Origin of the sequence: Marivirga tractuosa (assembly GCF_042140215.1) — a bacterium.
In the GTDB taxonomy this organism is placed as follows: Bacteria; Bacteroidota; Bacteroidia; order Cytophagales; family Cyclobacteriaceae; genus Marivirga; species Marivirga tractuosa_A.
In genome coordinates, this window is sequence record NZ_CP159478.1 from 1,745,344 (window position 1) to 1,860,686 (window position 115,343).

Here is a 115,343-nt window from a genome sequence, read left to right on the forward strand (position 1 = left end):
TAAGTACCACCATCCCAAGCGAGAAACACTCTTTCGGATTGAAAACTTCGAGAGGCGGCCCAATAATGAAAGGAGTCTGAAGTCCATATTAAACTACCAAAAGTACTGAAAATATGAATACCTAATGCGAGCAATAGAAGTCCGCCAAATAGTAGCCATTCGTATCTTTCAATTATACTTTTTACCTCTATTTTGTCTTTCATTTTCTTAATTAGCTTATTCCTTGTAATTTTAGGCTTTTTACAATCAACTACAAACCCATTATGACAAAACTATTAGAAGGAAAAACCGCACTTATCACGGGTGCTTCAAAAGGAATAGGTAAAGCCATTGCTCAAAAATATGCTGAACAAGGTGCTAATGTAGCTTTTACTTTTTTATCAAGTGTGGAAAAAGGTCAGGCTTTGGAAAAAGAATTAGCTGATGCTTATGGTGTGAAAGTGAAAGGCTATCGCTCTGATGCTTCTGATTTTAAAGCTGCTGAAGAATTAATTGCTGGAGTAGTTTCAGATTTTGGAAGCTTAGATGTTTTGGTGAACAATGCCGGAATTACTAAAGATAATTTATTGATGCGTATGACAGAAGAAATGTGGGATGATGTGATCAATATCAATTTGAAATCTTGCTTCAATACCGTGAAAGCTGCAAATCGTACTTTTATGAAGCAAAAAAGTGGTTCTATTATTAATATGACCTCTGTTGTAGGAATAAAAGGAAACCCAGGTCAGGCTAATTATTCTGCTTCGAAAGCTGGTATTATCGGATTTACTAAATCGGTGGCTTTAGAGTTAGGCTCCAGAAATATTCGTTCCAATGCAATCGCTCCTGGTTTTATCGAAACTGAAATGACCGATGCCTTGGATGAAAAAACAGTTCAAGGTTGGAGAGATGCTATTCCATTGAAAAGAGGTGGAAGTCCTGATGATGTAGCAGATTTATGCGTATTTTTAGGTTCTGATATGTCTTCTTATATAACTGGACAAGTGATTCAAGTAGATGGAGGAATGTTGACCTAAAAGGGAATTTGTTCTAAAAATTGATTTTTTAAATCCGAAGTATTTTATAATCAAAGAATGCCTTCGGATTTTTTATTTATTCTATTTGTCATTTCAACTATATTATCTTGCGAACTTATTAACTTTAGCTTCCGTTTAGCTTGAAAATATTATTATTTAAAGTGATTTCCAATACGGACATTCACTTCATTTTTAAATAGCAATTATGTACACTAATTTTAATGATTTAGATAAAAACTCAAGGCTTTGGGTTTACCAATCTGACAGAGCTTTTAATAATGATGAGAAGCAATTTATTTTACAAAATGGGAAGGCTTTTGTGGAATCTTGGACAGCTCATAATAAAGCCCTGAACGCATCTATTGAAATAAAATACGATCAATTTATAGTTTTGGCAGTGGATGAAACAAAAGCCTCTGCAACAGGATGTTCTATTGATAAATCTGTTCATTTTATTAAAGCATTAGAAAATGAACTAAAAATTAACTTACTTGATAAAAGTAAAATTGCTTTTTTAAAAAATGATGAAGTAATCCTTGAAAGTCTTTCAACTATTAAATCAAAAGTGGAGTCAGAAGATATTTTGCCTGAACTATTGACTTTTAATAATATGGTGTCCAATAAGAGTGATTTTGATTCTAACTGGTTAATACCAGCTTCTGAGAGTTGGATGGGAAGATTTTTCAAGGCAAAAGTATGATTTTATTTATTTTATCGTTTTAATTGCTAGATTTTAAATCTGAACCATTGAAAAATTCATTTTATATATCAATTGTTATTCTGTTCTTACTCAACGCATGCTCTGTTTATAAAAAAGCAGAAAAGAAATTTGATAAAGGAGAGTTTAACTCTGCAATTAATCTTTACAAACAGGCGGTTAAAAAAAATGATAATGCAGCACAAGCATTATTCTATACTGCGGAATCTTATCGGCTTTCTAACAGATTGGAAATTGCAGCACCATTTTATGAAGCTGCAATTGATTCAGGATATAGAGAAGATGAGGTTTTCTATAATTATGCTCTGGCATTAAAATCTAATTCTGATTATAAAGGAGCTAGAGAAGTACTTGAAGATTATTTGCCAGATGCTAATAATCCTGAGATTAAAAAGTTAGCTGAATTTCAGTTAAAAAATCTATATAATATTGATGAGATACTCGAAGACCAGACTTTTTATACGGTAAAGAATCTGGATGAAATCAATACTCCCGCTGCCGAATATGCTCCTTTTTTTCATGATGACGAGCTATACTTTACTTCTACCCGTGATGACGATGGAAGAATTTATAAAGCCACTGGTGATAATTTTTCAGACATTTACAAAGTAAAATCTAAGGGAGCTAACGTGGATACTACTACAATCGAGAAATTACCTCCAAATATAAATTGGGCTGATGCTAATGAGGGTTCTGTGGCTATAGATTCACGTGGAAGAACGATGATTTTTGCGAGAGGTAACACAGGAAAAAGGAAGGGCTTAAACGATGTAAACTTATATATTACACGCTACAGAAATGGTCAATGGTCTGAACCTGAGTTAATGCGGATTAATGACCCTGATGCATGGAATTCCACTCCCGCTTTTAGTGAAGATGGGCGTACCTTATACTTTTCATCAACTAGAGAAGGAGGTTTTGGTGGAGTAGATCTTTATTCTGCTACAGTTAATAGTCGTGGTCAATGGGGGAATGTTCGAAATTTGGGAGATAAAATCAATACACCTGAGGACGAGATGTTTCCTTCTACTTCTCAAGATGGAAAATTGTATTTTTCTTCCAATGGCCACCCTGGCTTAGGAAAGCTCGATATATTTGTAGCGGAAAGAAAAGGCGGGCAAATCACAATTTCACATTTAGGCAAACCTATGAATTCCAATAAGGATGATTTTGCTGTTTTTATGTATTCTCCTGATAGAGGATTCTTTTCAAGTGATAGACCAGGAGGTGAGGGAAGAGATGATATCTATACCTTTAAAAATGAGGATCCCGATCTTAAAATCGTAAATTATTTCTTGGAAGGAGTAACCACAACTCACAATTCTAATGATGCAGAGGTAATTTTACCAGGTGCAAATGTTAGAATATTTTCTCAAGATAGCGTTTTGTTAGGAGAGATATTGACAGGGCAGGATGGTAAATTTAATTTCCGTGTTTCTGAAGAGGAAGAGTATTTTATCATTGCAGAGAAAGATAATTATTTTACAACGCGAAAGACATTTTCTACAGTAGGGAAGACACTTGATAAAAGTCAGTTGAATTCCTTAATAACAAATAAAGTATTTGAGACGGAAATATTATTAGAAGAAATCATTCTGGATAAAGCTTTTGAACTTGAGAACATTTATTATGATTTCGATTCGGCTAATATTAGAGCAGATGCAGCAATCGAATTGGACAAATTAGTAACTATTCTTAAAGATAACCCACCCATCAAAATAGAATTAAGCTCACATACTGATTCAAGAGGGGAAGCAGCATACAATCAAGATCTTTCAAGAAGAAGAGCAGAATCAGCTGTGGCTTATATTATTTCTCAAGGGATTGATCCTTCGCGTATAAAAGCCAGAGGATATGGCGAAAGCCAGCTAATTATTGAAGATGCTGAAACTGAAGAAGAGCATGAAACTAATCGTAGAACGGAATTTAAAGTAACAGAATACGATAAAGAAGTTGCTAGGAGAATAAGAGAACAAGAAGAAGCTCAATTCAAAAAAGGTACTGTAGAAGTTGAAATTAAAGAAGAAAAAGAAGTGCCTGAAGCTTCAACTGATGAGTTTGATTTTAATTAAAGCCCCCTAGCCCGCTTGCTAGCGGGGAACACGCATGGATTTCGCGGAGCAGTTAAATAAGACAGCATCTTTACTTTGAAATCAAAAGAGCAAAATAATAACTCGGAAATATTCTGTCTCATATTAAAATATATAAGTATCATCTGTGAGAAAAATTCCCCCTTTGGGGCTTAGGGAGCTAAAAAAAGCCCCACATTACTGCGAGGCTAACCCTATTGTTGTATGATGATGAATTTTATTTATCTATTTTAAAATACTTTAATTTCAAATTAAAATACAAATTCAATCTGTGAGGCTGTTCCCCCTATGCACTGGTTCAAGCGTCTCGCTTGGACTACTTATCAAAATATTGCTATGATTATTTTATTGAACAATCACCCTAATATTTTCTTGCAATCCGTTATGGTTTACTTTTAAGATGTACATACCAGACTTCAGTTTTTGGTTGATTTGTAATGTACCATCCGTTTTGAAATTTCTAAACTCTTGTACTCTTACCCCTGATAAGTCAAAAAGACCAACATAAGCCAAATCTTCTCTAAACTCACTAGGTACTTGTATTTTTAAGTTTGAAGCATCTTTCACAGGGTTTGGAGAAACGGCTAATTTACCTTCAAAGCCAACTTCAATTTTCACTACAGAGGAATATTCAAAAGTAGCATCAATATCCACTGCTTTTAATCTGTAGTAAATTACTCCAAATGGAGCTCCTCTGTCAGTAAAGTCATACTTAACATCTGAATTACTTTCTCCTAAGCCTTGAACCATACCAATTTGCTCCCAATTGTTTTGATCAATTGAACGCTCAATTTCAAAGTGAGAAAAGTTTTCTTCTTTAGCCGTTACCCAATCTAATGAGATGTTTTTAGCTGATTTTGAGGCAGTGAATGATTTTAATTTGATTGGGAGTGGTCCCGCTGAATCAGCCCCTCCAGCATCAATAATCTCATTAAAATCATTGCCTTTGTATGTTGTTCCTCCAATGTTAACTCTGGTTTGACCTCCATTAGCGGTATTTAATATTGAATTACGGTTACTTTTATCATCGATTAAAAGGAGTGACTGATCAGTTAAAATTAATTCATCGTTATTTCCATTTCCACTGAAAATAAGGCTTCCTGAGCCAACTATTCGAACTATTATGTCACCGGCTGAGGTTAAATCCCAAGAACCATTCATATCAACATCAGCCCCATCAGCAATATGCACTTCAGTACAGCCACAAGAACCTAAACCTGATAATATTTGAGCTTGTGTGTAGCTACCAGAATTTAAAACAAATTGAGAGTAACTAACTAAGGGAAACATTAATACTATTAATAGAGTACTTATCTTTTTCATAATCATAAAATTATATATGCAAATATACGGGATTCACCTATAAGTATATGAAAATCAATTAGGGAAAAGCGTATTTTTCTTACATGATACACCTAATTTACGACCACTTCATAGTTTTTGGATGTTAAGCAATTAGGTTTTCCGTTGAACCCTCAATTTTAGTCGATTAAGCCTTTCAAAATCAAATTCTTCCAAACTTCAAGTTATCATTAAAACAATTTGCCCTTTGTGGTTGGGTCTGCATGCGCTATATTTGCAAACTAATAAAACTATAATTCATTTATGGCTGATTTTGAAAACCTACAACTGGCTAATGATAAGGGTGTACTAACCATAACCATCAACAGAGCCGAAAAACTAAATGCCTTAAACATCGCCACTATAGAAGAATTGCGTGAAGCTTTTCAGGATATTTATGATAATAACGAAGTAAAATCTGTCATTTTAACTGGAGCCGGAGAAAAAGCTTTTGTAGCGGGTGCTGATATTTCTGAGATTTCAGAATTGAATGAAATGAATGGAAGAAAGTTTTCTGAAAATGGTCAGGAAGTTTTTGAAATGATAGAGAAATGCCATAAACCTGTCTTGGCAGCCGTAAATGGCTTTGCTTTGGGTGGTGGTTGTGAACTGGCAATGGCTTGCCATATGCGAATTGCTACCCCTAACGCAAAATTTGGTCAACCGGAAGTTAACCTAGGTATCATCCCAGGTTATGGTGGCACACAAAGATTGACCCAATTAATTGGAAAAGGAAAAGCATTAGAGCTAATGATGACGGCTGATTTCATAGGTGCTGAAGAAGCAAAAAGCCTTGGTTTAGTTAACCATATTGCCGAAAGTCATGAAGAATTAATGACTTTAGCCAATTCTATCCTTAGTAAAATTAATAGCAAAGCACCTCTAGCCATTGGAATGGTGATAGATAGTGTGAATGGTTACTATACTGGAGAAGAAAATGGTTACCAAACAGAAGCCAACAGTTTTGCAGCCTGTTGTAAGTCCGAAGATTTCAAAGAAGGAACAAAAGCCTTTTTAGAAAAAAGAGCAGCCGAGTTTAAAGGAGAGTGATTTTAATTAATAATTAGTAATTTTTTAATTAATAATTATAGAGACATGGTAAATAGGAAGATGAATTATCCTTTTGGTAGTCCTCTTTCTATTTTCAAATTCAGACGCCCAACTCTCTACTTCCATCTTCCAACCTCTAACTCCTTATGAACCCTCTAAAAAAATTAGCATCAGAAGCCGGTTTGTATGGATTGCCCAGCATAATGGGTAGGTTGCTGAATTATTTATTGGTTCCGATTCATACGGGAGTTTTCATGCGAGAACAATTTGGAAGTATCGGAGAATTATATGCTTATGCGGCTTTTCTTAATATCCTTTATACTTATGGTATGGAAACGGCATATTTCCGTTTTACCACCAAAGAAAAATCAGAAAGTTATTATTCCAACGCATTTACAGCTGTTCTTTTAACTTCCGTTCTATTTAGTGGGAGCATTTTTATATTCGCTACTCAAATAATTCAATTTCTTGAATTAGATGTTCAAACTTACATTGTTAGATATTTAGCGGTCATCTTTTTCATCGATGCCATAGTAGCAATTCCGCTAGCGAAACTAAGATTAGCCCATAAGGCAAGGAAATTTGCTTTTGCCAGAATCAGTAGTATAGCGCTCAATATACTTTTCAACCTTAGTTTTTTAATGCTTTTTCCTTTTCTAGCGAAAGAAGGTTGGATGAATTGGGACACACAAGAACCATTTGATATTGGGTATGTGTTTTTAGCCAATCTCTTAGCCAATTTATCAATGGTAATCATATTGTATAAAGAAATTTTCAAGCAAAAACTCCAATTCCATTGCCCTAAAGTAAAAAAAATGTTGGTCTATGCTTTACCCATTTTGGTAATGGGATTGGCGGGCATATCGGTTGAGCAATTAGACAAAATCCTTTTTACTCATATTTTACCTGAAAATTTTTATGACGACAAAACTGCTAAAGCGGCTTTAGGCGTCTATATGGCCTCCTTCAAATTAAGTATTTTTATGGCTTTGGCAATTCAGGCATTTCGCTATGCAGGGGAGCCCTTCTTTTTCAGTCAAGCTGAAGATAAAGAAGCACCAGAGCTTTTTGCTAAAGTGCTCTATTATTTTGTTTCACTATCTCTTGTGATTTGGGTAGGGGTAAGTTTAAATGCTGATTTAATAGGTAGAATATTCTTGAGTGGAGAAGAATACAGAGAGGCACTTTTCTTAGTTCCTATATTGCTCTTTGGTAAACTGTTTTTTGGGATATATATAAACCTCAGCATTTGGTTTAAGTTGACCGACAAAACATATTATGGTGTATATATAAGTATAGTAGGTGGACTTATAGCATTAATAGGGAATATCGTTTTGATTCCAATCTTAGGATACACAGGTGCTGCCTTAACATCTGTTTTGGCATATTTTAGTATGATGATCTATTGTTATATTACTGGTCAGAAGCATTTTAAAATACCTTATCCAATTGGTAAAATAGCATTGAACATCATCATTGCTGGAATAGTAATAATTACTTTTTTCTATTTCAAGCCAAGTTCTATTTGGCTTAATTATGGGTTAGGAATTCTGATTACCTTAATATATGTAGGGGTGATGTTTTTATATGAGCGCAAAAGGATTTTTTCCAAAAGATTAAAATGATACTTTTGATTTTGAAAAATAAATTATGCAAGTAAAAGTTATAAATAAGTCAAATAATGAATTACCAGCTTATCAAACAAAGAGTGCAGCTGGTTTAGATTTAAGAGCAAATTTGGATGGACCAATTAATTTAAAGCCAATGCAAAGGGTTTTGGTTCCAACGGGTTTGTTTATGGAATTGCCTGATGGCTATGAAGCGCAAATCCGCCCAAGAAGTGGATTGGCCTATAAACATGGAATATCTGTTTTGAATAGTCCTGGCACAATTGATGCAGATTATAGAGGGGAAATTAAGATTTTATTGGTTAACTTATCAGATGAAGCTTTTTAATTGAATCTGGCGAAAGAGTTGCCCAGATGGTGATTTCTAAACACGAGCAAGTAGATTGGGACTTAGTAGAGAGTTTAGAAGATTCTGAGAGGAGTGCTGGTGGTTTTGGGAGTACGGGGAAATAGTCAAACACCTTAACTTACCAATGCTATCAAAGTAAATAAACTTCCTTAGATAGTTTTCGCTAAAGCGAAAAACCTTTTGTCTTCTTTTGTTCCTTTTATGGTTAAATAAGAATGTTTGTTAGTATGAATTGACGTTAGCAAATTTTCACCACAAAGTGACAATAGAACACAAAGAAAAATAACTAAAGTTATTTTTAGGATTATTGCGAACTATTTAGCTTCAAAGTTTAAAGTGTATTTGCATTGCTTTTGGGGTTAGGGGGCTTTAAGATGGCAAAAAGAGCAGAACGATGTTTTTGAGATAATAATTAGCCAAAACAATAATTTTACTAATTTTAGAAATAAGATAATTAGCCCTAAGGCATTTAAAATATATAAATTATGAACATTATCATTCCAATGGCGGGCATGGGAAAACGCATGCGCCCACATACATTAACAGTTCCAAAGCCTTTAGTACCTATTGCTGGAAAACCAATCGTACAGCGCTTGGTGGAAGACATTGCCAAAGTTTGCGGGAGCGGAGTTAATAAAATTGGATTTATTATTAAATCTTCTTTTGGAAAAGAAATAGAACAAAGCTTGCTAAAAATAGCTGAATCTGTTGGAGCTAAAGGTTCTATTCACTATCAGGAAGAAGCTTTAGGAACTGCACATGCTATCATGTGCGCCAAAGATTTATTGGATGGCAATACAGTTGTAGCTTTTGCAGATACGCTTTTCAAAGCTGATTTTAAATTGAATACTTCTGAGGAAGGCATTATTTGGACGCAAAAAGTAGATGATCCTTCTGCTTTTGGTGTGGTGAAAGTGAATGAAGATAATGTCATCACCGATTTCATCGAGAAACCTCAAACTCCGGTTTCTAATCTGGCAATAATTGGGATTTATTATTTCCAGAAAGGGGAAGATTTAAGAAAAGAGCTACAATATCTTTTAGATAATGACATTAAAGATGCTGGCGGTGAATTCCAAATCACGGTTGCACTCGAAAATATGAAAGGTAAAGGCGTAAAGTTACGACCCGAAACAGTAACTGAATGGTTGGATTGTGGAAATAAAGATGCTACAGTTTACACCAATCAACGCTATTTGGAATTTATTAAAGGTGAAGAATTAATTAGTAAAACTGCAAAAATCGAAAATTCTGTAATTATTCCTCCAGTATATTTGGGAGAGAAAGTATTTATTAAAAACTCTATAATAGGTCCTCACGTTTCCATCGGAGACGATACTGAGGTTCAGGAAAGCAGAATAAGTAACAGCATTATTCAAACAAATACTATCATATCTGAAGCACAAATTAAAAACAGTATGTTAGGCAACTTTGTATTATATGAAGGAGCTGCTAAGGATCTGAGTATTGGTGATTATAATAAGGTGATAGAATAACAATTGTGAATTTAATATTTCAATATATTTTAAAGGGAGCTTTCTTGTCCTGTTTCTTTTTAGGACAGGGTTTGATACTTTATGCACAAACTCCAGAAACTCCTCAACAAGAAGAAGATATATTACCTGATGCGGATCCTTTAAAAGTAGATCGCTTTAATGTTGAGTTCCTGATAGTAGAGGGAATGCATTATCTAGCTATTGATAATGAATCAAAAGCTTTGGACAGCTTTATGAAGGCTCATGAAATTATGCCTGATAATGCTGCTTTGAATTATAAAATCGCTAAAATCTTAAAAGATGGAGAGGATACTGATCAAGCCTTGTTTTATATCACTAAGGCAACAGATGAAGAGGAAAGTAATTACTATTATTTAGCACTAAAAGCAGAAATATTAACAGACAAGGGAGATCTTACCAATGCAATTTCCACTTATGAAGATCTTTATGAATTATCTGACAATGCTCCAGATGATTACCTATTAGAATTGGCTGCGTTATATCTTTACAATGAAAATCCTGATATGGCTTTAAATACTTACGACAGGATTGAACAAAGGTTAGGGGTGTTAGAAGAAGTTAGTACTCAAAAACAAAAGATTTACTTAAAACAAAATAAGCTAAAAGAAGCAATAGTTGAGGGTAAAAGATTGGTTGAAGCCTATCCTAAAATTGGTGAATATGCCGTTTCAGTTTCCCAGGTAATGGTTTCTAATGATAAGAAAGAAGATGCCATCGATTATTTAAAGGAGTATTTAGATGAACATCCTAATCAAGCTTTGGTAGAGATGGAATTGGCTAAGTTGTATAGACAAACCAATGAATTAGATCTTGCATTAAAGTATTTTGAGATAGCGTTTCAATCAGAAGAGATACCACTGGAAGATAAATTAAACAATTTTGTAGCCTTGATTAAAAAGCTTTCGAAAGGTACTCAAGTTTCAAAATTAAAATCATTAGGCAGAAGTATTATAGGAATTCATGCAACTGATGCAAATGCATTTGCAGCAAATGGTGATTTATATTTTGCTATAGATGAAAAAGATAGTGCTAAATATTTTTATGAAAAAGCAGTAGGCTTAAATGGCGATAACCTCCAATTATGGCAAAATTTACTGTCATTAGAGATGGAAAATAAGAATTATGAAAATGTTGTTGATTATGCTAACGAGGCAATTTCCTATTTTCCTAATCAACCTGTACTTTATTTATATGGAGGTTCAGCTCATTTTTCTTTAAAGAATTTTAAAAGTGCCATTATGCTATGGGAGCAAGGTAAATCAATTGTTTATGGAAATGATAGAATGAAAAGTAGCTTTGCTGCTCAATTAGCAGATGCTTATCATGCCGATAAACAATATGAAAAAGCTTTTCAAACATATGAAGAGGCAATAAAAGCTAATCCTTCAAATTATTTTGCCATTAATAATTATGCTTATTATTTATCTCTAAAAAAGAGAAATTTAGACCGTGCGAAAGAATTATCTGCTAAGATGGTAAAAGCTAATCCAGATAATGCTACCTTTTTGGATACTTACGGATGGGTACTGTTTCAGCGAGAAGAATATGAGGAAGCTTTAAAATATTTAGAAAAGGCGGTTAAAAACCAATCTTCTGCTACTATTATTGAGCATTATGCCGATGCACTTTATAAAACAGGACAAAAAGAAAAAGCATTGGAACAATGGAAGAAGGCCAAATCTTTAGGTGGAGCCTCTGAATTAATTGATAAAAAAATATCTGAAAAAAAATATTATGATGCGACTATTTAGTGTGTTGATTTGTAGTGCTGTTTTAATTTTCTCTTCTTGTAGTAAAAAATTATTACCTACTTCAACTATAGAAGAGGAGTATGCTCTGGAAAAGTTTGATTTCGAATATTTACAAGCCAAATCAAAAATTCGTTTTAGCTCACCTGATCGAAATCTTAGTTCAAGCGCTAGTATTCGCATGAAAAAAGATAGTGTTATTTGGGTTTCTGTTTCTCCTGTATTTGGAATCGAGGCTGCTAGAGGCTTTATTAGCCAAGACACTATTGTTTTTATGGATAGAGTAAATAAAGATGTTTACCGGTATAGTTATGAAAGCTTAAGCAATGCACTTAATTTTGAAGTAGATTTTGAGATGGTGCAATCTATTATTCTAGGAAATCAGGTTTTTGATTTTCAACAAGACGATAATTTTTCAAAGAGAGCTGGAGAACTTAAAATTGGTCAAAAAAGAGGCAGATTTGAATTGGAAACTCAGGCATCATCTAAAAACAGAAAGGTGGAGAATATTAGAGTTAAGGAAATTCCAGATGGAAGTAAAATGGAAATAATTTTTTCTGAATTTAATATCGTTGATGATCAAGCATTTCCCTTTAATACAATGGTTGAAATTTTATCAAAAGGAACTAAAGGAGACGAATCTACTCAAGTAGAAATTAATCATTCGAAAGTGGAAGTAGGAGATACTCCAATTTCATTTCCTTTTAGCGTACCTGGTAAATATGAGAATTAATTTTTTCCATATTGGCGTATTCATTTTCCTATTTACTTTTGGATATACAGCTAATGCTCAAAAGTCAAGGGAAGAACTCGAGAAAGAGAAAAAAGAAAATCTCGAGAAGATCAGCCAGGCTGAAAAAATATTAAATCAAACCACATCCAAAAAGAGAGCTACGATTGGCCAATTAAATGCATTAAATTATAAAATCGAGGCTCAACAATCTCTAACGAACTCTATTTCCAATGAACTTAATTTATTAAATGAAAAGCTGAATGAAATTGGCAGTATCATTAACTCTATGGAAAGTGACTTAGAGAAAATGAAAACTGAATATGCTAGCATGCTTTACGCCACTCAAAAAAGTAATCAATCTTTAAGTAAGTTAGCCTATATTTTTGCGTCCTCTTCGTTTTATGAAATGTTTATGCGCCTCAAATACATGGAATATTATGGGAAAATGCGTAGACAACAAGCTGCTCAAATTGAAATGATTAAAGATTTATTAATTGGTCAAAAAGAAAGTGTGGAGGAGGTAAGATTGGAGAAAAGTACTTTGTTACAAGAGCAAATATTTAGAAATAGGGAGTTGAATAAATTGAAGAAACAACAGAGTAGTTTAGTAGCAGAGTTGAATAAAAGAGAGAAGCAAGTTAAAGAAGAGATTGATGATAGGAAAAAGTCAGTGAAAAACCTTGAAAAGATAATAGCAGATCTCATAAAGAAAGAAATTGAGAAAAGTTCAAAGGGAGCTTCTTCCACTAAATTTGCTTTAACTCCAGAGGCAAAAGAGTTGTCCGATTCTTTTGCAGGCAATAGAAATAAATTGTTCTGGCCAGTGAATTCAGGTTTCATCTCTCAAAAGTTTGGAACCCATCCACACCCTGTCTATAAAAATATACAAATCAATAATGACGGAATAGATATACAAACCAATGAAAATGAGGAAATAAGAGCTGTTTTTGATGGAGAGGTAAAAAATGTAGCATTTATTCCAGGTATGAATAATGTGGTAATGGTACAGCATGGAGAGTATTTCACGGTCTATGCTAGACTCAAAGATGTAAAAGTGACGAAAGGAGATCAAATAACTGCTAAGCAAGCACTGGGTACCGTTTATACTGATAGTGATGGCACCTCAGAAATACAATTCCAAGTCTGGAAAAACAATAAGAAATTAAACCCTGAGCAATGGTTGTTTAAGAAGTGATGGTATATTATTTGTTTTTAGTTAAATTTAGATATGGATAAGTTGTCTGAAGTCTTAAATAAGATCAAATCTGAAGTCAGTAAATTAGATAATACTGCAGAAATAATTCATTTTGGTTCAACTGCAAGAGGTGATTTTAATCGTGAATCTGATATAGATATAATTATATTGGTTGATAAAAAGCCTGCTGATTTTCAAGAGGAGATTAATTTGAAATATCCTCTTTACGAAATAGAAATAGAATCTGGCATAATTATAAGTCCTATTATTATGACAAAATCCGAATGGAATACAAATAAGAATAAATCTATTTTTCTTGAAAATGTATTGGAAGAAGGTAGGAAGTTATGAAATGAACATAAATTTTAGAATCCTCAATATACTAATTAGGATGGATAAAATTTATTGAATTCCATCCTGATATATACGGGACAAGTTGTGAACGTTGATAATAAACTTATACACATGAATAAGGAGGATAGAATTTCTTTAATTAAATATCGGATAGTTAAGGCAGAAGAAACGCTAAAAGAAGTTAATATCCTAATCAAAAATGAATTATGGAATACTGCCGTTAATAGGATTTATTAAGCAAATTATTATGCTGTAACAGCTTTATTGATTTCTCAAAATATAAGAGCAGTTACTCATGCTGGTGTCAGACAAATGTTAAGTCTGCATTTTGTCAAAATAAATATTATTGATCGTGATCTTGGGAAGTTTTATTCTTATATTTTTGACATGAGGCATACTGCTGATTATAGTGATTATATCGATTACGATCAGAACCAAGTGATGCCATTAATAGAGCCAAGTAAAAAGCTAATCAATAAGATTTCGGAAATTTTAACTCAAAACCAATCTAATCCCTGAACTATTCTCTCATTCTTAACCTTTCTCATTAATAAGCTGTCAATTTTTTGATAAGTGATTGCTTAGGCAGTCAAATATTAATTAACTTTACATTCACATTTATAATAATTAAGCAATGAACACAGTATTTGCATTTTTAGGAGGATTAGGAGGATGGGAAATTCTTCTGATCATGTTAGTGATTTTAATATTTTTTGGTGCTAAAAGAATTCCAGATCTTGCTAGAGGTTTAGGAAAAGGTATCAGGGAGTTTAAAGATGCTACCACAGAAATTAAAGACAATATAGAAGACGGAGGTACTAAAAACACTACCTCTAAAACGGATAGCACTGAAAGTAGCAATACTAAAGACCAATAAAATTGGAAACCTATCACAGTCTAAAACTACTTCAGCAGGAGCTGAAGCAAGAAAAGTATTCCCTAAAATCAGTTGTTGAACATTATTTAAAGCAAATTGAGGAGCAAAAGCACCTCAATGTGTTTTTAAATGTGTATGAAACTGAAGCTTTGGCTAAAGCAGATGAACTTCAAAAAAAGTTAGATTCAGGAAAGCCATTAGGGAAACTATTCGGATTAGTGATAGGTATCAAAGATGTATTGGTTCACAAAGATCATGAAGTCCGATCTGCATCCAAAATTTTAGAGGGCTTCGAATCTCAATTTACAGGAACTGCAGTTCAGCGATTACTTCAGGAAGATGCCATTATCATTGGAGTCCAAAATTGCGATGAATTTGCTATGGGCTCTTCTACTGAAAACTCTGCTTTTGGTCACTACTTTAAATGCGGCTGACAATTCCAGAGTACCGGGTGGTTCTTCAGGAGCTTCAGCTGTAGCAGTTCAAGCTGAACTTTGTATGGCTTCTCTAGGTACTGATACGGGTGGCTCCGTAAGACAACCAGCAGCATTTTGTGGTGTAGTGGGAATTAAACCCACTTATTCCAGGGTTTCTCGCTATGGTCTAATCGCTTTTGCCTCTTCTTTTGATTGCATTGGTGTTTTTTCAAATAATATTGAAGATAATGCAAAAATATTGGAAGTAATTGCTGGTCATGATGAATATGATAGTACTGTTTCTAGAGAAAAAGTACCTGCTTATGCAGAAAATTTACAGCTTAATAAAAAACTAAAGATTGCTTACGTAAAGGAAACTTTAGAAAACGAAGCCTTACAAGCTGAAATAAAAGAAGCTACTCTTTCCAAATTAGACTGGTTGAAAAGTGAAGGACATCAAGTGGAGGAAGTCACTTTCCCTCATTTAGATTATGTTTTACCAACCTATTATATCTTAACCACCGCAGAAGCAAGTACTAATTTATCCCGTTTTGATGGCGTACGTTATGGATATAGAGCTCCAGAAGCGCATAATATGGAAAGCATGTATAAGCTTTCTCGTTCACATGGATTTGGTGAGGAAGTAAAACGAAGGATCATGCTTGGAACGTTCGTACTTTCCGCTAGTTATTATGATGCTTATTATACAAAGGCTCAGAAAGTAAGAAGGATCATTCGAGATGAAACTCGAGAAATGCTATCTGATTATGATTTTATTATAATGCCTACAACCCCAACTACTGCATTTCCTTTAGGAGCTAACAGAGATAATCCAGCTGAGATGTACTTGGAGGATATTTTTACCGTTCAAGCTAATGTGAGTGGTATTCCGGCTATTTCAATTCCGAATGGTGTGGATGCTCAAAATTTACCAATTGGTTTACAAATTATGGCTGATGTATTCAAAGAAAGCGAATTATATGCATTTGCTGATTATTTGATGCAATCATAATCTTAATATTATGGGGGAGATAGTAAAAAAAATATTGCTTTTTGGTTTTTGCTTGCTTTTTGCAATTTCTTCCAATTTTGCTCAGCAAATTAATTATTTGTCTGTATCACTAACGCTTGATTCCCTATCCTTAAGTACTTCAAAAAACATTTCAATTACTAAGGATACAATAAATGAGAAATTGATTCAGTTTTCGCATCAATATGAGTATGTTCCAGAATTTGAGGAGGAAGTAATTAAGGAAAGATTAACTCAAATTGAGAATGAGATACCTTTGACTTATAACCCTATAGTCAATTCATTTATAAGTTATTTTACCGTAACAGATCGTGAGTACACCAAGAAGGTAGCCAAACTACAGACTAAGTATTTCCCGATGATAGAGCGCTATTTAGAAAAATACAATTTACCGGATGAGTTGAAATATTTAGCTATAGTTGAATCAGGTTTAAATCCAAAAGCTAAATCCCCAGCTGGGGCAGTTGGTTTATGGCAATTTATGCCATTAACAGGCAGATTAGATTATGGGCTTACTGAAAACTGGTATTTGGATGAAAAAATGGATATGGAAAAGTCTACTGATGCTGCTTGCCGATATTTGTCTTTTCTATATAAGTATTTCTATAATGATTGGCCTTTAGCTCTAGCGGCTTATAATACTGGCCCTGGTAACGTGCGTAAAGCAATTAGGCGAAGCGGTTATAAAAAGAATTTTTGGGAAATTTATCCTTATCTCTACCGTGAAACCAGATCATATGTTCCTCAATTTATTGCAATCATGTACAGTATGAATTACTTGGAAGAGCATAATTTCTTTATTGAGGAATATGAATATATGCCTGATTATGAAACAATTTCAATTAATGGTTTCATCAGTTTACCCTTATTTGCGGAACATTCAGGTATCTGCATAGAAACTTTAAATGATCTTAACCCTGAACTTAAACATGGAGCTATTTCTGATAAGCATCCAATGTATGAATTAAGAATCCCCTCAAATCAAAAAGACTTTGTGGTTGAAAATTTAGATGAGATTATGCGATTTGCAGGTCAGGGTAAAGAACATTTTGAGAGATTGGCCAGAAATGAGGTAGGGAGTACCTACGGAAGGCAAAAATTAACTTATAGAGTGAAATCAGGTGATGTTTTGGGTAAGATTGCTAGTAATTATAATGTAAGAATATCAGACTTGCAGCAATGGAATAATTTGAGAGGTACACTTATAAGAGTTGGGCAGCCTTTAAATATCTGGATAGCGGATGATTTTTATGATAATGTGAATAAAAAATTAAATACTATTAGTCAAAAAGGCATTGCTAATCAGAATAAAGCCCTACAATCAGGTGAGTACAGGGTTCAGAATGGAGATACTTTATGGGATATTTCTAGAAAATTTGATGGACTTACAGTAGAGAAGTTAAAAAAAATAAATAATTTGGAGGGAAATGGGATAAAACCTGGTCAAGTTTTAAAAATTAAAGAAAATTCATAAAAACTAGCATTATGTTTGAATTCAATAAATATTATTTCCTTATCATATTTTTATTTACTTCATTGTTTATGGTTTCCTGTGATGATGAAGGCAAAGGTGGACAGCAGAATAAAGATTCTAATTCTACTATGCAAAAAGCTAGAGGAGAATCAGGTGAAGTGATTTTAGTAATTCCACCTTCTTTGTGGGAAAGCGAATTAGGAGATTTATTAAGAGAGGTTTTTACTTCCAATGTTAAAGTTCTTCCACAGGATGAAAGATTATATGATATAAAACCGGTTGATCCTAGTAAATTTAATAGTGTATTTAAAGCCTCACAAAACTTGATGTTTGTAGCCACTTTAGATAATCAAAACCCAGAAGGTAAATACATGAAAAGGTATTTTACTGAAAATTCATTGAATCAAATAGAGAAAAATCCTGATTTATTCTCATTTGAGCAGGAAGATGTATATGCCCGCGGTCAGGATGTCCTTTACTTATTTGGTAGAAATGAAAAAGAACTAATCAAGAATATAAATGAAAATAAAGCTGGTTTAAAGGAATTTTTCAATGAAAAAGAAACTGAAAGATTAGTTTCGTCTTTCAAGAAAACTGCGGAAAAAGGGATTATGAATTACATTGAAGATTCATTAAATCTCGAACTTATTATTCCCATAGGATTTGATATTGCGAAAAAAAGTGATGATTTCATTTGGCTAAGAGAATTAGATAGTAAGGAAGAATTTAACATTTGGGTAGTTAAAATGCCTTATAACGATGAATCAGTTTTTGATCCGAAAAATATTAAGTCATTCAGAAATTCATTAGGGAAAAAATATATCACAGACAAAGATATACCTGACCTGCATTTAACCAGTCAAGATGAATTGGATTTCGTAATTGATACCGTAAATCTGAATAATCAATATGCACTACGAATTAAAGGACTATGGAAGTATTCAGATAGCTCAAGAGGCGGTGCATTTGTTAGTTACTTATTTGCGAATGAGGATTCTGGTGAATTATATTATCTTGAAGGGTATTTGGATGCACCAGGAGAATCAAAGCGTGAACCTATGCGCAGATTGAAAGCAATTTTGGGTACAGCAAAGCTTCCGCAAAGTATTAAAGACTAAGGCTTAAAAAATTAGCTTTTAGCTGTTCTTTACTATAGTCTTTTTTAAATTTACCTTAATATTAATTTTTTTCAATTGAGAGATAAGTAATTATTCTCCAATTGATTCTATTCATTAATTTTTACAGAATTATTATGCCAAAAAAAGTTCGCAGACAAGATGCATTAAATTATCATATGCAAGGCTCTCCAGGGAAAATTGAAGTAGTGCCTACAAAAATGTTAAGCTCTCAATCTGATTTGGCATTAGCCTATTCACCTGGCGTTGCAGAACCCTGCAAAGAGATTGAAAAAGATAAAGAAAATGCCTATAAATATACAGCCAAAGGAAATTTAGTAGGTGTCATTTCAAATGGAACAGCTGTTTTAGGTTTGGGAGATATTGGGCCTGATGCATCCAAACCAGTAATGGAAGGGAAAGGAGTTTTATTTAAGAAATTTGCCGGTATTGATGTTTTCGATATTGAAATTCAGGAAAAAGACCCTAAAAAGCTTATCCAAATAATTAAATCCTTAGAGCCAACTTTTGGAGGGATTAACTTAGAAGATATCAAAGCACCTGAGTGTTTCGAGGTGGAGACTGCACTAAAGGAACAAATGAATATTCCAGTCATGCATGATGATCAGCATGGCACTGCTATTATTTCAAGTGCAGCCTTGATAAATGCCCTTGAACTAGTCGATAAAAAGATTGAAGATATTAAAATTGTAGTACTAGGAGCTGGAGCTGCAGCTATTTCATGTACAAAGCTTTATCATTCGTTAGGAGCAAAACTTGAAAACATATACATGTTTGATCGAAAAGGCTTACTAACGAAAGATAGAGATGATTTAAGTGAATTTGGAAAAATATTCGCTTCAGATAGTACTGAATTCACAGACATAATGGATGCTATGAAAGGAGCTGATGTCTTCTTAGGCTTATCTGCTGGAAATGTGATCAATAAAAAGCATATTAAGGCAATGGCTGACAATCCTATTGTTTTTGCTTTAGCAAATCCTGATCCTGAGATTCCTTATGCTGATGCTATGGCAGCACGTAAAGATATCATTATGGCCACAGGAAGATCTGATCATCCTAATCAGGTGAATAATGTAATAGGTTTTCCGTACATTTTTAGAGGAGCATTAGACGTGAGAGCTACTGCAATAAATGAAGAAATGAAATTGGCAGCTGCCTATGCAATAGCAGAGTTAGCCAAACAGCCTGTACCTGAATTAATCAATAAGGCTTATGACGATCAAAAGATAGTTTTTGGAAGAGAATATTTGATTCCTAAACCACTTGATCCTCGCTTAATAACGACTATTTCACCAGCTGTTGCAAATGCCGCAATGAAATCAGGCGTAGCAAAAACTAATATTAGAGACTGGGCTCAATATGATGTGGATCTCCAAAAGAGAATTGGGGTTGATCAGAAGTTGATGAACAGAATTTTGACTAAAGCCAAGAAAGATCCTAAAAGAGTGGTTTTCTCTGAAGCAGACAATGCCAATATTCTGAAAGCTGTCCAAATGGTGATTGATGAAGGGATAGCAATACCTATTTTGTTAGGTAATCGAGAAAAAATTGAAGCCCTTATTGAAACCCACCAATTAGATTTAGGCGGAGTTACCATTATTGACAATTTCTTGGACGATGAAAAACGCCAAGAGTACGGTAAAGTCCTTTATGACAAAAGAAAGCGTAAGGGTGTTACCCAATATGAAGCAGTAAAATTAATGCGCGACCGAAATTATTTTGGGAGTATGATGGTAGAATTAGGAGAAGCGGATGCCATGATTTCTGGTCTTACCAAGGATTATCCTAAAACTATTCGTCCTGCATTGGAAATCATTGGAGCTGAAGAAGGAAAAAGAGTTGCTGGAATGTATATTTTATTGACTAAAAAAGGCACCTTCTTTTTCTCAGATACTACTGTAAATACAAATCCTACTGTAGATGAGTTAGTGGAAATAATTGGTTTAACAGCAAGAGGAGCTAAAGTCTTTGGCTTTGAACCTCGAATGGCAGTGCTTTCTTATTCAAATTTTGGTAGTAGTAAAGGAGACATTCCGGAGAAAACAGCTAAAGCAAGAGAGATCGCTAAAAAGAGATGGCCTGATTTAATTATAGATGGTGATATTCAAGCTAACATTGCTGTAAATGAGGAATTATTGAAAGAAACATATCCATTTAGTGAATTAGCGGAGAAAGGAGCCAATACTTTTATTTTCCCGAGCCTTGCCTCTGGAAATATTGCTTATAAATTATTAATGGAATTGGGAAATGCCGAAGCAATAGGGCCAATTTTATTGGGTATGAACAAACCAGTTCACATATTGCAATTAGGTAGCTCAATTAGAGAAATAGTAAATATGGTAGCTATCTCAGTTGTGGATTCACAAGACCATCAGAACCGATCTAATTTATGATTTCATATTTAAAAGGACTTTTGATTGAATTAGAGCCTACTCACTTAACCATTGAGGTTGGGGGAGTAGGTTATCATGTAAATATACCTTTGTCAACTTATGATGCTTTCAAAAATCAGAAAGAAGCTAAAGTTTTAACGCATTTTCATGTAAAAGAAGATGCTCAAACTTTATACGGCTTTTATCTGCCTGAAGAGAGAAAAGTATTTTTAGATTTAATTGGGATTTCAGGAATTGGGCCTTCTACTGCAATTGGAATGTTGTCTGCAATGAATCCAAATGAAATTAAATCTGCAATAGTGGCTGAAAATGTAAAGCAAATTCAATCTATTAAAGGAATAGGAGGAAAAACGGCACAGCGAGTAATCTTAGAACTTAAAGATAAATATAAGAAAGAAGGTTTAATTTCAGAATCTAGCCAATCTTCTGGAGTTTCAAACAATAGCCTAAGGAATGAAGCGTTATCTGCTTTGATAAATTTAGGGTTTGCGAAAAATTCTGCTGAAAAGGTTATTGATAAGATATTGCAAGCTAATCAGGAAAATATTACTTTAGAGCAATTAATCAAGCAAGCCTTAAAATCAGCCTAAATTAAATTGTATTTTGCAAAGTAGAAGCTTTCATCTTCTTTTGTGGGTAATTTTTATTTTTTCCCTAATTATTGGGGGACAAAATCAACTATTCTCAAAAAATAACGGGATAGCTTTTGAAATGTTTCAAGAAGTCCAGCAAGATCAGGACACCCTTAAAACTAAAACAGATAGTACTAAAACTGATAGTTTAAAAAATTATCAACCAAGTAGAAGACCTACCTACCAAGCGCAAGACCGATATGGTGATCCATTTTCAAATGATTTAGGGAACAGTCCCTTATTGTTGGAAGATCCTGCAGCCTTAAATCTCGATGTAGAAATTGATACTGGTTTTAATTATTCCATTTACGAAACCATTGGAGATATAGATTTTAGACCAACATCATCTATGTCTTATGAAGAATTTTCAAATTATCAGAATGATAGAATCTTAAAAGAATATTGGAGGGAGCGGTCTTTAGGATTGGATGGGGAAAGCGCAGTTAGTGGGCGTTCTTTAATTCCGCCACTTTATGTAAGTCCTGTATTTGATCGACTTTTTGGAGGGAGTTTTGTAGAATTAATTCCTAATGGATTTATCACCTTAGATTTTGGTGGGCGGTTTACTAAAAATGAAAATCCTAATTTGCCAGCTCAGCAGCAACGTTACTCCAGCTTTGAATTTGATCAGCAAATCAATATGAATGCTGTAGGTAAAGTGGGCGAGAAATTAGCGGTGACAGCTAATTTTGCTAATAATAATTCATTCGATTTTCAAAATGATTTAAAAGTTGAATACACAGGCTATGAAGAGGAGATCTTAAAAAAGATTGAAATTGGAAATGTGAGTATGCCTGTTAATAATTCATTGATGTCTGGTGCACAAAACCTTTTTGGGGTAAAGACTCAGATGCAATTTGGTCATTTATTTGTTACAAGTGTTGCCTCAACTCAAAGAGGAAAAGCAGAAAGTGTGAAAGTGGAGGGAGGATCCCAAAGGCAAGAATTTCAAGTAAGGTCTTCCGATTATGATGAAAATAGACACTTCTTTTTAGGTCATTTCTTTAGGAACAATTATGAGAGGTGGCTAAGTGGGCTCCCCAGGGTTAATTCTAGTTTGGATATAAGAAGAGTGGAGGTATATATTCTAAATAGAACTCAAAACACGCAAAATTTAAGATCAATCGCTGCTTTTATGGATTTAGGTGAAGCTAATCCAAATAATATCAACCAAAGTCAATTTTTGCAATCAAGCACATCAGCTAATAGCCCTACGGATAATGATGCCAATAGTCTATGGGGCGAAATCAATAATTACAATAAGGATTACGATAATTTTCTTAGTTCCCTTGAATCTTCAAGCCCTTCTTTATCCAGAACTGTTGATTATGAAGTCATTAATGTAGCTAGGAAATTGGATGCTACTGAATATAATTTCAACAAGGAGTTGGGCTATATTTCCTTAAGAAGGCAATTGCAAAATGATGAAATGTTAGCAGTGGCCTATGAGTATACTTATAATGGTCAGCGATTTCAAGTTGGGGAGATGGCTGAAAATTATGGGAGTAGATCCGATGATGAGGTCGTCTTGTTAAAGCTGTTAAGACCTTCCAAAATTAATGTGGATGTTCCTTCCTGGGATTTGATGATGAAAAACATATATAATCTTCAAGGAAATCAAATTAGCCAAGAGGGATTTCAATTAAGGGTTATTTATAGAGATGATAGAACAGGTCAGGACAACCCTAGTTTGCATGAAAGTTCATTGCGTGATATCCCATTGTTAAGAATTTTTAATCTGGATAGTTTAAATCAAAATAACGATCCACAACCTGACGGGAATTTTGATTATATAAATGGTTTGACAATCAACCAACAAGAGGGTAAGATTATTTTTCCAGTTTTAGAGCCATTTGGAAGTAGTTTAGACCAACAATTTAGGGCTGATGAACAAACTTTTAAAAGTAAATATGTTTTCAATACACTTTATGAGTCAACCAAAAACGATGCACAACAACTTACCTCAAAGGATAAATTCTTTATTAAAGGGCAATATGAAAGTGGTTCATCCACAGAAATTGCACTGCCTGGCCTGAATATAGCAGAAAATTCAGTTCGAGTTAGTGCTGGAGGTACACCCCTTCAAGAGGGAATTGATTACCGAGTTGATTATAATTTGGGAAGAGTGATCATTCTCAATGAGGGAATTTTGAGCTCTGGTAGAGATTTAGATATTGATTTTGAAACGGAGGATATGTTCAATTTTCAATCAAAAACATTGGTTGGGACTAGATTTGATTATGTGGTGAGTGATAAAATCAATGTTGGGGCTACTGTGCTTCGGCATACTCAACGTCCTTTGGGAGTTTCTCGATACACAATTGGTTCTGAACCCTCAAGCAATACCAAATGGGGTTTAGATCTAAATTATAGTGATGAAGTTCCATTCTTAACCAAAATGGTGGATTTTCTTCCATTTATTGATACCAAAGCTCCTTCTACGCTAACTTTTAGAGGTGAATTTGCACAGCTGATACCAGGTACAAGTAGTCAAGTGGATGGGGAAGGTACTGCCTATTTGGATGATTTTGAACAATCCGTAACGGTCAATAATTTGGGTAGTGATTATGTGAGTTGGAATATGGCAGCAACACCTGAAACAGAAGATAACCGGTTTATGGGGCAGGGTAAATACGGTGAAAATAAAAAACGAGCTAAGTTAGCATGGTATAATATTGACAATATAATTTATAATACAACTGGTCAGGATCTTCCTGAAATTTCGGAATCAGCAAAAGAAAATCACTATGCCAGAAGTATTGCAATTCAAGAAATTTATAAAAATCGAGATAGAAATATCGGCATCAATCTTCAACAAACTTTTGATATGGCTTATTTCCCTGAAGAAAGAGGGATGTACAATTTCAACAGCGATCTAACAACAGATGGCCTTTTGAAAAACCCAAAACAAAACTGGGCTGGGGTAACCAGAGCTATAACTTCTGAAGTCGATTTTGATAAAAATAATATTGAATATATAGAATTTTGGTTGTTAGATCCTTTTATAGAAACCGAAAGGGGAATAGTAGATGATGGTTCTGAAGATGCTACTAATAATACCACCGGAGGAAAGCTTTTTTTTAATTTGGGTAGTGTTTCTGAGGATGTTTTACCAGACAATAAATTAGCTTATGAGAACGGCCTTCCTGCTAATTATGATAATTTATCAGAAGTTGATATTACAGATCAAGGTAGGGTGCCTTCTAATTCACCGATCACTGATGTATTTTCTACCGACCCTGAAGCTAGGGCAAATCAAGATGTTGGACTGGATGGTGTCCGAAATGATTTGGAAGGCGAGTTTTACAGCGATTTTGTTAATGAGATTAATTCAAATGCGAATATTTCTCAAGAGGCAAAAGACAGAATTCTGAATGATGTAGCGGCAGATAATTTCAGATATTTTATGGGTGATGAATTTGATGAACGAGAAGCTCCTATTGTAGAGCGCTATAAAAACTTCAGCAATATGGAGGGTAATACACCAGCAGGGAATGGTGGGGAAAGATTTAATCCATCTGGTAGTAGATATCCTGATTCTGAAGATTTAAATAATGATAAAACAGTATCTACTTTAGAAGAGTATTATGAATATGAAGTGCCATTAACGAAAAGTGATTTGAATGTAGCCAACAACCCCTATATAGTGGATGAAGTGACTGCTTCAAGTGATGATGAAAATGTAAAATGGTATTTATTTAGAATCCCAGTAAGAAATCCTACTAGAACTCAGGGTGAGGTTCAAGGCTTTAAAACCATCCGTTATGTAAGGACTATACTTACAGATTTTGAACAACCTGTGGTATTGAGAATGGCGGATTTCCGTCTGGTAGGTTCACAATGGCGTAAATACAATGGCTCATTAGCAAGAACGGGTATAATTGAAACACCAGAGCAGAAACCTTCAAATTTGGTGATTTCAGCCGTTAGCATTGAAGCGAACTCAGAAAGTGGCCGGGGAAAGTTCCTTATGTTTTACCGCCAGGAATTACTCGAGATCAGGATATTGCTTCGGTAGCAAACCCGGTAAGACAAAATGAAAAATCTATTCAATTGTGTGTTGATGATTTGGAAGAAGGTAAAGCTGTTGCCGCTTTTAAAAATGTGAATTTTGACCTAGTAAATTATAACACATTAAAAATGTTTTTACATGCGCAGGGAGCAAATGTTGAAGATGATGATGTTACGGCTTTCGTAAGAATAGGTACTGATTTTGATGATAATTACTACGAAATTGAAATCCCTTTAAAAATCACCCCATATCAAACCACAACAGCAAGAGATATTTGGCCATTAGAAAACGAAATTGATTTAGATATTAATAAACTTTACGAGTTAAAAGCAAAAAGAAATCGAGAATTAGGGAATCAAAATATTTTATTGCCATATTCTGATCAATTTGGAAAATATACTCTTACAGTTAGAGGTAGGCCTGATATGAGTTCAGCTCAGACTATGATGATTGGTATTCGAAATCCTGATGGTGGAAGTACTCTGCCTAAAGATGTCTGCATTTGGGCCAACGAAATGAGGGTTACAGATTTTGACCAAACAAAAGGTTGGGCTGCAAATGCTACTTTAAATGCCAAGTTAGCTGATTTTGCCAATGTTACCGTGGGTACAAACTATTCAACTGTGGGCTTTGGGGGTATTGAACAAAATATTGCTCAAAGAACAAGAGAGACTACCGAAGCTTATGATGTTTCTGCAAATATTAGTTTAGGTAAATTTTTTGGTGATGAATCTGGGGTGAAAATTCCAATGTATTTAGGATATCAAACTTTTACAGCCACACCTTTTTTCGATCCCAGAGACCCAGATATTCCATTGACAGCTGCTCTTGAAAGCTTTGAAACAGCAGAGGAAGCTGAAGCTTATAGAGATTTGGTTATTGATCAGGAAGTAAGGAGAAGTATAAATTTCACAAACGTTAGAAAAGAACGGAAAGAGACGGATAAACTTGTTTTACCTTTTGCTATTTCAAATTTTGACTTCACATATGCCTATAGCGATATCAATCGAAGTAATTTACAAACAGCCGTATTTGAAACTCGCAATTATAAGGGGGCAATTGGTTATAACTATGGTTTTCCAAATGCAAGTATAGCCCCACTTAAAGAAGCAGATTTCTTAAATTCTCCTTATTTTAAATTAATACAAGACATTAATATCAATCCATTACCCTCAACTTTTGGTGTTCGTGCAGATTTGGACAGAAGTTATGTAAAAACTCAACTGAGAAATGACCAATTGGGTATAGAAGGAATAGAACCACAATTTCAAAAGGCTTTTACGTTAAATAGAAGTTATAATTTAGATTGGAATCTAACAGAAAATATTAATGTAAATTATACAGCCAGAGCATTTTCTATTATTGATGAAGAAGCTGGAGAAATAAATACAGAGGCTAAAAGAGATAGTATACTGACCAATCTTCAAAATCTAGGTAGGATGAAGAATTTTGATCAAAGTGTAGTGACAGGATATCAAATCCCTTTAGGAAAGATACCTTTTACTGATTGGATTTCAGCTGAAGCTCGATATAAGGTTGATTTCAATTGGACATCAGGTTCTTTAAATCAGATCGATACTTTAGGTCATTTAATTCAGAATAGTAGTGAGTGGGGATTAAATTCTCGCCTGGATATGAACAAACTTTACAATAAACTCAAAATATTGAATAGTATTAATAATCCTCCAAGGTTAAGAGCAAATGAACAAGATACCACATGGACCCAACCCGGAGCACCGATAGTAAAGGGATTACTTAAATTGCTAATGTCAGTAAAGAATGTAACGGGAAGTTATTCAGAAAGAGGAGGGACTCTCTTGCCTGGATTTAGAAACAGAGCTTATCTTTTTGGTTTAGACTCTTCTTTAACGGCTCCAGGCCTTCCTTTCATTTTTGGAAGTCAGGATCCTAACATTCGCTACAGAGCAGCGGAAAATGATTGGCTCGCAAAATCAACTTCTCAATCAAATTTTTATACGCAGTCAATAGTTAAAACATTGGATTTGAAAGCAACCCTTGAGCCTGCAAAAGATTTAAGTATCCAATTAGATGTTAATAGGACTATAAATGAAAATTATAGTGAATTATTCAGGTTTAGTGATCAAGAGGATGCCTTTGTAAACCTAACCCCAACCCGAAGTGGGAATTATATCATGAGTTATAATATGATTAATACTGCTTTTGTACCTACTGATGAGAATAATTCTCCCTTATTTGAAGAAGTAAGGCAAAACAGGGAAGTGCTTAGGCAAAGGATTACAGATTTGAATCCAAATGGAGGTGAATATCAATTGAATCATCAAGATATTTTGATCCCTTCCTTTTTAGCAGCTTATAGCGGAACTTCTCCTAATGAAATAAACACCAACCCTTTTCCAAAGTTGCCACTCCCTAATTGGAGAGTTGATTATAAAGGATTGTCTAATATTAAAGCTGTAAAAGAGGTGTTTCCAAGTGTAAGCTTAAGCCATGCTTATGTTTCTACATTAACTATCAATAACTATATAAATAATGCTTTCTATGGTGCTGAGAGTGAACTTAACTTAAGCAATAATATTGAAAATTATCCGCTGCCAACGGCTGTGTCTGATAGTGGCTTTTATTTGCCAGTATATACAATAGGTCAAGTTTTAATTTCTGAACGTTTTTCACCATTAATAGGGGTTAGTTTGAGAAGTTCGGGCAGATTAACCGCTAAATTTGAATATAAGAAAGAAAGAAATGTGGCATTAAGTACTGAAACATCTCAAATAACGGATCAAAAAAGCAATGATTTAGTGATTGATATAGGTTTTACAGATCCGAATTTCACGCTTCCGTTCAAAGTCAAGGGAAGGACAATCTCCTTGGATAATGATTTAACGATGCAGTTGAGCGTAACGGTAAGAGATACTGAGGTAGTCCAAAGAACCCTAGATGACGGAAGAAATGTGTTAGTAGATGGAACCATTAATTTTCAGCTTAGGCCAACAGTTAACTACACTGTGAATGAAAGACTGAACCTTAATTTTTATTTTCAAAGAAATTTTAATGAACCAAGGGTTCAAAACTCATTTCCAACCACAAATACCTCCTTTGGTGTACAAGTTCGCTTCGGATTGCAATAATTGTTTTTGCATCCGAAAAAAGAGTGTAATTTTGGGGAAATATAAATCAATAGCCAATTTAAAATTAATTAAGAATGAATATTCCTGACAATTTAAAATACACCAAAGATCACGAATGGGTGAGAGTAGAAGGTGATGAAGCTTACATAGGTATAACAGATTTTGCTCAACGCGAGCTAGGTGATATCGTCTACGTAGAAGTTGAAACTGTTGATGAAGAAATAGAAGAAGGTGAAGTATTTGGAACAGTAGAGGCTGTGAAGACTGTTTCAGATCTATTTATGCCAGTAGGAGGAACAGTTTTAGAGTTTAATGAGTCTTTAGAAGATTCTCCAGAATCAGTGAATGATGATCCTTACGAAAAAGGATGGATGATTAAATTAAAACTTTCTGATCCTTCATCAGTCGATAAATTATTGTCTGCCCAGGATTACAAAGAATTGATTGGAGAATAAATATGTTTCTCAGGTATAATCTGTTTGGGATTATTTGGTTTTTGCTCATTCTATTATTGGGCCTAACGCCAGGGGAATCAATGCCGATTACAAATGTTTGGGAATTTTTGAGTTTTGATAAAATTGCTCATTTTTTTGTTTTTGCGGTGCTGTCCTTCCTCTTAATTTTAGGATTCTCTAAACAATATACCTTTATGTTTTTTCGTTATTATGCTGTGCCTTTAGCCATTGGCATTAGTTTACTATATGGTTTAATCATAGAAATAGGACAAACCTTTATTCCAGAAAGAGGTCTAGAACCTTTAGATATTCTTGCTAATACTATAGGAGTTTTTGCAGGATGGTTTGTATTTTATGTGATTTATAAGATTTAATTTCGAATTATTAAAAAAGATTGTTACGATAATTTGAATTTAAATCATTAAATAATAGTTTTACTATCTAAACGATGTTTAATTATGGAACTTAAAAAGAATCCGAAAGCAGACATTAATAAAAAGTCAACGCTTTTTTTGAACATAGGATTGGTTATATCTATATCCTTGGTGTTTTTTGCTTTTGAGTACAAATTTTATGATGATGGTTCAGCAATGGATTTAGGTGAAGTCAGTGATGACATGGAGGAGATAATGGAAATTCCGCCAACGGAGCAGCCACCCCCACCACCACCGAAAGTAAAGCTACCAGAAATCATTGAGATTCCTGATGAAGAGGAGATAGAGGAAGAAATTGAACTTGACCTTGACATGGACATGAATCAAGATGATGCCATTGAAGATTTGGTATTTGAGGAAGAAGGAGAAGAAGAAGAAGTTGACAAGGTTTTCTCTATAGTGGAGCAACAAGCAGAACCTCAAGGTGGTATTCAAGCTTTTTACGACTATGTAGCTAATGAATTATCTGACAAATACCCACGTCAAGCACAAAGAATGGGAATAGAAGGTGTTGTTTATGTACAGTTCGTAATTGAGAAAGATGGTTCTTTAACTGACGTACAAGCTGTGAAAGGTATTGGTGGAGGTTGTGATGAAGTTGCGGTAGAGGTAGTAAAGAATTCTCCAAGATGGACTCCTGGTAAGCAAAGAGGTAGAGCAGTACGTTCACAAAGGGTAATCCCTATCAGATTCGTACTGAATTAATAAATATTATTATCAAGTTTAAAAGCCGGTTTACCCGGCTTTTTTTATGTCCATTTTTTAATACTTTTCATCATTTGTAGGTTATCTCTCCTTTTGAATCTTTAATTTTGTTCATTATAAAAGTATCTTTATCATAGTACCATGGAAATATTAGCAGTAATAATTGGTTTGGCGGTTGGAGTAGTCCTTGCCTATTTCATTTTAAAATCACAAAACAGCAATGGTGATGAATTAGAGAATTTAAAAGAGGAGAAGCAACAGGTTTTAACTGAACTAAGCGTAATAAAAAGTCAGAAGGACAACTTGTTGCATGAGTTAAAAGAAGAGAGAAATGCTCATTCTCAAGAAAGAGAGAAGAATGTTCAATTAAATAGACAATTATCTACTGTTGAGTCTGATTATAAAAATCTCAAGATAAAATTAGATGAGCATAAATCTGAATTAGCTGAACTACAGCAACAATTTAAAAACGAGTTTAAAAACTTAGCACAAGAGATTTTCGAAGAAAAAAGCAAGAAATTTACAGATCAGAATAAAACCAATATTGGAGAATTACTCAATCCACTACGTGAGAAGATCGATAAATTTGAAGAAAAGGTAGAAAAAAGTAATAAGGAGAATTTAATTTGGAACAGTGCTTTAAAAGAACAAATTACTTCCTTAAAAGAATTGAATTTGCAAATCACTAAAGAAGCTGAAAATTTAACCAGAGCTTTAAAAGGAGATTCCAAATCTCAAGGAAATTGGGGAGAAATGCAGTTGGAAGCAATTTTGGAAAAAGTAGGTTTGCAAAAAGGAGTTCATTATGAGAAAGAGAAGAATTATAAGAACGAGGAGGGCGATAACCAAAGACTTGATTATATCATTAAAATGCCAGATGATAAGTATTTAGTTTTGGATTCAAAGGTTTCCTTAACAGCTTACAGTAATTATTTTGATGCCGATGATGATGTGAAACAAGCACGATTTCTTAAAAATCATTTAGATAGCATGTATTCCCATATTAAAACATTGGGAGATAAAAATTATCAAAACCTATATGATATCAATCAACCCGATTATGTATTGATGTTCATTGCTAACGAACCTGCATTAACCATTGCCTTGAAAGAGGATCATAACCTTTATGAAAAAGCATTGGATAAAAACATAGTATTGGTATCCACTACCACTTTAATGGCTACATTAAGAACCATTTCTTATATCTGGAAGCAGGATTTACAAAACAAAAATGCAATTGAAATCGCTACGCAAGCAGGTGCTTTATACGATAAGTTCACCAACTTCACCGATGATTTATTAAAAGTAGGCAATAATCTTAAGACCACACAAAACAGTTATTCTGATGCTATGAAAAAGCTTTATGATGGAAAAGGTAATCTTATCAGAAGGACTGAAATCTTGAGAGAATTAGGTGCTAAGACTACTAAAAACATGGATAAAAGACTTTTGGATAGGTTCACGGAGTAATATTCATATGTTCAGTACGTTTGTTTTTTAATGCGTACGGTATTTACATTAATACTTTTCATTTCAGGTACACATTTAATATGTAGCCAAAGCCTCATAGAAGGAGTTGTTCATACATCTAAGGATTTTAAGGCTATTGAAGGTGTCCATATTTCTAATATATCAAAGGAAAAGCTAACTTTTACCTCTGCGAATGGTGAGTTTAAAATTAATTCTGAAATAGGGGATACCTTGATTATCTCCTATGTTGGTATGAAATCAAAACAGCTAATAGTTAAAAGTTTTGATTTTCAATTTATCACTTTAAAATCTGATATTATCGAATTAGAAGAAGTAAAGGTGACTAATATTCCAGAAAATCAATATAAGTTTAAGCGTAAAATAGTGGATATGGGGATAGTTGAAATAGATTCTTTTATTCCATTTGGTGTTACTCCAGGCAAGCCTAAAGATCCTATTCCTAAACTTTATGAACGTGAAACAAATGTCTTATTTGGGGCAAACGATCAATTCTGGCCAACGCTGACAATACCAATGTCGTATTTTACAAAAAAGTATAGTAAAAAGCATAAAGCAAAAAGAGGTTATTATGAATTGAAAGCATCGAAGGATCAACAAATTTTAAATAATAAAAAATTCAATAAAGAGATAGTTTCCAATCTAACGGGATTAAAAGGTGAAAAATTATTGAGGTTTATGAGTTTTATGAATTTAAGTAATGACTTTATTACTAAGGCAACAGATTATGAGATAGCCAAAAAAGTATTGGATTCGTATAAAGATTATTTTTCAAAATTAGAAATGGATTGAACTTTGAATGATTTTTTGACCTTTACAGGTAATTCTTTATAATATCAATTCTATTTTAATCGTTTGATTACAATATGAGAATAGTTTGCTTAATCATATTTCTATTTCCATTCACTTTATTTGTACAAGCACAAAGTATTGGTGGTGAAATAACATCTAGTGCTGATGGCTTAGCCGTAGAAGGCGTTCACATTGTGAATACAACTGCTAATAAGATGGCTATTTCCGATGCTGAGGGACATTTTGATTTGATCGCTAATAAAGGTGATACATTAGTTGCTTCCAATATTAATTTTAACACTAAGCAGTTCATAGTTAAAAATGAACAATTTCTGAAGATCACTTTAAATCCTGCTATAATACAATTGGATGAGGTAAGGGTGAGTAATATGCCTGAAAATGAAGCTGAATTTCGTAAAAAGATTATTAGTATGGGGGAAGTTGAAGATGATAGCTTTGTACCTTTTGGAATGAAGCCAAATAAACCCAAAGGAAATGTTCCTAAAAACTATGATCCCAATTATACTAATTCAGTAGGTTATGCAATCAATAAGCCCATATCCTTCATTGTAAAGAAACTTAGTAAAAACCATAAAAATAAATTGAAATACTATCAAACAGTAGCTAATAAAGGTAATGTCATTGCTAATAATAAGAAATACAGTCCAGAAATCGTAAAGGAATTAACTGGTTTAGAAGGTGATGATTTAACTGATTTTATTCAATATTTGGATCTTGATCCTGCTTTCGTTAAAAGATCAAGTGAATATGAAATTGCTACCAGAATCTTGAAAGAGTATGATTATTATAAATCTAAATCTCAAAAAGGATAAATAAGTCTACCCAACTCTAAGGCCGATAATTAAAATATCATCTATTTGATCTCCATTTCCTTTCCAAAATAGATAAAGTGAAATAATATATTGGACTAAAATTCTAAATTTTATACTTTTGTCGGCATTAAGAACCACCATTTCTTTCCCTGAAATTTAATGGCTGTAACAATCTAATTAAAATAATGAGTTTCAAACAATCAACCTGGCTTTTTGCCTTTACTTTCATACTACTTTTAACCACAAAACTGTCTTTACTCGCTCAAAGTGATACCACATGGTACGATGCTTCTGGTTATATCACTAATCTCCGAGAAAAGGCTGTTTATTATAGTTTCAAGCCAATAAAAATAGATAGTGGGTATAGAGTTGAAGAGTTCTATATATCTGGGCAAAAAAAAATGGAGGGGTTTTCTACTTCAGCCGATGGACAGATACTTGAAGGATGGGCCATCTGGTATTATGAAAATGGCGATATAAGCGAAAAAGTTTTTTACGAGAAAGGGAATAGGGAAAAATGTATTTCTTATTGGGAAGGTGAGAAATTTTCTACTGCTGAATATCGAAATAATAAGCCTTATGAGGGTACATTTGTGGTCTATGCTCACTCAAGAAGTGCCTACCTTATGCCAACTTACCGACAAGGATCATTAGAATCACTATATATTTTTGAAAATGATCCCGAGGGGATTCGTTTTGGCTATACGCTAACAATAGATAATGATCAGGATACTTTACGTAATTACAAATTTTATGATGAAAAAGGCGATTTATTGGGCAAATATGAGTGTGTAGATCAAGAATTTGAGATGTATGCTGATGAAGAGGATAAGCTTAAAAAGAACGGTACTTTTGTGGATTATTATACTGATCCGATGCAGGTAGGTGCCATCATAAAGTACAAAAAAGGGAACGTCCTGAGCCGTAAAGATTATTACCGCACAGGTGAGTTAAGAGAGGAGGTCATTATAGAAGGAGAAACAGCTACAGCTAAATATTACAAATTGGATGGTACCCTCTTGGGTGAGTTTTCAGGCCCTTACAACATTGAATATGACTATTTTAAGCGTGGGGGAACTGGTACTAAAGTGGATTTTTATGATGATAAGGAGGGTAGTCATATGCCGGTAAGAGAGATTGTGAAAAAGGAAGATGGAGAAAACGTGGAAAAGAAATTTTATGCTAGAAATGGCAATTTGAAGCGGTCAATAAAATTTGGTGATAATGGCGATAGGGTTGAAAAGCGTTATAATGATGAGGGGAAACAAAGCAATGAGCTGATCTGGAAAAATAACGATCCATATCATGGCACTTTCGTCCAGAATTCAATGATGCATAAGATTTACGAGAAGGGCGAGATGACTGGAATAATTCATTTCTACAAATCGGGTGAAAAATTCAGGAATAAAAGAGATTCCATAGCAACTTATTATAACAAAGAAGGCGATGTGATTGCTAAGGCCACATTTGAATCTTTGGAATCTGAAAAGCCGATAGAGGGCACTGTAATGGAGCTGTTTAACGCTAAATTACGTTATGAAAAACACTATAAGCATGGAAAAGAAATTAAAAAGGTCGAATATTTCCACTACAAATACCCTTTGCGAATAAGCAAGAAGGAAACTTTCTATGATGATGGAAGAAGAACCCGTGAAAAATGGTATTACAGCACGGGTGACCTTAGGTCGGACTTTATTTATGACGGCTATCGCAGAAAAGCTGTAACTTATTATGATAAAGACGGAAAGGTTATAGGAAAGCTAGGCTATTCTAACAGAAAGGAAATTGGCACAGAAGTAAAGTTTTTTTATGAAAGTGACCTAATAAGAGAAGTCACTAAATACGATGAGGAGGGGGAGATGCTGACCAAAAAAATATTTGACAAACGATATGATGAAGATAAAGTACCCTATACAATTTTAGAGGCGGACATTCAGTCTAATGGAAAATCAAAATATTATGCTCCTGATGGCAGTAAGCTAGCAGAAGCAGAATTTCGGGGTGGAGAGCCTTTTTCTGGAGTAATTGTGGAACACCCTAGTTATAATGCTGATTATGATTTATATATTATCAAACCTTTTAAGGAAGGGGAGGTTCACGGTATCGTCAAAGAAATGAAATATTATGATAAGGAGCCGTATCAGCCTGTGGTGGGTAGAGAATCAGTTTATAAAGAGGGTCAACGCAATGGTGTTGATAAAATATATTACCCGAATGGTGAGTTGAGAATCTTTCAACATTATAAAAATGGACAGCTTCATGGTAAATACATCAGCTATGATGAAAACGGCAATGTTGAAGAACAATATAGCTATAAGGAAGGAAAGCCTTATGATGGCCTTTTTAAAAATTCTATCCCTTATACTAGAGATATTGATGACAATGAGTACAAAATTAGTAAAGGGAACTTGGTTTATTGTAATTTCAAATTAGATGGTAGATTGCTTGAAAAGACCAAAATGGTTGATGGAAAGTATGAAACAGTGATTTATAAAGAGAATGGTGCTGACAGTATAACCTTAATGCTTGACGAGAATAGGAACGGTTCAGTAATGCTTCATGGTAGGGAGAAGAGAAAATCCGAAAATATCATTAAAGATGGCGAGCCTTGGTCAGGTACTTTTTACTTTACTGATTTCGATAAACGTGAAACAGAGGTATTTGGTGAAACTGAATATTTGAAAATTTCTTTAGATCCCTACTCATGGAAACTGATTGCCTATAATATGGATGGCGAGGAAGTTTTTCAGCTTGCAGAGCAAAAAAACTGGAAAGAATCTAACGTAATTTCCCGATATATATGGGTTGATAGTTATTTGAAAGATTTATCCTTTTTTTATAAACATAGGTGGTCAACTTTTAATTAGAACTGGCTGTGCAAAAGATTAAATTGCAGCCTGCTTTTCTTATAAAGGATAAAAGAACACTTTACTCTGCTTAAGACAAAAACATCCTTTTAGCTTGAATCTTACAAAATTGAACGATTATGATTAAGTATTTAATACCAATAATAGTAGTATTCTTGTGCTCAGTAGTATTTCCAGTGACAGCGAAAAACGAATCAATAAGGCTTAATCCTGAATTAAATAAGCCTTATGGTTACGAAGTGCAGCTTTTAATCAATAGCAGTAAAAATGAAGACTATCCCGTAGGCTATGTTCAAATGTTGATGAAGGTTGATTATACGATCACTTTTATTAATACGGATTTGGATTTTTATCTGGAAGTAGAAGGCTTGAAAGGCTTTGTGAAGCCTTCTTTAATTCGAAACTCTTCCTCATCGTTTTCAAAAACGATATATTTTGATACATATGATTCTTTGAAGGACGACCATAAGAAGGTCCCTTTTCTGGGTAGAAAATTTTTGGTATCTGCAGAGGATGGTATTTCAATGGCTGACGGTAGCGAAGATGCAGACTTAGAGGAACTTCTGGAAAAAGGAATTATACAACCATTGATTCAAAGATTTCAGCAAAATAAACCTGACTTTTTAAGTGAAATTGATTTAAGAAAAGGTAGCTCCTACGAAGTAATGGATTCCGTTTCCGTACAGGGTAATGAGTATATGAAAGTCACAAATCGATATGAAGTTAAAAATTTCAATAGACGTGAAATTCAGTTGACCAGTATAGGGCACTCTAAGCATAAAAAGCAAGATGTCATACTAGCTCAACGGATGACATTAAACAAGAAAACGGGAATGCCGCAGCTTGCATACCAATATTTGCAGTTAGGAACTGAAAGTGAAATATTTTCATTAGTACAAATGAAAGGAACTGAAGCTCCTGATGTATTGAGAGAATATGAGAGGTTGCATATCACCAGATTATATAATGTGATAAATGTGAATCGTAAAAATTCTGATATTGGAAGTATTCCAGAATTTGATGCGGAACCTTACAAAAGTCCAACGAGGGAGGAGCTCAATCAAAGGGTGGAACAGTACCTGGACAGTCTCATTTTAACTGAAGATGAACTCAACAGACCGATGTTGTTTTGCTCGGGCTTTCACATATATAACAAACAACCTCTGAAAGGAGCATATGTAAAAGCAGACTTACTGAAGATTGTTACGAAAGAAGATAACACGATGTCTTTGAGTACTAATAGAGGAGAGGAATCGTACTTTTCACCTTCTATTATAGGCCTTACGGGGTAGACGCATTCGAATCTCAACCACAGGTAGAATCCTACAGCTTAGATCTGACTGTATTTTTAGCTACCGAAACGAAAAAGATTACGCTAAAAAGTGAAAGAAGAGGTCAAGATAAATTTGAAATGGATTTAAGTGATAGCACGGTTTCCCTCACTTATCGGCATGATGGAATAAGGTATTATTCACCACACCCTATGCATTCCATCAAATTCTATGATAAAAACGGCAATAAAGTGGAAGCAAGACTAATCGCAGTTGAGACTACTGGCTTACAAAAATCGGGTCGTTATACTGCTATGGAACTTGCGGAAATCTATGCCGACCAAGATGTATCCGAGCCGGTAAAAACAATTTCCTATACTTTTGAAGCAGAGCATGTGGAAAGTATTGTGCTGGAGGCTTACACTAGTGAATTACCTTTCAAAAAAACGATTTCCAAACCTTGATTTCTTAGCTGTTGGGTTTGTTATTCTTTGATTTGCTCAATTCGAATTCCGGCAGAAACGATTCCTTCTATTTCCTTTTCTCTCATATATTGCTTTAATTCTATGGTATACTTTCCTTTTTCAGGAAAAAAAACAGAATCTTGAAGTATTAACTGATGAGAATAAATGTCGCTTTGATGGTCTCCAAATGGTTTTCCAGATTTAGCTTCAAATAATTTAAGATTCAATAATTTATCTTCCATTAAATAGGTAGAATCTTTTAATTGATATTTTACATAAAGATTTCTGAAAGGATAATCAATAGTATTTCTCACATTCAATTTGATTTGATAAGGAAGCTCAATGCTATCTATTTCAAAATTGAAAGCTGCGGTCTCTTGCATATTCCATTTTCTATCCTTAAAATCATAATTATGTTCGTAGTATCGGTCTTCTGTGCAGGAGATAAATATAAATATCAAACTTATAAAACTGTAAATAGCCCTCATCAATCTTTTTTATTTTTATTAGGGTTGTTTTTATTTTTGTTAAATCTTTTTTTGTTTTTAGGCCTTTTAACATTGCCTTGTGGCTTTTCTTTTTGGACTGAATGAGATCCTTTTTCTGTCTTTATTTTATTAGGATTATACTTTCCGCCTTTTTTCTTCTTCTTTTTAGGCTTAGAAAATTTGCGGTCTAATTTAATTAGATCACTATTTATCTGAACGGAATCTTCAATTTCGAGTACATCCTCCATTAAAGTATCCGGTTTTTCACCTTGCTTATTCAGCGTAATTATTTCAGCTACACGGTCAACTTTGACAGGATGCCAAATATTATCCTCAGAATAGCTAAACCACATGATTTTACGAAAAATATCCGTTTTCTGTAGTGTTAGTAGTCCCTTTTTAGTTTGGATTGGTTTTTCTACCTGAGGAATGCCACTTAAAGCTTCCATATAAGTATCCAATTCATAATTTAAGCAACATTTTAATCTGCCGCATTGGCCAGAAAGCTTACTAGGGTTTAAGGATAAATTTTGGTAGCGAGCGGCACTTGTTGAAACACTTTTAAAATCTGTAAGCCAAGTACTACAGCACAATTCTCTTCCGCAACTTCCAATTCCACCAATTCTACCAGCTTCTTGTCGAAGAGAAATTTGGCGCATTTCGACCCTAATTTTAAATTCACCTGCTAGTTTTTTAATAAGCTCACGGAAATCTACTCTTTCTTCAGCTGAATAATAGAAAGTTGCTTTTGAATTATCGGCTTGAAACTCAACATCAGAAAGCTTCATCTTTAATTTAAGCTCCTGAATTACCTCACGTGCACGATACATGGTCGGCATTTCTCTGTTTTGAACCTCATGCCATTTTTCAAGGTCTTTATCAGTAGCGATTCGGTAGACGGCTTTTATTTCGTCATCGTTTTTAACCTTTTTCTTTTGCATTTGTAAGCGAACCAATTCGCCTTGCATTGAAATATATCCGATATGATGTCCATTGGGCACATCTACTACCACTGCATCGCCAGTAACTAAATCCAGATTATGAATATTTCTAAAAAACTCTTTTCTACCACCCTTAAATTTGATTTCAACTATGTCGAAATTGTCATAATTAGGGAAATCCATATTGGATAGCCAGTCGAAGGAATTCATTTTATTACATCCTCCTGTGCTACATCCACCGTTATTCTGGCAACCTGTTGTGGTGCCTTCTTTATTTTTAGTTCCGCATGATGAGCATCCCATAATATATTTATTTAAGCTGTATTTCTTTACAGCATTCTACATTTGATCGAAATGAATACCAATTCCTCAAAAGAAAAATAGAGGGATATTAATCCGAAGATATTTTTACTCAATTACAAGTCGGTTATTGACCACTTAAAGCCAATAAATCCTGACCAATGTCTTTTCTATAATACATATCATCCCAGCAGACTTTATTAGCGCCTGCATAGGCATTTTTTAAAGCTACTTCCAAATTATCTCCCATTCCAGTAATGGCTAAAACTCTTCCACCAGCTGTAATAATTTCATTATCCTTTAGTGTAGTTCCAGCATGAAAAACTTTTGCATTCTCTACATCTTCCAAGCCTTTGATAACTTTGCCCTTTTCATAACTTTCAGGATAGCCACCAGCTACCAATACAATGGTAGAAGCAGTTTGGTCACTAATTACAAACTCTTCATTTTTTAGGCTTTTGGTTTTCATGCTTTTAAAGATGGATAGCAAATCACTTTTTAGCCTTGGTAAAACGACTTGTGTCTCAGGATCTCCCATTCTTACATTATACTCAATAACATAAGGTTCGCCTCCAACATTCATCAGTCCAATAAAAATAAAACCCTGATAGTCTATTTTGTCTTTCTTTAAGCCATCAACTGTAGGTTTAATGATTTTGGATTCTACCTTTTCCATGAAAGTAGCATCAGCAAATTTCACAGGGGAAACAGCTCCCATCCCACCAGTATTTAAGCCTGTATCACCCTCACCAATTCTTTTATAATCTTTAGCAGCAGGAAGAACTTTATAATTTTCTCCATCTGTTAAAACAAAAACTGAAAGTTCAATGCCCGATAAAAATTCTTCTATGACTACTTTTTCACTTGCAGCACCAAACTTTTCATCTTTTAGCATTTCTGTCAGACTTTGTTCTGCAGTTTTTAAATTCTCACATATCACCACTCCTTTTCCCCCAGCTAAACCATCTGCTTTTAAAACATAAGGTGGTTTTAAGGTTTGGAGGTAATTTAGACCTTCTGCTAAAGAAGCTTTATTGAATGTTGAGTAGGCTGCAGTTGGAATATTATGTCTTTGCATAAAGCTCTTAGCAAACTCTTTACTCCCTTCCAATTCAGCACCAGCTTTGCCTGGACCCACGATTTGAATTTCCCTTAGACTTTCTTCTGCTTCAAAATAATCTCTTATACCTTCAACAAGAGGTGCTTCAGGCCCAACCACTATCATCTCAATATTATTTTTTAAGCTGAAATCAGCAATACCTTTAAAGTCAGTTGGTGAAAGATTGATGTTTTCAGCAATTTTAGAAGTCCCAGCATTCCCAGGAGCAACAAAAAGTTTTTCACATTCCTTGCTTGCTGCTATTTTTTCTGTAAAAACGTACTCTCTTCCACCTGAGCCTATTATTAATATGTTCATTTATTTAGTTCAATTTTATTTCATTTTCAAATAAGAAAATGTGATTACACTAAGTAAAATTAATGAAAAAAATGACTGCTGATAGAGCAGTCATTGGAATTAGTTTGCGTAAGTTGATAAAAACTTAATACGCATCAGTCTTAAATCTTCTTCACTGAATTCATCCTCAAATTCATCCATCGCATCATCTATACTATCTGATTCTGCTGAAAGGAAATAATCCATTATTTCTTCCTGTTTTTCATCATCGATGATTTGATTTAAATAGTAATTTAAATTTAAGGTAGTGCCTGAATAGCAAATATGCTCTATTTCATCTATTAACTCTTCAAAAGAAATATCTTTCATCTCAGCAATTTCTTCCAGATCTATTTTTTTATCTACCTGCTGAATAATGAAAATTTTCATTTTAGACTTATTGACGGAAGATTTCACCATTACATCCGCAGCCGTAATAATGTCATTTTCATCAACATATTCCTTAATCAATTCCATGAAAGGCTTTCCAAACTTCTTCACTTTACCTAAGCCAACTCCATTTACAGCCGCCATTTCCTCATTTGTGGTAGGGTAGGTGGTTGCCATTTCTTCTAAAGATGGATCTTGGAATATTACATAAGGAGGGAGGTTTTTTGATTTTGCAACCTTTTTCCTTAATGCCTTAAGTTGAGTGTAAAGGGTTTCATCAAAGGCTTTGGCAGATACAGAATCTTTTTCAATTTGATCTTCATCTCCGTCATCAGTATAAATATGATTAACAGTAAACTGAATATCCGTAGGGTTTTTTAAGAAATCTTCTCCAGCTTTATTGATTTTTAAAACCCCTATATTCTCAATATCCTTTTTTAAATAACCATAAAGCATGGTTTGACGGATGACAGATTTCCAGAACTCTGGGTCTTGATCTGCACCTACTCCATGAACTTCTAACTTAGTATGGTCATAGCTGGTAACATACTGATCTTTGGAACCTCTTATTACATTTACCAAATGGTTAATTCCGAATCTTTGTTTGGTAAGTTTAACAGTTTTTAAAACTGTTATCATTTCATCTTTTGCATCAAATTTTTCTTTAGGGTGCAAGCAATTATCACATTTACCACAGTAATCATCAAATTCTTCTCCAAAATAATGAAGTAGTTGTTTTCTCCTACACACAGAAGATTCAGCGTAGGAAGACATTTCTTCTAATAATAACTTGGCATTTTCCTTCTCCGTAACTGGTTTATCTTTATTGAATTTCTCAAGTTTTAGGATGTCATTATAGCTGTAAAACATCAAGCAATCACCTACAAGCCCATCTCTTCCTGCTCTCCCTGTTTCCTGATAATATCCTTCCACTGATTTTGGTGTGTCATAATGGATTACAAATCGAACATCAGGTTTATCAATCCCCATTCCAAATGCAATGGTGGCTACTATTATATCTGTATCCTCATTCAAGAAATCATCCTGATTTTTCATTCGCGTTGCACTTTCCAATCCAGCATGATAAGGCGCAGCGTTAAATCCATTTACATTTAGGAATTCAGCAATTTCCTCTACCTTTTTCCTGCTTAAGCAATAAATCACACCGCATTTTCCTTTTCTTTCATTTAAGAATCGGATAAGCTGTTTTTTTGCCTGATTTTTTGGCCTAACCTCATAATAGAGGTTTTCTCTATTAAAAGATGATTTAAATACATTGGCCTCTTCCATATTCAGGTTTTTCTGAATATCCAACTGCACTTTAGGAGTGGCAGTGGCCGTAAGTGCAATAATAGGAATATTGGAAATTTGCTGTAGTATGGATTTTATTCTTCTGTATTCTGGTCGGAAATCATGCCCCCATTCCGAAATACAATGTGCTTCATCTATAGCTGCAAATGAAATATTGGCTTGTTTTAAAAATTCAACATTTTCCTCTTTAGTTAAAGATTCAGGAGCAACATAAAGAAGTTTCAAGTTCCCACTCATCACTTCTTTTTTTACCCTTTTGGTTTCTGTTTTAGTTAATGTTGAATTTAAAAAGGCTGCATTTACACCCAAAGAAACCAAAGTATCTACTTGGTTTTTCATCAATGCAATTAAAGGAGAAACCACTAATGCAGTTCCTTCTCTTGAAATAGCAGGTAATTGGTAACAAAGTGATTTTCCAGCTCCTGTTGGCATAATCACAAATGTATTTTTGCCATTTATGAGATTTTGCATAATCAACTCCTGATTTCCCCTGAATTGATTATAACCAAATACCTCTTTTAATTTTTCTTTTAAAGTAGCTTCTTGCTCTTCTATCATTTCTTTAGCACAAATTGCTTTATTATAAACTTATTTATCTAATCTCATGTCAAATTTAATCGCTAATCATGAGATACTTTGAATTTAGTAAAAAATATTAAAAAGATTGTCCTAAAATCTTTATTTAATAATGTATTAAGTGTAAGAATATTATCATTTATGATTTATTTCTGAATCATCACCTTAATATCTTTTTACTAAATGGGTTTTAATAGAGTTGATTATAATATTATGCTTTACAATGCAGTAATAATTTTGCATTTTTGAATTCAACATTTTTAACTATAACATTTGTATTCGAGGTGGCGTTTAAGATTTTGTAACCCTCCTCAATCAAAGAAAAGGAGACTTTTTTAATTCAGGCATACTTTTATTTAGTCTGAGACCATAAAATTTATGAATCAAAATAACTATGTGATCATCATGGCAGGAGGGACTGGAACACGTCTTTGGCCAGTAAGTACATCTAAAAAACCTAAACAGTTTCATGATTTATTAGGAGTAGGAAAAACTCTTCTCCAAATGACCTATGAAAGATTTCTTGCAAAATTTCCTAAAGAAAATATTTATATTGTAACCAATAAAGAATACGAGGGACTAATTCATGAGCAAATAGAAGGGATTGGGAGTCAACAATTACTGTTAGAACCTTATAAAAGAAATACAGCTCCATGTATTGCTTATGCAGCCTATAAAATAGCTAGCAAAAATCCTGATGCTTCCATGGTTATTGCACCTGCTGACCACCTAATACTTAAAGAAGATATTTTTCACCAATCCATTGCTGTGGCTTTAGATAGTGCTGCTAAAAATGATCAATTGATTACGCTAGGGATGCATCCTAATAGGCCTGAAACAGGATATGGATACATTCAGTACATACCTGATTCTGCTACCATCAAAAAAGTAAAAACCTTTACTGAAAAGCCTGAGATAGGATTGGCTCAGAAATTCATTGAAAGTGGTGACTTTGTTTGGAATGCTGGTATTTTTGTGTGGTCTGCTAAAAGTATAATTAAGGCTTATGAAGATTTTTTACCAGATTTGGCCGAAATTTTTGCTGATGGTAAATCTCAATATTTTAGCACGAATGAAAGCTTATTTGTAAATAAAGCTTATACCCAATGTGTAAATATTTCGATTGATTTTGGTATTATGGAAAAGGCTGAAAATGTATTTGTGTTATTGACTGATATTGGATGGTCTGATTTAGGGAATTGGGAAAGTTTACATGAAATAAGAGAAAAAGATAATCAGGAGAATGCCGCTCCCCAGAATGTGATGAGCTTTAATGCAACTGGAAATATTGTAACGACTGATAAATCAGATTTAGTGGTCATTCAGGATTTGCACGGCTTTCTGGTTGCTGAGCAAGATGGAGTGCTTTTGATTTGCAAGAAAAATGCTGAAAAGGAAATAAAAGAAATTGTAAATTCTGTAAAAACTGAAAAAGGAGATAGTTTTATCTAGTCTCCTTTTTATTTTATGATTTGTTCCAAAAAATCGCCTACAAAATAAGCGACTAATGCAGCTAAGCTCCCTAAAAGTAGCGTTTCAGATATTCCTTTTATGACAGAATTATTGGTTACTTTGGATTTAAGGAAACCAATAATAATAAAGCCTATCCCAGTTAAAATACTTGACCATAGAAATTTTTGAGAAACATTTATGTTAATATAATCTGCCACAAATACCAATAATGGAATCAGGCCTATTACTACAAAAGAGATAAAAGTATAAAGCCCAGTTTGAAACGGTGATTTTTCTTCCTCTATCAACCCTAATTCGTCTTTCATCATCACATCCACCCATCGGTCTTTGTCTTTGGTAATCACTTCCACTACCTGGCTTAATAATGGTTCTTCAAAACCTTTTTCTCGATAGATGTCTCGAATCTCATCTCTTTCTGTTTCTGGTAAATTATCCACTTCCCAATATTCAATGGCTTTTTGTTTTTGGTAGTTTTGTTTTTCAGATTTTGCAGACATATAAGCGCCAATCGACATAGAAAAGCCATCAGCAAAGAGATTAGCAAAGCCTAAAATAATGATAATGGCATTGTCTAAACCCGCCCCTACAGCTCCTGCTACTACAGCAAAAGTAGTGATACTGCCATCTATTCCACCATAGACAAATTCGGATAAATAATTTTGGTGCCTGCCTAAAAAACTGCTTGGCTGATGTATAAATTCTTCTTTAACTTCCATATTAATTCAATATAGATTTTTTCGATTTAAAAATAGAATGGAAGATTGAATTTAATAAATAGAAAATCTTGAAAATAAAAAGGTGGATTCTAGAATCCACCTTTTAAGTGATTAAGCAAAATTGAGTACTAGTACAATAATGACCATAGCAGTAATAATTCCAATTACCACAGGCCAGTTCACTTGTTCTTCATCGGGTGGAGTGGCAATGTTTTGATTTGTAGTTTTCATTTTATTTTGATTACAGAAAGTACCGTAACAAGCTCATGTACGGATAAATTATAAAAAGGTAAGGTGATTTGAAATAAATATTTTAAACTTTCAGAGCATTATAATTATTAGTAAAAACGACAAACAAGGCTTAACTTGCCACAAATATTAAGTTGATATGAGAGAAGATTTCCTGACAGGAGATGAGGAACATTTGAATCCTGAAGAACGAGAGTTTGAAAAAGCCCTTCGCCCCCTTTCTTTTGGTGATTTTACAGGCCAGCAAAAAACAGTGGATAATATTCAGGTTTTTGTACTTGCAGCCAAAAAAAGGTCTGAACCTTTAGATCACGTGCTCTTACATGGCCCTCCTGGATTAGGAAAAACTACGCTTTCTCATATTATTGCTAATGAATTAGGCTCAAGTTTAAAAGTTACTTCTGGTCCAGTTTTGGATAAACCTGGCGACTTAGCGGGCTTATTAACTAATTTGGAAGAAGGCGATGTGTTGTTTATAGATGAAATCCACAGACTGAATGCGGTGGTTGAAGAATATTTATATTCAGCTATGGAAGATTTCAGGATTGATATTATGCTAGACAGTGGCCCAAATGCTCGTTCAGTTCAAATTAGTTTAAGTCCTTTTACTTTGATTGGTGCCACAACTCGTTCTGGTTTATTGACCTCTCCTTTAAGAGCTCGGTTTGGTATTAATGCCCGTCTGGAATATTATGACGCTGAATTATTAAAAAAGATATTGAAGCGTTCTGCAGCCATTTTAAATACTCCAATGGAAGAAGATGCAGCTTATGAAATAGCTAGAAGGAGCAGGGGAACTCCAAGAATTGCGAATACACTCTTAAGGAGAACCCGTGATTTTGCGGAGATTAAAGGAGATGGTACTATTACTAAAAGTATAGCGGAAATTGCCTTAAATGCATTGGATGTTGATCAGCATGGACTGGATGAAATGGATAACCGAATATTGACGACTATTATTGAAAAATTCAAAGGTGGTCCCGTTGGATTAGGTACCATAGCTACAGCAGTAGGGGAGGAAGCCGACACAATTGAAGAAGTTTATGAACCTTTTCTAATTAAAGAAGGCTATTTGAAAAGAACAGCTAGAGGTCGTCAGGCGACTGAATTAGCCTACAAACATTTGGGAAATGTGCCGCCAGCACAATTAGGTTCTTTATTTGATTAATGTCATTGACGAAAGAGAAAAATACCAAAATTATCAAATCTATTGCCTCCGATTTGGGCTTCGATTTCTGTGGTGTATCCAAGGCTGGCTTCCTAGAAGAGGAAGCACCCAAATTAGAGGAATGGCTTAAAAAAGGTTACCATGGCAAAATGCAGTATATGGAAAACCACTTTGATAAGCGACTTGATCCTACAAAACTGGTTGAAAGTGCTAAATCGGTAGTTTCTTTAATGTACAATTATTATCCAGAGCAAGACTTAGCCAAAAGTGATTCCTATAGAATTGCCAAATATGCTTACGGAAAGGATTATCATTTTATCGTAAAAGACAAGCTGAAAGATTTCATGTCCCGAATTCATGAGGAAATAGGGGAGGTGGACGGACGAGTTTTTGTTGATTCAGCCCCAGTAATGGAAAGGCAATGGGCAGCTAAAAGCGGATTGGGCTGGTTAGGGAAAAATAGCTTGTTGCTCAATAAGCAAAGGGGAAGTTTTTACTTTTTGGCGGAATTAATTATTGATTTGGAGCTGGAAGAAGACGGGCCTATGCAGGATTATTGTGGAACCTGCACTAAATGCATAGATGCCTGTCCAACGGATGCAATTGTAGGAGATGGAATTGTGGATGCTTCCAAATGCATTTCGTATTTAACCATTGAACTAAAAGAGGATTTACCCACTGAATTTTCTAATAAAATGGAAAATTGGGTATTCGGCTGCGATATCTGTCAGGATGTTTGTCCCTGGAATCGCTTTTCAAAACCGCACCTAGAAGATTCATTTCAACCTCATTCCGTATTAGCCGAAATGGATAAAAAGGATTGGGAAGAAATGACCAAAGAAGTTTTTAATGAAGTTTTTAGGAAATCTGCAGTGAAGCGGACTAAATATAGTGGATTGATGCGGAATATCAACTATATAAAAACACCATAACCAGTCAATATTTTTTTTAGTAATAAAAAATATAACTTGTAGTACTCATTCTTAAATAATTACTAAAGACTACTCAAGTAATTGCCTAATAGGCTCTATTCAAGGCTGAAAAATAGCTGGAATCACTTTTTGTATATCTTCAGAATGCTGTACATAATGCACATAATCAGGCAAATCCTTTAAAGGCATCATCAATAAACCTACTTTTTCACTTTCTGCATATTCATGATAATCGGCTACAGAATGAAGGTGTAATTTGATGAACCCTAAAGGTTCAAAAAATCTTTTAGTTAAATTCACCAATTTTTGCTCTTTTAAGCGGTTGTTTTTACTTAGAGCGTAAGGTGAAATAATGGTTGCTGGAATAATGGTTTTAGGCAAAAAGGGCTTTATTACATTAAAGGAGTTTTCAAAGTTTTCGTGACCTGTGAATTTAATTAAAGCCTGTTCCTCAATGGGATGGTTGCGATGATAAAATAAAACGGGTCTTTTAAATTTTGCTAAGCTCTTTAAGAAATTCCCTAAATCAATTTCAAAGTCCTTTTCTTTTAATTTTGAAAGTGGTAAAACTAGTTGATCCTTATTTTCATGTTTGGATAAGCAACTGTTGCAAATTCCATTCTTACAAGTGTAAAATGATCGGGCTGAAACCCAGTCATTGGGCTGCCCTTGTCCTCCGTTATTTTGAATTGCTTTAGCTTCCATCTTCCCAATTGTTTTTTTACAAAATTCGCACAATTGTATGGAAGCTGCACTGAGATTAATAAGGAGGTAATATGATAAATGTCATGGTTTTTGAGAGAGAATCTAGAGTAAAGAACCTAGATAAAAATTGACAATAGACGGTTGAAAAAAAACTTCGAGATGCTACCTTCATAATTTCAATTAAGCATTTCATTGTTATTTCCAGTCTGACCTGTGGTACTGACCTAGTAAATATATCCATAAATCCGCAGCATATTATAATCTGATTGTAAACACTGTTTTCCCACATGGGGGATTAAGGGGGCTCTAATTTCCCCCTTGGGGATTAAGGGGCTTTATATAACAAATACTTCTCCCTCATCCCTTTATATTCCTCCAATCCCACTTGCCAGCTCATTTTAATTTCTTCTTCTGAAAATCCTGCCTCAATCTGCTGGCGTAATGATTCTGTTCCCGCTAATTTGGTTAGGAAACTGTTGAAGTATTCATCTTTATCAGGAAATGCTTTGTAGAAATCTATCATGTATTTTAAAGAAATACCTTCTTCAAAATCTTTCGATTCAAAGTCAATTCCATAACATTTTTCATCTTCAAAAGGCGGGTGGACACTGCTTCCGGGTATGCTGACTGGGGTAAATGTATGCTCAAAATCTGTTAAGGAAGGATGTCCAATATGCTGGAAAGGTTTTTCGGTTCCTCTGCCTACACTGATCACAGTTCCTTCAAAAAGACATAAAGAAGGATACAGCGCAATACTTAAATCATTGGGTAAATTTGGAGATGGTTTTATGGGTAGAGAATAAGAATAGCTATGATTGTAGTTTTTATTTTTAATAATTTTCAATTCACATTGCAATTCATTTTCTAACCACTTTTCCCCGTTAATCATTTGTGCTAATTCGGCTACCGTTAAGCCGTGCAAAATGGGAATAGGGTGCATGCCCACAAAAGATTTATGTTCCATTTCCAAAATAGGACCATCCACATACCTTCCATTCGGATTGGGACGATCTAAAATCAATAATGGAATATCATTTTCAGCACAAGCTTCCATCACATAATGCATAGTACTGATGTAGGTGTAAAATCTTGTGCCCACATCCTGAATGTCAAAAATGATAGCATCTAAATCCTGTAATTGCTCTTTTGTAGGCTTTTTATTTTTTCCATATAAGGATATAATGGGCAAACCGGTTTTTTCATCCATACCTGATTTTACAGTAGCTCCAGCATCTGCTTCGCCTCTGAAACCGTGTTCTGGAGCGAAAACCTTTTTAATATTAATTTTATGAGATCTTAAGGTATCCACCAAATGGGTTTGACCAATTGTAGAGGTTTGATTCACTACCATTCCAACGGATTTCCCTTTCAAATAGGGGAGATATTCTTCGGTTTGATAAGCAGCTGGAAGGGGAGGATTTTGTTGCCCCACACAAGCATTTACCAAAATCATAAAAAATAGACCGCAAAGCGGAATGAGTTTGCCAATGAAATTGTAATTTGCAGTTTGAATCATAAATCAAAAATAAAGTTAATTCTTGAATCTACCTGATTTTATAGCGAAACGTACGATTAATTCTAAAACCGGTCAATTTTCCGGCAGTATTTATAAGATTGCCATAAGCAGTATTGCCATTGGTTTGGCTATCATGTTAGTCGCACTATTAATTCTAGGCGGATTTCAGAAGACCATTAAAGATAAAGTGTACAGCTTTGCTGGGCATATGCAAGTAACGAAATATACACTCAGTAATTCTTTTGACGAGTCACCCATTTCTACAGAAACTAATTTTTTCCAGAATCACCAAGAATTAGATTTCTTAAAGCATGTTCAAGGAGTTGCTTATAAAGCGGGTTTGTTGAAAACAGAAGAAGCTGTAGAAGGAGTAGTAATTAAAGGAATCGGTGCAGATTATGATACTGCAAATTTTTCTTCAAATTTAATAAATGGAAGATTTCCTAATGTGAACGCTGAAGATTACAGCACCGAAATTATAATTAGTAAAGAATTAGCCCAATTACTTAGACTTGAGTTAGGTGAAAAAGTCTTAATGTATTTTGTGCAAAATCCACCTAGATACCGTCAGCTTGAGATAGTAGGGGTTTACGAAACAGGTTTGGAGGATTTTGATGAGCGAATGATAATTGGTGATATCAGAATGATTCAGAGATTAAATGATTGGAGTGAAGATCAGGTAGGGGGTTTTGAAGTTTTTATAAATGATAATGTTGATGAAGAGGAGGCAGAATCTATTGTTTTTGATAAAGTAGATGCGGATCAATTTGTGAATTTAACAAGTCAAAAATATCCGCAGTATTTCGAATGGCTGGAATTACTCAATCAGAATGTTCGATTGTTTTTGGCACTGATATTATTTGTAGCCTGCTTTAATATGGTAGCAGTAATTTTCATTTTAACTATGGAAAGAACACCAATGATTGGTTTACTGAAATCTATGGGAGCAAAAAATCAATTGATAAGAAATATTTTTTTAATGAGTGGTCTGCGACTTACTTTTAAAGGCTTGCTTTATGGTAATTTAGTGGCTATTGGATTTTCAGCTTTGCAATATTATTTTCATATTATTCCGCTAGATCAGGAAAATTATTATATGAGTGCTGTTCCAATCCTATGGGATTTCAAAATGATAGTGGGTTTGAATTTATTGGTTTTAGTAGTTGTGTTGATTTCACTCTTTTTGCCAGTTTGGTTTATTGCTAGAATGAAACCGATTAAGGCTATTCGATTTGATTGATTAGATTTAAATCATTTTTGCTTAAGGTCGTCCCTCTGGGACTTAGGTATTTATTTTTGTCTTTTTACCTACCATAAGTTCGTCCTTACAGGACTTTTTGCTCTTTGGTTTTCCATAAAAAAATAAAGAAAATGCTGCCAAAGGCTGTGACTAACCGCTAATGCGCAAAAAAGCAAAGAGAACTTATCCATTTCGAGCTTTAAACTTCTCCAACTTGGCAATATTACACTTTCATAATTACAAGCATCAATACTTCAAAACCAGATAAATATATATTAATCCTATCAACCAAATATTATACTTCAACTAACTGGAAAACCAAACTATTCAATTGTCATTCTCTGAAATAAGTTGACCGTTTTTAATCGAATAAAGTTATGATAAAAACGGGAAAACGTATCAAAGCCAGGAAGAGATTTTCTGAGGAATTCAAGCGTAAAATCGTAGGTGATTTTGAAAAAGGTATCATGAGTGTCTGTCAAATGGAGAGGCATTATAATATATCAAATGTCACTATTTACAAATGGATTTATAAATATTCTTCTTATAATGAGAAAAATGTCAGGATAGTTGAGATGAAAGACAGTCAATCCAATAGGGTCAAGGAGCTTGAAGAGAAAGTTAAAGAGCTGGAGCAGGCAGTAGGTCAAAAGCAGATAAATATTGACTATTTAGAGAAGATGATAGAGTTGGCCAAAGAGCAATATGATATAGATATCAAAAAAAACTTCAATACCCCACACTCTGGTGGTTCCAAAAGAACAGGGAAAGGATGAGCTATAGCCTAAACAAACTTTACAGGGCAGTTGGGACAAGCAAGCAATCCGTCCATCAAGCCAAGCAAAGACAGTTTGCTTTTGATAAAGAACTGGAAGAGTTGGTCAAGTTGGCGGATCAAATCAAGAAAGTTCATCCGGGTTGTGGGGTTGAAAAGATGTACTATACGCTTAAACCTGAGTTTATGGGCAGGGATAAGTTTTGTGAGATATTTATTTCACTGGGCTACGGAGTAAACCCTGAGAGAAACCACCGTAGAACTACGATAAGAGGTGTTATAAGCTATCCTAATTTAATAGAAGGCATGCAGATAACAAGGCCCTATCAAGTGCTTCAGAGCGATATAACCTATTTTTATCTCCATGAAAGGTTTTACTACTTGATATTTATCGTAGATGTCTATACCAGAATAATATTAGGTTACAGGGTCAGTGACCATATGAGAAAAGAGGCAAACTTAAAGGCACTGCAAATGGTATTGAAATCAACGGGTGCTGATTTAAGAGATAGCATACACCATTCGGACAGAGGGGCTCAATACAGCAGCTTAACCTACACCGGTGAGCTGAGAAAAAACGGCATGCACATTAGCATGGGTGAATATGCCACCGATAATGCCTATGCTGAAAGGGTCAACGGAACAATTAAAAATGAATACTTGAAAAAATGGGAAATAAGGAGTTTTAACGATTTAAAAAGGAAAACAAAAAATGCTGTTGATCATTATAATCAATCTAGGAAACACAGAGCATTTAAAATGGAACATTCTCCTAATGAATTTAAAGAGAATTTATTAACTTTAAATGCCCAAGATAGACCGAAGGTGATTATTTACACCGAGGGAAGGAAAAACTTCCAAGGGGCATCGAGCCCCTTAGAAGTTTGCCCAAGAAAAGAACCTCAGGCTCATAATTGCCCGTGGGATTATAAAATGAATGTTTAACCAAAACGGTCAATGCTATTTAGGGATCGACAAATATCCACCATCCTACTCCCTACTTCCAACTTCAAGCTTCCAAACTTCTCACTTCTTCAACCTACTAACAAAAAACCTAAACACACCCAAACCTCATCACTTAAGAAAAATCTATTTTTTATCTTCCGATTCTTCACGCCTTTCACTAATTTCAAACTCTGAAATTCACCACCTTCTCAGCAACAATTTTATGTATTTAATTTACGATACCGAGACCACCGGATTACCAAAAAATTACAACGCTCCATTAAGTGATGCAGACAATTGGCCAAGATGTGTGCAGATTGCATGGCAATTACATGGTGCAAATGGTGAGCTTTTAGATGCCCAAAACCACATCATCAAACCAGAAGGTTTTGATATTCCCTATAATGCCGAAAAAGTGCATGGAATTTCTACTGAAAGGGCTCAAAAAGAAGGTAAACTATTAATTGAAGTTTTAGAAGCTTTCAAAGTCATTTTGGAGAAAACCGATGTGGTGGTCGGACATAATATCAGCTTTGATATTTCAATTATGGGAGCTGAAATGCTGAGAAAAGAGCTTTCTGCAACTGTTCTTACCGAAAAGCCTATTATAGATACCAAAGAAGCGGGAACTGATTTTTGTAAAATTCCTGGTGGAAGAGGAGGGAAGTTTAAATGGCCAACGCTAACAGAGCTTCATAAAAAATTATTCGGACAAGATTTTGCCGATGCGCATGATGCCGCTTATGATGTGGATGCCACAGCCAAATGTTTCTTTGGGTTGATTACTGAAAAAGCTGTAAAGCCATTAGGTGAAACTCCAATTGAAGCAATCAATTATGAGCCACCTAAATTGGATGCAGCCAATTTTGCTGCTAACTCAAAAAATGAAGAAAAAGCTGCATCTGATGCATTAAAGCAAGCCAAAAATGCAGATATATCCGAATTAAGTGATACAAATTTTGTGCACCTTCATTGCCATACGCAATTTTCCATTTTGCAATCCACCACGGAAATTCCTTCTATGGTCAATAAAGCAAAGGAAATGGGTATGCCAGCAATTGCCATGACTGATCATGGTAATATGATGGGTGCTTATAATTTCGTACGGGATGCCAATAAAGCTGGAATTAAACCCATAGTGGGCTGTGAGTATTTCCTGACTCAAGATAGAAATAACAAGAAAAATAAAGATGATGGTTTTCAGACAGTTCTTTTGGCTAAAAATAAAGCAGGCTATCATAATTTAGCAAAGCTTTCCTCTATCGCTTTTGTAGAAGGCTTTTATTATGTACCTCGAATTGATAGGGAAGCTTTAGTTCAGTACAAAGAAAATATTATTGCCACCACAGGGGGACTATGGGGAGAAGTCCCATTCCTAATTTTGAATGCGGGAGAAGCTCAGGCAGAAGAAGCCTTTCTTTGGTGGAAAGAACAGTTTGGTGATGATTTTTATGTAGAATTAAATCAACATGGGGTTCCTGAAGAGCAAAAAGTAAATGAAGTTTTATTAAAATTTGCCAAAAAGTATGATGTAAAATATTTCGCTGCCAATAATACTTATTATACTAACAAAGAAGATGCTGAAGCGCAAGATATTTTGCTTTGCGTAAAAGATGGAGAAACTACTGGTGAGCAAGGAAAGCCTAAAAAGTATGTAGGTAAAAGGGGGCGAGAATATCGCTTTGGCTTACCCAATGATGAATTCTACATCAAGTCTCCCGATGAAATGAAGAAATTGTTTGCTGATTATCCAGAAGCGATTGCTTGTACGGCTGAGATAGCAGAAAAAATTGAAGGCTTTGAATTAGCCAGAGATGTACTTTTACCTAAATATGATATTCCTCAAGAATTCATTGACCCTAAGGATGCTGAGGATGGTGGAAATAGAGGTGAAAATGCTTATTTACGCCATATCACTTATGAAGGAGCGAAAAAGAGGTATCCTGAAATTACAGCTGAAATAAAAGAGCGACTGGATTTCGAACTGGAAACCATCGAAAGAACTGGATATCCAGGTTATTTCCTGATCGTACAGGATTTCACTACAGCCGCTAGAGAGATGGGGGTTTCGGTTGGTCCCGGTAGGGGTTCAGCAGCTGGTTCAGCAGTAGCCTATTGTACGGCCATTACCAATATTGATCCTATTAAGTATGATCTCCTTTTTGAGCGTTTTTTAAATCCAGATAGGGTTTCATTGCCCGATATTGATATTGACTTTGATGACCATGGCAGGCAGAAAGTAATTGATTATGTGATTGAAAAATATGGTGCCAATCAGGTTGCTCAAATTACCACTTATGGTACTATGGCAGCTAAATCAGCAATTCGGGATACAGCCCGAGTAATGGAATTACCACTGATGGATGCCGATAGGATTGCCAAATTAGTACCCGATATTAAACTCAAAGCCTTATTCGATTTGGCTTCTGATAAAAAGAAATTATCGGCTAAGCTGAAAAATAACGGAGAAGCCATTAGTAAAGCAGAAGAGTTATTGAATCTGGCTAAAGCCAATGATGCTTCTGCTAAAGTAATTAATCAAGCAAGAGTTCTTGAAGGCTCAGTAAGAAATACAGGTATTCATGCCTGCGGAGTAATTATCACACCTGACGATATTACCAAATTCGTACCGGTTGCCTTGGCTAAGGACTCGGATATGTACTGTACACAATTTGATAATGCGGTGGTGGAAAACGCTGGTCTTCTTAAAATGGATTTCCTGGGTTTAAAAACTTTAACGCTGATTAAAGATGCTGTCAGAATTGTGGAGGAAAGGCATGGTGTTAAACTTGATCCGGATGAATTCCCTATAGACGATCCCAAAACCTATGAACTTTTCCAAAAGGGAGAAACGGTCGGGATATTCCAATATGAATCCCCTGGTATGCAGAAATATTTAAGGGATTTAAAGCCTACGGAATTCTCGGATTTGATTGCGATGAACGCACTTTATCGGCCAGGTCCCCTGGAATATATTCCGAATTTCGTTAAGCGGAAAAATGGTTTAGAAGAGATTAGCTACGATCTTCCAGAAATGGAGGAATACCTGCAGGAAACTTACGGTATTACCGTTTATCAGGAGCAGGTGATGTTGCTTTCTCAGAAATTGGCAGGATTTACCAAAGGTGAAGCGGATGTTTTGCGTAAAGCCATGGGTAAAAAGATCTTTGCCTTGCTGGAGGAGCTGAAACCAAAATTTATTAATCAGGGAGCAGAAAAAGGACATCCAAAAGATGTGTTGGAGAAAATATGGAAGGATTGGGAAGCCTTTGCTGCCTATGCTTTTAATAAATCACACTCAACTTGCTATGCTTGGGTGGCTTACCAAACGGCCTATTTAAAAGCACACTATCCTGCAGAGTACATGGCTTCTGTGCTGAGTAATAACATGGGCCAAATCACGGATGTGACCTTCTTTATGGAGGAATGTAAACGTGCTGGTATTGAGGTGTTAGGGCCTGATGTGAATGAATCCAATTCAGGTTTTACAGTAAATGACAATGGTCAAATCCGATTTGGATTAGCAGCTATAAAAGGAGCAGGTTCTGCGGCAGTAGAAAGTATTATCCAAGAACGAAAATCTAATGGGCAGTATAAAGATATATTTGATTTTGCTGAACGAATTCCATTAAAAAGTGTGAATAAAAAGACCTTTGAATCACTGGCAATGGCAGGTGGATTTGATTGTTTTAAAGAATATCACAGAAAGCAATTTTTGGCTTCTGATAATGGAGAGGGTACTTTAATTGAAAAAATTATTAAATATGCTCAGAAACTGCAGCATGAAAAAGACAGTGCGCAGACTTCCTTATTTGGAGGAGAAGGAGGAGTAGCTATTCCGCCTCCGAGAGTTGCAGAAATGGAACCCTATTCTGAGCTAGAGAAACTGAATATTGAAAAGGAAGTGGTAGGACTTTTTATTTCTGGCCACCCATTGGATGAGTATAGATTTGAAATGGAGAGTTTCTGCAATACGCAGGTTTCGGAGTTAAATGATATTGAAAGTCTTGCATCTAAAAATGAAATAAAAGTAGGCGGGATTGTAACTGCTGTAGCTCACAGGCAAACTAAAACAGGAAAGCCATTTGGAACCTTGACTTTGGAAGATTATGGTGGGTCTTTCACCTTTTTCATGTTTGGAGATGATTATTTGGCCAATAAGCAATTCTATGAAAATGGTTGGTTCATTTTTATTTCAGGAAGAGTAGGTAAAAAGCCATGGGGAGATCAAGCTTTGGAGTTCAAAATTAGTAAAGTAGAACTACTTTCAGAACTAAGAGATAAAAGAACCAAAAGCTTGGCAATTATGCTGGATTTAAATGCCATCACAGAAGATTTAATAGTAGAGCTGGATAATTTATGCCAAACTTTTAAAGGAGAGTGCGAAGTGAAATTGGAATTGCAGGATAAAATTAATGGCTATAAAGTAGAAACTAAATCCAGAAAATATAAAGTAAATCCTAGCAATGAATTGATAGAGGGACTCAATAGAATTCCTGATTTGAATTATAGGATTTTGACATAAATGATTTTTCCAAAATTATTATCAATGGAAAAGTTGAATTATTTGTGTATAAAAATCGTTATTTTTGTGTAAAAAAAAGTCAAAAGGATGAGAACTAATATTGAAATTGAGACAGGTTTGATTGATGAGATTATGCAAAGGGGAAAAATCAGGACTAAAAAAGCTGCAGTTCAAAAGGCATTAGAAAATTATCTAAAAAAAATTAAGAGAGATGAATTAGCTGCTTTGGCAGGTAAAGTAACTTGGGAGGGTGATTTGGATGAAATGAGAGCGGATTGAAATGATACTAATTGACACTAGCATTTGGATTATTTTTCTTAGTGGTACTGATTTGGAAATCAAAAATAAGGTGCTTGAGTTACTCAAAGAAGATAAAGTATGTATTTGTCCTCCAGTTTATCAAGAAATTCTGCAGGGCGTAAAACACAAAAAGGATTTTAATAGATTAAAGGACTTATTAAATGGATTGGTCAAACTTGAAATTGATCCATTTTTAATTTCGCAAGAAGCTGCTGAGATATATTTTAATTTAAGAAAAGCAGGAATAACGGTAAGAAAAAGTTTTGATTGTTTAATTGCTGCCTATGCTATAAATGCTGATGTTTACCTTTATCACCATGATAAAGATTTTAAAGCTATTTCTTTAGGAACTCCCCTTCAACAATACTAATTGATTCTCTGGTTAATATTAGTATTGCTATCAATGTAAATACTTAAAATAAAAAATCCTCATCACATTATTTGTTAAGATGAGGATTTATGAAGTTGAAATTCAATGCAGATAAGCTTATCTACACGCAGGTTTATATTTGTTTGATATTAATTTCTTTTTTGCTGCTTGCGCTATTTTTTCCTATTGGAACAAATATCTCCAATCTATTATCATGATGAACAGCATCTACTTCATTTGTGTCTGCAAATACTGGTAATTTTACCTTTCTATAAAAAAGTGGAATCATTACACCTTGATTTTCAGCAGGATGATTTATGGTAGCAAATACCTGTAAAGAGTTTTGGTCTGAAATAACCTTAAGTTGTTCAGCCTCAATACCCGGAGCATTCACTACTATCAAAAAACCATCGTTTTGATTTTCAATCTTAAAATCAACTTGTGCAACGCCTCCAGCCAAAGTGTTCAATTGGTCACCTTGAAATAATAAGTTTCTTAATACGTCTTTATTTTTGAGTAAGTTCATACTTCCTTAATTTTAATAATCAATGTATTGACATCAAAACATGTTCCAATGGAAAATGTTTGCTCAATTAAGACATATTGACACTGTTCAAGAATCTAGTCTGACATATTTGCTGTTTTAATGAAATTAGTCATTCTTAGGTTTTGGTTAATTTTCATAGCTACTCAGCTATATATAATTTAATCCTTTACTAATTTCTTTAAATCCACTCCTCCTTGAAGGTGTTTTCACCTTCAAGCTTCTGTGAGACTTCTGGGAAGATTCAGTGTTAAAGTTTGGGTGAAAACACCCAAACAGGAGAGTAAGTGCTTGATAGTTTTAGGTTTAATGATTATATACTCTTGCTTAAGATACCAGTAGCCATCTCCATCAGACGCTAGCGATAGGGGAAATCCATTAAAATAACAATAGAAGCAGGATAATTATGAATTTTGTCTATACTAAGACATATTATCCTGAATCAAATAATTAATTTTACAAATGCCATTTATTTGGTACTGAATATCAGATAGCTACAAAATTTTCTCATGTAATTGCCTAATAGGCTCTATTTAAAATAGCGAATTCGTACTTTTGCAGTCTAATAAAACAAATGGATTCAAAAATAATTGTCATCATTCCTGCATTTAATGAGGAGAATGCCGTTGGTAAGGTAGTGAGTGCTATTCCCAAAGATTGGGTGAAGGAAATTGTGGTGGTTAATAATAATTCCACCGACAAAACCAGAGAAGCTGCTGAGCAGGAAGGGGCATTGGTTTTGGATCAACCCATAAAAGGGTATGGAAATGCTTGTTTGAAGGGAATTGAATATGTAAAATCAAAAGATGAAAACCCTGATGTTATTGTCTTTTTGGATGCTGATTATTCCGATTATCCTGAACAATTGCCCGAGTTGGTAAAGCCAATTCTGGAAGAAAAAATGGATATGGTAATTGGCTCAAGGGCTTTAGGAGAAAGAGAAGGAGGGAGCATGACTTTCCCTCAGGTTTTCGGGAATTGGTTAGCTACAAGGCTGATCAGACTTTTTTATGGTTATCAATTTACTGATTTAGGTCCTTTTAGGGCTATCCGTTGGGAAAAGCTGATGGAGATTAATATGCAGGATAAAACTTTTGGCTGGACTGTGGAGATGCAAGTGAAAGCAGCCAAAATGAAAATGAAATGCACGGAAGTACCTATGGCTTACAGGAACCGAATTGGAAAATCTAAGGTTTCAGGCACAGTGTACGGAACTGTGATGGCCGGATATAAAATTTTATATACGATTTTTAAATATTTATGAGCATGACTTGGGAGTGGTTTATTATTGTACTTTACGGACTCAGCTTATTGTTCATATTCTTTTTTAGCTTAGGACAGCTGCATCTTACTTTTCATTATTTGAAAGCTAAGAAAAAGCAGAAAAAGAATGCTGTGCAAACACCAGAAATGAAAGGTGATTACCCTAAGGTTTGTGTGCAATTGCCCATTTTTAATGAAAAATATGTGGTGAATAGATTAGTAGATGCAGTCTGTGAGTTGGATTATCCAAATGAGTTGCTTGAGATTCAATTATTGGATGATTCTACAGATGAAACTACTGAAATATTGGAAGCCAAAACACAGTATTGGCAATTAAAAGGTAAAAATATTCAGCTTATTAGAAGACCTGAAAGAGTCGATTTTAAAGCAGGAGCCTTGAAATATGGTATGGAATTAACGGATGCTGAATTCATCGCTATTTTTGATGCTGATTTTCTTCCCCAAGCGCACTTTTTGAAAGTTACTATTCCTCATTTCCAAAATGAAAAAGTAGGAGTAGTGCAAACCAGATGGGGTCATGTCAATAAGGATTACTCGCTCTTGACCCGATTGCAAGCTTTCGGTCTGGATGCGCATTTCACAGTAGAACAAGTCGGTAGAAATACGGCTGGTTCTTTTATTAATTTTAATGGAACTGGTGGTGTTTGGCGTAAGGAAACTATAATAGATGCAGGAGGGTGGTCAGCTGATACCTTAACAGAAGATTTGGACTTAAGCTATCGTTCACAGTTAAAGGGCTGGGAATTTTTGTATAAAGAAGATGTAGAATCTCCTGCTGAATTGCCGATTATCATGCCTGCTATAAAATCTCAACAATTCAGATGGAACAAAGGTGGAGCAGAAACGGCAAGAAAGAACTTTTTGAATGTGTTGAAATCACCCATTAAGTTTTCTAATAAGCTGCATGCATTTTTCCATTTATTCAATAGCTCAATCTTCATTGCTATTTTGATAACGGCTGTACTTAGCGTGCCTATGCTTTGGATTAAAAGTATTCATCCAGAGTTGGCGCTACTGTTCCAAGTTGGAAGTGTATTCCTTTTAGGCTTTTTCTCCATTGCTATTTTCTACTGGGTTGCTAATAAACATTTAATGAAGGGAATAAAGCATGGTAAATATTTCTTTAAAACCTTTCCACTATTTATTACGGTATCCATGGGATTGTCTTTGCATAATGCTTTAGCTGTGGCGGAAGGCTTGTTGGGATTTAAATCTGCGTTTATTAGAACACCAAAGTTCAATATTTCAGATAAAAACAAAAGCTGGAAGGATAATCAATACATCAAATTACAGTTTAGCTGGTTAAGTGTCTTAGAAATATTTTTAGCTTTATATTTTGCCTTTGCAATTTTTTTAGGAATTAGCTTGGGAGATTATGGTTTGATAATATTCCATTTGATGTTGATGCTGGGGTTTTTAATGGTTTTCTATCATTCGGTTAAACCACAACTCAAATAAATTGAAGTCTACAGGAAAGTATATGGCTTTGCTGCTGATGGGTATATTACTCATTAGTATCAGCTATTTTACTTTCCGGTTTGAAAGTATATTGCTCCTAGGGCAATTTGTAGCCCTTTTTGCGCTTTATTTGTTTTTGGGTTTTCAGAAAAAGGATTTTTCCCTTAAGGAAATAATCACTTTTGGAATACTTTTCAGATTGCTCTTACTGCTTTTAACTCCTAATTTATCTGAAGATGTTTACCGTTTTCTTTGGGATGGAAAATTATGGTGGGAAGGAATAGATGCCTATGCTTTTTTACCCTCTGAGGTTGCTAAAGAGAAATTTCTAAGTCCAGAGTTATTCTCTCAACTCAATTCACCAAATTACTACAGCATTTATCCACCACTTAACCAATTGATTTTTGCTATTGGAGCAGTTTTCGAAAATACGACTTTAGGCATTATTACAATTCGATTATTTATCATTTTGGCTGAAGTTGGGACATTATTTTTGCTCCCTGAAGTTTTGAGGCAATATGGGAAAAACCCAAAATCCTTGCTTTTCTATGCTTTCAATCCTTTAGTGATTTTAGAATTGAGTGGAAATCTTCATTTTGAAGCTTTTGTGATTTTCTTTCTGGTCTGGGGTGTTTATGAATTTGAAAAAAGGAGAACTAATAACAGTGCAATAGCGGTGGGCCTGGCTGTCAGTTTCAAACTTGTCCCACTTATATTATTAGCAAGCTATTTTAGAAAACTGAATTTGAAACAATACATAAAGTTTATTTTAATAGCTTATTTAGTGGCAGTCTTCAGTTTTCTACCTTTTTTATTTTCTGATGCGCTAAAAGGGATTGCTACAAGTACTTCTTTATATTTTCAGAGCTTTGAATTCAATGCAAGTCTGTATTATTTGATCAGAGAAATTGGTTTTGCAGTTAAGGGTTATAATATTATAGCAACAGCTGGCCCCCTGATGGGAATTCTAGCATTTTCTGGAATGGTGCTATTCAATATTCTGGCTTCCTCAAAGATGAAATTGCCTGAAAGAATGCTATGGACTTATATGATTTATTTCCTTTTTGCCACCACAGTTCATCCCTGGTATGTTTTACCAATTTTAGTATTGGGAATATTAAGTGATTACAAATTTCCTATTTTATGGAGTTTTATGATTTTCTTTACCTATTGGGGATATGCTCAAACTGGTTATCAAGAATATTTAGGTATAGTTGCAGTTGAATACATCTTATTGGTGGTTTTCATCGTATTTGAAGTAATGCAAAGAATAAAAAACAATATAAGACTTTATGCATAAAATCTGGCTCAATATCATGTTATTATCATTTCTACAATCTTTAGTGGCTTGTGGTCAGCAGACTTACGACCAAAAGCTTCAATCCCTTTATAAAAATACTGTTTCACTGATTCAGCCACAGGAAGTAAAAGAAAAGCTCAATAGAGAAGATGTTGTTATTTTAGATACACGTTCTGCAAAAGAATATAGTGTAAGTCATTTGCCAAATGCAAAATTTGTGGGCTATGATCATTTTGATGTCTCACAATTGGAAGTTATTCCAAAGGATAAAGAAATAATTGTTTATTGCTCTGTTGGGTATAGAAGTGAAAAAATAGGGGAGAAGCTACAGGAAGCAGGTTTTGAAAATGTAAGTAATATTTACGGAGGAATATTTCAATGGAAAAATGAAGATTTGGATGTGGTAAATCAGGAAGGAGAAGTTACGGATAGCGTGCATACTTACAATAAGCGTTGGAGTAAATGGTTGGAAGAAGGAAAAGGAATTAAGGTTTATGAATAAAAAGAGGTTGTTAATTATTTTCGTCAAAAATCCCGAACTGGGGAAATGTAAAACCCGGTTAGCAGCTACTATAGGAGATGAAAAAGCATTAAATTTCTATAGAAATATGCTGAAAAGGACTAAAGATGTGGCTGAGAAAGTAGATGCTGATAAAGCGATTTATTATTCTTCATTTATCGATGATAATGATTTTTGGTCAAGTGAATCATCTTTCTACAAACAGCTACAAAACCAAAACCCTGATTTAGGAATTAAAATGCAAAGTGCCTTTGAGGAAGCTATTGATAAAGGCTATGAGTCAGTATGCATTATTGGAAGCGATTGCTATGCTTTAGGCGAAAAAGTCATTGAGCAGGCTTTTAAATCATTGGAAAGTAAAGATGCTGTTTTAGGGCCGAGCAATGATGGAGGATACTATTTATTGGGCATGAATAAATTGCATCAGGAGCTTTTTAAAAATAAAGAATGGAGTACAGAAAGTGTGGCTCCCGATACCATTCAAGATTTCAATAAACTGAATCTTCAATATTTTTTATTGGAGGAGTTGACCGATATCGATAATGAGGAGGATTTGAGGACTATTCCGGAAGAGATTATAATTGATTTACTTGAATAGTTTCATTTATGTTTAGTTGTTACAATTCTCGTCAATTAGGAAATTTATATCTTCAGTCCCACCTAACTCAAATGAAATATTGAATTTTTCACACGCTTTTTCATTTTTCTTTTGAGCGAGTAGGATTAATCCTAAGTTTCGATACGCATATGCATTCTTATCAAGTAACTTTAAGGACTTTGTTGCTGATTTAAAGGCTTGTTTTAATAAACCTAAATTGTATTGAGCAAATGAAAGGTTGTTTAATAATAAAGCAGTTGTGATGGTATCTGTGTCTAATAAAAGTGCTTCATTTGCAATTTGTATTGCATCCTCATAATTACCCTCTAATCCTTTATAATAAACTATATTAGAATAGGGAACAATAAGATTTGAGTCAATTTCAATCAAGTTGTAAAAAATGCTATAAGCTTCATTATATAATTCAAAATCTCCGTAAAGCATACCTAATGAATTTAGGCTAGGTATATGCATAGAGTCACTTGCAATTACTTCTTCATAACACCATATAGCTGAATCTAATTTGTCTTGCATTTCAAAAATAAATCCTTTATTAAATAGAAGTGTATTTATATCATGTATTGAAATTTCATTACTATTATTTAGGTTGTAATTAATTTGAACTAGTGCTTCATCATATTCCTTGTTTTCCATATAATAATAAATGCTATCGAAACTACTTTCCTCTTGCGCATATGAAAATATTGATGTGCAGAAAAAAATGAATACTAAATAATTTATTTTCTTCATAAGTTGTAATATCAATGATTGGTATAGCGAAAATTATCTTTTTTATTTAAAACAAAAAAGCCTTTGGATTAAATATCCAAAGGCTTTCAATATTGATTTGATTCTTAAATCTAGATTCAAGAATTTATATTATCCAATCGCTACTCTCTTAAATTCAGTAACCGTCATTCCTTTGTTAACTGAATCTAAGTATTGAGAAATAGAAGTTTTGTTATCTTTTACGAAAGCTTGCGGTAATAAAGTGTGCTCTTTGAAGAACTTGTTTAATTTACCAGTAGCAATTTTTTCCAACATTTCTTCCGGCTTGCCTTCCTGACGAGCAGTTTCTTTTCCTATTTCGATTTCTTTTTCGATAACAGAAGCATCAACACCATCTTTATCAACAGCAACAGGGTTCATGGCAGCAATTTGCATGGCTACATCTCTACCTGCATCTTTCACATCAACACCACCAGTGTTTTTCAAGGCTACTAATACACCTAATTTAGCTCCAGCATGAACATAAGAAACTACTTTTTCGCCAGTTAAAGTTTCATAATGGCTGATTTCGATTTTTTCACCGATTTTCCCTACCATTTCGATCACTTTCTCGCCAATAGTAATGTCTTCGTAAGGGATGGCTTTTAAAGCATCCATATCAGCTGGTTTTTCAGCAGCAACTTTACCAATGATTTCTTCACCAAACTTCTGGAAGTCTTCATTTTTAGAAACGAAGTCAGTTTCACAAGTTAAAGAAATTAAGAAAGCTTGAGTTTCATCCTCATTTGTTTTGATGAATACATTACCCTCAGTAGTTTCTCTATCTGCTCTTTTTTCAGATAATTTCTGTCCTTTTTTTCTTAAGAATTCAATGGCTTTGTCGAAATCACCATCAGCTTCAGTTAATGCCTTTTTGCAATCCATCATGCCGGCACCTGTTATTTCTCTAAGCTTTTTTACTTCTTGTGCTGTAATAGCCATGCTTAATTGATTTTAGTTTTAATATTATATGTTAGAATGGGTTAGAATAAAAAATTGAACACCAAAACGAGTTCGATGTTCAATTGCATATTTATTCAATATTGTTCATTTGAAGTTTTATTCAGCAGATTTTTCTGAAGATTCAGCTTTTTTAGATTCTTCTTTTGTATCTACTGCTTTTTTCTCTTCTTCTGCTTGTTTCATTTTAGCATCATCTTTCTCAGCTTTTCTTTCCATTAAACCTTCTTCAATTGCTTTTCCGAATGATTTCAAGATTAAGCTGATTGATTTCCAAGCATCATCATTAGCTGGAATTGGATAATCAACCTGAGTTGGGTCAGAGTTAGTATCCACCATAGCAAAAACAGGGATATTTAATTTCTGAGCTTCTTTGATTGCGATGTGCTCTCTTTTAATATCGATAACAAAAAGTGCAGATGGAAGTCTGTTCAAGTCAGCAATACCGCCTAAAACTCTCTCCATTTTTTCTTTCTCTCTTTGAATCATCAATCTTTCTCTTTTTGCAAGATTAAGATATGATTCTTCTTTTTGCATCTTATCGATGTTAGCCAATTTTTTTAATGACTTTCTGATAGTTGCAAAGTTGGTCATCATTCCATCTTGCCATCTATCTACTACATAAGGCATATTTAATCTTTTTGCCTCTTCCATCACAATATCTTGTGCTTGTTTTTTTGTAGCAACAAATAAAACTTTTTTTCCAGAACGAACATGGTTCTTGATAGCTTGACATGCTTCATCTAAAGCAGCCAATGTTTTATTTAAGTCAATGATGTGGATGCCATTACGCTCCATGAAAATGTAAGGAGCCATTTTTGGATCCCACTTTCTTGTTAAGTGTCCGAAATGGACACCAGCTTCAAGTAAGTCGTTGTACTCAAGCTTAGCCATAAGTGTTTATATTTATATTGTTTGTAAAAATTAACGTTTCGAGAACTGGAATGCTCTTCTCGCCTTTCTTCTTCCGTATTTCTTACGTTCAACCATTCTAGGGTCTCTAGTAAGGAATCCTTCTGCTTTCAATGCTGGTCTGTGCTCAGGATCAAGTTCACAAAGTGCTCTAGCAATTGCTAAACGTACAGCTTCTGCTTGACCCGCAACGCCACCGCCATCAACATTTACTTTTAGGTCGAAAGAACCTTCAGTTTTTGTTGTTGCAAATGGTTGGTTAACGATTGCTTGAAGAATTTCTGTTGGGAAATAATCTTTTATATCCTTTGTGTTAACGGTAATTGCACCTTTGCCTGACTGCATATACAATCTAGCAACAGATGTTTTTCTTCTACCAATGGTGTTTATAATTTCCATCTATTGATTTTTTAGATTTCTTTAACTTTAGGTTTTTGTGCTTCATGACCGTGTTCTTCACCTTCATATACATAAAGGTTTCTGAATAGGTCTCTGCCCAATCTGTTTTTCGGCAACATGCCTCTTATAGCTCTTTCTACTAATAAAGTAGAAGATTTTGCTTTTAACTGACGAGGGGTGATTTCTCGCTGACCACCAGGATATCCTGTGTAAGTCTGGTACGTTCTATCATCCCATTTCTTTCCAGTCATAAGGATTTTGTCTGCATTGATAACGATAACGTTATCACCACAGTCCACATTAGGCGTAAAACTTGGTTTATTTTTACCACGAAGAATTTTGGCAACATCGCTGGCAAATCTACCTAATACTTTTCCTGCAGCATCTACTACAACCCAGTCTTTTTCAACTGTGGCTTTGTTTGCCGAGATGGTTTTGTAACTAAGCGTATCCACTATTTTTTTCTTTTTGTTAGTTCTTAACTCCTTATTAATTAGCTTTTTACAGATAGTGAACGTTTATGATCGGGCGAACTACCTGCTAAAAGGGACACAAAGATAGAAGCTTATTAATTGAAAAACAACACCCTACGGAAAAAATCCTATTGTTTTCGGGATTGTTTTAGCATTTTTTTCTACTTTATCTTTAGAGATGTAAAATCAAAAAGCTTCTCCAATAAATAGATAGAATCCTGGTCCTTCTTGTGTGAAAGCTACATCAAATCTGGTGTAAATGTCTTTTTTAGGGAAAAGCAGAAATCTTAAGCCTGCCCCTCCTGAAACAACTACATTGGATATATCAAAATTATTTAAATCAGGAAATACTTTACCCGCTCCAGCAAAAACTGCTGCTCCAATTCTGTCAGTAAAACCGAAAGGAATTGGGAGAAAGCGATATTCAAATTGAGCTGCCAATTGATTTCGATCTCTATATCTCCCATAATAGTAGCCTCTCATAATGCTTTCCCCACCCATAAGTGCCAATTGATTAAAAGGAACATCTCCCGAGTTGAATTGTCCTAATAGCTGTGCTGCGAATACATTGTTTTCTCCGACAGGTCTGTAAATTCTGGTATCTGACAAGACGGATGTAAAATCATATGAACTGCCCCAGCTTTGGTTATAGTGCAATAAAGCCAATTCTGAGAACAAGCCCTTTCGGACATTTAATACATTGTGTCTGTTATCATGCACTAAGCCTACTCCAAATCCTAAATTAGATGATCCTTGATTGCCTCTTGGCAATTCTTGTATAGTATGGCCTTCTGAAGGAACAAAATTTACAGAACTCAAACGCTGGTAATCCATTTCCAAACCCACAAATAGGTCTTTCTTAATTTTTCTTAAAATTCTCTCTTTTATAAATATTTGATTGGCATCTACTCTAGCTATGTAGTCTTCTGGGCTATTATTCCCAATACCATGGTAAAACAAAGGAAAACTTTGAAATCTTAATCTGCCTAGAAAAAACCACTTGTCTTCATCAGAGTAAATGGCATGATCAAACCATAGCCCATATTGATTCTCTAATGTGAAAAAGGTAAATCCATTTATTTCACTTAAGCGGTTTAAGGTGTCTTGTTTGGAGTAAAATACCAATAACGAGCTTAAACCAAATTCCCAGCTGGTTTCTGGCGCATAAGCTACAGTAGGATAAATCAAAAATTGAGGTTTGGATATATCGCTTGTATCGTTGATTAGATTATTGAAATACTTTTTCACAAAATTCTGAGAGTAGCCAGCATGACTACAAATAAGAAGCATGACCAAAATAGGTGCCTTCAATTTTACTAAGATAGTTTTCTTCACAAATATATTTTTATATAATCTCCATCAAGAACGGCATTTATCCTTTTTATGGTTAATTTTTTTTAATTTTTTTCAATAAAAAAGCCCTCGAGTAATTCGAAGGCTAAAAGTAGAATATTTATGAGCAAATTATTTATTTGGTTCTCATGTGAATATCTCTTTGTGGAAATGGAACTTCAATATTCTGCTTGACAAATTCATTATTGATTGCTTCCATATTATCCCAATATACAGGCCATAGATTATCAGTGTTTGTCCAAACTCTCACACTTAAATCTAGAGAGCTATCTCCAAAATTAGTGAATTTCACAACAGGAGCTGGGTCAGCATGAATTCTTTCATCTCTTGATAAAACATCTAATATGATTTCTCTAACCTTGCTAATATCCGAGCCATAGGCCACACCTACTTTTAATTCAGCTCTTCTTGTATCTTTTGCTGTAGTATTAGTAACACTTGAATTGGCTAATCCACCATTTGGCATCACAATCAGTTGATTGTCAAAGGTTCTGATATGAGTATGAAGAATATCAATTTTCTCTACTACTCCAAAATATCCTTGGGCTTCAATAATATCATCCACTTTAAAGGGTTTAGTCACTAATATCAAAATTCCTCCAGCAAAGTTGGATAGACTACCTTGAAGCGCAAGACCTATTGCCAAACCTGCAGCACCTAATACACCTAACAATGCAGCAATTTTAATGTTGATGCTTTGCGCAATCACTAATACTAAAGCGATGTAAAGGACAAAACGGAAAAAGGAACTTAAAAAGGCAACGAGTGAAACTTCTAAATTTGATTTTTTAAAGGCTTTACTCAAACCTTTCATGATATAACTGATAATAATTCTCCCTACTATAAATATCAGAATCACTTTAATTAAACTGATTCCAATTTCTAACCCGTAGGTTTGTATTTTCTCTAATAATTCTGGGTCTAATTGTTCAAACATATTATTATGGTTTGGTAAGTTTAGTTTAATATAAAAAATAAATGTTATTACATAAGTTATTTTATCGTATTAAACTGTTTATAGTTTCATTTCTTTGATATAAGCATCTACACCACTTTCTAAATCAGTGAAATCATAAGGATAGCCTATTTTCTTTAATTTTTCCATTTCTGCTTCTGTGAAATATTGATATTTATCTCGGATATCTGCTGGTGTATCAATAAAACTGATGTCTTCTTTTTTTTCCATTGCCTTGAAAACGGCTTTCACTAAATCTAAGAAAGTACGAGCTTTTCCACTTCCGAGATTGTAGATACCTGAATTTTTTCGGTGATGCATCAACCAAATCATTACGTTCACCACATCATCTACAAAAACAAAATCTCTCATTTGCTCCCCATCTTTAAATTCAGGATTGTGAGAATGGAATAATTTCATTTTTCCAGTTTCGGAAATTTGCTTGTAAGCATGTAGAATCACACTGGCCATTCTGCCTTTATGATATTCTCTGGGACCATAAACATTGAAAAATTTTAATCCAGCCCAATAAAATGGCTTTTTTTCTTGTTGCAGAGCCCATTTATCAAATTCATTTTTAGAAATCCCATAAGGGTTAAGTGGTTTTAATTCAGGGATTTTGCTTTCATCATCATTATAACCTAATTCTCCAAGTCCGTAAGTGGCCGCAGAACTGGCATATACTAAAGGGATTTGCATTTCGATACATTTCTCCCATATTTTTTTGCTGTAATCAGTATTAAGTTCAGTTAAGAGTGCTATATCAAATTCAGTAGTGTCTGTTCTGGCTCCTAAGTGAAAGATAAACTCTACTTTCTTTGCATCCTGATTGTCAAGCCAATCAAAAAACACATCTCTTTCAACTTTTTCTTGAATTTTTAAGTCTTCCAGGTTTTTATTTTTTTCGGGATTATCAAATTTATCAACTGCAATAATGTGGTTAAAGCCTTCAGAATTGAGTTTTTTAATGAGGTTTGATGCAATAAATCCAGCGGCTCCAGTAACTATTATCATAAGATGTATGTTTTTATATTAAGCTCTTTAAGCAAAACTATTTATTATAAATGAATAAACGTATATTTGCAGCCTAAAAATTAAGATTGACATGGTTTACGTTAATCGTAAAGAACATTTTAACGCAGCACACAAGCTATTTAATCCTAACTGGAGCAGAGAGAAAAACGAAGAGGTTTTTGGTCCTTGCGCTAATGAAAATTGGCATGGCCATAATTTTGAGTTGATTGTGACAGTGAAAGGTGAACCTGATCCTGATACAGGATTTGTGGTAGATTTGAAGAAGTTAAGTAACTTAATCAGGTCAGAAGTAATTGATAAGGTGGATCATAAAAACCTTAACATGGATGTCCCTTTTCTGGAAGGAAAAATGGCAAGCTGTGAAATAATTATAGCTGAATTTTGGAAAATATTAGAACCAAAAGTAAAGCAACTGCAAGAAGGATCTAGCCTTCATAAATTAACACTTTATGAAACGCCTAGGAATTTTGTGGAATATTATGGCTGATATTCTTTAGAGGATACCATCTTTAAAAAATCTTGAAAAAAAATCATAATATTCCTTAATTCATATCTTAAAATCAAAAGGGTATTTATAAATTGCGCTAATGGAAAATTTTGTTGTATCAGCAAGGAAATATAGACCAAAGGGTTTTGATGAAGTAGTAGGCCAGAAGCATATAACTACTACTTTGAAGAACGCAATTGACAACGATCATTTGGCGCAATCACTTTTGTTTTGTGGCCCAAGAGGAGTTGGTAAAACCACTTGTGCAAGAATTTTAGCAAGGCTGATCAACGATTTTGAAGTGGATAATATGGAAGGTTCATCTTCGCTTAATATCTATGAGCTAGATGCTGCCTCAAACAACTCTGTGGATGATGTACGAAATCTTATCGATAAAGTAAGAGTACCGCCACAGCACGGGAAATATAAAGTCTATATCATTGATGAGGTTCACATGCTTTCCAATGCTGCTTTTAATGCTTTCTTAAAAACATTAGAGGAGCCACCTTCTTATGCTATTTTCATTTTAGCTACTACGGAAAAGCATAAAGTAATTCCTACTATTTTATCCAGATGTCAGATTTATGATTTCAATAGAATTAAGGTTTCTGATATTTCGGATCATTTAAAAGAGATAGCGGATAGGGAAGGAATTGAAGCAGAAGATGCTGCTTTACATTTAATTGCCCAAAAAGCGGATGGAGCTTTGCGTGATGCGCTTTCCATTTTCGATTTGATTGTTACTTTTTCTCCGGATAATAAAATCACCTATCAGGCGACTATAGATAATCTACATATTCTTGATTATGACTATTACTTTAAAGTAACTGATGCTCTAAATCAAGAAAAAATACCTGAGGCTTTATTATTGTTTGACGAAATATTGAAAAATGGCTTTGATGGTCATAATTTTATCAATGGACTAGCTTCTCATTTCAGAGATTTATTAGTGTGTAAAGATGAATCTACTTTGCAACTATTAGAAGTATCTGAACAAGTTAAAGCACAATACAAAAAGCAAGCTGCTGAAGTTTCACCATCATTTATTCTTTCAGGACTTCAAGTATTAAATCAGACTGATCAATCATACAAAGCAAGTAAAAACCAGCGACTTGCTGTTGAACTCTCTTTAATGAAATTAGCTAAAATCAATAGTGCCATTGATTTAGCAAAACAGAATGATGCAGTTCTAAAAAAAAAAGTGAGTTAAACCAGTCAAAGGAAGAAGTAATTTCTTCAGAAGGAGATGCTAAAGGAAAATCATTAGCAGATCAGATCGCTGCAAAAGCAACACAAAGCAAGCCTTTAAAATCTTCGCCCTCAATTCCAAAACCAGGAGAGAAAATCGAGCAAACTGCATCTGAACCTGCTTCAGTAAAGGAAGAAGATAAGCAGGAACTAGATGAAAACACATCACCAGGCGAAGGTAGGGAGTTAAATGAGAGTGAATTACATAAAGTTATTTTAGAGTTTTTAAAACAAAATGATGTTGGTCCTGTAGCAGAAAATTCGCTGAAAAACTCCGTAAAGCTTGATGATGAGATGATTACAGTTGAGCTGACAAATCCTATTGAGGTAGACGGAATTGAGAAAATCAGAGCTGATTTCTTAAAATTTATTAGGAATAGATTTCAGAATAACGCTATTCAATTACAACATAAGGTCAATATTGAAAAGGCTGCTGATCGACCATATACGGCCAAGGATAAATTTGAAGCTATGTTAAAAGAGAATCCTTTATTGGGTAAACTAAGGGATACTTTTGGACTTGATACTGATTATTGATCCTCAATTATCTCCATTAAATGCTTTTGTAAAACGGAGTCACTTTTGATTTCTAAATTTTTAATAGTGAAATCTATATTGTAATGCTTATAATTATGCTTTGAATCTATGCTGTCCCAATTTAATTGTTTAGCTATTTGATTGAATTTAGCGTATTTGATATCGATTTCTGTTATGAAATCAAAGTCTCTATTGATATTGATTATCTTTTCTTTGCCAAATCTATTTTCAGCGACTTCTATTTTCAGTTTGAAATCATTATTATCAATTGTTACTTTTTCTTCCAAGTTTGTGTAAAATGTGATCAGCATTAATGCAGTGTTAAAGATAGCATGTTGTAAAAACCCCCAAGCAAAACCTAGATTCATTCTTAAATAAGCCATTATAGTTCCACCAATAATTTGTGGTAAAACTAGGAAAGGAGAAAATAGCAGAATATCTGTAGATTCATCTCTATAATTGGTTATATGTACCAAGCCAAAAGCTATGATGAAGAGGTAAAAAAAGATTTTAAAGTACTTAAACCAGAAATTCTTTACTTTTTCTCTCCCAATTATGCGTCCTACTAACTTAAAGAGATAGTTTCTTTTATAGTTAAGGGGTAATCGAAATAATAATTCTTCAATAAATGGCATTAAGATTCCTCCAACTAAGATCAAGGCCAAAAGCCCGTAGTTATTTGTAAGATCTGAAATAGCGTGATTATCAAAATCTAATTCACTGAATTCCTGAATAAGGAAAACTATAAATACAGCAGGTATAATCAATAAAAAATCAATTAAAAGAAATATGAATAGTGTCTGCCACTTTTTCTTTTTCGTAATTTTTTGATGGTTTGGATTAGGATTTGGTTCTTTTAAAAATTGTATATAATCCTTAAAGTGGGTTTTTAACTGGTTGAACAAATTGATAGTTTGGTTAATTGATAGTTATATTTTTATATTGAGCCCTATGTTCATTACACTCTTAAATTGTATTCCTGCAACATTTCTAGTTTCTCCTGTAGCCTCGTTTACAATTATTTCTTTTGATTTAATATCATCATCATAAATTAACTGAGTACTGTAACTAGCCGACAGGAATTTATTTATTTTAAAATTTAGTGCAGTTTCCCAGTTTACATCAACATTACCAATTTTTTCATAATCAGAAAATAAGTTGAGGTTTGAAGATAAGTTTACATTTTCCCATATGTCTTTTTGAAAGGAAGAAGAGAAGTTTAAACCAGCCTGAAATCTATAGGTGTCCCCTGGATTTACTCCATAAGCCCCTGCAAGAGATAAGCTGTCATCTGTAACTATAGTTGTTTTTGAGGAAATAGGGGATAAAGTAGCGGTAAATATTTCTTTATATCGATAAGTAATACCAATGTTTGCCAACAAAAACCCAGGAGCCATAAATCGAGAGATAACTTCATTTTCCTCGTTCAGACCTTCATCGAATTGAGTCCTGAAATCTAGAATTCCAGATATAAAAATTCGTTTTTTAAGTTGACGACTATATCTAGATGCTAAAATGATGTTATCATCAGTTTTAATAAAAGGACTATCTCCATCGCCTTGTCTTAATAACCCGTAAGCCATATCTAATCTATTATCCCAAGCATCCTTTCCTTTGGCATATTTCAAATTGAAATTCGTTAAACCACCAATGGATATAGAGCTTTGACCACCACCATTCCAATTAGTGAGATCAACTTGTGAAAAATTCAAGTTTAATACGGCACCTTTGTCCCAGTAAGTTGTGTCAGATTTTATACTGTCATTTTGGGCAATAACTGCGGTACTTAATAATAGAAGTGTAATAAATGGAATAATTATCTTCATGGAGTAAAATTACGTTTCAAATAAGATGGACTACTAATATAAATCTAGAGAACGTATTTCATTCAAAGCATTCTCAGTCAATGGTTTAGTAATAAATTTGATTACATGGTCATTATTAACGATTTTATCAATATCCCTTTTATTATCAGAACTTGATAAAATAATAACCTTGCACTTGTCTTTAACAATGTCAGAAAATTTTTCAAACTCATAAAGAAAAACAAACCCATCAACTATAGGCATGTTAATATCCAAAAATATGATATTCGGAAGTTTATCAGGATCATCCTTGTTTTCTTCCAAATATTCTAAGGCACTCTTGCCTGAATTTTTGATTTCAACATATTTTGCGAATTCAGTTATTTCTATGATCCGCTTGCTAATGAAATTATCAGTATCATTATCATCGACAAGCATCACTAAATCAACAGTTTTTGTAGCTGTTACCATGTAAATTTACCCTTGTAATCTATTGATTAATTTTCCCTGTTTAGAGATATTTCTAAACATAAGTAAAGTTTTTTTTAATTAAAACATAAATCTTTCGAAATGCAATATTTTTTCGATAGATGTCACAAATGTACGGTATTGTGAGCAAGAATTTATGTAAAGACTATATTTATTTCTGTTTTATTAGAATTAATTCTCCTTCTTTTAAATTATAATCTTGCTTATCATTCCATTCCATAATTTCTTTTAAGCTTACATTGTATTTCTTAGCCAAAGCATACATTGTATCACCTGAGGTAACCTTATGTTCAATACTTTCCTTCTTCAGTTTTAAATTTTTATTATTAATTGGCTCTTGCTTTTCTTCAATAGGAGCAGTGTTGGAATACCCGTTTTTGTTGACCTTTATGATTTGACCAATAGATAAAGTATCTCTTATTCCTAAATCATTAGCATTCAATAATGTAGAGATTTTCATATTAAATCTATTAGCTATCGAGAAAAAAGTATCCCCTTTTTTAATTGAGTAATCAATAAAATCACTCTCCTTAAATTCATTTGAATCATCTAAATCGTTTTCATCTAATTTATCAGAATCAACAATTTCTTCTTTTAATATTAACTCTGATTCTTTTGTGCTCATTGTATCTTTACTGTTGAGAGCACTATCTACTTCATCAATGCTATCCTTTTGATTAATAGTTAAATCTTCTTTTTCAGTAGTTAAAGACATAACACTATCTTTCTCTATAATATCTTGATTATTTGAAGATATAGAATCTAACCTCTCTTTTTTAATGCTATTTTCTTCTGACTCCACCTTTTCTTTATTTTGTAAAGGTTCAGTTTGTTCCACTTTTTTAGTAGCTTCTCTATATTCGATAGAAACATTAGCTGGTCGATTATGGCGCAACCACAATACTCTTCCAACCTGTGGCTCTTGTGGGGGCTCCATCCTGTTTTTTCTATAAAGTTTTTTTAGCTTTAGTCCGTATTTTTGACTTATACCCCACATATTCTCATTCTGAGATACAGTATGGTAATAAAACTTGGCCCTATTTCTCTTTCTTCTTAAGTAATATATTTTTCCTGACTGTAACTCTTCTCTAATTTTGAGGTCATTCCATTTCCTGAATTTGTATTCATCAACTTCTGCTTCTTTTGCTAATTTTTTCACAGTATAGCCTTCAGGAGCATAAATCCCATCCAATCCATTTATTTCCACTCGATGAGGGATTGAACGATCGGATTTGCTAGGATAATTATCTACTAATGGGAATTTGTTTTGTTTATCATCATCAACCTTTCTAGGTAAGTTCTCAACTGTTGTTTTTCGTTGATTTTGTAATTTCTCAATCTTATCGAGATTACTTAATGGAACGATAACGGTATAATTTTTATCTTCTGGAATTTTACCTCTCCTGATCCACTTATTATATTCCTCTATTAATTCAAGTGGTACATTTTCATCTTTAGCAATAGCTTTAAGCGTTGTACCTTTTACGTTTTCTAATTCTTTCAAATAATAGGGTGGTTTGGAAGTGCCTACAGCATTTTCAAAGGCTATTTTGTGTGCTAAGAATTTTTTTAAATACCAATAAGTATCGTTGGTGATTTTTAATTGAGTTTTCCCGAAATTACTTTCATCTATAACATCAGCAGCTCCACCACGCCCTCTTTGGTAGGCAATTAGGGCATAAGCCCAATTATCAAAATACTTATTATGATCTTTTAAATAAGTGGCAGCAGCACGACTTGAAGACACGATGTTCATCCTTTCATCAATCTGTCGGTCGATTCTTAAATCATTTTCTAAACCTGAAATTTCTTTAAACTGCCAAAAACCAACAGCATTACTGCTAGAAACTGCATCAGAAACCAAAGCACTTTCTTGTATCACTAAATATTTAAAATCTTCTGGTAAGCTTTCCTCTCGAAAGATTCTTTCGATAATAGGCATATACATATCTACTCGTTCCAGCTTTTTTTGGAAGTATTTTTCGCTTCGAGTAAGTGCATCCACATCTGTTTGTATATCTTTTATAGCCCCTGGTGTCAGTCTTAAATCCAAATTGGCAAATTCCATACGGGAAGGAACTTGCTGAGCCCACAACTTTGTGGAGAGAATGAAGATAGCGGTAATTAATAGAGGAAGTTTTATGTTCATTTTTTTCTTAAAATCATTAATCCATCACGGATTGGGAATAATACATTTTGAACTCTGTCATCTTTGAGCACAAATTCGTTAAACTCAAGCATACTTTCAGTGTCCTTATCTAATTTTTTTCTGTTTTTCTCCAGCACTTTTCCACTCCATAATACATTGTCGACCAAAATATAACCGCCTTTTCTGACTTGGTCAATACAAAGCTTATAGTAATTCAAATAATTTGATTTATCTGCATCTATAAACACCATATCCCATGTTTTATTGAGTTTAGGTATAATATCTAAAGCTTTCCCAATTTTCATTTCAATTTTATCAGAATATTCTGAAGATTGGAAATAACCCACCACTCTTTCTTTCAATTCTTCATTCACATCTATGGTAATGAGCTTGCCATTTTCTTTTAAGCCCTCTGCCATGCAAAGTGCAGAATATCCAGTATAAGTCCCTATTTCTAATATGTTTTCAGGCTGTATCATATGAGAAAGCATGGATAAAACCCTGCCTTGTAAATGTCCACTTAGCATACGGGGCTTTAAAACCTCAGTATGAGTTTCTCTATTGATTTTATAAAGCAACTCACTTTCAGGCTCTGTGTGGGCTTCAATATATTTATCTAAATCTGGATCTAAAAACTCCATAATTATCTTCTTTTAGCTTTGTAAGTTAAGATGCTCAATCGTTCATCAGTAAAAATCTCATTAGCAGTATCTTGCAAATCTTTAGCTGAAACCTGCTTAATTTGCTCGAAAAGATCGTCTAAGGATTCTATTTTGTCTTTATCTAATAGGCTTCTACCCATCATTAGCATATAACTCATGTTGTTTTCTTCTGCCATGGCTAATTGTCCCATAAGCTGTTGTTTTGCCACATGCAATTGCAAACTACCTAAAGGTTTTTCTTGTAATTTTTTCAATTCCTTTTTCACCAATTTTATACTTTTTGGAAGCTGACCTGGATCTGTCCCGAAAAATATGCTGAAAAGGGCTGTGTCAGTAAATGGATGGTAGCCAGCATCAATGGCATAAACAAATCCATGCTTTTCCCTCAATGCCATATTTAATCTGCTATTCATTCCTGGTTCGTCCCAAAATATTGACTAGCATAAAGAAAGCTAGTCTTTTCGGATGATGGATTGGATAAGCTGTTGTCCCAATAGCACATTGAGATTGTGAAATTTCTTTATTGAAATTCAAGGTGTTAGGTTGATAAATCTCAAAAGGAATTCTATCTCTTTCCCTTTTATGGTGGGAAATTGGCTCTAAATATTTTTTGGTATAGCGCTCCAATTTTCTTTCAGATATATCGCCTACAATCGAAAAAACAGCGCGTTCCGTATCAAGATTTTCTTCCAAAAATTCCAAAAAATGCTGGCGGGTAAAGCTTTTAAGGCTTTCTTCAGTACCTAAAATATTATTTCCTAGTGGGTGTCCGGAGAAAATCACCTCATCAAATTGATCTTGAATATCATCTTCAGGAGAATCTTTGTACATCGCCATTTCTTCTAAAATGACTTGCCTCTCTTTTTCAATTTGCTTTTCAGGAAAAATGGATTGAAAAGTGATGTCTACTAACAAATCCATTGCTTTATCCAGATATTGTTCCAATACGGAAGCGTGGAAAAATATCTTTTCTTTGGTGGTGTAGGCATTTAATTCTCCCCCAACGGAATCCAATCTATTAAGTATGTGGAAGGTTTTCCGCTTTTTGGTTCCTTTAAAAGCCATATGTTCCCAAAAATGGGCAATTCCCACCTGGTGTGGCTTTTCATCACGGCTTCCAATGTCCAAAGCAAAACCGCAATGTACTATTTTCGAGTTGCTTACCGGCTGGTGGATAACTCTAATTCCGTTTTCTAAAGTCTTAATTTTATATTGATTCATTCATTCCCCGCTTAGGTGCAAAACTACAAATTATCTTTCTTTTTAAAGAAGTAATGAGTACCACAAAGGAAATTTATTTAGTTTTGAGTAGTTTCAACTTTTAGGATTTAATTTTTTAATATGCATATAGCTTTTGAAGCCAAACGTGCTTTTAACAATTTTACGGGTTTAGGTAATTATAGTCGTTTTGTAATTTCTGCTTTAAAGGAACATTATCCCAAGGAGCAATATTCACTTTTTACTCCTAAGGTGTCTAAGCGTGAAGAGGCTACTCTTTTTCATAAGGAAAATAAGGAGATTACAGTTATGCCTTCAGGCCTTTGGAAGGCAGGCTCCATGAAAAATGCTTGGCGATCCAAAAGAATTGGAAAGCTAGCAGTGAAGCAAAAAGCCGATGTTTTTCATGGTTTAAGTAATGAGTTGCCTTCTGGACTTAAAGGTAATACCAAGAAAATTGTCACTATTCACGATTTGATTTTCTTGCGGTATCCTGATTACTATCCATTTATTGACAGGAATATATATAAGAAAAAATTTAAGTCGGCTTGCAAAAAGGCAGATGAAATCATTGCGATTAGTGAGCAAACTAAAAATGATATCATTGAATTTTTCGATATTGATTCATCTAAAATCAGTGTAGTCTATCAGGGTGTGCATCCTATTTATAAGCAAGATTTGAAGACTAGGAGGTTATTGTATTTATTGGATCAGTACAGTTTACATCAACCTTATTTTTTATATGTAGGCTCAATTGAGGATAGAAAAAATGCCAAGGATCTGGTTCAGTCTTTTAAAATGGTTTTAGATCAGGTAAAACATGATTTATTGCTATTGATAGTAGGAAAGAAAACTGATTATCAGAGGGAAGTGGAGAAAGAAATTAATAAGCTTAAGTTAGATCAAAATGTTAGAATCTATAATAATATTCCCTTCACTGAATTACCTTATTTATATAAAGGAGCAGTAGCTTCGGTTTATCCATCTAGTTTTGAAGGTTTCGGTATTCCTGTATTGGAATCACTATCGGTGGGTACATCTGTTGTTACAGGAAATCAATCAGCTATGAGAGAGGCAGGAGGGAAGCATGCCCTTTATGCAGACCCAAAAAATCATGAAGAGTTAGCCGCACAAATGGTGAAATTAGCTGATGATAATGACTTTAATGAGCATTTGATTAAGGGTGTAGATACTCATTTGGAACAATTTTCGTCCAGGAAGATTGCCAAGGATTTGATGGATTTGTATCAGAGGTAGAAGCTGGAAGTCTAAATATGGCTGGAAGTGAATTTTATGGTTATCTTATATTAAGTATTTGTTCGCAGTCTTGAATTCTAGATTCTCAACAAAAATTACAGTAAAATTATATTTTTAACGTATAGACTTTAAATTTGCATCGAATTTTAAGTAAAGATTTTAAATGACCATGACATATATATCACCTATTGAAACTGAAAGTTGGAAAAAGTTAGAAGAGCATTATCAAAATACTAAGGATATTCATCTTAAAACTCTTTTTGAAGAGGATAAAGGTAGGTTTGATAAATTCACATTGAACACTAAATCACTTTTTATTGACTTTTCTAAAAATAAAATCACAGAAGAAACGCTTAGTTTACTTTTAGATTTAGCAGTTGAAATGGAATTGCCTGAGGCTATTGAATCCATGTTTCAAGGTGATAAAATTAACCAAACAGAAGGTCGTGCTGTTTTACATACTGCTTTACGAGATTTCTCCAATAATCCTGTGATGGAATCAGGTCAGGATGTGATGCCATTGGTGAAAAAGGTAAGAAAGCAAATGGAGAATTTTAGCCAAAAAATACATTCCGGTGAATGGAAAGGCTATTCTGGCAAGAAAATCAAACATATAGTTAATATTGGAATTGGTGGTTCTGATTTAGGGCCTGTAATGGTCACTGAAGCTTTAAAACCCTACAAAGTAAAAGAGATTGAAAGCCATTTCGTATCCAATGTGGATGCTACTCATATTGCGGAAGTCCTACAAAAGATTGATCCAGAAACGACTTTATTTCTAATTGCTTCCAAAACTTTTACCACCCAAGAAACCATGACAAATGCTCATACGGCAAGAAAATGGTTTTTGCAAAATGGGGGTACTGAGGAAACCATCAAAAAACATTTCGCAGCCCTTAGCACCAATAAATCTGGAGTTGAAAAATTCGGAATTGACCCAGCTAATATGTTTGAATTTTGGGATTGGGTAGGCGGAAGATATTCGCTTTGGTCAGCTATAGGTTTATCTATTGCTTTGAATATCGGCTATGATAATTTTGAAGAACTATTGAAAGGAGCTCATGAAATGGATATTCACTTCAAAGAAGCTCCTCTATCTGATAATGCACCTGTTCTTTTAGCACTAATAGGGGTTTGGTATAATAATTTTTATAAAGCCGAAACAGAGGCTATTTTACCTTATGACCAGTATTTACACCGTTTTGCTGCTTATTTCCAGCAGGGAAATATGGAAAGTAATGGTAAGTCAGTGGACAGAAACGGAAAGCCTGTTACTTATCAAACTGGTCCTGTCGTTTGGGGAGAACCAGGCACAAATGGGCAGCATGCATTTTATCAACTGATTCATCAAGGCACTAAAATGATTCCTTGTGATTTCATTGCGCCTGCTGTTTCGCATAATCCAATTGGCGACCACCATCAAAAATTACTAGCTAACTTCTTTGCTCAAACGGAAGCCTTAATGAATGGAAAAACCGAAAAGGAAGCTCGTCAGGAATTAGAACAAAAAGGTTTGAGTTCAGATGAAATTGAAAAATTATTACCTTTTAAAGTATTCAAAGGGGATAATCCAACCAATTCGATCTTGATGAAGAAAATAACGCCAAAAAGTCTTGGAAGCCTAATCGCTCTTTATGAGCATAAAATTTATGTTCAAGGAATTATTTGGAATATTTTCAGCTTTGATCAGTGGGGAGTGGAATTAGGAAAACAATTGGCAGGTCTAATCCTACCTGAATTGGATCATGATAATCCTGTAATTGGACATGATGCTTCTACGAATGGTTTGATTAATGAGTATAAGAGGATGAGAGAGGATTAAATTGGCCAGAATCACAATCATAGGAGCTGGTGCAGCTGGCATTTTTGGGGCAATTAATATTGCCACTAAAAATCCTGATGCTGAAGTGGTTGTTTTAGAGAAATCTTCTAAACTTCTTTCCAAAGTGAAAATTTCTGGTGGTGGCAGATGTAATGTCACTAATGTCTGCCAAGAACCAAAAGAGCTTATCAAAAACTATCCCAGAGGAAATAAGAAGCTTAAAAAAGCATTTGAGCAGTTTGGTACAGTTGATACTGTCAATTGGTTTGAAAGCAGAGGTGTAAAGCTCAAAGCTGAAGCAGACGGGAGAATGTTTCCGATAACGGATGATTCGCAAACCATTATCGACTGCCTTTTGAATGAGTGTAAAAAACACAAAGTAGAAATCAGAACAAAAGTCTCTGTAGAATCTATTGAGAAAACTGACAACGGTTTTTTATTGGATATAAAAGGTGCTGAAAAAATTGAATGTGATAAGATTTTAATTGCTACTGGTGGACATAATAAAATAGAAGGATTTCAGTGGTTAATGGATTTAGAACACAGTATTTCGGAACCTGTCCCTTCTTTATTTACTTTCAACCTTCCAAAATCAAGCCTTACAAATTTATTGGGTGTTGCTGTTCAAGACGTAGAAGTGAAAATAGCAGGCACTAAGCTCTCCCATCAAGGGCCATTATTGATTACACATTGGGGATTGAGCCGGTCCTGCAGTACTTAAGCTTTCTGCTTGGGGAGCCAGAATTTTGCATGAAAAGAATTACGAATATTCTGTATTGGTAAATTGGCTAAAAACTTCCAATGAAGAGGAAGCTCGCCTAACATTAACTGACTTTCAAGCTGAGAACCCTAAAAAGATGCTTTTCAATAGCAATCCATTTCAACTTCCGAAAAGATTATGGGAATATTTGTTGACTAAAAGCAAAATAGATGAAGAATTGCGCTGGAATAATTTCTCAGGAAAGAAATTCAATAAGCTAGTCAACCATTTGATAGCAGATTTATATGAAGCCTCTGGCAAAACTACTTTTAAAGAGGAATTTGTCACCGCTGGTGGTGTAAAATTAGGTGATGTGAATATGCAAACGATGGAAAGCCGAAAATGCCCTGGACTCTTTTTCGCTGGGGAGGTTTTGGATATTGATGGCGTAACAGGAGGTTTTAACTTTCAAGCTGCCTGGACTACGGCTTGGCTAGCTTCGGAAGGTATGTCTTAAAGAAAAAAGCCTTTCAAAATAGATTTGAAAGGCTTTCTTAAAATGCTTTAAATAAATCATCCTGCCTGATGCTCTTCTCTCAAAAGATCATTCACGGTTTTCACAGGATTGAAAGTGGCTAGTGGAACTTCCACAAATAGCGTAATCCAATCTGACATGGCTCCGTTCCATAATCCTGGAAGTTCTAAAGCTTTTAATTCTCTTCCGTCTTTTGATTTGCTTGTAATAAAACCAGTTTCAGGATTTCGGTATTTTATCAAATCATATTTTCTTCCGTGTAAATCTTTAATCCCGCATACTAAATCAACCGGATTAAAATGAGTGGCGTTTTTCAAAGCTTCTTGCGCTTTTTTATCATCTGGGTCAATTTGGGAAGTTTCCGCAATTTGCAAATTCAATGAGCCATCTTCTTCTCTTACCCAAAAAGGACCGCCTCCTGGCTCGCCAGTATTTTTCACCATACCACAAATCCGTATCGGACGGTGCAATAAATATTGCAAGTATCCTACCTTTTCAGAAAAGTCTAAATCTGCATAATCATCTTTAAAGACCAGAAATAAATCTTTTTTGGCGAAATTCTCAATTTCTAACAACTCCAATTCATTGATATTACGCTCTAATTGATTCTGATATCCAAATAATTTACTTTGGACACTCATTAATAATCCTGCCAAAGCCTTTTTATAATGGATGGTTTTCAACTTCAAATGATCAGGAACTACATTATCTATATTTTTAATGAAGACAATATCATGATCCAGATCATTTAAATTTTCAATTAAAGCTCCATGTCCTGCTGGGCGAAACAATAGACTTCCATCATCATTATAAAATGGAGTATTATCAGGATTTACCGCAATAGTGTCGGTTTCCGGTTTTTGTTGAGAAAAAGTAATTTCAAAATCATTAAAGCCTTTCCTTACTTTTTCAGCATGCTCTTCAAATAGTTTTTGGTGCTCTGGAGAAACTGTAAAGTGCAATCTTACCTTTCCTTCGGTACCTCTTGCATAATTTTCACCTTCTGTAAAATGTTCTCCAACAGGTGTCTTTATACCTGATTTATAATCATGAAAATCTAATAGGCCTTTTGGTAAGTTGCCATAATTCAATCCTTCTTCTAATAATAATGCTTTTACTATGGCATGATATTGTTTTTGCTTCAAAGCTTCATCTAGACTGGTTCCTGTTTCTTGTATTTTTTTATCTAAAGCTTGAGAAAAAGCAAATTTGTGAATATCATCAAAAAAGGTTTTTAAAAAATCATCTTTTTCAGCTTGTGATTCATCTTCCTCCAAAAAAGCATATAATCTTTTGAACATACGGCTTGCCGCACCACTTGCAGGAACGAACTTAATCATATTGTAGTCCACTGACTGCTTTTCATAAAAAGCAATAAAATTATCTATGCTTTCTTCAGATAATTGAATTAAGCCATCACCTTTTGTGGCTGGTCGGTCAATAGCCAAATAAGGAAATCCTTTTTTAAATCTTTCTAATTGCTCCTCTACCAACTCCACAGATTTTCCAGCTTTTTTGATATCTTCTTTTAATTTATCGTCCATAATTTCGGGTTGTTAGGTTTAAAAATAAGTTTCTAAAGCCATTTTATAACTGTTTTCGTAGGCTTTATATAAATTCTTCCAGTCAAAAACTTCTGACAAATCTTCAGATTTATTTCGCATATCTATCCGTTCTCTGCTCGTAATTTGAGTAAATTCCCATAACACATTGGTCAATTCTTCAGCTGCTTCATCAAAGCTTTTATTGGCTCTTTTCACTACAAACATGCCGTGTTTTTCATCACCTATGCTTACGTTCTTCATATAATCACCAAATCCTGATAAATCTGAAGTTACCGAAGCAACTCCCCTAGCTAAAGATTCCAAAGGAGTGTAGCCCCAAGGCTCATAGTAACTAGGAAAAACCCCCAAATGGCAAGCCCTTACGAAATCATCATATTCCATTCCAAACAAAGGATTGGTGGAAGAAATGAAATCGGGATGATAGACTACTTTAACTTTATCGGATTCGTTATTAACAAGGTTGGCTGTTCTCAAGAAATTTAAAATAGAATCATTTGCATCGTCTACCAAATTATGAGTTACGACAGGAGGTAAGCCCCCTGACTTCCAGGCTTGTATAGTCCTTCTGTGTCTTAATCTCCAATAATCATCAACCATTTCATTTAAGTTGGGCAACTTATGATCTCCTTTGCTTGATGCTGCTTGTCTGTACAATTTATTTTTAATTTGCTCCACTATTGCATTAGAATTGGTATTGATTTTATCCAGCATCGCTCTGGCATTTAAAACATCTGGATTAATAGATTGTACTGGTTGTCGAGTAATAAAAAACATTACTACTGTTAATGGTGAGCCTGCTTCTTTTAGACGGTGATTTAAGCGAGCTAAAGCCTCTAGGGTTAAATCATAGCCTTTGTTGGAGTACTCGAACCTTCCCGATGTAAAAAAATAAAGGGTTTTATTCAAGTCAAAAGAGTAGCTCCGAAAAAAGTGCCCCATGATAAAGTTTTCCAGTAGTTGCTTATACTTATGATGCAAATTCTGTACTTCATGTAACACAGAAAACCGCTCGATGTTTAAACCGTTAGGCAAAATCTTATCTGGACTTCTTCCTAATAAATGGAAACATTCTTTTCCAGTTACTTCACTTACTGTTGTAAAAACATGGGCACCATGAACACAGGCTCTTTCTAATTTCACATTGGCTTCCACATTAAAATGAACCGCTTCCTTATGCCAATCCATAAAAGGAAGATGGTCGTAAAATTGCGGGTCGTTCATTGCTAAATATCTACCTAAGAGTGTGGCATGAGTAGTGAAAACCGTTTGCAAAGGCACTTGATCCCTTCTTAAATTTGGAATGGCAGAACCAGCCATCCATTCATGGAAATGCGCTAAGGGTTTAATTTTCTTGTCTATGGCTACCCTAGTCATTTCAGAAAGGAAAATATGCACCATATAGCCAAAAGCCAAAACCTCATCCATCAAAGGGTCATGATTCTTAAAATCTATTCCATGATTTTGCCAATAATAATATTTTATATCGCCTAATTGCTGAAAAGCTGATTTATGGTCGAATAAAAGCGTTTGGGGTCTTCCCGAAACCAACCAATATCCAGATTTAATGTTCAAACCTTTTTCTCTACAAATCTTCAAAGTCTCATCTATAACTTTATGCCCGAATTCCGCCTCTTCAAAATCTGTAGCGGCTTCTTTGGGAGCATAGGGCCGATTAGAAAATAGTTTTTATCCCATTTCTTAACCATAGTAGGGACTTTAGAACGAATTACGGTATATATGCCACCTACCTGATTACAAACTTCCCAAGCAATTTCAGTTAAAATATGCTTTTCATTATCAATCGTATTATTTTCGTCCATATTAGTGCGTTTCTCAATAATTTGAATAGATTATTTAATTTATGAGATTAATCTGTATTTATGATGGATTGCACGAAAAAATACTGCATTTTCCATAAATAAAAAGAGGTTTCACTCATTAAACCTTAATTTAAAAAAAATAAAGAAATACTTAGTGTATTAACTACAATAAGTAGTTAATTTTGTAATAAGAGTAGCGATAAATCGCTAAATATTAATACGTTAAAATGGAAGAAAATAAAGACAACACCCAAGAATCTGAAAAGGATTTCGAGGGTAATTATATAGAAAAATTTCAAGAGCAGAAGGAAGAGGAATTTTATCCAGGCGGCATTATAAGCTGGAAACAAAAGAAAGGTAAAATCAAGATCTATGCTCAGCATTCTACTTTGGAATTAAGTATTATCAATGAGAAAATCCTAAAATTTAGATATGCAAATGATGGCTATTTTGAGGAAGATTTTTCCTATGCGATAGATCCTGAATTCGAATTGGGAAATTCCAATTATCAATTTGAAAATCTGCAAGATTCAATCCTGATAGAAACAGATTTATTGCAATGCTTCATAAAGAAAGCTGATGCTACCCTAAAAATCCTGGATCAAAACGGAAAGGTTTTAATTGAGGATGAAAAAGGTTATCACTGGAAAGATGAAAAACGATTTGGAGGACATGTGGTGATTTCAACGCTAAAATCTTCCAAAACCAATAAATACTACGGACTCGGAGATAAAACAGGCAGACTTAATCTGAACGGAACCCGTAGGGAATTATGGGGAACGGATTGCTATGGATATGGTAATGAGACTGATCCTGTCTATAAAAACATTCCATTTTTTATGGGATTAAATGATGGAGAAGGCTATGGTGTTTTCTTAGACAATTCATTCAGAACCTTTTTTGATTTTGGACACGAAAGAAAAGAAGCCCTGAGTTTTTGGGCACAGGGAGGTGAAATGCGCTACTACTTTATCTATGGTCCAAAATTAGAAAATGTGGTAGCAGATTATACAGAACTCACAGGGAAATCTCCTTTGCCACCAAAATGGGCTTTAGGTTATCATCAAAGTAAATGGAGTTACTATCCCGAGAGCACCGTTCGAGAATTAGCTAAATCTTTTCGCGATAAAAAAATTCCATGTGATGTTATCCATCTAGATATTGATTATATGGACGGCTATCGCTGTTTTACATGGAATAATGATAGATTTCCGAACCCTAAGCAGATGATTGATGATCTGAGAAAAGAAGGCTTTAAAACCATTGTCATCATTGATCCAGGAATTAAAATCGATCCGCTATATACAGTTTACCAGCAAGGAGTCCATCATGATTATTTCTGCCAAAGAATGGATGGCGCAAGATTTAAAGGAAGTGTATGGCCCAGCATTGTCATTTTCCTGATTTCACTAATCCTGCTGCCAGAAAATGGTGGTCTGGTTTATTTGGCGGACTTTCACAAGATGGTGTTGCCGGAGTTTGGAATGACATGAACGAGCCAGCAGTTTTTGAAGAAGGTACTTTCCCAAGAGATGTGAGGCATGATTATGACGGACATCCTTGTAGCCATAGAAAAGGGCATAATGTATATGGAATGCAAATGGCAAGGGCAACTTATGAAGGTTTAGAGCAATTTGCAGGAAATAACAGGAGCTTCACTATCACTCGTTCAGCTTACGCAGGAATTCAACGTTTCAGTTCTGTTTGGACAGGTGACAACCTTGCATCCTGGGAGCATTTGAAAATTGCCAATGTGCAATGTCAAAGGTTAAGTGCTTCGGGAGTTTCATTCGCTGGTTCTGATGTAGGTGGATTTATTGGCGCCCCTGATGGAGAATTATATACTCGCTGGATTCAAATGGCTACTTTTCATCCTTTTTTCAGAACGCATTCATCGGGGGATCATGGAAATAAGGAACCTTGGCAGTTTGAGGATAAATATTTAAATATTGTTAGAAGATTTATTGAATTGAGATATGAAATCATGCCTTATCTCTATACTACTTTCTGGCAATATGCGGAATATGCCAAACCGATGTTAAGATCCATCTCAATGGCCTATCAAGAGGATACTGAAACCCTAGAAAGAGAAGAAGAATTTCTATTGGGTCAGCATTTATTAATTTGTCCAGTTTCTTCACCTAAAGTGAAGGAGAGAATGATGTATTTGCCAGAAGGCGAATGGTATAATTTCTGGACGGATGAATTGATTTCAGGAAAAAGAGAAATACAAGTAGCCACGCCACTGGATCAAATCCCAATGTTTGTAAAGGTTGGTGCAATCATTCCAATGCAAGATAAAATGCAGTATGTGGATGAATTTGTACCCGAAAACATCAAGCTACATGTTTATAAAACTACTAATGAAACTGAAAGTCAATTGTATGAAGATGATGGTCTAACTAAAGATTTTGATATGGGCATCAGTACATTGCACACTTTTACTCAGAAATCCGTAGACAACACTACCATCATTCAGCATAAAATGGAATCGGAATATGAATCAGGTTCAAAAGGCTTTGAAATTCATTTGCATGGATTTGGTAATGTTGAAAAAATAATTGTTGATGGAAATACTGTCAGCGCAAACAATGATTCTAAAATAATAGTCGATAGAAATTTTGACTCCTTAGAGATCATAAAACAATAAACCTTAAAAATAATTGCTCATGGAGGTATTAATGATAGGTCCCGGGAATCCGAACCCGCAAAACAGTGGATTAGGAATTGCTTGCTACCATATTGCTCAGCATTTAGCTAAAAATGTGCACTTAAAGTTATTTTCAGTAGAGAGTGCAGAAGAATTGGCTGATCAGGAAGTGGAAAGCAGCAGAACCGAAACGCTAAACCGACAAAAATTAACCAACAAAAAGCAACTAAATGCTGATTTGGTTCACCTATCAGTCAAAAGTGAGCTGAATCCTTATCTCTATTCTTCAAGTGTTGAAATAGAGCAACATTATAATGAAAACATAGAGATTTCGGTACAAGAGGCTCTGGAAGATTTCAGCCAGAAAATTGTATTGAAAAGTCGAAATTTAGATTTCGATATTATTTATGCACATGATTGGACTGCCATTCCGGCCTCTAAAAGATTGAAAGAATTGACCGGAAAACCATTTGTATTGCACATTCATGCTTTGGATTATGACCGAAGTGGTAAAAAGAGCAATTCATGGCTATTTGAATTAGAAAAAGAAGGAATGCAAATAGCTGATTTGGTGATTGCTGTTAGTGAATACCATAAAAAGATTATGGTTAAAGAGTACGGTATTAAAACCTCCAAAATCAAAGTGATTTACCATGGAATTGATGAACTGCAAGCATCCGATTATAAAGCACCCTTTGATGAAGATATTGTTTTATTCTGCGGAAGATTGAGTCTTCAAAAAGGAGCTAGTACTTTTATTGATATTGCAGATGCATTATTGAAGAAAGAAAAAAATCTTCGTTTTGTGGTTACAGGACAAGGTGAATTAATGGAAGAAATGATTGCCTCCTCCACTGAGAAAGCTATACTAGATAAAATTCATTTTACGGGTCATCTTCCTCAAGAAGATGTTTTCGCCATTATGAAAGCATCTCAAGTAATGGTAATGCCCTCTTTATCAGAACCATTTGGTTTATCTGCTTTGGAAGCATCCTGCCTTGAATTACCTATAGTTTTATCAAAAAATTGTGGTGTAGCCGAAGTTCTAAAAGATGTTCCTAAAGTAGCAAAAAGCGATATTGATAGCTATGTTACGGCTATTCGGGAAATATTGACGAACAAAAAGCAATCATCAAAAATCGCAAAGCAGAATGCAGAATCTGTTAAGAAAAGAAATTGGGAGACGGTTTCAGAAGATATTTTTTCAGCTTTAAAGCAAGAATTCAAAAATGGATAATTATCAAATCATACATTTTAATCACCCTCTAGAGGTGAATAAATTATCTTTTTTAGATATTGAAAAAAAACTTTTGGCTATCGATGAAGCTAAAAGTAAGAAAGATTTCATTAATGATTTCCCCAACACCATTCTGCCTAAATTGAAAACGGTTTTGAAAATGGCAGAGGAAAATAAAGCTCCTTTGGTTTATTTCAGTTTACCATTTTTAAATTTCTTAAATGAGGCAGATACTAATCTCCTACTAGAAATCAAAAAGCAGGTGAATGCAGGGAAAATTCAATTGGTGGGTTCCTGTGCTTATCATTCTTTCAGCTATTTATGTTCTCCAATTCTTTTCAAAAAGGAAGCAGAATTGTATTTGGATGGCTTGAAAGATTATTTTGATAAGAAACCTGGAATGTTCATCAATACTGCTTGTTTGTATGATGACCAAGTAGCAGAAATTGTAAAATCTTTAGGTTATCAGGGCATTATTGCCACAGCAAATCCATGGCATTTGGCTGGCAAACATTCAGGTCAGGTTTATAAATCGAATACTGCACAACCATTTAATATTTTACTTTCGAATGGTGATGGACCGGATAATTTTCAAATTAGCTTGGTGAATGGATATGGCAGTGCTTATACTTCTGATTTTATTGAAAAGGATATTTCAAATAAAAAGCAGATACAGGAACTGTTTTTAATAGGTAATGAAGAAGAACATTCCGTTTATGCAGTGAGCTTACCTTTAAGTTCACCATCCTGGGAACATAAAATTCCAGATTACACCAACAATCCACTGCAAAAAGCTTTATTGAAGCAAATTTCAGCCTTAGTCAATCAATATCATGATAAATTATCTGTTGAGGATTTAAAACTCTTAATGCTACTCTGCCAACCAGACCACCTCTTGCAAATCAACCAAACTAGTAAAGAGGAGGGTTATGACCATTTTATTAGCAGCATGAATCATTTGACTGATATAAGTTTGCGGTATAAATAATCATGAATGAATATCAGTTTTAAATCATAGTTATTTTGACATGAGGCCTGTGATATTGACCAAATGTTTAGCAATTACATTTCTTCTAATTTCCTTCTTTATAACTTCTTAATTATTATTTCAATCCTGCATAAATTCATGTAATTTCGCATTTCGATATTCAAATCTTTAGATATCCATGAATTTATCAGCGCGAATAGAAGCCTTTAAAACTTTAGGAGAACAATTACGAAATATGAGTGAATCCGAATTGGATGAATGGTATTTTCGTGCCACAGCGCATAATAATTGGTTTACTCGTGAAAATGTAGTGCATGCAGTTAAGGCTTTAGGTGGGATGTTAGAGACTGAAAAACTAGAGCAATGGATAGAAAAATATGATTTAGCTGAAGAAAGTTCTAAAAAGATAGCAGTTATCATGGCGGGAAATATTCCACTTGTTGGTTTTCACGATTTCTTATCCGTATTGATTTCAGGACATAGTGTTATGGCCAAATTAAGTTCTCAGGATCCATATCTATTGAAAGAAATTGTCGCAAAGTTAGTGGCTATCAATCCAGAATTTGAAAATAAGATTGAACTGACTCAAGAGACTATTGGTGGTTTTGATGCCGTGATAGCAACAGGTAGTAATAATTCTGCGAGATATTTTGAGCAATATTTTGGCAAATACCCTAACATTATACGAAAAAACAGAAGCTCAGTAGCCGTTTTAACAGGAAAGGAAACTGAAGAGGAAATCCAAGCTTTGGGTAAAGATATATTTCAATATTACGGTTTAGGATGCCGAAATGTAAGCAAACTTTTAGTACCAGAAGGATTTGATCTTTCTCCCTTCATTAAGGCTTTAGAAGGCTTTAAATGGGTGGCAGATCATCATAAATGGGTAAATAATTACGATTACAATAAATCTATCTACTTAGTAAATGACGAGCCTCATTTAGATTCTGGCTTTTTCCTGATGAAAGAGGATGAAGGATTAGTGTCTCCTATATCTGTACTATTTTATGAATTTTATAAAAATGAAAGAGAGCTAGAAGATAAATTGGCAAAGCAAGAAGAGCAAATTCAGTGTGTGGTGAAAAAAGGTGCTGAAATTGAGCCTGGAAAAGCTCAAAAGCCCGAACTTTGGGATTATGCAGATGGGGTGGATACCTTGGAGTTTTTGTCCCAATTAAAATAGTATAAATATCCTGATTCTTAAGCTTGATTCTCTCAAGTTTATAGATGGATGTGGGATGAAGGAGTGATGGATGTAAGCCTTAATACTCAAGAAGAGGTGATTAAGTCAGTACCGAAGATCAGACCGGAAACAGCAACAAAAATTCTTGAAGTATGAAATTCAAAAATTTTCTTTTGTACTTTGTGAGCCAAGATAATACTTAATTGGTAATCCATAATTTGTAATTAAAAAATGTCATTCTCAAGGCAATACATTAAACTAGTAGAAAGATTTCTCCCGTCTCCATTTGTGATTGCTTTACTTTTAAGTGCTATTACATTTTTCTTGGCTTTACTTTTTACTGGTCAGGACGGAAATATATTTGAGCAATCCCAAAGCATTTTAGGATATTGGCAAACTGGTTTTTGGGAACTATTGGCTTTTACCATGCAAATGGTACTCATCCTGCTTTTGGGTCATACACTAGCTTTAACTCCATTTTTTTCCAGAATCATAAATAAAATAGCCTCTATTCCAAATAATACTGCTCAAGCAGGATTTTTAATTAGTTTTTTCACCATTATCATGAGTTTTCTAAACTGGGGGCTATGTCTGGTTTTTGGTGCCATTCTCAGTAGAAGGATTGGAGAGAATTTCACTGCTCAAAATAAATCCTTCAACTATGGAATATTAGGTGCTGCGGGTTATTCAGGAATGATGGTTTGGCATGGTGGATTATCAGCTTCTGCACCCTTGAAGGTAGCAGAAGCGAAGCATTTTTTATTGGATAAAATGGGTGTAATCAGCATTTCTGAAACGCTATTATCTAGTATGAATATTGTCATAAGTATTGTGCTTCTGATTGCTGTCCCAAGTTTGTTCTACCTATTAGGAAAATATTTTAAGTCAAACTCTGATTATCAATCAATACTTACTCAAAAAGAAGAAAAGGTTGAGGAAAGCCAATCAAATGACAGTGAAAATAAAGCTTGGATAGCTTATGCTTTAGGTGGAGTCATGCTTTTAAGTGCAATCCTATTTGCAATTGATAAATGGCAATCTAATCAGGCTTTTATGGATTTGAATTTTGTCAATTTCTTATTCCTTACTTTGGGGATTTTACTTCATGGAAGTCTGGCAAAATTTATGTCAGCTGTAAATTCTGGTATTCAGGGAGTGAGCGGAATCGTTATTCAATTTCCTCTATATTCTGGAATAATGGGTATTATGAAATATTCAGGTTTGGTGATTCTAATTTCTGATTTTTTTGTTTCCATTTCTACTGCCACTTCATTTCCAATTTTAACTTTTTTCAGTGCGGGTTTAGTGAATTTTTTCGTCCCATCAGGTGGCGGACAATGGGCAGTTCAAGCTGCCAATAGTGGTAGAAGCAGCACAAGCTTTAAACATCCCCATTCCGAAAATTGTGATGGCATTGTCTTATGGAGACCAAATCACTAATATGTTGCAGCCATTTTGGGCTTTGCCATTATTAGGGATCACGCAACTGAAAGCCAAGGATATTTTGCCTTACAGTCTATTTGCTTTGATCTTAGGTAGTTTGATTTTTATTGGGGGCTTGTTAATATTTTAGTTTGCTTCAAATTAACAGTTTTGTAAATTTTGATTTAAGTTGTTCCGTGCGTGCTGGAGGACAAGTTTACTTTTTTAAGTTATTTCACTTCAAGGAAAAACCATACGACTTATACTAGGTAGTGGCAAAAGATCTAACTCGTCCACTTCCGAGGAACTCGGAAAAGCGGGAGGGATGAAAGTTTAGCGGGCCAGCGTTGGCATCGCGCGTGGAAGCCAGCCAGAGGCTGGTCAGCCTCTGGCTGACATTAAACTTTCTAGAATTTTTGTTTCTTTTTGTTCATGCAAAAAGAAAGAGAGAAAAAGTACAAAATGGAAGTTTAATCCCTACTCTTTTTTATAATATCTGTAAAACCTGAACCCAATAATTTCTTTACTTAACCCCACTCAAATGCCCCTTATCATTATATTTCACCAACTGATACATATTCTTTGTTGCCCTAATGTGGTATAAAGCTAAATTCGAATGCTCAAATATATCCATATCATAAAGCGGATAATTGAATAGCTGAGCCAATAAAATCCGCATCGCCCTACCATGCATACAAATCAAGACTTTTTGTTCATCCTCTTTGCTCATGATGTATTTCATGGTATCAAACTGACGCATGGCTACCTGATCAGGAGACTCTCCACCTTCAACGGGCAAGGAAGTTTCGCCTTGTTTCCATCTTTCAAGCATGGAATAGTAATATTTATTTTCTTCAGGCGTGAAGGGCTGACCTTCTCGGGTTCCCCAACTGATTTCATTCAATCCTGAAAGTTTTTCATAAACCAACCCCTTATCAATAAAATTTTTTACTGACTCATGTGTTCTTTTCAAAGTTGAGATATATAATTTATCAAAAGGAAAATCGCCATATGCTTTAAAAAACTCCTCGGCTTGTTTTCTTCCTGTATCATTTAATGAAGCATCCACTCCACTACCCTGTACTATTCCTCTAAGATTGTAATCCGTCTGACCGTGGCGAACTATGTATATATCTTTTACCATATCAATTTTCTAAAATCAATCAATTTCAATAAATAATGTTCAAAATTGAAAGTGAATCCGTAATTTTCGGCTCGAAATTACAAAACAGAATCAGTGCAATTACTATGGATAGGAAATTTCTTCAAAAACCAAGCGTAGAAGAACTCAATAAATTGGGCAAAAATACCATTTCTGAGGTTTTAGGTATGAGTTTCACCAATATTGGTGACAATTATCTTGTTGCTAAAATGCCAGTTGATAAAAGAACTCATCAACCTTATGGCTTACTGCATGGTGGAGCCTCAGTAGTTTTAGCTGAAACTTTAGGAAGTGTAGCGGCTATGCTCATGGTCGATCCTGAAAAATTTTATTGTGTTGGATTAGATATAAATGCTAATCATATACGTGGTATTAAGGAAGGATGGGTTTATGGGAAAACAACTCCTGTTCATATTGGAAGGACCACTCAAGTTTGGCACATAGAAATTAAGAACGAGCGTGAACAATTGATATGTGTAAGTCGTATTACAATGGCAGTAGTGAAAAAATAATTTTGGAAAAAGCAACTCAAGAAATAGAACATATTCAGCTTACAGCTGAGACACATCTCAATAAGTTTTTGGCATTTGCACAACAGCGAAATGCTGCAATTGCTGTTTATAGACTACCAAATGACTCAAAATTGCAGATTTTATGTGATTTATCAGGAGGGAAGTCTATAGCGGAACTTAATTTGGAAGACTTATCTTCTGGGTTTTTACTCCATCCTTTTCAAACTGGTATTGATAAAATTGTGCATTTTGATTCGGAGATAATAGCTAAAATCAATTTAAACGGAGAAAATAATTCAAAAGATGAGCCAGATTCTTTAGAATGGCAGAAATCTCCCAAAGAAGAAATCGAGAAGAAAATTGAAAATTCAAACTCCCAATTTGATTTCAATTTATTGGAAAAGGGTTCAAATAATCAATCGACTTTAGCTTCCGATTATATCGATATGGTGGAGAAAGGAATTCAACTCATAAAAAGAGAAAAATTTTATAAGGTAGTTCCTTCCAAAATCAAAAATATTGAAAGCAATAATGACATCAATTTGGGTCAGGCTTTTGTTAATGCTTGCGAAAAGTATCCAAACGCATTTGTCAATTTAACTTACTCAGCAAAAACAGGTTTATGGTTTGGCGCAAGTCCAGAAACTTTAATTGAAGATAAAAAGGGCGAGTATTTTAAAACGATGGCTTTGGCAGGAACTCAAGCAAAGTCAGAAAAAAGCATAGCCGAAACTACCTGGACACAGAAAGAAATTGAAGAGCAAGCTTATGTTTCTCGTTATATAATCAATTGCTTCAAGAAAATAAGGTTGAGGGAATTTGATGAAATCGGTCCTAAAACTATTCAAGCAGGCAAACTTTTACATTTAAAAACTACTTTCAAAGTCCATACTAAAACTGTTAATTTTCCAGAATTGGGTTCCGTTATGCTGAAGTTATTACACCCCACTTCTGCAGTTTGTGGCATGCCGAAAGAGCCTGCCTTAAATTTCTTGACTAATGAAGAAAAACATAATCGAGACTATTTTAGTGGTTTCCTTGGCCCAGTCCATTTAGATGGTTTAAGTCATTTGTTTGTAAACCTTAGGTGTTGTCAAATCAATAATCAATCCGTTACTTTTTATGCAGGTGCTGGAATTACTGAAGATTCAAAAGCAGAAAAAGAATGGGAAGAAACTGAAATGAAGTGTGAAGTTTTGTCTAATATAATTTTCGGAATATAGAATTTAATCCTTACTTTTGATTCGTTAGTCGATGATTTAGGAATATTAATCGAAAAATGAGGGATGAAAAGAGGGTCTTTAAATAAGAATTCAAATCTAATAATAGGTCAAATATATTCTTCTTTACTTAGTTGTCAGCAAAAATTGTCTTACAATCTATCTCAGGAAATGAAAGCTTTTGGTATTACTCGCCAGCAATATGAAGTGCTTACAATCCTAAATGATAATTCCACTAAGACTATGAACCTAAATAAAGTTAAAAGTTATTTGAGGGAGAATGTGCCTGATATTTCTCGTATTGTTCAGAGGTTAGTTGAAAAAAGATTGATTAATAGAACGCGACAAGCAGATGATAAAAGAAACTCAGCTATCTCTATAAATCAGGAAGGGGTAAGACTTATAGAACAGATTGAACCCATCATTAAGAAGAAAATGGATGATTTTTTTGGAGTTTTAACTTCGGAAGAATTAGGGGAACTTTCCAGAATTATTACAAAAGTCAACCAAAACAAAGACTAATTCTTAAAGTTAGTCATGCATGTATTCTCTTCTAAAATTTACAAATAAAGGAATTTACTGCCCAGAAGGTAAATTTTATATTGACCCATGGCGACCAGTTAAAAAAGCCTTAATCACTCACGCTCATGCAGACCATTCTCGTCCTGGTCATCAGCACTATTTAGCACATCACCATTCCGAAATCATTATGAGACAAAGGTTGGGGGAGGGTATTCAAATAGAAACAATAGATTATAGTAAAAGCATTAACATAAATGGAGTAAAGGTGAGTTTTCATCCAGCAGGACATATTCCGGGATCAGCACAAGTTAGAATAGAATATAAAGGAAAAATTGCGGTAGTCTCAGGAGATTACAAATTAGAAGATGATGGCTTATCGACTCCCTTTGAGCCTGTAAAATGCGATGAATTTGTAACCGAGACCACTTTTGGCTTGCCCATTTATCAGTGGAAACCACAGTCTGAAACATTTAATGAAATCAACCAATGGTGGGAACAAAATAAGGAAAATGGGAAAACGTCCGTGATTTTTGCCTATGCCTTAGGAAAAGCCCAAAGAATCATGAAAAATGTGGATAATGGAATTGGAAAAATTTATACCCACGGAGCTGTGGAAAATGCAACGGAAGCCTTACGAAAAACAGGATTGCAGTTACCTGAAACCATTAAAATAACTAATGAAATTCCTAAAAAGGATTATCAAGGCAATTTGGTGATTGCCACACCTGCTTCAATTGGAACGCCTTGGATGAAAAAACTAGCCCCTTACAGCACTGGAATTGCCTCAGGCTGGATGATGCTAAGGGGAACCAGAAGAAGAAAAGCTGCCGACAGAGGATTTGTCCTATCCGATCATGCCGATTGGAATGGTCTGTTGGAAGCTGTAAAATTATCAGAGGCAGAAACCATTTATTCCACTCATGGCTATTCCAATGTATTTACGAAATACTTGCAGGAGCAAGGCTTAAATGCCATAAGTCTAGATACTCAATTTGAGGGTGAGAGCCTGGATAGTGAGTTGTGAAGTTTGTAATAATTTACTTTGAGCATACTTTATCTTTTTCTAAGTTCGTTGTAAAGTCGAGTAACTATTAACCTACATATAAATGAGAAACCATCTAGTCCTTATCCTTTCAATCTTCTTTATTGTTTCAATTCCTTCCTATTCCCAAAATCAATCTGACAGTGATTTTAAAGAAGAGGTAAAAACTATAGAGAAACTCACAATCAAATCTTTGAAACTTAGGCAGCAAGTAAATCCTGAATCAGAAGATCAAGAATTGATCAAAGAGATGAATATTCTTGATTCAACCCTTTTACATAAAGTGACCCTATTTCTAAATGAATATGGCTGGAAAAGCAAAAAAGAAATAGGCGAACTTGCTAATATGGGATTAATTTTAGCCATCCAACATTCTTCCAAAGAAGAAATGGAAAGCTTTAAAGAGATTATAGAAAAGGCTTATCAAGAAGATAAAATCGAAAAAAGTAGCTATGCACTTTATGTAGATAGACTAAAAGTCCGAAATGGTTTACCCCAAATCTACGGCACTCAATATTACTATGATGAAAAATCAGCTTCATTAAGATTTAATGAAATTGAGGATTTTGAAAATGTAAATAAGAGAAGAAGAAAAGTGGGATTGTCTAAAATAGAAAAGTATGCTAAGCAGAATAGTATTGCTTTAGATTAATAAATTGAACTTTATTTTATGGTCATAAAAAAAGGAAGCCAATCTCTCAGCTTCCTTTCAAATATCAATTGTTGACTTTTATCTCAAAATAGTCTGTGTTCTATGGCCAGTACAGAAACTAAATTAATTGGAACACCCATTTTATCTTCAATATAAGTAATGTAATTTTTCAGTGCTTGTGGCATATCCTCAAAGGAATTGATGTCATCCAAACTGCAATTCCAACCTTCCAATTCTTCGTAGATAGGTTTCACTTCTGAATCCACTATATCGTAAGGGAATTCATCCGTTTTGGTACCATCTTCCAATTCATACTGGGTACAGACTTTTATTTTTTCAAAACCAGATAACACATCTGCTTTCATCATAAATAATTCTGTGACTCCATTGATCATCACCACATATTTCAAGGCTGGGATATCTAACCATCCGCATCTTCGTGGGCGACCAGTAGTGGCGCCAAATTCATTTCCTACTTTTTGCAATTCTGTTCCGTCCTCGTCAAATAGCTCGGTCGGAAACGGCCACCCCCTACTCTAGTGCAATAGGCCTTGAATATACCATAGACTTTACTAATACTATTAGGTGCTACACCTAAACCTGTGCAAACTCCGGCAGTCATCGTATTGGAACTTGTCACAAAAGGATAACTTCCAAAATCGACATCTAATAAAGAACCTTGAGCACCTTCAGCCAAAACAGATTTCCCTTCTTTCAATTCATTATTGATAAGGTACTCTGTAGAACTCACATTGAATGTTTTCAAATATTCCAAGGCTTCAAAAAATGTTTTTTCAGCTTCTTCTAGTTCATCATAATTATACTGATAAAAATCAAGTGTCATTTTATGAATGTCCACTAATTTCTTATACTTCTCAGGGAAATTTGGATAGAAAATATCTCCTACTCTTAATCCTAGTCTGGCTACTTTATCTTGGTAAGTCGGGCCTATCCCTTTCAATGTTGAGCCAATTTTTTCATTTCCTTTAGATTTTTCATAGGCCGCATCCAAAAGTCGGTGGGTCGGCAAAATCAATTGAGCCTTATTGGAAATCCAAAGATTATCCTTGAAATTGATGTTAAATGGGTCTAATTTTTTGATTTCATTTCTGAAAATAACAGGGTCTAGAACCACTCCATTTCCAATTACATTTTTTATAGAGCTTCTAAATATTCCACTAGGGATTTGATGCAACACATGTTTAATACCATCAAATTCTAAAGTATGACCAGCATTTGGACCACCTTGAAATCTAGCCACTGTATTGTATTTGGGCGCTAAAACATCTACTACTTTACCTTTTCCTTCATCCCCCCATTGCAAACCCAACAAAACATCCATTTTCATTTTTTATGATTTTAAATTACGACAGCCCTTAAGGATAAAGACTGAATCTGATAAATTTATGAATTAATTATTTCTAGTACTTCTACCACTTATTTCAAGCTCGCAATTGCCTCTTCTTTAGTGTCGTAGATGGTGAAAATATTATTAAGCTTGGTGATCACTAATAATTTTTTCACTTGTTCAGATGGGTTTATTAACACAACCTCTCCGTCCTTATTTCTCAATTTAGTTAAAATGGTAATTAAAACTCCAATCCCGCTACTGTTCATGTATCGAACACCAGATATGTCAATAATACATTTTGTGATACCTTTATTAATATGGTCATTCAATAATTCAACCAATCCTGGTTCGTTATTTTCTCCTATAAGGTCTCCTGAAATTTCTAAGTTTAGAATATTATCAACGACTTCTTTCTTGTAATCCATTTTATCTTTTAATTAAAAAATTATTCCTGCTCTTCGGCTTTTTGCTTTGCTTGGCAATCCCCGCAAATTCCATACAAATTTAAGGAGTGATGCATGATTTTGAAATTCAACAAATCTCCTATCATGGTTTTAATGTTTTGGATTCTCGGATCACAAAACTCTACTACCTTATGACACTCCGCACAGATAACATGATCATGTTGCTTATAACCATAAGACTTTTCGTATTGAGCTAAGTTTCTACCGAATTGGTGCTTGCTTACCAAATCACATTCTACCAATAAATCCAAAGTATTATAAACAGTAGCACGGCTTACTCTATAATTTTTATTCTTCATGCTGATGTAGAGTGATTCCACATCAAAATGACCAGTTCGAGTATAAATCTCTTCAAGGATTGCATAACGCTCGGGCGTTTTTCTCAATCCTTTATTTTCTAAATAAGCCGTGAAAATTTGTTTTACTTCCTTATAAACCTTCTCGTTCAATGCCATAATTTATTCATCTCCCTTCTTCAGTCGCAAATATAGGAAATCTACAATTAATCGTAGCGGTTCACCTTCACTATCCCACGAACGGCTTTCAATTTTTCTATCAATTGCTCTAAATGCTTAGTATTCTGTACAAAAAGGTGAATTTTTCCTTCAAAAATTCCATCTTTGGTATCAACGGAAATCGATTGCATATTTACCTCCAATTCACTGGATATAATTTGTGTTACATCACTGATTAGTCCTACCCTATCGGTTCCAATAATTTGCAATCCAGCCAGAAAAGCAATTTCCTGCTGAGAAGTCCATCTAGCTTTAATCACTCTGTTACCATGGTTTGAAAGTAATTCAGGTGCATTAGGGCAAGAAGTTCTGTGAATTTTAATCCCTTCATTAACCGTAACAAAACCGAATACCTCGTCTCCAGGAATCGGATTACAACAAGCCGCAATCACATAATCTACCACATCCATATCCTCTCCTATCAAGAGCATATCTTCCCCTTTGGCTTTTTTCAATTCCTGCTCAAAAGATTTAGCATCTGCAGATGACCTAATTCGCTTAGTATTTTTCTGCGGACCTTCCAGCACTTCATCCTGAAATTTCTTGATATTTTTAGGGTCGTGTTTACCAGTTGCTATTCCGTAGTATAAATCAAGTGGAGTTTTTTCTTCAAAATACGCTCTGATTTTATTGATTACCTCATCAGAAGGCGTAATCTTCATTTGCTTTAGTTTCCTGTAGACAATTTCTTTGCCTTCTACCGCTGCATATTTTTTATCCTCTTTTAATACATCCTTTATTTTGGATTTAGCTTTTGAGCTGACCACAAATCGTAACCAATCTTCACTTGGCTTTTGCTTATTGGAAGTCAGAATTTCCACCTGATCTCCATTTTTGAGCTCATAATTTAGCGGCACTAGTTTATTATTTACTTTTGCACCAAGGCATTTCGCCCCAACTTCTGTATGGATATCAAAAGCGAAGTCCAAAGCCGTGGCACCATTCGGCAAAGTTTTTAATTCTCCTTTAGGAGTAAAAACAAATACCTCATCAGAAAATAAATTAGACCTGAAATCATCTAGAAATTCTATCGCATTTGTATCATTGGACTCTAACATTTCTCTAACCCTTGCAATCCATTGCTCAAGTCTAGTTTCCTCTGGCTTGGTATAATAATCTTTATATTTCCAATGTGCAGCGTATCCTTTTTCCGCTATTTCATCCATTCTGCTTGTCCTGATTTGCACTTCTACCCAACTTCCATTATCACTCATAACCGTGGTGTGCAAGGACTCATAACCATTGGCTTTAGGAGTTGATATCCAATCACGGAGTCTATCAGGGTTAGGCTTGTAGAAATCAGTAACTATGGAATACACTTCCCAACATGCTGCTTTTTCATGTTCGTCTGGAGCTTCGATGATAATTCTAATAGCAAATAAATCATACACCTGTTCAAAAGGTATATTCTGTTTTTTCATTTTACTCCATATCGAATAAATTGATTTTGGTCTTCCTTTTATATAGTAATTCCATTTTAATTTATCCAATTCACCTTCAATTGGAGAGATGAAATTGTTGATAAAGCGCTTTCTGGCTGCTTTAGTATTATTGATCTTATTGGCAATATCTCTGTAAACCTCCGATTCTGTATATTTTAAGTGCAGGTCTTCTAACTCAGATTTGATGGCGTAGAGTCCCAAGCGATGGGCTAATGGTGCATAAAGAAAAATGGTTTCAGAAGCTATTTTGAGCTGCTTATTTCTTGGCATGCTTTCTAGAGTTCGCATATTGTGCAAACGGTCAGCCAATTTTATCAGAATCACCCTCACGTCTTTAGAAAGTGTAAGCAACATTTTTCTGAAATTCTCCGCCTGCTGGGAAGTTCCATATTCAAATACACCAGAAATTTTGGTTAAGCCATCTATTATGGGAGCTACTTTAGGGCCAAATTCTCTTTCAATATCTTCTAGCTCCCAATCTGTATCTTCAACTACATCATGCAAAAGTGCTGAAATAATGGAAGTTGTTCCCAAGCCAATTTCTTCTACACAAATAGTGGCTACAGCTATTGGGTGAAGAATATAAGGCTCTCCAGATTTGCGCCTCATTTCCTTATGGGCTTCCATGGAGGTTGTAAAAGCTTTTTTAATCAATTTGGCATCGCCATCTTTTAGAAATGGCTTTGATTTCCTTAGTAATTTGCGGTATTCTCTAAGGATAACTTTACGTTCTTCTTCTATATCTATATTTTGCATAAATGCTTTAAAAACTAAAATTCAAAATAACCAATAAAAAAACAATTCTGCGACTTGCAGCAAAAATATTTTTCCGTACCTTTGCCCTTCAAATTAATGAATGCGGATGTGGCGAAATTGGTAGACGCACTAGACTTAGGATCTAGCGCCTCACGGCATGGGGGTTCGAGTCCCTTCATCCGCACACTACTCAAACCCTTAGTTCCAGTAAAGTAATACGGGAGTGAAGGGTTTTTTTGTATATTGATAACACTATAAAATTTAATTGTTTTGGACATTACACTCAACAAAAAGGACAACACTAATGCTTCTATTAAAATTATATTAAATGAAGCTGATTATCAACCTAATGTTGAACAAAAAATCAAAGAGTACAGGAAAAATGCTAATATTAAAGGTTTTCGTCCTGGAAAGGTGCCTGCTTCTTACATAAAAAAATTATATGGGAAGAGCATATTGGTTGAAGAAATCAATAGCATGTTGTCAAAATCATTAACTGACTATATAAAGGAAAATGATTTAAAGATTTTGGGTGAGCCAATTCCTAATCAGGAAGATGCAGCTAAAATTGATTGGGATAACCAAAAAGATTTTGAGTTTGAATATACTTTAGGTTTGGTAGATGAATTTGACATCAAATTAGATGATAAATTCAAAGTAGAGAAATATGTTATCGAAGTTACCGATAAGGTGATGAAAGAAACCATGGATAACTTAACTAAGCAACATGGTGAAACTGAATCAGTGGAAGAAAGCAAAGCTGAGGATTCTTTAGAAGGAAAATTGAGCACAGACGATGGTGAAGTGCAAGAAAAAGTAGTGCTTCCAATTGAAGACGCTGAGAAAAAAGCTCAAAAGCAATTTGTAGGTGTTAAGAAAGGTGATGAAGTAAAATTCGATATCGCTAAAACTTTCAAATCTGCAGAGGCAAAATCAAGATTATTAGGTCAAAATGAAACGGATGCTGAAGCAGCTTCTGGAGAGTATATTTTAACTGTATCTGATATCAAAAGAACTAAGCCTGCTGAAATCAATCAGGAATTGTTCGATAAAGTATTTGGTGAAGGAGCTGTAAAAACCAGAGAAGAATTTGACCAAAAAGTAAAAGAAACAATCTCTGAAAATTACGATAGAGAAACTGAAAATCTATTAAATAGAGATTTGGTTGATAGTTTGGTAGAAAAAACCAAATTTGAATTACCTGATGAGTTCTTGAAAAACTGGTTGCTATTAAGCAACGAAGGGAAAATTACTCAAGAGCAAATCGACAAAGAGTACGATTTATATACTAAAGATTTGCGTTTCAATTTGATCAAAAACAAAATTGCTGAAGCAAATCAGGAAAATATTAAGGTTGAGCATACTGACGTGATGGATTACACCAAAAAAATGATTGCTGAGCAATTTGGTGCATACGGAATGGCAGATCAATTAGGCGAAAATATGGATAGTTTTGCTCAAAATTATCTTCAAGGTGAAAATGGTGAAAACTACCGTAAAGTCTATGAGGAGATGCTTAACAAAAGAGTTTTGGACTTTATTAAGGACAAAATTACAATCAAAGAAAAGAAAGTTGATTTAGACGGCTTTAAAAAGGCTGTAGATAAGAACTAAAAGCTATTTTTACCGTTAATTGAAAAGTCCTTTTAAAGAAGGACTTTTTTTTTAAATTTGTACTTATAACAAAATACTTAAATGATTAATAAAGAGGAATTTAGGAAATTTGCCGTTAAAGGCGAAGGCTTATCAGGTAGTATGGTGGATTCATACGTGCAGCAGGTTGAAAACATGACCAGAGCTGTAATTGAAGAACGCCCCACCAATTTCAGGGAAATAGATGTTTTTTCCCGTTTAATCATGGATAGAATTATCTTCTTGGGAATGCAAGTGGATGATAATATTGCCAATGTAATTACCGCTCAATTATTATTCTTACAATCAGTTGATGCTAAAAAGGACATCAGTCTTTACATCAACAGCCCCGGAGGTTCGGTTTATGCTGGTTTAGGTATTTACGATACCATGCATTACATCTCTCCTGATGTAGGAACCATTTGTACAGGATTGGCTGCAAGTATGGGAGCTGTTTTATTAGCTGGTGGAGCTGAAAAGAAAAGATCAGCATTACCCCATGCAAGAATCATGATTCACCAACCGATGAGTGGAATGCAAGGACAAGCTTCTGATATGGAAATTTCCTTAAAACAGACATTATCCGTTAAGGAAGATTTATATAATATCCTTTCTAAGCATAGCGGAAAAACTTATAAGCAAGTAGAAAAAGATTCTGACAGGGACTTCTGGATGAGAGCGGAGGAAGCTAAGGAATATGGATTGATTGATGAAGTATTAGTGAGAAAATAGTATGGCAGAAGACAAAACACAAGTAACCTGTTCCTTTTGTGGACGCAACAAAAAAGATGTTGATTTGATGATTTCGGGTATACATGCTCATATTTGTGATAAATGTATTGCGCAAGCTCAGCAAATTCTACAAGAGGAGGTTAAAACAAAATCATCATCCAAAGACCCGAAATTCAACTTGATTCGTCCAATTGAAATGAAAACTCATTTGGATCAATATGTTGTGGGACAGGATGAAGCCAAAAAAGTAATGTCAGTTGCAGTTTACAATCATTATAAAAGATTGATGCAAAAATCTTCAAAAGATGATGTTACGATTGAAAAATCAAATATCATAATGGTTGGAGAAACTGGTACTGGTAAAACTTATCTAGCTAAAACTTTAGCTAAGATTTTACAGGTTCCGTTTTGTATTGCTGATGCTACTGTTTTAACTGAAGCAGGTTATGTAGGTGAAGATGTCGAAAGTATTTTAACTAGATTACTACAATCCGCTGATTATAATGTGGAAGCTGCCCAAAGGGGTATCGTTTACATAGATGAGATAGATAAAATTGCCCGTAAATCGGACAATCCATCTATTACAAGAGATGTAAGCGGTGAAGGTGTTCAGCAAGCCATGTTGAAATTGTTGGAAGGTACTTCAGTGAATGTTCCGCCTCAAGGAGGAAGAAAGCATCCTGATCAGAAAATGATCAATGTGGATACTGAAAATATCCTTTTTATTTGCGGAGGCGCTTTTGATGGAATAAGCAGAAGCATTGCTTCCCGATTAAACACTACTCCTTTAGGGTTTGCTAAAGCAGATACCAAAGAAGAAGAAATTGATAAGGAAAATCTTCTGCAATACATCACAGCTCAGGATTTGAAAAATTTCGGCTTGATTCCTGAACTGATTGGTAGATTGCCAGTGCTTACACATTTGGATCCTTTAAGCAAGGACACTTTAAAATTAATTCTAACTGAGCCTAAAAATGCTCTAGTCAAACAATACAATAAATTATTTGACATGGAAGGCATTAAGTTAGTAATTGAAGATTCTGCTTTAGATTATATTGTTCAAAAAGCGGTAGAATTCAAATTAGGTGCAAGAGGTTTGAGGTCTATTTGCGAGGTAATTATGACAGATGCAATGTTCGAATTTGATGGAGAGTCATCAGGAACCGAATTAATCATTGATGAAAAATATGCAGCTTCTAAATTTGAGAAATCTAAATATAAGAATTTAAGAGTAGCTTAGCCAGTAGCTAGTATTTAGTATCAAGTAGCTAGATTCTGGTATAAAATAGAAAAGAGGATTTATCTAATGGTAAATCCTCTTTTTTTTGATGCAATTAATCCACTCAAGCAACACCCCTGAAGTCCCCTCAAGGGGACAGTCGCACAGATTTAATTTAATAGAAAACTTTAAAAATCATCACTATTTTCTACTATTGTAAAAGTCCAGTTATCTCTATTAAAGTTTTGTTCTTAGTCAAAGGCTGACCAACTTCTGGTTAGAGATACTATGAGGACTTGATCCAAAGCATCAAGCCTTCACCTTATCCTTCGGCAAACGCTTTTTATCTAGCCCTCTTTCAATATATTCAACAATCCTTAGTGCAATATCTTTTCCAGTTGCTTTTTCTATACCCTCCAGACCTGGTGAAGAATTCACTTCCAAAATCAAAGGGCCTCTAGATGATTGCAGCATGTCAACACCTGCAATGGCTAAGCCCATGGCTTTTGCAGCTTTAAGTGCCGCAGCTTTTTCAGCACGACTTAATTTGATGACATTTGCAGAACCTCCTCTATGTAAATTAGAGCGAAATTCTCCTTCTTTACCTTGACGCTTCATAGCACCAACCACTTCACCATCCACTACAAAAACACGAATATCTGCACCACCAGCTTCTTTAATGAATTCTTGCATAATAATCCTCGCTTTCAAACCTTCAAAAGCTTCGATTACTGAAACGGCTGCTTTTCTGGTTTCAGCCAAAACAACCCCTAAGCCTTGAGTACCTTCTAATAATTTCAATACTACAGGTGCTTTGCCAAGATGCTCTAAGATATAATCACCTGCATTTTCAGAACTATTAGTGAAAGCAGTTCTTGGCATTGCTAATCCTGAACGAGACAAAATTTGCAAACTTCTTAGTTTATCTCTAGAACGGGTAATTGCTAAAGAATCTACTGCACTAAAAGTTTTCATCATCTCAAACTGACGAACTACTGCCGTACCATAAAAGGTAACTGATGCTCCAATCCTTGGGATTACAGCATCAATTTTATCTAATTTTTCTCCATGATAATAAATAGAAGTGACCCGCCTCATCCATTATAATATCACAACGCATATGGTCAAGGCGTATAGCTTCATGTCCTTTTTGCTCAATGGCTTCTAAAAGTCTTCTAGTAGAATATAAATTCGGGTTTCTTGAAAGAACTGCAATTTTCATATTGAAATTTAATTTTTATACATCCAAAGTAAACCAAAAAAGACATCTAACCTAAATCAAAACTTCATGATTTTTAATTTTATTAAAAATATCTTGAGGAATTTTCACCCAATATAAATTGAGATGCTCTTGCTTTAAATTTATCAGCCTATTAAAGTCGGTATTAACTATATAATATTTCTCTTCTTGATCCAAAATTGTTAATCCTGAAATTTCATTTTCAAAACCAGAAATGAAATAAATTTCTCTTTTAGATTTATTTGAAAATTCAATTTCCTTTTTGACTAAAGACTTTGCTATTGCTAGATCGTATTTTAAATCTTTCAGGTTTGACAATACTGCCAACGCTGTAGGGAAACTACCAGCACCTTTTCCTTTTACAAATTGCTCACCTGAAAATTCAGCATCCACCACAATTCCATTGTACTCATTTTCAATAGTATAGAAATCATGGCTTTCATTTACCAATTGAGGCTCTACTTTGGCTGTTATTTTTCCGTTTTGTTGCTGTGCTTCTCCAACTAATTTGAGTTTCAAATGATGTTTCTGAGCAAAGTCTTTTATGTGTTCATCCAAGTGATTAATTCCGTGCAATGGAATTTCGTTTGGGTGTACAAATACGCCAAAAGCATGATAAATCATAATAGATAATTTAAAGCGGGTATCCTCTCCACTTACATCAGAATAGGGGTCTAATTCAGCAAAGCCTAACTCTTGAGCATCTTTCAATGCAGTGGCATAATCCTGATTTTCACCTACCATCTTGGATAAAATGAAATTACAAGTCCCATTCGCTATAGCTTTGATGGATTTTACTTGATCTGATTTATAATGCTGATCTAGTAATCTTAAAATAGGGACACTTCCACAAACAGCTCCTTCATAAAAGAATTTAACGCCATGTTTTTCACGCAATTCCAGAATTTCTTTATGATAAAGCGCTACCATCTTTTTATTAGCACTCACTACTGACTTTCCTCTTTCAAAAGCTTTTTTTACTATGCTAAAAGCTTCTTTAGGATCGTTTATTAATTCTATGATTATGTCTAAGTCGGTATTATCAAGAATTTCATCTGCCTCAGTGGTAAGGATTCCATTGGGTAATTCTAAATTTCTCTCTTTTTCAATATTTTTGACGGCAATTTTTTCAATTGAAACACCGTATTTTTCATTTTGCTGTAAAGCTTTATAAACACCAGAGCCGACTACGCCCAGTCCGAATAAGCCTGCTTTAAATTTCTTCATATAAAGTATTGATTAAATGTTTTTGGATGAATTGTGAAATCAAATTTCCTTCAATTAAAAATGCATCATGACCTTTGGTAGAGGTTATTACTTCTATTATAGCATTCGGTATGTACTCACTCATAAATCTTTGCTCCTCTATTGGGAAAAGATTATCACTGTCAATTCCAATACATAAAGTTTTGGTTTTTATGGAGCTTAGTACAGCCGTTAAGTTGTTTCCTCTGCTTTCAGCAATATTATGCGCATCCATCATTTTGGAAAGCACTTTATAGCTGTTGATGCTGAATCTTCCATTGAATTTTTTTCCCTGATATTTTAAATAGGAGGATACTTTCCAATCTCCTTGCTCAATTTTACCATTTTGATTTGTTTCAAAATCATCATAGCCTCTGTAGCTTAACATGGCTATACTACGTGCTAAGGAAAGTGCTTTTTGTTTTTTCTCCTCATTTCCATTTTCCCCTAATTCAATTGCTTGCCTTTGCAATTCATTAAAGGCAATTCCCCATGAAGAATGTTTAGCATTGGAAGCCACTAAAATCTGATTTTCAATCACTTCTGGTTCTAAAATAGACCATTCTAAAGCTTGTTGACCGCCTAAGGAACCACCAATCAAATAATCGATTTTAGATATATTAAGAGCTTTTCGCAAATCAATAAAAGCTCTTACCGCATCCCTATTGTTTAAATTAGGAAATGAATTTCCATAGACCTTATTGGTTTCTGGATTTACAGAGTCAGGTCCAGTGCTTCCATAACAAGATCCCAGCATGTTAGCACAGATGACTACATTCTTTTCTAAATCTATAAATCCACCATTTTCAAGGAAAAGGGAAGGCCACCAGTCTTTCACTGTGGCGCTTCCAGTAAAAGCATGGCAAACCCAAACCACTTCTTTATCATCTGAAATTTCACCTAAAACTTCATAATAAAGAGAGGCTCCTAGCAAAATTTGCCCGCTTTCTAATTGAAAATACTTTGGTAAATTATGCTGTGGCATAGGATTCTTCATGAATTTTTTGAAAAGACTGAGTGAAATCTGCAATGATATCATCAATATGCTCTATACCTACAGAAACCCTCAATAAATTTGGCGAGATACCTGCTGACAATTGCTCTTCATCCGATAATTGCTGATGAGTAGTAGTAGAAGGTTGTATGATTAAGGTTTTAGCATCACCTACATTTGCCAAGTGGCTTACCAATTTCAAATTATCCACAAAAGCTTTGGTTTCTTCTTTATCTCCTTTAAGCGTAAAAGATAAAACTCCACCATATCCATTATGCAAATATTTTTTAGCCAATTGATAATACTTACTACTTTCCAATCCAGGATAATTCACTTTTTCAACCAAAGGATGTTTTTCTAGCCAAAAAGCAAGTTTTAAAGCATTATCCACTGTTCTTTGAACTCTCAAGGATAGGGTTTCCAAACCTTGAAGTAGCAAGAAGCTGTTAAATGGACTTAATGCTGGACCAAAATCTCTTAATCCTTCTACTCTTGCCCTGATGGCATAAGCTATATTAGGAAGTCCTAATGGATTACCTTCTCCAAAAGTTTCCCAGAAATTTAATCCATGATAACCTTCTGAAGGCTCCGAAAACTGTGGGAATTTCCCATTGCCCCAATTGTAATTACCAGCATCCGTAATTACTCCACCAACGGATGTACCATGTCCGCCAATCCATTTGGTGGCTGACTCTACTACAATATTAGCTCCATGCTCAATAGGTCTAAATAAATAACCGCCAGCACCGAAAGTATTGTCTACAATTAAAGGCAGATCATATTTTTTGGCTAATGCTGAAATGGCTTCAAAATCTGGAATATTGAAAGTTGGGTTCCCGATAGTTTCTAAATAAATAGCTTTAGTATTTTCGTCTATCAAAGCTTCGTAAGATTCTACTTCTTCATCTGGAGCAAATCTCGCCTCAATTCCCAATCGCTTAAATGAAACTTTAAACTGGTTATAAGTACCGCCATAAAGATATTTCGAGGAAATAAAGTTGTCTCCAGCTTCTAAAATATTATTTAAGGCAATAAACTGAGCTGCTTGACCAGAAGCAACTGAAACAGCTGCCACGCCTCCTTCCAATGCAGCAATTCTTTTTTCAAAGACATCATTGGTAGGATTCATGATTCTAGAATAGATGTTACCGAATTCTTTCAAACCAAATAGGTTTGCTCCATGCTCTGAGTTGTTAAAAGCATAACTAGTGGTTTGGTAAATTGGAACTGCTCTTGAGTTGGTAGTTGGGTCAATTTCCTGACCAGCATGTAATTGTAATGTTTCGAATTTTTGTGTAGTTGACATAATTTAAAAATTTAAGGTGAATATATTTTAGAATGAATATTTAAGAATGTATAAGCAATCAGGATTACTGATTGCTTTATGAATTTTTATAAAAAACTGATTTAGAATGGATTAAAACTATTTCGAAAGGAATCTTAAAACTAAAAAGGGTGTAATTTTCCCTTTAGATTATCGAAATGAATCCAAATAGAATTGAGTTGTTGATTAACAACAACAGCACATACACATTCGCATGTATGCAATAGAAGTAATAGGATTAAGCTTAGAAGCTCTTTTTGTTGATTTTGAATTTTTAGCCGAATTGACTGACTTGACGTGCTCGCTAGAAGCGAAAAATTGTAAGTTGTTCATAATTGTTAATTTATATTTCCCATTATCGGGCAGGATTTGGCACCTTGATTCAGGTTGCCAGAGGGTCAACGAGCCTGTCTCTCACCTCTTCGTTATAAATTGATTACCGAAATAACACTTCAAATGTAGGAAAAGCTTTTTGAAATAAACAAATCCAATCACTAATAAAAATCAAAAATAATAAAAATAATTTTATAACAGAATAAAATTTTGATTTATGATAGTATTTAAATATTTTCTATGGCTCCTTCCTTTTTCTTTTTTCTGTGCTTTAATAATCCATTCACTATTAGCCATTGTGCAATTATATAAGTTCCCATTACAGCAACACCAGCATAAGGGATAGTATGAGAAAAACGATTTATTGCTAAAACTGAATCAGAAATTGTAAATAATGCTGCTCCTAATATTACTAATTGGAAACTTTCATCAGTGGTTTGATTTTTACGATACCATGCTACAATCATCATTAAAGCCAAAATTATAGCGTAAAGAGAAATGGGAACCTGTATTACTGTATCTACATAAGGTAAAATTAGATAAGCCATTAGAGCTAAGTAGGCTATGACCACTAGAGGGAAAAATGACCATTTTAAATATAGCTTATCTTTAAAAGTTGCTTTTTTGTAGGCTATAATTAATACAATATGAGCCCCTAAGAATGCTGATAAACCTGCGAAAAAGAATAAGAAGTGCTTAAATGTAAATAGCAACATAATATCTCCAACCCAGCTTAGGGCTAATGCAAGCGTTACAAAACTTACCCACTTTTCATCTTTTCTATTATCTGATTTATCCCAAAAGTAAATCAGTAAAGCGATCATTAAGAGTGGTTTACAAATTTGATGTAATATATCAATTTCGAATGTGAGAGAAATGATTTCAAGAATTGCGACTATCCAATAGAAATATGCTTTAAAGTTCATGTCAAAGTATTTATCGAAAAGTAATTATTATTAGTCGATAAAAAAAGTGAAATTATTTAAAGAAATGATAGTTGTAACTAATAAGAAATCTAGAAAATATCCTGAATACTACTTTTTTAGGAATTTTTTCAGGCTCTTTTCTGAATCAATAGATAACATTAAGTAATAATGACCTCCTGGAATGTTTTTTAAATTAATTTTGTAAAGACCAGATTCAATTTTCTCATTAGAAACGTTCATTTTATTTCCAATGATACTCATAACCTCAATCTTTATATTTGAAGATAAATCTTTATCATTTATTTTAAGATAAATATACTCTTCAGCTGGATTAGGATAGACTTCAGCTGTATTCAGAACTTTCAATATTTCAACATTTGCTTTATAAGCTGTAGGCTCTAATTTCTCAGCCTCAGAATTAAAAAAATTAAAGCTTAAGAAAGTGATGATTAATATGTTGAATAATATTTTCATTATAATAATTTACGGTTAAAACCGTTATATGTTTTAGTGTATAGCTACTTTTCTATTTCTATAAATGCTTCTTTCAGATTTGAAATCATAGTTGTTGGAGTCATAAAATTTTCCCCATAATATTTCAAACTTTTATCTCCTGAAATTCCATGCAAATATACTGCCAATTTTGCCGTTATAAAAGTATTTTTTACTCTTGGAGCAATTCCAGCCATTATTCCACATAATAAATCTCCACTTCCACCTTTTGCCATGCCTGAATTTCCTGTAGTATTGAAACTTACTTCTCCCTTTTCATTACAAACAGCAGTATGTTTCCCTTTTAATACGACTACAACCTTATGATGCTTACAAAAGGACTTTAGTTGCACCAATGCTTCAAAATTATTAGAATAATTTCCAACTAGCCTTTTAAACTCTCCATGATGGGGAGTTAAAATTGCTCCTTTTGGTAATAGTTGCAATAATTCCCTGTATTCTGATAAAATAGAAATAGCATCTGCATCCAATATTAGTTGACCTTTATAGTTCTTTAATAATTCCTCTAAAAGCTTTACTGTTTTATTGGCAAAACCTACAGCAGGACCAAAAACTATAACATCTTGATTCGCATAATTCAGGAAGCTTCCTAATACATATTCATTTTCATCCTCTAAAATCAAGGCTTCTGGAATTTGAATCTGAATGATGTTGATACAATGCGGACAAGATTGAACAGATAACAAGCCAATTCCCGAATGCAGTGCACCTTTTGCTGCTATAATTGAGGC

Annotated in this window: 97 protein-coding genes, 1 tRNA gene, 7 pseudogenes and 1 riboswitch (2 of these 106 only partly in view); of the genes and pseudogenes, 67 read left to right on the forward strand and 38 right to left on the reverse strand. The window is 34.4% G+C overall.

Annotated elements, in window-relative coordinates:
• Positions 1-203 carry the 5' end (the start) of an ArnT family glycosyltransferase gene (locus ABWH96_RS08020; protein WP_375580949.1) on the reverse strand. It extends 961 nt beyond the left edge of the window, so 203 of the gene's 1,164 nt are visible here — the first part of the coding sequence; it begins with the start codon at positions 201-203; its stop codon lies off the left edge, out of view.
• 60 nt (positions 204-263) lie between these two features.
• On the opposite strand from ABWH96_RS08020, the gene fabG reads away from it, so the two are divergent.
• The 3 genes from fabG (at position 264) to ABWH96_RS08035 (ending at position 3,806) form a co-directional block, all read left to right on the forward strand.
• Entirely contained in the window at positions 264-1,016 is a 753-nt protein-coding gene (gene fabG / locus ABWH96_RS08025; RefSeq protein ID WP_375580950.1) for a 3-oxoacyl-[acyl-carrier-protein] reductase, read from the forward strand.
• Between the two features lie 205 nt (positions 1,017-1,221).
• Positions 1,222-1,716, forward strand: a complete 495-nt coding sequence (locus ABWH96_RS08030; RefSeq protein ID WP_375580951.1) for a hypothetical protein — start codon at positions 1,222-1,224, stop codon at positions 1,714-1,716.
• A gap of 47 nt (positions 1,717-1,763) precedes the next feature.
• Entirely contained in the window at positions 1,764-3,806 is a 2,043-nt protein-coding gene (locus tag ABWH96_RS08035; protein ID WP_375580952.1) for an OmpA family protein, read from the forward strand.
• Positions 3,807-4,169: 363 nt separating this feature from the next.
• Here the strand turns inward: ABWH96_RS08035 and ABWH96_RS08040 are convergent, their stop codons facing one another.
• Entirely contained in the window at positions 4,170-5,147 is a 978-nt protein-coding gene (locus ABWH96_RS08040) for a T9SS type A sorting domain-containing protein (RefSeq protein ID WP_375580953.1), read from the reverse strand.
• A gap of 282 nt (positions 5,148-5,429) precedes the next feature.
• Between ABWH96_RS08040 and ABWH96_RS08045 the strand changes: the two genes are divergently transcribed.
• From ABWH96_RS08045 to ABWH96_RS08175, 27 genes and pseudogenes are all read left to right on the forward strand, one after another.
• Positions 5,430-6,215, forward strand: a complete 786-nt coding sequence (locus ABWH96_RS08045) for an enoyl-CoA hydratase/isomerase family protein (RefSeq protein WP_375580954.1) — start codon at positions 5,430-5,432, stop codon at positions 6,213-6,215.
• Positions 6,216-6,361: 146 nt separating this feature from the next.
• The gene (locus ABWH96_RS08050) at positions 6,362-7,840 is read left to right on the forward strand and encodes a lipopolysaccharide biosynthesis protein (protein WP_375580955.1); all 1,479 of its coding nucleotides are present in this window, start codon (positions 6,362-6,364) and stop codon (positions 7,838-7,840) included.
• Between the two features lie 25 nt (positions 7,841-7,865).
• Positions 7,866-8,296: pseudogene (gene dut, locus ABWH96_RS08055) on the forward strand (dUTP diphosphatase).
• A 381-nt stretch (positions 8,297-8,677) separates the two neighbouring features.
• Positions 8,678-9,688, forward strand: a complete 1,011-nt coding sequence (locus tag ABWH96_RS08060) for a sugar phosphate nucleotidyltransferase (RefSeq protein ID WP_375580956.1) — start codon at positions 8,678-8,680, stop codon at positions 9,686-9,688.
• 5 nt (positions 9,689-9,693) lie between these two features.
• On the forward strand, positions 9,694-11,460 hold the full coding sequence (locus ABWH96_RS08065; protein ID WP_375580957.1) for a tetratricopeptide repeat protein: 1,767 nt from the start codon (positions 9,694-9,696) through the stop codon (positions 11,458-11,460).
• Positions 11,444-12,190, forward strand: a complete 747-nt coding sequence (locus ABWH96_RS08070; RefSeq protein ID WP_375580958.1) for a DUF4292 domain-containing protein — start codon at positions 11,444-11,446, stop codon at positions 12,188-12,190. Before ABWH96_RS08065 ends, ABWH96_RS08070 begins: the two co-directional genes overlap by 17 nt.
• The gene (locus ABWH96_RS08075; protein ID WP_375580959.1) at positions 12,180-13,385 is read left to right on the forward strand and encodes a murein hydrolase activator EnvC family protein; all 1,206 of its coding nucleotides are present in this window, start codon (positions 12,180-12,182) and stop codon (positions 13,383-13,385) included. The genes ABWH96_RS08070 and ABWH96_RS08075 overlap by 11 nt, the downstream gene beginning before the upstream one ends.
• Before the next feature lie 33 nt (positions 13,386-13,418).
• Positions 13,419-13,736: a nucleotidyltransferase domain-containing protein gene (locus tag ABWH96_RS08080; protein ID WP_375580960.1), complete on the forward strand. Its 318-nt coding sequence runs from the start codon at positions 13,419-13,421 to the stop codon at positions 13,734-13,736.
• A gap of 114 nt (positions 13,737-13,850) precedes the next feature.
• The gene (locus ABWH96_RS08085; RefSeq protein WP_375580961.1) at positions 13,851-13,976 is read left to right on the forward strand and encodes a hypothetical protein; all 126 of its coding nucleotides are present in this window, start codon (positions 13,851-13,853) and stop codon (positions 13,974-13,976) included.
• Between the two features lie 27 nt (positions 13,977-14,003).
• Positions 14,004-14,258 (forward strand): HEPN domain-containing protein, encoded by a 255-nt coding sequence (locus ABWH96_RS08090; protein WP_375580962.1) that lies wholly within the window; start codon positions 14,004-14,006, stop codon positions 14,256-14,258.
• Positions 14,259-14,373: 115 nt separating this feature from the next.
• Positions 14,374-14,616 carry a twin-arginine translocase TatA/TatE family subunit gene (locus ABWH96_RS08095; protein WP_013455447.1) on the forward strand — a complete coding sequence of 81 codons (243 nt, stop codon included), beginning with the start codon at positions 14,374-14,376 and terminating at the stop codon, positions 14,614-14,616.
• 2 nt (positions 14,617-14,618) lie between these two features.
• Positions 14,619-16,044 (forward strand): annotated as a pseudogene (gene gatA / locus ABWH96_RS08100) (Asp-tRNA(Asn)/Glu-tRNA(Gln) amidotransferase subunit GatA).
• Between the two features lie 10 nt (positions 16,045-16,054).
• Positions 16,055-17,536, forward strand: a complete 1,482-nt coding sequence (locus tag ABWH96_RS08105) for a LysM peptidoglycan-binding domain-containing protein (RefSeq protein ID WP_375580963.1) — start codon at positions 16,055-16,057, stop codon at positions 17,534-17,536.
• An 11-nt stretch (positions 17,537-17,547) separates the two neighbouring features.
• Complete coding sequence (locus ABWH96_RS08110; RefSeq protein WP_375580964.1) at positions 17,548-18,654, forward strand: DUF4837 family protein; 1,107 nt, start codon at positions 17,548-17,550, stop codon at positions 18,652-18,654.
• Positions 18,655-18,788: 134 nt separating this feature from the next.
• Positions 18,789-21,068 carry an NADP-dependent malic enzyme gene (locus ABWH96_RS08115; RefSeq protein WP_375580965.1) on the forward strand — a complete coding sequence of 760 codons (2,280 nt, stop codon included), beginning with the start codon at positions 18,789-18,791 and terminating at the stop codon, positions 21,066-21,068.
• Complete coding sequence (gene ruvA, locus ABWH96_RS08120; protein ID WP_375580966.1) at positions 21,065-21,658, forward strand: Holliday junction branch migration protein RuvA; 594 nt, start codon at positions 21,065-21,067, stop codon at positions 21,656-21,658. The genes ABWH96_RS08115 and ruvA overlap by 4 nt, the downstream gene beginning before the upstream one ends.
• A gap of 121 nt (positions 21,659-21,779) precedes the next feature.
• Positions 21,780-25,718 (forward strand): cell surface protein SprA, encoded by a 3,939-nt coding sequence (sprA, locus tag ABWH96_RS08125; protein WP_375580967.1) that lies wholly within the window; start codon positions 21,780-21,782, stop codon positions 25,716-25,718.
• Positions 25,706-28,819 (forward strand): cell surface protein SprA, encoded by a 3,114-nt coding sequence (gene sprA, locus ABWH96_RS08130; RefSeq protein WP_375581471.1) that lies wholly within the window; start codon positions 25,706-25,708, stop codon positions 28,817-28,819. Before sprA (ABWH96_RS08125) ends, sprA (ABWH96_RS08130) begins: the two co-directional genes overlap by 13 nt.
• Positions 28,820-28,893: 74 nt before the next feature.
• Positions 28,894-29,274 carry a glycine cleavage system protein GcvH gene (gene gcvH, locus ABWH96_RS08135; protein WP_375580968.1) on the forward strand — a complete coding sequence of 127 codons (381 nt, stop codon included), beginning with the start codon at positions 28,894-28,896 and terminating at the stop codon, positions 29,272-29,274.
• A 2-nt stretch (positions 29,275-29,276) separates the two neighbouring features.
• Positions 29,277-29,648 carry a VanZ family protein gene (locus ABWH96_RS08140; RefSeq protein WP_375580969.1) on the forward strand — a complete coding sequence of 124 codons (372 nt, stop codon included), beginning with the start codon at positions 29,277-29,279 and terminating at the stop codon, positions 29,646-29,648.
• Between the two features lie 84 nt (positions 29,649-29,732).
• Positions 29,733-30,413, forward strand: coding sequence for an energy transducer TonB (locus ABWH96_RS08145; protein WP_375580970.1), 681 nt, complete (start codon positions 29,733-29,735; stop codon positions 30,411-30,413).
• 141 nt (positions 30,414-30,554) lie between these two features.
• The gene (gene rmuC / locus ABWH96_RS08150; protein ID WP_375580971.1) at positions 30,555-31,883 is read left to right on the forward strand and encodes a DNA recombination protein RmuC; all 1,329 of its coding nucleotides are present in this window, start codon (positions 30,555-30,557) and stop codon (positions 31,881-31,883) included.
• 30 nt (positions 31,884-31,913) lie between these two features.
• On the forward strand, positions 31,914-32,693 hold the full coding sequence (locus ABWH96_RS08155) for a carboxypeptidase-like regulatory domain-containing protein (RefSeq protein ID WP_375580972.1): 780 nt from the start codon (positions 31,914-31,916) through the stop codon (positions 32,691-32,693).
• Positions 32,694-32,767: 74 nt separating this feature from the next.
• Positions 32,768-33,526: a carboxypeptidase-like regulatory domain-containing protein gene (locus tag ABWH96_RS08160; RefSeq protein WP_375580973.1), complete on the forward strand. Its 759-nt coding sequence runs from the start codon at positions 32,768-32,770 to the stop codon at positions 33,524-33,526.
• 185 nt (positions 33,527-33,711) lie between these two features.
• Positions 33,712-36,393 (forward strand): toxin-antitoxin system YwqK family antitoxin, encoded by a 2,682-nt coding sequence (locus ABWH96_RS08165; protein WP_375580974.1) that lies wholly within the window; start codon positions 33,712-33,714, stop codon positions 36,391-36,393.
• Between the two features lie 119 nt (positions 36,394-36,512).
• Positions 36,513-37,685, forward strand: a complete 1,173-nt coding sequence (locus ABWH96_RS08170) for a hypothetical protein (RefSeq protein ID WP_375580975.1) — start codon at positions 36,513-36,515, stop codon at positions 37,683-37,685.
• Positions 37,686-37,804: 119 nt separating this feature from the next.
• Entirely contained in the window at positions 37,805-38,128 is a 324-nt protein-coding gene (locus ABWH96_RS08175; RefSeq protein WP_375580976.1) for a hypothetical protein, read from the forward strand.
• A 20-nt stretch (positions 38,129-38,148) separates the two neighbouring features.
• Here ABWH96_RS08175 and ABWH96_RS08180 read toward each other — a convergent pair whose 3' ends face one another.
• From ABWH96_RS08180 to recQ, 4 genes are all read right to left on the reverse strand, one after another.
• Positions 38,149-38,616: a gliding motility lipoprotein GldH gene (locus ABWH96_RS08180; protein ID WP_375580977.1), complete on the reverse strand. Its 468-nt coding sequence runs from the start codon at positions 38,614-38,616 to the stop codon at positions 38,149-38,151.
• A complete protein-coding gene (locus ABWH96_RS08185) occupies positions 38,616-39,860 on the reverse strand; it encodes a stage 0 sporulation family protein (RefSeq protein WP_375580978.1) in 1,245 nt (414 codons plus the stop codon). The genes ABWH96_RS08180 and ABWH96_RS08185 overlap by 1 nt, the downstream gene beginning before the upstream one ends.
• A 124-nt stretch (positions 39,861-39,984) precedes the next feature.
• On the reverse strand, positions 39,985-41,274 hold the full coding sequence (purD, locus tag ABWH96_RS08190) for a phosphoribosylamine--glycine ligase (RefSeq protein ID WP_375580979.1): 1,290 nt from the start codon (positions 41,272-41,274) through the stop codon (positions 39,985-39,987).
• Positions 41,275-41,373: 99 nt separating this feature from the next.
• On the reverse strand, positions 41,374-43,551 hold the full coding sequence (gene recQ, locus ABWH96_RS08195) for a DNA helicase RecQ (protein ID WP_375580980.1): 2,178 nt from the start codon (positions 43,549-43,551) through the stop codon (positions 41,374-41,376).
• 396 nt (positions 43,552-43,947) lie between these two features.
• Here recQ and ABWH96_RS08200 point away from each other — a divergent pair, with 396 nt between their 5' ends.
• Positions 43,948-45,021, forward strand: a complete 1,074-nt coding sequence (locus ABWH96_RS08200) for a mannose-1-phosphate guanylyltransferase (protein ID WP_375580981.1) — start codon at positions 43,948-43,950, stop codon at positions 45,019-45,021.
• An 8-nt stretch (positions 45,022-45,029) separates the two neighbouring features.
• Here the strand turns inward: ABWH96_RS08200 and ABWH96_RS08205 are convergent, their stop codons facing one another.
• Positions 45,030-45,758 (reverse strand): VIT1/CCC1 transporter family protein, encoded by a 729-nt coding sequence (locus ABWH96_RS08205; RefSeq protein WP_375580982.1) that lies wholly within the window; start codon positions 45,756-45,758, stop codon positions 45,030-45,032.
• 388 nt (positions 45,759-46,146) lie between these two features.
• On the opposite strand from ABWH96_RS08205, the gene ruvB reads away from it, so the two are divergent.
• The gene (gene ruvB, locus ABWH96_RS08210) at positions 46,147-47,175 is read left to right on the forward strand and encodes a Holliday junction branch migration DNA helicase RuvB (protein ID WP_375580983.1); all 1,029 of its coding nucleotides are present in this window, start codon (positions 46,147-46,149) and stop codon (positions 47,173-47,175) included.
• On the forward strand, positions 47,175-48,107 hold the full coding sequence (gene queG / locus ABWH96_RS08215; protein WP_375580984.1) for a tRNA epoxyqueuosine(34) reductase QueG: 933 nt from the start codon (positions 47,175-47,177) through the stop codon (positions 48,105-48,107). Before ruvB ends, queG begins: the two co-directional genes overlap by 1 nt.
• A 99-nt stretch (positions 48,108-48,206) precedes the next feature.
• On the opposite strand, the gene ABWH96_RS08220 is transcribed toward queG, so the two are convergent.
• Entirely contained in the window at positions 48,207-48,812 is a 606-nt protein-coding gene (locus ABWH96_RS08220) for a hypothetical protein (protein ID WP_375580985.1), read from the reverse strand.
• A 325-nt stretch (positions 48,813-49,137) separates the two neighbouring features.
• Complete coding sequence (locus tag ABWH96_RS08225; RefSeq protein WP_375581472.1) at positions 49,138-50,265, reverse strand: exo-beta-N-acetylmuramidase NamZ domain-containing protein; 1,128 nt, start codon at positions 50,263-50,265, stop codon at positions 49,138-49,140.
• Positions 50,266-50,350: 85 nt separating this feature from the next.
• On the opposite strand from ABWH96_RS08225, the gene ABWH96_RS08230 reads away from it, so the two are divergent.
• The 6 genes from ABWH96_RS08230 to ABWH96_RS08255 all read left to right on the forward strand — a co-directional run bounded on the left by ABWH96_RS08230 (position 50,351) and on the right by ABWH96_RS08255 (position 58,483).
• The gene (locus ABWH96_RS08230; RefSeq protein ID WP_375580986.1) at positions 50,351-51,568 is read left to right on the forward strand and encodes an ABC transporter permease; all 1,218 of its coding nucleotides are present in this window, start codon (positions 50,351-50,353) and stop codon (positions 51,566-51,568) included.
• A 377-nt stretch (positions 51,569-51,945) separates the two neighbouring features.
• On the forward strand, positions 51,946-52,344 hold the full coding sequence (locus ABWH96_RS08235; RefSeq protein ID WP_375580987.1) for a transposase: 399 nt from the start codon (positions 51,946-51,948) through the stop codon (positions 52,342-52,344).
• Entirely contained in the window at positions 52,341-53,288 is a 948-nt protein-coding gene (locus ABWH96_RS08240) for an IS3 family transposase (RefSeq protein ID WP_375580988.1), read from the forward strand. The genes ABWH96_RS08235 and ABWH96_RS08240 overlap by 4 nt, the downstream gene beginning before the upstream one ends.
• 223 nt (positions 53,289-53,511) lie before the next feature.
• Positions 53,512-57,813, forward strand: a complete 4,302-nt coding sequence (dnaE, locus tag ABWH96_RS08245) for a DNA polymerase III subunit alpha (RefSeq protein ID WP_375580989.1) — start codon at positions 53,512-53,514, stop codon at positions 57,811-57,813.
• 87 nt (positions 57,814-57,900) lie between these two features.
• Positions 57,901-58,092 (forward strand): type II toxin-antitoxin system VapB family antitoxin, encoded by a 192-nt coding sequence (locus ABWH96_RS08250; protein ID WP_375580990.1) that lies wholly within the window; start codon positions 57,901-57,903, stop codon positions 58,090-58,092.
• A gap of 52 nt (positions 58,093-58,144) precedes the next feature.
• Positions 58,145-58,483: a PIN domain-containing protein gene (locus ABWH96_RS08255; protein WP_375580991.1), complete on the forward strand. Its 339-nt coding sequence runs from the start codon at positions 58,145-58,147 to the stop codon at positions 58,481-58,483.
• A gap of 133 nt (positions 58,484-58,616) precedes the next feature.
• On the opposite strand, the gene ABWH96_RS08260 is transcribed toward ABWH96_RS08255, so the two are convergent.
• Positions 58,617-59,009: an Hsp20/alpha crystallin family protein gene (locus ABWH96_RS08260; RefSeq protein WP_375580992.1), complete on the reverse strand. Its 393-nt coding sequence runs from the start codon at positions 59,007-59,009 to the stop codon at positions 58,617-58,619.
• Between the two features lie 592 nt (positions 59,010-59,601).
• Here ABWH96_RS08260 and ABWH96_RS08265 point away from each other — a divergent pair.
• The 5 genes from ABWH96_RS08265 to ABWH96_RS08285 are packed head-to-tail and all read left to right on the forward strand — an operon-like array spanning position 59,602 to position 64,187.
• Entirely contained in the window at positions 59,602-60,291 is a 690-nt protein-coding gene (locus tag ABWH96_RS08265; RefSeq protein ID WP_375580993.1) for a glycosyltransferase family 2 protein, read from the forward strand.
• 2 nt (positions 60,292-60,293) lie between these two features.
• A complete protein-coding gene (locus ABWH96_RS08270; protein WP_375581473.1) occupies positions 60,294-61,769 on the forward strand; it encodes a cellulose synthase family protein in 1,476 nt (491 codons plus the stop codon).
• Position 61,770: 1 nt separating this feature from the next.
• A complete protein-coding gene (locus tag ABWH96_RS08275; RefSeq protein WP_375580994.1) occupies positions 61,771-63,069 on the forward strand; it encodes a hypothetical protein in 1,299 nt (432 codons plus the stop codon).
• The gene (locus ABWH96_RS08280; protein WP_375580995.1) at positions 63,062-63,571 is read left to right on the forward strand and encodes a rhodanese-like domain-containing protein; all 510 of its coding nucleotides are present in this window, start codon (positions 63,062-63,064) and stop codon (positions 63,569-63,571) included. Before ABWH96_RS08275 ends, ABWH96_RS08280 begins: the two co-directional genes overlap by 8 nt.
• On the forward strand, positions 63,564-64,187 hold the full coding sequence (locus ABWH96_RS08285) for a TIGR04282 family arsenosugar biosynthesis glycosyltransferase (RefSeq protein WP_375580996.1): 624 nt from the start codon (positions 63,564-63,566) through the stop codon (positions 64,185-64,187). Before ABWH96_RS08280 ends, ABWH96_RS08285 begins: the two co-directional genes overlap by 8 nt.
• A gap of 12 nt (positions 64,188-64,199) precedes the next feature.
• Here the strand turns inward: ABWH96_RS08285 and ABWH96_RS08290 are convergent, their stop codons facing one another.
• The 8 genes from ABWH96_RS08290 to rfaD form a co-directional block, all read right to left on the reverse strand.
• A complete protein-coding gene (locus ABWH96_RS08290) occupies positions 64,200-64,937 on the reverse strand; it encodes a tetratricopeptide repeat protein (RefSeq protein WP_375580997.1) in 738 nt (245 codons plus the stop codon).
• Positions 64,938-65,066: 129 nt separating this feature from the next.
• Positions 65,067-65,897, reverse strand: coding sequence for a translation elongation factor Ts (gene tsf, locus ABWH96_RS08295; RefSeq protein ID WP_375580998.1), 831 nt, complete (start codon positions 65,895-65,897; stop codon positions 65,067-65,069).
• A gap of 117 nt (positions 65,898-66,014) precedes the next feature.
• A complete protein-coding gene (gene rpsB / locus ABWH96_RS08300) occupies positions 66,015-66,809 on the reverse strand; it encodes a 30S ribosomal protein S2 (protein WP_375580999.1) in 795 nt (264 codons plus the stop codon).
• 30 nt (positions 66,810-66,839) lie between these two features.
• A complete protein-coding gene (gene rpsI / locus ABWH96_RS08305) occupies positions 66,840-67,226 on the reverse strand; it encodes a 30S ribosomal protein S9 (protein ID WP_308351361.1) in 387 nt (128 codons plus the stop codon).
• Between the two features lie 11 nt (positions 67,227-67,237).
• The gene (gene rplM / locus ABWH96_RS08310) at positions 67,238-67,681 is read right to left on the reverse strand and encodes a 50S ribosomal protein L13 (RefSeq protein WP_375581000.1); all 444 of its coding nucleotides are present in this window, start codon (positions 67,679-67,681) and stop codon (positions 67,238-67,240) included.
• Positions 67,682-67,885: 204 nt separating this feature from the next.
• Entirely contained in the window at positions 67,886-68,989 is a 1,104-nt protein-coding gene (locus ABWH96_RS08315) for a BamA/TamA family outer membrane protein (protein WP_375581474.1), read from the reverse strand.
• Positions 68,990-69,167: 178 nt separating this feature from the next.
• Positions 69,168-69,989 carry a mechanosensitive ion channel family protein gene (locus ABWH96_RS08320; RefSeq protein WP_375581001.1) on the reverse strand — a complete coding sequence of 274 codons (822 nt, stop codon included), beginning with the start codon at positions 69,987-69,989 and terminating at the stop codon, positions 69,168-69,170.
• Between the two features lie 78 nt (positions 69,990-70,067).
• Positions 70,068-71,021 carry an ADP-glyceromanno-heptose 6-epimerase gene (rfaD, locus tag ABWH96_RS08325; protein WP_375581002.1) on the reverse strand — a complete coding sequence of 318 codons (954 nt, stop codon included), beginning with the start codon at positions 71,019-71,021 and terminating at the stop codon, positions 70,068-70,070.
• Positions 71,022-71,112: 91 nt separating this feature from the next.
• On the opposite strand from rfaD, the gene ABWH96_RS08330 reads away from it, so the two are divergent.
• The 3 genes from ABWH96_RS08330 to ABWH96_RS08340 all read left to right on the forward strand — a co-directional run bounded on the left by ABWH96_RS08330 (position 71,113) and on the right by ABWH96_RS08340 (position 73,314).
• Positions 71,113-71,529 carry a 6-pyruvoyl tetrahydropterin synthase family protein gene (locus ABWH96_RS08330; RefSeq protein WP_375581003.1) on the forward strand — a complete coding sequence of 139 codons (417 nt, stop codon included), beginning with the start codon at positions 71,113-71,115 and terminating at the stop codon, positions 71,527-71,529.
• Between the two features lie 100 nt (positions 71,530-71,629).
• The gene (gene dnaX / locus ABWH96_RS08335) at positions 71,630-72,739 is read left to right on the forward strand and encodes a DNA polymerase III subunit gamma/tau (RefSeq protein WP_375581004.1); all 1,110 of its coding nucleotides are present in this window, start codon (positions 71,630-71,632) and stop codon (positions 72,737-72,739) included.
• Positions 72,740-73,071: 332 nt separating this feature from the next.
• The gene (locus tag ABWH96_RS08340; protein WP_375581005.1) at positions 73,072-73,314 is read left to right on the forward strand and encodes a hypothetical protein; all 243 of its coding nucleotides are present in this window, start codon (positions 73,072-73,074) and stop codon (positions 73,312-73,314) included.
• Here ABWH96_RS08340 and ABWH96_RS08345 read toward each other — a convergent pair.
• From ABWH96_RS08345 to ABWH96_RS08370, 6 genes and pseudogenes are all read right to left on the reverse strand, one after another.
• Positions 73,308-74,081 carry a type II CAAX prenyl endopeptidase Rce1 family protein gene (locus ABWH96_RS08345; RefSeq protein WP_375581006.1) on the reverse strand — a complete coding sequence of 258 codons (774 nt, stop codon included), beginning with the start codon at positions 74,079-74,081 and terminating at the stop codon, positions 73,308-73,310. The genes ABWH96_RS08340 and ABWH96_RS08345 overlap by 7 nt on opposite strands.
• Before the next feature lie 162 nt (positions 74,082-74,243).
• Positions 74,244-75,140 (reverse strand): DUF3078 domain-containing protein, encoded by an 897-nt coding sequence (locus ABWH96_RS08350; protein ID WP_375581007.1) that lies wholly within the window; start codon positions 75,138-75,140, stop codon positions 74,244-74,246.
• Between the two features lie 33 nt (positions 75,141-75,173).
• Positions 75,174-75,590, reverse strand: a complete 417-nt coding sequence (locus tag ABWH96_RS08355) for a response regulator (RefSeq protein ID WP_013455680.1) — start codon at positions 75,588-75,590, stop codon at positions 75,174-75,176.
• Positions 75,591-75,759: 169 nt separating this feature from the next.
• A complete protein-coding gene (locus tag ABWH96_RS08360; protein WP_375581008.1) occupies positions 75,760-77,757 on the reverse strand; it encodes a LysM peptidoglycan-binding domain-containing protein in 1,998 nt (665 codons plus the stop codon).
• Positions 77,754-78,398 (reverse strand): O-methyltransferase, encoded by a 645-nt coding sequence (locus ABWH96_RS08365; protein ID WP_375581009.1) that lies wholly within the window; start codon positions 78,396-78,398, stop codon positions 77,754-77,756. Before ABWH96_RS08365 ends, ABWH96_RS08360 begins: the two co-directional genes overlap by 4 nt.
• Positions 78,399-78,400: 2 nt before the next feature.
• Positions 78,401-79,640, reverse strand: a pseudogene (locus ABWH96_RS08370) (M16 family metallopeptidase).
• 120 nt (positions 79,641-79,760) lie between these two features.
• On the opposite strand from ABWH96_RS08370, the gene ABWH96_RS08375 reads away from it, so the two are divergent.
• The 4 genes from ABWH96_RS08375 to ABWH96_RS08390 all read left to right on the forward strand — a co-directional run bounded on the left by ABWH96_RS08375 (position 79,761) and on the right by ABWH96_RS08390 (position 83,933).
• The gene (locus ABWH96_RS08375) at positions 79,761-80,894 is read left to right on the forward strand and encodes a glycosyltransferase family 4 protein (protein WP_375581010.1); all 1,134 of its coding nucleotides are present in this window, start codon (positions 79,761-79,763) and stop codon (positions 80,892-80,894) included.
• 169 nt (positions 80,895-81,063) lie between these two features.
• Positions 81,064-82,716, forward strand: a complete 1,653-nt coding sequence (pgi, locus tag ABWH96_RS08380; RefSeq protein WP_375581011.1) for a glucose-6-phosphate isomerase — start codon at positions 81,064-81,066, stop codon at positions 82,714-82,716.
• A 1-nt stretch (position 82,717) separates the two neighbouring features.
• Positions 82,718-83,437: an aminoacetone oxidase family FAD-binding enzyme gene (locus tag ABWH96_RS08385; protein ID WP_375581012.1), complete on the forward strand. Its 720-nt coding sequence runs from the start codon at positions 82,718-82,720 to the stop codon at positions 83,435-83,437.
• Between the two features lie 25 nt (positions 83,438-83,462).
• Entirely contained in the window at positions 83,463-83,933 is a 471-nt protein-coding gene (locus ABWH96_RS08390; protein WP_375581013.1) for an NAD(P)/FAD-dependent oxidoreductase, read from the forward strand.
• A gap of 56 nt (positions 83,934-83,989) precedes the next feature.
• Here the strand turns inward: ABWH96_RS08390 and ABWH96_RS08395 are convergent, their stop codons facing one another.
• Positions 83,990-85,495, reverse strand: a complete 1,506-nt coding sequence (locus ABWH96_RS08395; protein WP_375581014.1) for a DUF4301 family protein — start codon at positions 85,493-85,495, stop codon at positions 83,990-83,992.
• Between the two features lie 18 nt (positions 85,496-85,513).
• Positions 85,514-87,336: pseudogene (locus ABWH96_RS08400) on the reverse strand (glycosyltransferase).
• Between the two features lie 227 nt (positions 87,337-87,563).
• Here ABWH96_RS08400 and ABWH96_RS08405 point away from each other — a divergent pair.
• From ABWH96_RS08405 to ABWH96_RS08435, 7 genes and pseudogenes are all read left to right on the forward strand, one after another.
• Positions 87,564-89,563: pseudogene (locus ABWH96_RS08405) on the forward strand (TIM-barrel domain-containing protein); the annotation flags it as partial.
• Positions 89,564-89,638: 75 nt separating this feature from the next.
• On the forward strand, positions 89,639-89,986 hold the full coding sequence (locus ABWH96_RS08410; protein ID WP_375581475.1) for a DUF5110 domain-containing protein: 348 nt from the start codon (positions 89,639-89,641) through the stop codon (positions 89,984-89,986).
• Positions 89,987-90,005: 19 nt separating this feature from the next.
• Positions 90,006-91,223 carry a glycosyltransferase family 4 protein gene (locus ABWH96_RS08415; protein WP_375581015.1) on the forward strand — a complete coding sequence of 406 codons (1,218 nt, stop codon included), beginning with the start codon at positions 90,006-90,008 and terminating at the stop codon, positions 91,221-91,223.
• Positions 91,216-92,211 carry a hypothetical protein gene (locus ABWH96_RS08420; protein ID WP_375581016.1) on the forward strand — a complete coding sequence of 332 codons (996 nt, stop codon included), beginning with the start codon at positions 91,216-91,218 and terminating at the stop codon, positions 92,209-92,211. The genes ABWH96_RS08415 and ABWH96_RS08420 overlap by 8 nt, the downstream gene beginning before the upstream one ends.
• A gap of 178 nt (positions 92,212-92,389) precedes the next feature.
• Positions 92,390-93,394 (forward strand): acyl-CoA reductase, encoded by a 1,005-nt coding sequence (locus ABWH96_RS08425; protein ID WP_375581017.1) that lies wholly within the window; start codon positions 92,390-92,392, stop codon positions 93,392-93,394.
• A 231-nt stretch (positions 93,395-93,625) separates the two neighbouring features.
• Positions 93,626-94,834: a TIGR00366 family protein gene (locus tag ABWH96_RS08430; protein ID WP_375581018.1), complete on the forward strand. Its 1,209-nt coding sequence runs from the start codon at positions 93,626-93,628 to the stop codon at positions 94,832-94,834.
• Positions 94,803-94,967, forward strand: a complete 165-nt coding sequence (locus tag ABWH96_RS08435; protein WP_375581019.1) for a TIGR00366 family protein — start codon at positions 94,803-94,805, stop codon at positions 94,965-94,967. The genes ABWH96_RS08430 and ABWH96_RS08435 overlap by 32 nt, the downstream gene beginning before the upstream one ends.
• Before the next feature lie 372 nt (positions 94,968-95,339).
• On the opposite strand, the gene ABWH96_RS08440 is transcribed toward ABWH96_RS08435, so the two are convergent.
• Complete coding sequence (locus ABWH96_RS08440; protein WP_375581020.1) at positions 95,340-95,960, reverse strand: histidine phosphatase family protein; 621 nt, start codon at positions 95,958-95,960, stop codon at positions 95,340-95,342.
• A gap of 35 nt (positions 95,961-95,995) precedes the next feature.
• On the opposite strand from ABWH96_RS08440, the gene ABWH96_RS08445 reads away from it, so the two are divergent.
• The 5 genes from ABWH96_RS08445 to ABWH96_RS08465 all read left to right on the forward strand — a co-directional run bounded on the left by ABWH96_RS08445 (position 95,996) and on the right by ABWH96_RS08465 (position 99,926).
• Positions 95,996-96,490: a hotdog fold thioesterase gene (locus ABWH96_RS08445; RefSeq protein WP_375581021.1), complete on the forward strand. Its 495-nt coding sequence runs from the start codon at positions 95,996-95,998 to the stop codon at positions 96,488-96,490.
• The gene (locus ABWH96_RS08450) at positions 96,451-97,713 is read left to right on the forward strand and encodes a chorismate-binding protein (protein WP_375581022.1); all 1,263 of its coding nucleotides are present in this window, start codon (positions 96,451-96,453) and stop codon (positions 97,711-97,713) included. Before ABWH96_RS08445 ends, ABWH96_RS08450 begins: the two co-directional genes overlap by 40 nt.
• 63 nt (positions 97,714-97,776) lie before the next feature.
• Positions 97,777-98,232, forward strand: coding sequence for a MarR family winged helix-turn-helix transcriptional regulator (locus ABWH96_RS08455; protein WP_375581023.1), 456 nt, complete (start codon positions 97,777-97,779; stop codon positions 98,230-98,232).
• Positions 98,233-98,251: 19 nt separating this feature from the next.
• Positions 98,252-99,256 (forward strand): ligase-associated DNA damage response exonuclease, encoded by a 1,005-nt coding sequence (locus ABWH96_RS08460; protein ID WP_375581024.1) that lies wholly within the window; start codon positions 98,252-98,254, stop codon positions 99,254-99,256.
• Between the two features lie 82 nt (positions 99,257-99,338).
• Complete coding sequence (locus ABWH96_RS08465; RefSeq protein ID WP_375581025.1) at positions 99,339-99,926, forward strand: DUF6624 domain-containing protein; 588 nt, start codon at positions 99,339-99,341, stop codon at positions 99,924-99,926.
• 83 nt (positions 99,927-100,009) lie between these two features.
• On the opposite strand, the pseudogene ABWH96_RS08470 reads toward ABWH96_RS08465, so the two are convergent.
• The 4 genes and pseudogenes from ABWH96_RS08470 to ABWH96_RS08485 all read right to left on the reverse strand — a co-directional run bounded on the left by ABWH96_RS08470 (position 100,010) and on the right by ABWH96_RS08485 (position 104,454).
• Positions 100,010-101,274, reverse strand: a pseudogene (locus ABWH96_RS08470) (adenylosuccinate synthase).
• 89 nt (positions 101,275-101,363) lie between these two features.
• Positions 101,364-101,702, reverse strand: coding sequence for an STAS domain-containing protein (locus tag ABWH96_RS08475; protein ID WP_375581026.1), 339 nt, complete (start codon positions 101,700-101,702; stop codon positions 101,364-101,366).
• A 20-nt stretch (positions 101,703-101,722) separates the two neighbouring features.
• Positions 101,723-102,196, reverse strand: a complete 474-nt coding sequence (locus ABWH96_RS08480; protein ID WP_013453279.1) for a Fur family transcriptional regulator — start codon at positions 102,194-102,196, stop codon at positions 101,723-101,725.
• A 47-nt stretch (positions 102,197-102,243) separates the two neighbouring features.
• A complete protein-coding gene (locus ABWH96_RS08485; protein WP_375581027.1) occupies positions 102,244-104,454 on the reverse strand; it encodes a RelA/SpoT family protein in 2,211 nt (736 codons plus the stop codon).
• Between the two features lie 102 nt (positions 104,455-104,556).
• On the opposite strand from ABWH96_RS08485, the gene ABWH96_RS08490 reads away from it, so the two are divergent.
• The 4 genes from ABWH96_RS08490 (at position 104,557) to clpX (ending at position 108,058) form a co-directional block, all read left to right on the forward strand.
• Positions 104,557-104,638, forward strand: a tRNA-Leu gene (locus ABWH96_RS08490).
• A gap of 86 nt (positions 104,639-104,724) precedes the next feature.
• A complete protein-coding gene (gene tig, locus ABWH96_RS08495; protein WP_375581028.1) occupies positions 104,725-106,068 on the forward strand; it encodes a trigger factor in 1,344 nt (447 codons plus the stop codon).
• An 81-nt stretch (positions 106,069-106,149) separates the two neighbouring features.
• Positions 106,150-106,818 (forward strand): ClpP family protease, encoded by a 669-nt coding sequence (locus ABWH96_RS08500; protein ID WP_308348961.1) that lies wholly within the window; start codon positions 106,150-106,152, stop codon positions 106,816-106,818.
• 1 nt (position 106,819) lies between these two features.
• On the forward strand, positions 106,820-108,058 hold the full coding sequence (clpX, locus tag ABWH96_RS08505; protein ID WP_375581029.1) for an ATP-dependent Clp protease ATP-binding subunit ClpX: 1,239 nt from the start codon (positions 106,820-106,822) through the stop codon (positions 108,056-108,058).
• A 288-nt stretch (positions 108,059-108,346) separates the two neighbouring features.
• On the opposite strand, the pseudogene rimK reads toward clpX, so the two are convergent.
• The 7 genes and pseudogenes from rimK to ABWH96_RS08540 all read right to left on the reverse strand — a co-directional run.
• A pseudogene (rimK, locus tag ABWH96_RS08510) lies at positions 108,347-109,259 on the reverse strand (30S ribosomal protein S6--L-glutamate ligase).
• A gap of 51 nt (positions 109,260-109,310) precedes the next feature.
• Positions 109,311-110,504: a homoserine dehydrogenase gene (locus ABWH96_RS08515; RefSeq protein ID WP_375581030.1), complete on the reverse strand. Its 1,194-nt coding sequence runs from the start codon at positions 110,502-110,504 to the stop codon at positions 109,311-109,313.
• The gene (gene metX, locus ABWH96_RS08520) at positions 110,491-111,519 is read right to left on the reverse strand and encodes a homoserine O-acetyltransferase (protein WP_375581031.1); all 1,029 of its coding nucleotides are present in this window, start codon (positions 111,517-111,519) and stop codon (positions 110,491-110,493) included. Before metX ends, ABWH96_RS08515 begins: the two co-directional genes overlap by 14 nt.
• Complete coding sequence (locus tag ABWH96_RS08525; RefSeq protein WP_375581032.1) at positions 111,494-112,822, reverse strand: O-acetylhomoserine aminocarboxypropyltransferase/cysteine synthase family protein; 1,329 nt, start codon at positions 112,820-112,822, stop codon at positions 111,494-111,496. The genes metX and ABWH96_RS08525 overlap by 26 nt, the downstream gene beginning before the upstream one ends.
• Positions 112,823-113,180: 358 nt before the next feature.
• Positions 113,181-113,274: riboswitch (SAM riboswitch) on the reverse strand.
• A gap of 126 nt (positions 113,275-113,400) precedes the next feature.
• The gene (locus ABWH96_RS08530) at positions 113,401-114,099 is read right to left on the reverse strand and encodes a lysoplasmalogenase (protein WP_375581033.1); all 699 of its coding nucleotides are present in this window, start codon (positions 114,097-114,099) and stop codon (positions 113,401-113,403) included.
• A 108-nt stretch (positions 114,100-114,207) separates the two neighbouring features.
• A complete protein-coding gene (locus ABWH96_RS08535; protein ID WP_375581034.1) occupies positions 114,208-114,573 on the reverse strand; it encodes a T9SS type A sorting domain-containing protein in 366 nt (121 codons plus the stop codon).
• 44 nt (positions 114,574-114,617) lie between these two features.
• On the reverse strand, positions 114,618-115,343 hold the 3' portion of the coding sequence (locus tag ABWH96_RS08540) for an NAD(P)H-hydrate dehydratase (RefSeq protein WP_375581035.1). 768 nt of this gene lie beyond the right edge of the window; only the last 726 of its 1,494 coding nucleotides appear in the window; its start codon lies off the right edge, out of view; it ends in the stop codon at positions 114,618-114,620.

Coding starts and splice junctions, on each gene's coding strand:
- fabG (WP_375580950.1), top strand. CDS start 264: ATGACAAAACTATTAGAAGGAAAAACCGCACTTATCACGGGTGCTTCA.
- ABWH96_RS08030 (WP_375580951.1), top strand. CDS start 1,222: ATGTACACTAATTTTAATGATTTAGATAAAAACTCAAGGCTTTGGGTT.
- ABWH96_RS08040 (WP_375580953.1), bottom strand. CDS start 5,147: ATGAAAAAGATAAGTACTCTATTAATAGTATTAATGTTTCCCTTAGTT.
- ABWH96_RS08045 (WP_375580954.1), top strand. CDS start 5,430: ATGGCTGATTTTGAAAACCTACAACTGGCTAATGATAAGGGTGTACTA.
- ABWH96_RS08050 (WP_375580955.1), top strand. CDS start 6,362: ATGAACCCTCTAAAAAAATTAGCATCAGAAGCCGGTTTGTATGGATTG.
- ABWH96_RS08060 (WP_375580956.1), top strand. CDS start 8,678: ATGAACATTATCATTCCAATGGCGGGCATGGGAAAACGCATGCGCCCA.
- ABWH96_RS08070 (WP_375580958.1), top strand. CDS start 11,444: ATGATGCGACTATTTAGTGTGTTGATTTGTAGTGCTGTTTTAATTTTC.
- ABWH96_RS08075 (WP_375580959.1), top strand. CDS start 12,180: ATGAGAATTAATTTTTTCCATATTGGCGTATTCATTTTCCTATTTACT.
- ABWH96_RS08080 (WP_375580960.1), top strand. CDS start 13,419: ATGGATAAGTTGTCTGAAGTCTTAAATAAGATCAAATCTGAAGTCAGT.
- ABWH96_RS08085 (WP_375580961.1), top strand. CDS start 13,851: ATGAATAAGGAGGATAGAATTTCTTTAATTAAATATCGGATAGTTAAG.
- ABWH96_RS08095 (WP_013455447.1), top strand. CDS start 14,374: ATGAACACAGTATTTGCATTTTTAGGAGGATTAGGAGGATGGGAAATT.
- ABWH96_RS08105 (WP_375580963.1), top strand. CDS start 16,055: ATGGGGGAGATAGTAAAAAAAATATTGCTTTTTGGTTTTTGCTTGCTT.
- ABWH96_RS08110 (WP_375580964.1), top strand. CDS start 17,548: ATGTTTGAATTCAATAAATATTATTTCCTTATCATATTTTTATTTACT.
- ABWH96_RS08115 (WP_375580965.1), top strand. CDS start 18,789: ATGCCAAAAAAAGTTCGCAGACAAGATGCATTAAATTATCATATGCAA.
- ruvA (WP_375580966.1), top strand. CDS start 21,065: ATGATTTCATATTTAAAAGGACTTTTGATTGAATTAGAGCCTACTCAC.
- sprA (WP_375580967.1), top strand. CDS start 21,780: ATGTTTCAAGAAGTCCAGCAAGATCAGGACACCCTTAAAACTAAAACA.
- gcvH (WP_375580968.1), top strand. CDS start 28,894: ATGAATATTCCTGACAATTTAAAATACACCAAAGATCACGAATGGGTG.
- ABWH96_RS08140 (WP_375580969.1), top strand. CDS start 29,277: ATGTTTCTCAGGTATAATCTGTTTGGGATTATTTGGTTTTTGCTCATT.
- ABWH96_RS08145 (WP_375580970.1), top strand. CDS start 29,733: ATGGAACTTAAAAAGAATCCGAAAGCAGACATTAATAAAAAGTCAACG.
- rmuC (WP_375580971.1), top strand. CDS start 30,555: ATGGAAATATTAGCAGTAATAATTGGTTTGGCGGTTGGAGTAGTCCTT.
- ABWH96_RS08155 (WP_375580972.1), top strand. CDS start 31,914: ATGCGTACGGTATTTACATTAATACTTTTCATTTCAGGTACACATTTA.
- ABWH96_RS08160 (WP_375580973.1), top strand. CDS start 32,768: ATGAGAATAGTTTGCTTAATCATATTTCTATTTCCATTCACTTTATTT.
- ABWH96_RS08165 (WP_375580974.1), top strand. CDS start 33,712: ATGAGTTTCAAACAATCAACCTGGCTTTTTGCCTTTACTTTCATACTA.
- ABWH96_RS08170 (WP_375580975.1), top strand. CDS start 36,513: ATGATTAAGTATTTAATACCAATAATAGTAGTATTCTTGTGCTCAGTA.
- ABWH96_RS08175 (WP_375580976.1), top strand. CDS start 37,805: ATGGATTTAAGTGATAGCACGGTTTCCCTCACTTATCGGCATGATGGA.
- ABWH96_RS08180 (WP_375580977.1), bottom strand. CDS start 38,616: ATGAGGGCTATTTACAGTTTTATAAGTTTGATATTTATATTTATCTCC.
- ABWH96_RS08185 (WP_375580978.1), bottom strand. CDS start 39,860: ATGGGATGCTCATCATGCGGAACTAAAAATAAAGAAGGCACCACAACA.
- purD (WP_375580979.1), bottom strand. CDS start 41,274: ATGAACATATTAATAATAGGCTCAGGTGGAAGAGAGTACGTTTTTACA.
- recQ (WP_375580980.1), bottom strand. CDS start 43,551: ATGATAGAAGAGCAAGAAGCTACTTTAAAAGAAAAATTAAAAGAGGTA.
- ABWH96_RS08200 (WP_375580981.1), top strand. CDS start 43,948: ATGAATCAAAATAACTATGTGATCATCATGGCAGGAGGGACTGGAACA.
- ABWH96_RS08205 (WP_375580982.1), bottom strand. CDS start 45,758: ATGGAAGTTAAAGAAGAATTTATACATCAGCCAAGCAGTTTTTTAGGC.
- ruvB (WP_375580983.1), top strand. CDS start 46,147: ATGAGAGAAGATTTCCTGACAGGAGATGAGGAACATTTGAATCCTGAA.
- queG (WP_375580984.1), top strand. CDS start 47,175: ATGTCATTGACGAAAGAGAAAAATACCAAAATTATCAAATCTATTGCC.
- ABWH96_RS08220 (WP_375580985.1), bottom strand. CDS start 48,812: ATGGAAGCTAAAGCAATTCAAAATAACGGAGGACAAGGGCAGCCCAAT.
- ABWH96_RS08225 (WP_375581472.1), bottom strand. CDS start 50,265: ATGATTTTGGTAAATGCTTGTGTGGGGCAACAAAATCCTCCCCTTCCA.
- ABWH96_RS08235 (WP_375580987.1), top strand. CDS start 51,946: ATGATAAAAACGGGAAAACGTATCAAAGCCAGGAAGAGATTTTCTGAG.
- ABWH96_RS08240 (WP_375580988.1), top strand. CDS start 52,341: ATGAGCTATAGCCTAAACAAACTTTACAGGGCAGTTGGGACAAGCAAG.
- dnaE (WP_375580989.1), top strand. CDS start 53,512: ATGTATTTAATTTACGATACCGAGACCACCGGATTACCAAAAAATTAC.
- ABWH96_RS08250 (WP_375580990.1), top strand. CDS start 57,901: ATGAGAACTAATATTGAAATTGAGACAGGTTTGATTGATGAGATTATG.
- ABWH96_RS08260 (WP_375580992.1), bottom strand. CDS start 59,009: ATGAACTTACTCAAAAATAAAGACGTATTAAGAAACTTATTATTTCAA.
- ABWH96_RS08265 (WP_375580993.1), top strand. CDS start 59,602: ATGGATTCAAAAATAATTGTCATCATTCCTGCATTTAATGAGGAGAAT.
- ABWH96_RS08270 (WP_375581473.1), top strand. CDS start 60,294: ATGACTTGGGAGTGGTTTATTATTGTACTTTACGGACTCAGCTTATTG.
- ABWH96_RS08280 (WP_375580995.1), top strand. CDS start 63,062: ATGCATAAAATCTGGCTCAATATCATGTTATTATCATTTCTACAATCT.
- ABWH96_RS08285 (WP_375580996.1), top strand. CDS start 63,564: ATGAATAAAAAGAGGTTGTTAATTATTTTCGTCAAAAATCCCGAACTG.
- ABWH96_RS08290 (WP_375580997.1), bottom strand. CDS start 64,937: ATGAAGAAAATAAATTATTTAGTATTCATTTTTTTCTGCACATCAATA.
- tsf (WP_375580998.1), bottom strand. CDS start 65,897: ATGGCTATTACAGCACAAGAAGTAAAAAAGCTTAGAGAAATAACAGGT.
- rpsB (WP_375580999.1), bottom strand. CDS start 66,809: ATGGCTAAGCTTGAGTACAACGACTTACTTGAAGCTGGTGTCCATTTC.
- rpsI (WP_308351361.1), bottom strand. CDS start 67,226: ATGGAAATTATAAACACCATTGGTAGAAGAAAAACATCTGTTGCTAGA.
- ABWH96_RS08315 (WP_375581474.1), bottom strand. CDS start 68,989: ATGCTTCTTATTTGTAGTCATGCTGGCTACTCTCAGAATTTTGTGAAA.
- ABWH96_RS08320 (WP_375581001.1), bottom strand. CDS start 69,989: ATGTTTGAACAATTAGACCCAGAATTATTAGAGAAAATACAAACCTAC.
- rfaD (WP_375581002.1), bottom strand. CDS start 71,021: ATGATAATAGTTACTGGAGCCGCTGGATTTATTGCATCAAACCTCATT.
- ABWH96_RS08330 (WP_375581003.1), top strand. CDS start 71,113: ATGGTTTACGTTAATCGTAAAGAACATTTTAACGCAGCACACAAGCTA.
- dnaX (WP_375581004.1), top strand. CDS start 71,630: ATGGAAAATTTTGTTGTATCAGCAAGGAAATATAGACCAAAGGGTTTT.
- ABWH96_RS08340 (WP_375581005.1), top strand. CDS start 73,072: ATGATTACAGTTGAGCTGACAAATCCTATTGAGGTAGACGGAATTGAG.
- ABWH96_RS08350 (WP_375581007.1), bottom strand. CDS start 75,140: ATGAAGATAATTATTCCATTTATTACACTTCTATTATTAAGTACCGCA.
- ABWH96_RS08355 (WP_013455680.1), bottom strand. CDS start 75,590: ATGGTAACAGCTACAAAAACTGTTGATTTAGTGATGCTTGTCGATGAT.
- ABWH96_RS08360 (WP_375581008.1), bottom strand. CDS start 77,757: ATGAACATAAAACTTCCTCTATTAATTACCGCTATCTTCATTCTCTCC.
- ABWH96_RS08365 (WP_375581009.1), bottom strand. CDS start 78,398: ATGGAGTTTTTAGATCCAGATTTAGATAAATATATTGAAGCCCACACA.
- ABWH96_RS08375 (WP_375581010.1), top strand. CDS start 79,761: ATGCATATAGCTTTTGAAGCCAAACGTGCTTTTAACAATTTTACGGGT.
- pgi (WP_375581011.1), top strand. CDS start 81,064: ATGACATATATATCACCTATTGAAACTGAAAGTTGGAAAAAGTTAGAA.
- ABWH96_RS08395 (WP_375581014.1), bottom strand. CDS start 85,495: ATGGACGATAAATTAAAAGAAGATATCAAAAAAGCTGGAAAATCTGTG.
- ABWH96_RS08410 (WP_375581475.1), top strand. CDS start 89,639: ATGCAGTATGTGGATGAATTTGTACCCGAAAACATCAAGCTACATGTT.
- ABWH96_RS08415 (WP_375581015.1), top strand. CDS start 90,006: ATGGAGGTATTAATGATAGGTCCCGGGAATCCGAACCCGCAAAACAGT.
- ABWH96_RS08420 (WP_375581016.1), top strand. CDS start 91,216: ATGGATAATTATCAAATCATACATTTTAATCACCCTCTAGAGGTGAAT.
- ABWH96_RS08425 (WP_375581017.1), top strand. CDS start 92,390: ATGAATTTATCAGCGCGAATAGAAGCCTTTAAAACTTTAGGAGAACAA.
- ABWH96_RS08430 (WP_375581018.1), top strand. CDS start 93,626: ATGTCATTCTCAAGGCAATACATTAAACTAGTAGAAAGATTTCTCCCG.
- ABWH96_RS08435 (WP_375581019.1), top strand. CDS start 94,803: ATGGCATTGTCTTATGGAGACCAAATCACTAATATGTTGCAGCCATTT.
- ABWH96_RS08440 (WP_375581020.1), bottom strand. CDS start 95,960: ATGGTAAAAGATATATACATAGTTCGCCACGGTCAGACGGATTACAAT.
- ABWH96_RS08445 (WP_375581021.1), top strand. CDS start 95,996: ATGTTCAAAATTGAAAGTGAATCCGTAATTTTCGGCTCGAAATTACAA.
- ABWH96_RS08450 (WP_375581022.1), top strand. CDS start 96,451: ATGTGTAAGTCGTATTACAATGGCAGTAGTGAAAAAATAATTTTGGAA.
- ABWH96_RS08455 (WP_375581023.1), top strand. CDS start 97,777: ATGAAAAGAGGGTCTTTAAATAAGAATTCAAATCTAATAATAGGTCAA.
- ABWH96_RS08460 (WP_375581024.1), top strand. CDS start 98,252: ATGTATTCTCTTCTAAAATTTACAAATAAAGGAATTTACTGCCCAGAA.
- ABWH96_RS08465 (WP_375581025.1), top strand. CDS start 99,339: ATGAGAAACCATCTAGTCCTTATCCTTTCAATCTTCTTTATTGTTTCA.
- ABWH96_RS08475 (WP_375581026.1), bottom strand. CDS start 101,702: ATGGATTACAAGAAAGAAGTCGTTGATAATATTCTAAACTTAGAAATT.
- ABWH96_RS08480 (WP_013453279.1), bottom strand. CDS start 102,196: ATGGCATTGAACGAGAAGGTTTATAAGGAAGTAAAACAAATTTTCACG.
- ABWH96_RS08485 (WP_375581027.1), bottom strand. CDS start 104,454: ATGCAAAATATAGATATAGAAGAAGAACGTAAAGTTATCCTTAGAGAA.
- ABWH96_RS08500 (WP_308348961.1), top strand. CDS start 106,150: ATGATTAATAAAGAGGAATTTAGGAAATTTGCCGTTAAAGGCGAAGGC.
- clpX (WP_375581029.1), top strand. CDS start 106,820: ATGGCAGAAGACAAAACACAAGTAACCTGTTCCTTTTGTGGACGCAAC.
- ABWH96_RS08515 (WP_375581030.1), bottom strand. CDS start 110,504: ATGAAGAAATTTAAAGCAGGCTTATTCGGACTGGGCGTAGTCGGCTCT.
- metX (WP_375581031.1), bottom strand. CDS start 111,519: ATGAAGAATCCTATGCCACAGCATAATTTACCAAAGTATTTTCAATTA.
- ABWH96_RS08525 (WP_375581032.1), bottom strand. CDS start 112,822: ATGTCAACTACACAAAAATTCGAAACATTACAATTACATGCTGGTCAG.
- ABWH96_RS08530 (WP_375581033.1), bottom strand. CDS start 114,099: ATGAACTTTAAAGCATATTTCTATTGGATAGTCGCAATTCTTGAAATC.
- ABWH96_RS08535 (WP_375581034.1), bottom strand. CDS start 114,573: ATGAAAATATTATTCAACATATTAATCATCACTTTCTTAAGCTTTAAT.